Origin of the sequence: Streptomyces sp. TBY4 (genome assembly GCF_024213195.1) — a bacterium.
In the GTDB taxonomy this organism is placed as follows: domain Bacteria; phylum Actinomycetota; class Actinomycetes; order Streptomycetales; family Streptomycetaceae; genus Streptomyces.
Window position 1 is genome coordinate 56,743 of the sequence record NZ_JANAVF010000005.1, and the last position, 115,343, is coordinate 172,085.

The window sequence follows — 115,343 nt, forward strand, 5'->3', positions numbered from 1 at the left end:
CGCGGCCTGATCAGCGGCCACTTCACCCGTGACCGGGAGCTGGCCCCGGGCGACTTCCGCGGGATGAGCCCGCGCTTCCAGGGCGACAACCTCGACCGGAACCTCGACCTGGTCGACGCCCTGCGCAAGGTCGCCGACGAGAAGGGCGTCAGCGTCGCCCAGACGGCCATCGCCTGGGTGCTCTCCCGGGGCGAGGACATCGTGCCGCTGGTCGGCGCCCGCAGCCGCGAGCGGCTCGGTGAGGCGCTGGGCTCCCTCCAGGTGGAGCTGACCCCCGCCGACCTCGCCGCCATCGAGGACGCGGTGCCGGCCGGTGCGGCCGCCGGGGATCGCTACCCGGCAGCGCAGATGGCCCACCTGGACAGCGAGCACTGATCCGGCTGTACGGTCGTACCCATGCCACCCGCAGCAGCCGAGCCCCTCACCCCCGAGCGCATCCTCGAAACCACCGAGGAGGTCCTGCGCCGCTTCGGCCCGACCAAGGCGACCGTGGTGGACGTGGCCCGGGCCCTGGGCGTCAGCCACGGCAGCGTGTACCGGCACTTCCCGTCGAAGGCGGCGCTGCGCGAGGCCGTCACGGACCGGTGGCTCGCCAAGAGCGTGGTCATGCTGGAGGAGATCGCCTCGGCGCCGGCCGAGCCCGCCCCCTCCAAGCTGGAGTCGTGGCTCGAAGCGCTCTTCGAGGCCAAGCGCCACAAGGCGGGCGACGACCCGGAGCTGTTCGCGACGTACATCGTGCTGCTCGACGAGAACAGCGGTGTGGTGGAGCGGCACCTGACCGAGCTGATCGAGCAGCTCTCCCGGATCATCGGCGAGGGGGTCGAGGCCGGCTCGCTCAGCGCTCCCGACGTACCGGCCGCCGCGCGCGCGGTGTTCGACGCCACCGGCCGCTTCCACGATCCGCAGTACGCGGCGGACTGGCGGGGGCCGACCATCACCGCCGAGTTCGAGGCGGTCACCGCCCTGGTCATACGGGGCCTGCGCCCCTGACGCCCGGAAGCATCCGGTCCGGACGGCTTGATCATCATTTTGGGCGGCGGGTCCTTGCCGTGCGGCCGCCGTGTTCCTAGGTTCCCCCTACCGCACACCATCAGGCCGTTCCAGGGGGAGCCTTGTCCGCTCAGCAAGAACCGGCAGCGCCTGCCGGGCCGCCGGCGAGGTCCGGGGCCGCCGCCGCCATCGGCTGGATCCTGACGATCGGGTTCAACGTGGTTGCGCCCGTTCTCACGTACAACATGCTCACCGACCGGGGCTGGAGCGAGTTCGGCGCGCTGCTGGTCAGCGGCGGCTGGCCGGTGGTCGACTCCCTCGTCCACCTCGCCTGGCGCCGCAAGGTCGACGAGTTCGCCGTGGTCACCCTGGTCTTCCTGGTGATCACCGCGCTCGTCACGCTGATCGGACCAAGGAGGGCGTGGCGTACTTCAACGGGCTCTGGCAGTACCCCGACTTCCGGGCGGCGATGCGGCGGATGACCACCGTCTGGGGCGTCGCGTACCTGGTCGAGGCCTCGCTGCGGCTGGTGCTGGCGTACACGCTGAGCGTCGGCACGATGGTCTGGCTCAGCCCCGTCCTGATCTACGGCTTCCTGATCTCGCTGATCGTGTGGACCGTCCGGTTCTCGAAGCGCACCCGGGCCGAGGGCGAGGCCGGGGCCGCCGCGGCCCCGGCGGCCGCGTAGCCGGACCGCGAAAACACAGGTGGCCCGGTGCGCGAGGGACGCGCACCGGGCCACCAGCGTATCTGCGGCGGAACCTAGCAGCCGAGCAGGCGGCTGCCGAGGTAGCTCTGGATCTGGTCCAGGGAGACGCGCTCCTGCTTCATGGTGTCGCGCTCGCGCACGGTGACCGCGTTGTCGTCGAGGGTGTCGAAGTCGACGGTGACACAGAACGGCGTGCCGATCTCGTCCTGGCGGCGGTAGCGGCGGCCGATGGCGCCGGCGTCGTCGAACTCGATGTTCCAGTGCTTGCGCAGGTCGGCGGCGAGGCCCTTGGCCTTCGGCGTCAGCTGCGCGTTGCGGGACAGCGGCAGGACGGCGACCTTGACCGGCGCCAGGCGCGGGTCGAGGCGCATCACGGTGCGCTTCTCCATGACGCCCTTGGCGTTGGGGGCCTCGTCCTCGTTGTACGCGTCGAGCATGAAGGCGAGCATGGCGCGGTTGACGCCGGCCGCCGGCTCGATGACGTACGGGGTGTAGCGCTCCTTGGTCTCCTGGTCGAAGTACACGAGGTCCTGACCGGAGGCGGCGGAGTGGGCCTTGAGGTCGAAGTCGGTGCGGTTGGCGACGCCTTCGAGCTCGGAGAACTCATTGCCACCGAAGTTGAAGCGGTACTCGATGTCGGCGGTGCGCTTCGAGTAGTGGGACAGCTTCTCCTTCGGGTGGTCGTACCAGCGGATGTTCTCCTCGCGGATGCCGAGGTCGCGGTACCAGTTCCACCGCTCCTGCATCCAGTACTCCTGCCACTGCTCGTCCTCGCCCGGCTTGACGAAGAACTCCATCTCCATCTGCTCGAACTCGCGGGTGCGGAAGATGAAGTTGCCGGGGGTGATCTCGTTGCGGAAGGACTTGCCCATCTGCGCGATGCCGAACGGCGGCTTCTTGCGCGCGGCGGTCATCGTCACGGCGAAGTTGGTGAAGATGCCCTGAGCGGTCTCGGGCCGCAGGTACGCCTTGGAGCCGGTGTCCTGGGTCGGGCCGAGGTGGGTCTCCAGCATGCCGGAGAACTGCTTGGGCTCGGTGAACTGGCCCTTCACGCCGCAGTTGGGGCAGTTGATGTCGGCGAGACCGTTGGCGGGCATGCGGCCGTGCTTGGCCTCGTACGCCTCTTCCAGGTGGTCGGCACGGTGGCGCTTGTGACAGGAGGTGCACTCCGTCAGCGGGTCCGAGAAGGTGCCGACGTGACCGGAGGCCACCCAGACCTCGGGGGCCAGGATCACGGACGAGTCGAGGCCGACGATGTCCTCACGTCCGGTGACCATCGCCTTCCACCACTGGCGCTTGATGTTCTCCTTGAGCTCGACACCGAGCGGGCCGTAGTCCCAGGCGGCCTTGGTTCCGCCGTAGATCTCACTGCACGGGAAAACGAAGCCACGGCGCTTGCTCAGGCTGACGATGGTTTCGATCTTGTCGGCGGCCACGGTGCTCTCTTCATTTACGAGGACGAACGGCGAAGCCCCAAGGTTACCGGCGCCCGCACCCCCCCTTTCAAATCGGGACCCCCCTCCGGAGGCCCTCCGCACCCCTCCCACCAGGGTTTTTGACAATCGTTTCCATCTTTGATGAAAATGGATGTCATGAACGTACGACGACGCCTCATACCCACCGCCGCCCTCGCCGCAACCGTCGCTCTCGCCGCCACGGCCCTCACCGCCTGCTCGGGCACGGCCGGAGCCGCCGGAGCCGAGGACGGCAAGGACGGCAAGCTCGACGTGATGGCGTCGTTCTATCCGATGCAGTTCCTCGCCGAGCAGATCGGCAAGGACCACGTGAAGGTCGACAGCCTCACCAAGCCCGGGGTCGAGCCGCACGACCTGGAGATCACCCCGAAGCAGACCGCGCAGCTCGGCGAGGCCGATGTCGTCCTCTACCTCAAGACGCTGCAGCCCGCCGTCGACAAGGCCGTCGCCCAGTCCGGCGTGAAGAACGTCATCGACGCCGCCACCCTCACCAAGCTGGAGGTGCACGGCGCCGCCGCGCACGGCGAAGAGGGCCACGAGCACACCGACGGCGACGAGCACGCCGCCGAGCACGCCGAGGGCGACGGCCACAACCACGGCGAAGCCGGCGAGGACCCGCACGTCTGGCTCGACCCGGTCAAGTACGCGGAGATCGCCAAGGGCGTCGGCGCGGCCCTGGAGAAGTCCGACCCCGACCACGCGGCGGACTACAAGAAGAACACCGACGAGCTCGTCGCCAAGCTGGGCGCCCTGGACACCGAGTTCAAGGACGGCCTGAAGAACACGGCCTCCAAGACCTTCATCACCACCCACTCCGCCTTCGGCTACCTCGCCGAGCGCTACGGCCTCGACCAGGAGGGCATCTCCGGCGTCGACCCCGAGTCCGAGCCGAGCCCGGCCCGGATGAAGGAGCTGCAGACCCTCGCGAAGCAGGACAATGTCTCGACGGTGTTCTTCGAGACCCTGGCCAGCGACAAGACGGCCAAGACCCTCGCGGCGGACACCGGCCTGAAGACCGACGTCCTGGATCCCCTGGAGGGAATCACGGACAAGTCCCAGGGCGCTGACTACTTCGAGGTCATGCGGGCCAACCTGAAGAACCTCCAGAAGGCACTCGGCAGCAAGTAATGGCGACAGCAGTAGCGGCATCGGAGGCGCGAGCCATGGAGTCCAAGCCCACTCAGGCCCTGGACCAGCCCGTCATATCCCTGCGCGGGGCCACGGCCTCGCTCGGCTCGCGCCCCGTGCTGCGCGGCATCGACCTCACCGTCCGCAAAGGTGAGGTCGTCGCCCTGCTCGGCGGCAACGGCTCCGGCAAGTCCACGGCCGTCCGCGCCGTGGTCGGACAGGTCCCGCTGAGCGGCGGCGCCCTGTCCCTCTTCGGCTCCGAGTTCAAGCGGTTCCGCGACTGGTCGCGCATCGGCTACGTGCCCCAGCGCACCACCGCCGCCAGCGGGGTCCCCGCCACCGTCCGCGAGGTCGTCTCCGCCGGCCGGCTCGCCCGGACCCGCTTCGGGTTCCTGCGCAAGGCCGACAAGGCCGCCGTGGAGCGCGCGCTGGACCTGGTCGACATGGGCTCCTACGCCGACGCCTCCGTCAACGCCCTCTCCGGCGGCCAGCACCAGCGGGTGCTCATCGCCCGCGCGCTCGCCGGCGAACCCGAGCTGCTGATCATGGACGAGCCGATGGCCGGCGTGGACCTGGCCAATCAGGAGGTCCTCGCGAGCGCCCTGCGCAGCCAGGTCGCCGCCGGCACCACCGTGCTGCTGGTCCTGCACGAGCTGGGCCCGCTGGAGCCGCTCATCGACCGCGCCGTCGTCCTGCGCGACGGCTGCGTCACCCACGACGGCCCGCCCCCGGAGGCCCTGGGCCAGCACGCGCTGCCCGGCCACGACCACGTACACCCCCACGCGGCGCACGACGCCGAGCCCCTCCGGACGGGACTGCTGAGCTGATGGACCTCCTGAACTACGCCTTCATGCAGCGGGCGCTGATCGCCGCCGGCCTGGTGGGCATCACGGCGCCCGCGATCGGCACGTACCTCGTCCAGCGGCGCCAGGCGGTCATGGGCGACGGCCTCGGCCACGTGGCCATGACCGGTGTCGCCCTCGGCTTCCTGCTCAACACCAGCCCGGTGTGGATGGCCACCCTCGTCGCGGTCATCGGCGCCATCGGCATGGAGCTCATCCGCTCCCGCGGCAAGACCAGCGGCGACGTCGCGCTCGCGATGCTCTTCTACGGCGGCCTCGCCGGCGGCGTCATGATCATCAACATGGCTCCGGGCGGCTCCACGACCAACCTGGTCAGCGCCATGTTCGGCTCGATCACCACGGTCGCCTCCGAGGACGTCACCGCGATGGCGATCCTCGCCGCCTTCGTCCTGGCCGTCACCATCGGCCTGCGCAGGCAGCTCTTCGCCGTCTGCCAGGACGAGGAGTTCGCCCGGGTCACCGGCCTGCCGGTGCGCTTCCTCAACCTGCTGATCGCCGTCACGGCCGCCGTCACCGTCACGGTGGCGATGCGCATCGTGGGCCTGCTGCTGGTCAGCGCCATGATGGTGATCCCGGTCGCGGCCGCCCAGCGCGTCACCCGCGGGTTCACCGCGACGCTGTCGCTGGCCATGGTGATCGCCCTGGTGGTCTCCCTGGCCGGTACGGCCTCCACGTACTACATGGACGCACCTTCCGGCGCCACGATCGTGCTGCTCGCGATCGCCGTCTTCATGGTGATGACGGCGCTCTCCACTCCCCTGGCCCGGCGCCGGGCCAGGGCCGCCCGCGCCGCCGAAGAAGTCTGCACGCGGGACGACGTGAAGATCTGAAGACCTCGGGCCGTCGGCCGCCTGGCACAATGGGCCGCACCCGAGACGAGGAGGAACCGGTGGCGACTGCGCCTGGCGAGATGAACACCGCGCCAGTACGAGGACGATCCACCCGGCAGCGGGCCGCCGTGGCGGCGGCGCTGGACGAGGTGGACGAGTTCCGCAGTGCCCAGGAACTCCACGACATGCTCAAGCACCGCGGGGACTCCGTGGGCCTGACCACCGTCTACCGCACGCTGCAGTCCCTCGCGGACGCCGGCGAGGTCGACGTACTGCGCACCAGCGACGGCGAGTCCGTCTACCGGCGCTGCTCCACCGGGGACCACCACCACCACCTGGTCTGCCGCAAGTGCGGCAAGGCCGTGGAGGTGGAGGGCCCGGCCGTGGAGAAGTGGGCGGAGGCCATCGCGGCGGAACACGGCTTCGTGAACGTCGCCCACACGGTGGAGATCTTCGGCACCTGCGCGGACTGCGCGGCGGCCGCCTCCTAGAGCCGCTTCAGGTTCCGGTCGAGGATCGCCCGCAGCACGTCCTGCTGCCCGGGGCCCGCGAGGCCCCTCTTGGGGAGCAGCGCCCCGCCGATGATCTGCTTGTCGCCGGTGAAGACCATGAAGGTCGCGGGGGTCTCCGCGTAGCCCGCCAGCGCGCTCCAGCGCAGGTGGGTGGAGCCCTGAGCCGACTCGACGGTGACGCCCTCGCCGTCGACGAACGCCCGGCACTCCCCCGCCGCCGCCAGCAGTCCGCGGGTCGACCAGGCCATGAGCCGGTGGCCGAACAGCGCGAAGGCCCAGCCGAGGAGGCCCACCGCGGTCAGCCCCACGGCGGACCCGCCCGACTCGCCGTTCTGCGCGATGAGGACTACGGCGTACCCGGGCCCCACCAGGCCGACGAGGAAGAACGGCAGGCGCTGGCGGCGGCCCACCTTCGACCGGCCGCGTGCCCGCAGGCCCTCTGCCATGTCGGCGATGGTCGGCGTGTAGCGGAGCTCGACCGCCCGTCCCGCCGATGCCGACTCGTGTATCCGGTACAGCTGATCCCCGCTCGTGTCGTCCATGAGCGGGGATCCTAGTGCCAGCTCAGGCGGAGCTCTCGGGCTGGTTCGGGACGGCGCCGCCGAAGCGGCGGTCGCGCTGGGCGTACTCGTAGCAGGCCGCCCACAGGTCGCGGCGGTCGAAGTCGGGCCACAAGGTGTCCTGGAAGACCATCTCGGCGTACGCGCTCTGCCAGATCAGGTAGTTGGACGTGCGCTGCTCGCCGCTCGGGCGCAGGAACAGGTCCACGTCCGGCATGTCCGGGTAGTACATGTACTTCGCGAAGGTCTTCTCGTTGACCTTCGAGGGGTCCAGCTTGCCGGCGGCGACGTCGCGGGCGATCGCCTGCGCCGCGTCCGCGATCTCGGCGCGGCCGCCGTAGTTGACGCAGAAGTACAGGGTCATCGCGTCGTTGTCGACGGTCTGCTCCTGCGCGACCTGGAGCTCCTGGACGACCGACTTCCACATCTTCGGCATGCGGCCGGTCCAGCGGATGCGGATGCCCAGCTCGTTCATCTCGTCGCGGCGGCGCCGGATGACGTCGCGGTTGAAGTTCATGAGGAAGCGCACCTCGTCGGGCGAGCGCTTCCAGTTCTCCGTCGAGAAGGCGTACAGGGAGAGGTTCTTGACGCCCATCTCCAGGCAGCCCTTGAGCACGTCGAGCACAACGCCCTCGCCCACCTTGTGGCCCTCGGTGCGCGGCAGCCCGCGCTCCTTGGCCCAGCGGCCGTTGCCGTCCATGACGATCGCGACGTGGTTCGGCACGAGCTCGCCGGGGATCTTCGGCGGACGCTCACCGGACGGGTGCGGCTCGGGAACCTTGTACTCGCGGCGAGAGCGCCCCAGAATCCCGCGTCGTGCCATGTGCCCAGCTCCTATTTCTCGACGTATCGAAGGGAGCGTAGCCCGCGCTCCAGATGCCAGTGCAAGTAGGCGGAGACCAGCCCGCTGCCCTCCCGCACGTGGCGCGCCTCGCACGCGTCGGCATGCCCCCAGTCGCCCGTCAGCAGCGCGCTGAGCAGGGCGATGGCCTCCGACGAGGGTACGACGCTGCCGGGAACGCGGCAGTCGCCGCATATGACCCCGCCCGCGGCGACGGAGAAGTGCCGGTTGGGGCCGTGGATCCCGCACTTCGCGCAGTCGTCGAAGCTGGGCGCGTAGCCGTTGACGGCGAGGGAGCGCAGCAGGAAGGCGTCGAGGATGAGGTTCGGTGCGTGCTCGCCGCGCGAGAGGGTGCGCAGGGCGCCGACGAGCAGCAGGTACTGCTGCACGGCGGGCTCACCCTCGTGGTCGGTGAACCGCTCGGCGGTCTCCAGCATCGCGGTGCCGGCGGTGTAGCGGGCGTAGTCGGTGACGATGCCGTTGCCGTACGGAGCGATGATCTGGGTCTGCGTGCAGAGCGGCAGGCTGCGGCCGATCAGTTCGCCGCCGCGCGAGAAGAACTGCACGTCGGCGTGGGAGAAAGGTTCCAGCCCGGCGCCGAACTTGGACTTGGTGCGCCGGACGCCGCGGGCGACGGCCCGGACCCGGCCGTGGCCACGGGTCAGGAGCGTGATGATGCGGTCCGCCTCACCCAGCTTCTGGGTGCGCAGCACGATGCCGTCGTCGCGGAACAGACTCATGGAGCCCATTGTCCTGTACCCCACCGACAGGAGGGACCCGCGAACGGCAGCGTCCCCCGCCGGGCACGAGGCCCGGCGGGGGACACCCCTTGGGAGGATCAGGCGGTCGGTGCCGGGGCGGGCTCGCCCTCGCCCGACTGGGCCGGAATGGCTGCCGTGGGCTCGTCGTCCGCGGCGGCGACGTCCTTCGACGCGTCGGGCTTCGGAGCGTCGGCCTGCGGGGCGCTGTGCGCGTCGCCCTTGCCCAGACCGTTGAAGATCAGGTTCAGGACGATGGCGGCCGTGGCACCGAGCGTCACACCGCTGTTGAGGAGCGAGGAGAGATCCGCGTCCATGTGCTCCTTGAAGAGGACCGGGACGGTGGCGGGGAGCAGCGCGAAGGCCAGGGAGACGCCCACGATGAGCGCGTTCTTCTCCTCCTTGAGGTCGACCTTGGCCAGGGTCTGGATGCCCGCCAGGGCGACCATCGCGAACATCACGGTCGCGGCGCCGCCGAGCACTCCGTGCGGAACGGCGGCGACCACCGCGGCGGCCTTGGGGAGCAGACCGAGCACGATCATGAACACACCCGCGGCGACCACGACGAAGCGGCTCTTGACCTTGGTCATGCGGACCAGGCCGACGTTCTCCGCGAAGGCCACGTACGGGAAGGAGTTCAGGACACCGCCGAGGGCGGTCGCGGCACCGTCGGCACGCAGGGCGCGGGCCACGGTCTCGCTGTCGATGTCCTTGCCGACGATGTCGCCGACGGCGTAGGTGTCACCGGTGGTCTCGACCATGGTGATCAGCATGACGATGAGCATCAGCACGATCGGGAACCACTCGAACTTCGGGGCGCCGTAGTAGAACGGCGTGGTGATGCCGATCCAGTCCGAGTCGCTCACGTTGCCGAACTTGGCGTCGCCGAGCAGGAAGGCGACGGCGGTGCCGCCGACCAGGCCGAGCAGGATCGAGATGCTGTTGAGGAAGGGCTTGCCGAGCTTCATCAGGATGAGGATGAAGAGCATCGTGCCGCCGGCGTAGGCGAAGTGCTTCGGGTCACCGAAGTCGGGGCTGCCGAGGCCGCCCGCGGCGTCGTTCAGTCCGACCGGGATCAGCACGATGCCGAGGACGGTGATCACCGTGCCGGTGACGACCGGCGGGAAGAGCCGCATGATCATGCCGAAGGCCTTGGGGGGCAGCCAGGCGAAGGCGAAGGTGGCGATACCGGCCGTGATGACCGCGCCGTAGATGACGAGGAGGCCCGCCGTCCCGCCGCCCGCTCCGAGACCTATGGCGATCATCGGGGACACCGCGGTGAAGGTGACGCCCTGGATCAGGGGCAGCCGCGCACCGATCCTGCCGATGCCCCACGCCTGGATGATCGAGGCGATACCGCAGGTGAGGAGGTCGGCATTGATCAGGTAGACCAGCTGCTCGGCGGAGAGCCCGAGGGCGCCACCGACGATGATCGGAACGATCACCGCACCGGCGTAGAACGCGAGTACGTGCTGGAAGCCGTACAGCGCAAGCTTGGGGAGGGGGAGCACCTCGTCGACCGGGTGCGTGCTCTGCTTTCCGGTGGCGGAAAGCGGTGCGGCGACACGTGCCATCTCTGCCTTGCCCTTCAATGAGGTAGGTAACTGAGAGGAAGCTGAAGGAAGCGGGGGGGAAGCGGGGGAAGCGGGTTGTCCCTGCCGAAGTGGGTCGTTAACCCGTTGATCCGTCAGGGCGGCCCTTGCGTCCACGTGAATCGAAGCTCCGCGGTGTTACCGCCGGCGTCTCCTCGTGTGACCGGAATTGAACGCCTGTGGGGCCGCTCACAGATATCGTCGGCTTCTACAAAATGTAGACCCGGGGGCCCCAGGGCTCTGGAGGTTTCTCCAGTGGTGGAGACCCCCGGCGTCGACTATGGCCAACGATTCACGGAACGGCGGCTTCCCGCTGCGCGAACGCGAAGGCCATGGCCGATGACGTGCGGGTTAACGCTCCACGGGGCGTTCGGCGACGCAAACCAGAAGGCCCCGTTCCGTCCGTCCACCTGGTGGAAACACCCCGTACGGATGGGACGCCTCCGCGGTTCACAGCACGCGGAAGGATCTCCGAAACGGGGGCATGAGGCCCGATCGTTACCTCAGAATGTGCCGGTTTCGCCCACACCTTGAGACGCGGCCGCGTCCGAAACCACCAGGGCCCCCGAGCCGGCCGCCACAGCAGCCGTCACGGCGGCAGGCACGGCGCCGGCCCGCCCCGGCCTTCCGGGACCTGCGGGGACGGCGCGTAGGCCCGTAGGAGACCAGTCCGGGTCCCCTACGGGCCTACGGCGCCTACGTCCCTACGGCGCCCGGACCGCCGACAGCAGCCGGGCGACCTCGTCCGTGTCGATCCGCAGCGCCGCACCCACGGTCGCCAGGACCTCGCGCTCCGCGGGGATGTACGGGCCGTCCGCCAGCGCGACGCGCGCGCCCTGCAGCAGGATCGATTCGCGGCCCGGGCCGGCCAGGTGCGGGGCCAGCGGCTCCAGGGCCTCGTGCAGCTCGATCGAGAGCGCGGCGCCGTAGCAGTCGGGGCCGTCGTAGAGCCCGAGCCGGCCCTCCTCGGCGGCCAGCCCCTCCACGAGGGACTCCAGCTGCTCCTCGGTGCAGTCCTGGAACCCGGCGGACCGTACGGCGGCCACCGCGGCCTCCAGCGCGCTGCGCGAGGCCGTCCCGCCGGCGGCCAGCACGGCCAGGGTCACGGTGTGCACGGCGTCGCGCAGCAGCGCGGAGAAGCGGGTGGTGGTGAGGTGGTCCAGGACCTCGGTGCCGAAGTGCTCGCGGCAGCCCTGGCACTCGACGACGGGGCCCGCCTGCCCGCGGGGCAGCACCGGCACGCCGAGGACGGTGAACCGGCGACGCCCGGTGCGCCGGCGGTAGTTGCGGTCGCCACCGCAGTCGGGGCAGAAGAACTCCCCGTCCCCCACGGTGCTCCAGGTGGTGCGGATACCCCAGACCGTCAGCTTCCGGCCGTCCCCACCCCGAACTGGCAGCACGTCGCACCTCCGTAACCTTCCGGCAACATCGCCGGGTTGGCGTGATGTTAGCCACATCGGTGAGGATGCGTCAGTCGTGTGACAGGACAACATCGCCCGGCCCCCGTACTTGGCCGATCTGCGCCCCTGCTCCGCGCCCCTACCCTCTGCCGCATGAACGAGAAGTCCTGCCTGGTCACCGGAGCCGCGAGCGGCATCGGCCGGGCCACGGCCCTGCTGCTGGCCCGCTCCGGCGCCCGGGTGACCGCGTCCGACGTCAACGGCCCCGGCCTGCGGGCTCTCGCCGCCCAGCTGGCCGGCGAGGGCCACGAGATCACCGCGGTGACCGGTGACGTGTCCGATCCGGGGGCCAACCGCGCCATGGTGGAGGCCGCGGTCGGCGCGTACGGGCGGCTCGACGTCGCCGTGGCGAACGCCGGGGTGCTCCCTCTTTCGGATGTACGGGAGACCAGCCCGGAGGACTGGGACCGGGTCATGGCCATCGACGGCCGGGGCATGTTCCTGACCTGCAAGTACGCCATCGAGGCCATGACGGCGCAGCCGCGGCCCGGCGGGGCGCTGGTCTGCGTGTCCTCGATCTCGGGGGTGGCCGGGCAGGCGCGCCAGGCCGCGTACGGCCCGGCGAAGTTCGTGGCCTCGGGGCTGACCAAACACCTCGCGGTGGAATGGGCCGCGCACGGGATCCGGGTCAACGCCGTGGCCCCCGGGACCATCCGTACGGAGCGGGTGCTGGCGCTGACGGACGAGCCGGGCGGGCCGGAGTACCTGGAGGAGATCGCGGCGGCCCACCCGATGGGCCGGCTCGGCGAACCGGAGGAGGTGGCCCGCGTCATCGCCTTCCTCGCCTCGGACGCGGCCTCGTTCGTGACGGGCGTCGTCCTGCCGGTGGACGGCGGCTACCTGGCCCGCTGAGACCCCCGGAAGCCGAGGTCCCCGGAAATGGCGGAACCCCGCCCCTCCGCAAGGGAGGGACGGGGTTCCGGCGCGGAAGGGTTCAGCGGCCCGCGCGGTTGACGGCGGAGATGACCGCCTTCAGGGAGGCGCGGGTGGTGTTCGCGTCGATGCCGATGCCCCACAGGACACGGCCGTCGATCGCGCACTCGATGTACGAGGCGGCGACGGCGGAGGCGCCCTCGCTCATCGTGTGCTCGGTGTAGTCCAGCAGGCGGGCATCGATGCCGATGGCGGCCAGCGCGTCGAAGAAGGCGGAGATCGGGCCGTTGCCGGTGCCGTTCAGCACGGACTCGACGCCGTCCACGACCGCCTCGACGGTCAGCGTGTCGGTGCCGTCCTTGTCGGTGGCGGTCGAACCGGAGCGCAGCTGGATGCGGCCCCACGGGTTCTCGGGGTTGGGCAGGTACTCGTCCTGGAAGACGTCCCAGATCGCCTTCGGGGTGACCTCGCCGCCCTCGGAGTCGGTCTTGGCCTGGATGATCCGCGAGAACTCGATCTGCATGCGGCGCGGCAGGTCCAGCTTGTGGTCGTTCTTCAGGACGTACGCGATGCCGCCCTTGCCGGACTGCGAGTTGACCCGGATGACCGCCTCGTAGGAGCGGCCGACGTCCTTCGGGTCGATCGGCAGGTACGGGACCGCCCACTCGATGTCGTCCACCGTCTTGCCCTGGGCGGCCGCGTCGGCCTCCATGGCGTCGAAGCCCTTCTTGATGGCGTCCTGGTGGGAGCCGGAGAAGGCGGTGTAGACGAGGTCGCCCGCGTAGGGGTGGCGCGGGTGGACTTCCATCTGGTTGCAGTACTCGCTGGTGCGACGGATCTCGTCGATCTGCGAGAAGTCGATCTGCGGGTCGATGCCCTGGGAGAACAGGTTCATGCCCAGCGTGATCAGGTCGACGTTGCCGGTGCGCTCGCCCTGGCCGAACAGGCAGCCCTCGATGCGGTCGGCGCCGGCCATCAGGGCCAGCTCGGCGGCGGCGACGGCGGTGCCGCGGTCGTTGTGCGGGTGCACGGAGATGCAGATGTGCTCGCGGCGGGTCAGGTTGCGGGCCATCCACTCGAAGCGGTCCGCGTGCGTGGACGGCGTCGAGCGCTCCACGGTGGCGGGCAGGTTCAGGATGATCTCGCGGCCCTCGGACGGCTGCCACACGTCGCAGACGGCCTCGCAGACCTCCAGGGCGAAGTCCAGCTCGGTGTCGGTGAAGATCTCCGGGCTGTACTGGTAGCCGAAGACGGTGTCGGTGCCCAGCAGCTTGTCGGCGTACTCCATGACCAGGCGGGTGCCGTCGACGGCGATCTGCTTGATCTGCTCCTTGGAGCCGCGGAAGACGACCCGGCGGAAGGTGGGCGCGGTCGCGTTGTACAGGTGCACGGTGGCGCGCTTGGCGCCGATCAGCGACTCGACGGTCCGCTCGATCAGGTCCTCGCGGGCCTGGGTCAGTACGGAGATGGTGACGTCGTCCGGGATCGCGCCCTCTTCGATGATGGAGCGCACGAAGTTGAAGTCGGTCTCGCCGGAGGACGGGAAGCCGACCTCGATCTCCTTGTAGCCCATGCGCACCAGCAGGTCGAACATCTCGCGCTTGCGGGCGGGGGTCATCGGGTCGATCAGCGACTGGTTGCCGTCGCGCAGGTCCGTGGACAGCCAGCGGGGCGCCTTGGTGACGCGGGCTTCGGGCCAGGTGCGGTCCGGGATCTCCACCTGCTCGTACGAGCCGTACTTGTGGATCGGCATCCCGGAGGGCTTCTGGGCGTGGGTCGCGTTGGTGATGGGCGTGGGGCGACCGACAAAAGGCTGCTGGCTCATGGCGTTGGGCTCCTCGCGTGTCCGCGTGTAGTTCGCTGGGACGGCCGACGGCGGTCGTAAAAACCGCAACACCAAACTCCGCGGGGAGGGGGTCGGCCTACGACTACAGGCCCTCGCCGCGGCAGCTAAGGAGGAGCAGCCCGAAACGCATGATGGGCCGAGCCTAACCGAGCCGCCCCGTATTGCGGGGGCTGTTTCAGTATGCAAGACCCGCAGGTCCGTTTTGCACCCTTTGTGAGCTAAGCCTCTTTTCGGAGCATCAGGTCAGGCCGATCCCTCAATAAGCACGCAATTCGTACGTACGATCACATCATCACCAACCATGGTGACGCACACTCGATCCCACTCGACCGGCCTCACGGTTGGCTACGTTCACCAGCCATGAAGCTGGTGGTGCAGGTCAAGCTGCTGCCGACGCCCACACAGGCGTCGGCGCTCGCAGCGACCCTCCGGGCCTGCAACGAGGCCGCCTCATGGGCGGCCGGCATGGCCTTCACCCACGAGGCGTACAGCAACTTCGACCTGCGCAGGCACACCTACGGCGAGGTGAAGGCGCGCTGGGGGCTGGGCGCGCAGGCCGCACAGCACTCGATCAAGAAGGCGGCCGATGCCTGTACGGCCCTGCAGGCGAGACTGCGGATCCGAAGGACAGGCGGACCGCTTTCACAACGACACCGCCCGGCCGGAGGCAAGCCGCTGTCCTTCCGGTCCGACGCAGCCCAGCCCTATGACGACCGCATGCTGTCCTGGCAGGTCGAAGCCGGCACGATCTCGATCTGGACGACGAGCGGGCGCCTCAAGGCCGTGCGCATCACGGCCGGTGCCGAACAGCTCGCCCTACTGGCAGCCCACCGACGGGGCGAGTCCGACTTGCTGCAGCGCGACGGGGTCTGGTTCCTGCTCGCGACGTGCGAAGTTCCCGAGGCGGAGCTGAACGCCGATCCGGTGGACTTCCTCGGCGTGGACCTCGGGATCGTCAACATCGCGACGACCTCGGACGGCGAGATCATGGTCGGGCGGCAGCTCAACCGGCTACGGAAACGTGACCGGGACCTGCGCACCAAACTTCAACGCAAGGGAACCAAATCCGCCAGGCGCCGCATCCAGCGCAGGCGCCGCAAGGAAGCCCGGCGGACCCGGGACGTCAATCACAAGATCGCCAAACACATCGTGGCCGAGGCTGAACGCACCGGGCGCGGAATCGGTCTGGAGGACCTGACCGGCATCCGCGAACGGGTACGGCTGAAGAAGCCCCAACGGGCCATGGTGCACAGCTGGGCCTTCGCCCAGCTCGGCGCGTTCATCACCTACAAGGCCCGCCGGGCAGGCGTGCCGGTCGTGTACGTCGATCCGGCGAACACCTCCCGCACCTGCTCCGAGTGCGGCCACATCGACAAGGCGAACCGGACCTCCCAGGCCCGCTTCGCGTGCCGGTCCTGCGGATTCGTTGATCACGCGGACCGCAACGGCTCCCGCAACATCCGCGCACGCGCGCAGATGCTGTGGCGAAGCGGGGCCCCGTCATCGGCCCCCGCCGTCCCGCACCCGCGGGACGGCCGGACGCGGGCGACGCAGCACAGCCAGTGATGCGCCGTAACGCAAGTCCCGTCGCCTCCGCTACGGACATGTGACACAACCGAATGAATCATGGTTGCACCTAGTGACAACTCGATGACCCACTGCCACATTGCCGGGCATGGATGCCTTCCTCACGCCCCCTCGTCCCGTCTTCTGCACCGTGGTGCCGCCGCACCTGCTGGACAAGATCGCCCGGTCCGCGGACCCCGCGCGGGCCGCCGCCGCGCGGCGGACCCTCGAGCTGGACGCCTCCCACCGGGTCCGGCGGCTGATGGCGGTGCTCCCGCCCGGCGGGGAAGCGCCGTCCGAGACGCCCGGGCGGACCATCTACGACGCACAGCACCAGACCCGGCTGCCCGGGAAGAAGGTCCGCGGCGAGGGCGAGGACGCCGGTCAGGACGCCAGCGTCAACCGTGCCTACGCCGGGCTCGGGGCCACCTTCGAGCTCTTCCTCAAGGGCTTCGGCCGCCACTCCATCGACGATGCCGGCCTGCCGCTGAACGCCAGCGTCCACTACGACCGGCTGTACAACAACGCCTTCTGGGACGGCAGCCAGATGGTCTTCGGCGACGGCGACGGCGACCTCTTCCTCGATTTCACCGTGTCCGTGGACGTCATCGGGCACGAGCTGACCCACGGGGTCACCCAGCACACCGCCGACCTGGAGTACTACGGCCAGTCCGGCGCGCTCAACGAGTCCATGTCCGATGTCTTCGGCTCCCTCATCAAGCAGTACTCGCTGGACCAGAGCGCCGAGGACGCCGACTGGCTGATCGGCGCCGGACTCCTCGGCCCCTCCGTGGACAGCGGCTTCGCCCTGCGGTCGATGAAGGCGCCCGGGACGGCCTACGAGGACGACGAGCTCGGCAAGGACCCGCAGCCCGCGACGATGGACGACTACGTCCGCACCTCCCGCGACAACGGCGGGGTGCACATCAACTCCGGCATCCCCAACCACGCCTTCTACCTCGTGGCCACCGAGCTCGGCGGCAAGGCCTGGGAGCGGGCCGGACGGATCTGGTACGACACCCTGACCGGCGGGGAGCTGGGCCCGCGGGCGGACTTCGCCCGCTTCGCCGCCCTGACGACCGCCGCGGCCGTCACCCGGTACGGCGACGGAGGCGCGGAACACCAGGCGCTGCAGAAGGCGTGGTCGGTGGTCGGGTTGGGGTAGAAGGGCGGTCATGCGGATTCAGGTGGTGCGGACGGGCGGCTTCGCGGGCATCGAGCGGCGGGGCGAGGTGGACACGTCGGGCCTGCCCGACGAGGCCGAGTGGCAGGCGCTGGCACAGCTGGCCCTGCGGCCCGCCCCGGCCGGGGATCCGGCGGACCGGGTCCGGGACGGTTTCTCGTACCGGATCACGGTGGACGGGCGCACGGTGCAATGCCAGGACCCGAACCTGTCGGACGCGCAGCGCACCCTGATCTCCCGGGTCCTGAAGGAAGGTGCCTGAAAGAAGGTGCCTGATCGCCGCGCTCTTGCTTGGATGGCCGGATGATCACGAGTTCCGACCTCCTGCCCGAGCTTGAGCGCTACTACGACACCGCGCCCAGGGCGGGCGGGGCGCGGGCCGAGGACTTCGGCTCGCTCACCCTGTTCGTGCAGGAGGGCGACGGGTGGCCGTACTACGCGCGGCCCGCGCTCGGCGCCGCCCCGGCCGGGGGCATCCCGGTGGCCGACGTCGAGCGGGTGCTCGCCCGGCAGCGGGAGCTGCGGGTCCCCGAGGCCTTCGAGTGGGTGGCCGAAACCACCCCCTCGCTGCGGGCCGCCGCGGAGGCCGCCGGGCTGAGCGTCCACGCGCATCCGCTGATGGTCCTCGACCCCGCGGCGGTACGGCTCCCCGCGCATCCGGACGTACGCGTACTCGGCGCGGCCGACCCGCTGCTGCGCCAGGCGGTGACGGTGCCGGCGCTGGCCTTCGCCGCTCCCGGCACGGCGGTGGGCGGGGCGGGCCCGGCGGAACTCGCGCTCGCGGAGCAGGAGCCGGCCTCGGAGGGCCGCCGGGTCCGGGTCGCGGGGATGATCGCGTCGGGCCGCACCGCCCTGGCCGCGGCCGTGCGCGACGGCGTGGTCCTGTGCTCCGGCCAGTACGTCCCGGTCGGCGACGTCGCCGAGGTGGTCGGCGTCGGCACCCTCCCCTCGGCCCGCCGCCAGGGCCTGGCCCTCGCGGTGACGGCGGCCCTGGTCTCCGACGCGCTGGCCCGCGGAGCCCGCACGGTCTTCCTGTCGGCGGGCGACGAGGACGTGGCCCGCCTCTACGCCCGGCTCGGCTTCCGCCGGGTGGGCACGGCCCTGATCGCGGACCGGCCGCTGTGACCGGTCGGCAGCCGTGACCCGGCACGGGCGTCCCGCGCAATTCTGAGCCCGTTGTCTTGCGGGAACAGCAAGGAAGCTTGGCCGCGGCGCGGACCCCGACGGAGCATCGGAGACGCGGGCACCCGTACCCGTACACGTCCCCGTACCGAACGGAAAGAGGCCGCCATGGCGCACGCGCCCGACCAGCACACCCCCGGGACCGAGTTCGCGGGCTTCGCGGGCGAGGAGTTCTGGGACTCCCGCTACCGCGAGAGCGAGCGGATCTGGAGCGGCGACGCCAACGCGGTGCTCGCCCGGGAGGCCGCCCCGCTCACGCCCGGCCGGGCCCTGGACCTCGGCTGCGGAGAGGGCGGTGACGCGGTGTGGCTCGCGCGGCAGGGCTGGCACGTCACCGGGACGGACATCTCCGGGGTCGCCCTGGAGCGGGCCGCGGCCCACGCCGCCGAGGCCGGGGTCGCCGACCGCACCGCCTGGGAGCGGCACGACCTCGCGGAGTCCTTCCCGGCGGGCGCGTACGACCTGGTCTCCGCGTGCTTCCTGCACACCTTCGGGGAGTTCCCCCGCGCGCGGATCCTGCGCCGGGCCGCCGCGGCCGTGGCCCCCGGCGGGGTGCTGCTCGTCGTCGGCCACGCGGGCTGGCCGTCCTGGCAGGAGGACCGGCCCGAGGTGGACTTCCCGACCCCGGACGAGGTCCTCGCCCAGCTGGCACTGGAGCCCGGCGCCTGGGAGGTGCTGCTGGCGGAGGAACACGTACGGGTCCAGGACCAGCCTGACGGCCGGCCCGGGACCCGTACGGACAATGCGGTGAAGGTGCGGCGGCGCGCCGCCTGAAAGGGCTCGTCGCCCGAAAGGGGCTCGCCGCCCGAAAGGTCAGAAGCCGAGCTTGCGCAGCTGCTTGGGGTCGCGCTGCCAGTCCTTGGCGACCTTCACGTGCAGGTCGAGGAAGACCGGGGTGCCGAGCAGCGCCTCGATGTGCTTGCGCGACTTCATCCCGACCTCCTTCAGGCGGGCGCCCTTCGGGCCGATGATGATGCCCTTCTGGCTCGGGCGCTCGATGAACAGGTTGGCGTGGATGTCCAGCAGGGGACGGTCCGCCGGGCGGTTCTCCCGGGGGATCATCTCCTCGACGACCACGGCGATGGAGTGCGGGAGCTCGTCCCGTACGCCTTCCAGCGCGGCCTCGCGGATCAGCTCCGCGACCATCACCATCTCGGGCTCGTCGGTGAGGTCGCCCTCCGGGTACAGCGGCGGGCTCTTCGGCAGCATCGGCGCGATCAGGTCCGCCAGCAGCTGGACCTGGTTGTCGCCGACCGCCGAGACGGGGACGATCTCGGCCCACTCGAAGCCGAGCTCCTCGGCGAGCTGGTGGACCGCGAGGAGCTGCTCGCCCACCACCTTGGACTCGACGAGGTCGGTCTTGGTGATGATGGCGATCTTGGGGGTCTTCTTGATCCCCGCGAGCTCCTTGACGATGAACTTGTCACCGGGGCCGAGCTTCTGGTCGGCGGGCAGGCAGAAGCCGATCACGTCGACCTCGGACCAGGTCGCGCGCACGACGTCGTTCAGCCGCTCGCCGAGCAGCGTGCGCGGCTTGTGGAGGCCGGGCGTGTCGACCAGGACGAGCTGGGCGTCGGGGCGGTGCACGATGCCGCGGACGGTGTGGCGGGTGGTCTGCGGCCGGTTGGAGGTGATCGCGACCTTGGTACCCACGAGCGCGTTGGTCAGGGTCGACTTCCCCGCGTTGGGACGGCCGACGAAGCATGCGAAGCCCGCACGGTGCGGGCTGGTGGTCTCGGGGGAACGATCGCTCATACGGGCCATTCTCCCCGATGCGGCTCCCAGCGCCGACCAGGCCGCCGCCACGAGGGCCAGACCGGCCGCGAGCAGGCCGTTCAGAGCGGGATGCGCGGCGTGTCCGGCGGTGGCCCGGGCGGCCGCGCCGTCGGCGCGTGCCACCACCGCGACCTCGGCCCATTCCAGGGCGGGCGGGTCCGCCCAGCGCGCGGTGAGCCGGACCCGCTGACCGGGCAGCAGCTCGGCGGGCAGCCCGGGCAGGGGGCGGGAGAGCAGCCCCCGGCCGAGGGCCCCGGAGGCGGTCAGGGTGGCGCGGGGGCGCAGGGTGACGTTGCCGAGGTTGTGGAGCGTGTACGAGACCTCCGCGCCGGAGCCGCCCCGCCGGTCGGTACGGAGGTCCTCGACGGCCAGGGCCGGGGCGGTGGGGCCGGTGACCCGGAGGTAGAGGCGGGCCGCGACGGCCTGCTGCACGCCTATCCCCCGGACCGCGGTGTCGGCCGGCCGGTCCTCCAGGGCGACGACGGCTCCGGGATGGTCCCCAGGCTCGGCCCGGTCCGGGACGGTGAGGGTGAAGCCGACGTCGACCGCCGTCTTCGCCGGGACGGTGACCCGCTCCCGCGCCAGCGCCGTCCAGGCCCCCGTGGCGGTGCGCGGCTCCTCGGGCCCGCGCAGGGCGAAGCCGCCGTCGCGGGCGGTGTTGTAGGCGTCGGCGGCGTAGAGGCGGAAGGTGCGGGGGCGGTCGGTGCGGTTGGCGATGGTGACGGAGTCGGTGACGGCCTGGCCGGGCGCGGCGGCGAGGTAGAAGTACGGGCGCTGCCCGAGCGTGTTGGCGGCGGGCAGCACGGACCACTGCCCGTTGTCGGCGGCGGCAGCCGTCCCGGCTGCGCCGAGCAGCCCGATCCCCGCCAGCACGGCGGCGACCGCGAACGCGATGAGGAGCCGCAGCGGCCGTGCCGGTGGCTGTGCCCGGGCAGCTCGTCTCCCCGCCCCGCCCTTCCCCCGTTCCCCGGGGCTCCGCCCCGGACCCGCTGCCACGCGCGGCGCCGGACCCGGGGGCCAGCCCCCGGACCCCCGCTCCTCAAACGCCGGAGGGGCTGATCTTGGCTGCGGCGCCGGCCAAATCCAGCCCCGCCGGCGTTTGAGGCGCGGGGTCTGGGGCGGAGCCCCAGGGGGTCCGGGCAGAGCCCGGGGAACGGGCGAAGGGCGGGTAGGGGACTCCGCCCCGCGCAGCGGCGCAGGGCCGGAGGGTCCGGGCCGGGTCACGACAACGTCAGGGTCAGCACCGCCGTGTACGCACCCGGCGCGGTGTACGGGGGCACCTGGAGGGTGACGCCCGCGTCCACGGTGAAGGTGCCCCCGACCAGCTCGGCGTCACCCGTGGAGGCCAGCACCGCACCCTCCGGTCCGACCGTGCCCGCGCTGCCCGGCGTACACGCGCTGGGGCTGCCGGGTGCGGCCGCGCACGTCGGGGTCCAGCTCAGGGAGGCCCCCGGGATGCGGACCCCGCCGGAGCCCGTGAAATCGGTGACCTTGCCGATCAGGGACCACCCGGCCGGCCCGCCGCGGGCGTCCGTGACGGTGACCGTGCCGATCCGGCCGGCCGCCGCGCCACCGACCGCGTACGGGACCGTGGCCAGGGTCACGGCGTCGCCCTCCTGGGTCATGCCGAGCTCGCCCGGCGCCACGACCGCCGTCACCGTCTGGCGGCCGGCCGGCCCGGGCACGGTGATCACCGTGTACGCGGCCGGGCCGGAGCCCCGTTCGGGAGTCCAGGCGGCGCCCTCGTAGGCCACGACGGCGGTGGTCGCCCGGTCCGTGACCGGCAGCTCGGCGAGGACCACGCCCAGCTCGTCGGCCTGGGCGGTGACCCGGTCGGCGGTCTCCGCCGTACCCGCCCGGCCCGCCACGGTGACCTGCGCGCCGGGGACGAAGCCGGCTCCGGTGACCGAGACCACGGCGCCGGGGGCCCCCGCCGCCGTGCCGAGCGCGACGGAGCGCAGGTTGGCCGTCGGCAGCGGGCTCGCGATGATCCGCTGCGCGACCGGGGCTCCGGGGGACGGCGTCGCCACGGGCACCGGCAGGGGCCGCGCGGCCGGGGACGACGGGGAAGGGGAAGGAGAAGGGGGCGCCACGGACGGCGACGGCACCGCAGACGCCGAAGCGGATGCCGAAGCAGACGCCGACACGGACGGCTCCGCCGACGGATCCGCCCCCGGCACCCCGCCCCCGGCGACCGCGCACACGGTGTCCAGCGGGAGCAGGTGACCGGTGTGCAGGGTGTAGCCGCCCGGGGCCAGGGTGATCTCCCCGGGAGCGGTGACGGTGAAGGTTCCGGTCATCGTCACGACGGGCAGCACCGCACCCGCCTCGACGGGGTCGTTGCGCCGGGCTCCGACGACCGTGACCTCACCCTGCTGCGCTCCCCCGAGGACGATCCGCCCGGTCGGGGTCAGGACGTCGGCGGGCAGGGCGACCGAGAGCGGGTTCACCGCCGGGGTCCGGGCCACCTGGTAGGTGACGGTGACGGTGTCGCCCACGCGGGGCGCGGCGTCGTCCACGGTGACCCGGGCGGTGGTGGGTCCGTCGGCCGGCCGCAGCCCGGCTTCCTGGGGCGGCAGGCAGTGCGTGGGGAACTCGACCTGCCCGGGAGGCGCCTCCCCCTCGGCCGCGGCGGGCGCGCCGAGCGCACCGCCGGTCGCCGCGGCCAGTACCGCCATCCCGACGGCCGCCGACCATCCTCTGTGCCGCGCGGATGTCCGCGCCGTCCGCGCCGTTGTCCGCGCCGATGTGGTCCGCACTGACCGCCCCCTGGGATCCCGTACCCCGCCAGGGGGCCATTCACGAGCGGGCGGGGGGATAAGTCAATGCACGGACCCGGCAGGAACTGATGTCCCATCAGGAGATGTCAGGGTGACATCCGGTGCGGCATCCGGCGCGGTATCCGATGCGACATCCGGTGCCACATCCGGTGCGGCCGCCCTGAAGGTCCGCCGGTAGGCCGTCGGGCTCACGCCGAGCGCCGCCTGGACGTGCTTGCGCAGGGACTGCGCGGTGCCGAAGCCCGCTTCCCGGGCCACGAGTTCCATCGGCAGGTCGGTCTGCTCGAGCAGGGCCCGGGCCCGTTCCACCCGCTGCCCCACGATCCATTCGCCCGGGCTGAGCCCCGATTCCTCGCGGAACCTGCGCGTGAAGGTCCGTACCGACATCGATTCCTGCTGGGCCAAGTCGGTCAGCCTCAGCGGTTCGTGGAGCCGGTCCAGTACCCAGGCGCGGGCAGCGGTGGTGGCCGACCGCTGCGGCTGCGGCACCGGGCGCTCGATGAACTGCGCCTGCCCGCCGTCGCGGTGCGGCGGTACGACGGTGCGCCGGGCCACGTCGTTGGCGACGGCCGCTCCGTGGTCGCGGCGCACGATGTGCAGGCACAGGTCGATCCCGGCGGCGACTCCGGCGGAGGTGAGCACGTCCCCGTCGTCGGTGTAGAGGACGCCCGGGTCGACCAGTACGGCCGGGAAGGTCCGCTGGAAGTGCTCGGCGGAGGACCAGTGGGTGGTGGCCCGGCGGCCGTCGAGGAATCCGGCGGCGGCCAGCACGTAGCCGCCCGTGCAGATCGAGACGAGCCGGGTGCCGGGCCTGATGTGCGCGAGGGCGGCGGCCAGTTCGGCGGGGAGCCGGCCCTCTTCGTGGACCGGTCCCAGCTCGTAGGAGGCGGGGACCACCACCGTGTCGGCCGTGGCCAGCAGCGCGGGGCCGTGCTCGACGTGGATGTCGAAGTCGGCGTCCGTGGGCACCCGGCCGGGGGTGAGCCCGCAGGTGAGGATCTCGTAGAGCGGCCGCCCGGCGGCGTCCTTCGCCCGCCCGAAGATCCGGTGCGGGATCCCGAGCTCGAAGGGCAGCAGCCCGGCGAGGGCGAGTACGACGACACGGTGCACGCGGGGCTCCATGGCCCGATCATATCGAAGGGTGTCGGTCAGGCCACTGTCGTACGGGACCCCGGCGGCCGGAAACTATCGGCGTGACGCAGACAGCCCCGGGGCCCGGCCCCTCCCCCGAGTCCTCCCCCGCACCGACGCCCGCCTCCGGCCCGGCCGCCGGCACCGACTCCACGGCCGGCGCACCCCACCGCGTCCACCGCATCCACCGCGCCTGGTTCGTCGCGGCCGTCGCCTTCGTGACGATCATCGGCGCCGCCGCCTTCGCCTCGCTCCCCGGTCTGCTCATCGAGCCGCTGCACGGGGAGTTCGGCTGGTCGCGGGGCACGATCGGCCTCGCCGTCTCCGTGAACCTCGCGCTGTACGGGATCACCGCGCCGTTCGCCGCCGCGCTGATGGACCGCTTCGGCATCCGCAGGGTCGTCGCGCTCGCGCTGACCGTCATAGCCGCCGGCTCGGTGGCCACGGTGTGGATGACCGCCTCCTGGCAGCTGATCCTCTACTGGGGCGTCCTGGTCGGGCTGGGCAGCGGCTCGATGGCCCTGGCCTTCGCCGCGACGGTGACCAACCGCTGGTTCACCGCCCGGCGCGGGCTGGTCACCGGCATCCTGACCGCCGCCGGGGCCTCCGGCCAGCTGGTCTTCCTGCCGCTGCTGGCCTGGCTGGTCGAGCACCACGGCTGGCGCCCGGCGGCGGTCACCGTCTCGCTGGCGGCCCTGGCCGTCGTGCCCTTCGTCTGGCTGCTGCTGCGCGACCATCCCGCGGACATCGGGACCACCCCGTACGGGGGCCCGTACACGGCCAAGCCCGCACCCGTCCCCGGCGCCGCCCGCCGGGCCCTGGGCGTCCTGGGCAAGGCGGCCCGGACCGGCCCCTTCTGGCTGCTGGCGGGCACCTTCGCGATCTGCGGGGCCTCGACGAACGGGCTGGTGAAGACCCACTTCGTGCCGTCGGCCCACGACCACGGCATGCCGGTGACGGCGGCGGCCGGACTGCTCGCCGTGATCGGCGTGTTCGACGTGATCGGCACGATCTTCTCCGGCTGGCTGACGGACCGCTTCGAATCGCGCCGCCTGCTCGCCGTGTACTACGCCCTGCGCGGGATCTCGCTGCTCTTCCTCCCGATGCTGCTGGCCCCTGCCGTGCACCTGCCGATGGTGTTCTTCATCGTCTTCTACGGCCTGGACTGGGTCGCGACGGTCCCACCGACGATCGCGCTCTGCCGCGAGCACTACGGGGAGGACGGCGCCATCGTCTTCGGCTGGGTCCTGGCCTCGCACCAGATCGGCGCGGCGGCGGTGGCCTTCCTCGGCGGCCTGGCCCGCGACGCCTTCGGCTCGTACGACCCCGTCTGGTACGCCTCGGGCGCCCTGTGCGCGATGGCCGCCCTGATGGCCATGGTCATCCGCCGCCGTTCCGCCGACGCGGGGGCCACCCCGGCCTGACCCCACCCGACGGGTTCGGCCGGGGCGCCCCTCGGGGGCTGAGCCCCCGGTCCTTCAGCCCGTCCGGCGTTTGAGGACCGGGGTCCGGGCAGCGCCCGGGGAACGGAGGAAGGGCGGGTGGGGGACGAGCGCCCGCCGGCAGGGCCCGGCTTCTGCAGCCGCCCGTCGGTCGCCGCACGGAGCAGTGCCGACCGCCCCCGGCAGGGCTACGCTCCGGCCGGAGTGGTCGACTTCAGGGTGCCGTCCGGGCCCGCCAGGAGGACCGGGGTGTCCGGGCCGCCGAGGTCCCGGACCGCCGCGCGGTCGGCGTCGGCGGGGGCCTCAGCGGCGCTGACTACGGCCGCAGCCTCCAGGGACTGGGCGCCACTGGCCACGGCCATCGCGACGGCCGTCTGGAGCGCGCTCAGCTTCAGGGAGTCCAGCGCCACGGTTCCGGCGACGTACGTACGGCCGGTCTCGTCCCGGACCGCCGCCCCCTCGGGCACGCCGTTGCGGGCCCGGGCGCTGCGCGCCAACGTGATGATCTTGGTGTCTTCGGGATCGATCCCGGTGCTGTCGGTCATGGCCCGAAGCATATGGAGCGCGTCGGCGGGGCCGCACGACGACCCCGCTGACGCGCTCTCCCCTCCACCCCCGGTGTCCCCCCGGGATCTTGGTGGCGCAGGGATAAAACTAAGCGCTGCGTAAGCGGAACCACGGCCCCGAAGGTCCCGTGATCGATGGCCTTCGGCCCCTGGCGGATTCCACGACGAGGAACGCCGGGGGGGGACGCCCGAGGCCCGGCCCCCGCGCCGCCACCGCCGCTACGCCCGGTCGAGCCGCAGCCGCTCCGCCCTCGGCAGGCCCGCGACCACCAGGTCGTACGAGTCCTCGACCAGCTCCCGGACCAGCGCGTCGGGAAGCGCCCCCGGCCCGCCCGCGGTCACCGTGTTCCAGTGCCGCTTGTTCATGTGCCAGCCCGGCACGACCGCCTCGTGCTCCGCCCGCAGCCGCACCGCCTGCTCCGGGTCGCACTTGAGGTTGACCTTCAGCGGTTCGGCGTCCAGCGCGCTCAGCGCGAACATCTTCCCCAGCACCTTGAACACCGAGGTCTCCGGAGTGAAGGGGAACTCCTCCACGGCCGCGTTGAACCCCAGGCAGAACTCCCGCAGCTGGGCCGGCGTCACCGCGTCTCCCCCTCCGGCTCCTCCGCCGGGGCCACCGGCTCCACCAGTACGGTCACGATCTTGTTCCGGCGTCCCGCCGGGGACTCCGCCGTCAGCCGCAGCGGCCGCCCGTCCGGCAGGTCCACCACCGCCGAGGCGCCGGCGATCGGGACCCGGCCCAGCGCCTTGGCGAGCAGTCCGCCGACCGTCTCCACGTCCTCGTCGTCGAAGGAGTCCACCTTGAACAGTTCGCCGAGGTCGGTGATGTCCAGCCGCGCGGTGACCCGGTAGCGGTCCCCGCCCAGGTCCTCCACCGGGGGGAGTTCCCGGTCGTACTCGTCGGTGATCTCACCGACGATCTCCTCGAGGATGTCCTCGATGGTGACGATGCCGGCGGTGCCGCCGTACTCGTCGATGACGACCGCCACGTGGTTGCGGGCCGACTGCATCTCGCGCAGCAGGTCGCCCGCGTTCTTGGTGTCCGGCACGAACACCGCGGGCCTTATCGCCGTGGAGACGAGGTCGCTCTCCGCGTCCCGGCTGATGTGCGTCTTGCGGACCAGGTCCTTCAGGTACACGATGCCGACGATGTCGTCCTCGTTCTCCCCGGTCACCGGGATCCGCGAGAAGCCGGACCGCAGCGCGAGCGTGGTCGCCTGACGGACCGTCTTGTACCGCTCGATGCAGACCAGGTCGGTGCGCGGCACCATGACCTCGCGCACGAGCGTGTCGCCGAGCTCGAAGACCTGGTGCACCATGCGGCGCTCGTCGTCCTCGATCAGCGATTCCTTCTCCGCCAGGTCCACCATCGCGCGCAGCTCCGCCTCGGAGGCGAAGGGACCCTTGCGGAAGCCCTTCCCGGGCGTGAGCGCGTTGCCGAGGAGGATCAGCAGCTGCGGGATCGGCCCCATGATCCGGGCGAGCGGTACGAGGACGTAGGAGGCCGCGGTCGCCGTGTTCAGCGGGTGCTGCCGGCCGATGGTGCGCGGGGAGACCCCGACGGCCACGTAGGACACGAGCACCATCACGGCGATGGCCACGAGGAGCGCGGTCCAGTTCTCCCCGAACTCGTCGAGGCAGACGTACGTGACGAGCACGCCCGCCGCCATCTCGCAGGTGACGCGGACCAGCAGCGCGACATTGACGTACCGGGTGGGGTCACCGGCGACCTGGGCCAGCTTCGCGCTGCCGCGCCGGCCCTCCCGTACGGCCTGCTCGGCGCGGAAGGCCGAGATCCGGGCGATCCCGGACTCGGCGCACGCGGCGAACCAGGCCACCACGACCAGCAGGACGGCCATGATGATCAGCTGGAGATCACCGGTCATGAGACGGTCGGCGCCGGGGACGGGCCGGTCACGCCGTTCTCGGCGCGCCAGCCGTCGACGATGGCCGCCTGGAGGCCGAACATCTCGGCCTTCTCGTCCGGCTCCTCGTGGTCGTACCCGAGCAGGTGCAGCACTCCGTGGACGGTCAGGAGCTGGAGCTCCTCGTCCATGGAGTGCTTCGTCGGCGCGTCCTCGCCCTGCTTCTTGGCGACCTCGGGGCAGAGCACGATGTCACCGAGGAGCCCCTGCGGGGGCTCCTCGTCGTCCTTCGACGGCGGGCGCAGCTCGTCCATCGGGAAGGACATGACGTCGGTGGGTCCGGGCAGGTCCATCCACTGGATGTGGAGCTGCTCCATCGCGTCCTCGTCCACGACGATGACCGAGAGCTCCGAGAGCGGGTGGATCCGCATCCGGGTGAGCGCGTAGCGGGCGATGTCGAGGATCGCCCGCTCGTCGACCTCGGTTCCGGACTCGTTGTTGACGTCGATCGACATGGTGCGCTGATTTCTACTTCCGCTGGAAGCCGTTCCGCGACTGCTTCGCGTCCTGGCTGTCGTCGTACTTCTCGTACGCATCGACGATACGGCCGACCAGCTTGTGCCGGACCACATCCTCGGACGTGAGCCGCGAGAAGGCGATGTCCGGAACTCCTTCGAGGATGTCCTGCACCTGCCGCAGTCCGCTCTTGGCGCCGCCGGGCAGGTCGACCTGGGTCACGTCACCGGTGACGACGATCTTCGAGTCGAAGCCGAGGCGGGTCAGGAACATCTTCATCTGCTCGGGCGTCGTGTTCTGCGCCTCGTCGAGGACGACGAACGCCTCGTTGAGCGTCCTGCCGCGCATGTACGCCAGCGGCGCCACCTCGATCGTCCCCGCGGCCATCAGCCGCGGGATCGAATCGGGGTCGATCATGTCGTGCAGGGCGTCGTAGAGCGGCCGCAGGTACGGGTCGATCTTGTCGAAGAGGGTGCCGGGGAGGAAGCCGAGGCGCTCGCCGGCCTCCACCGCCGGGCGGGTCAGGATGATCCGGCTGACCTGCTTGGACTGCAGGGCCTGGACCGCCTTGGCCATGGCGAGGTAGGTCTTGCCGGTACCGGCGGGGCCGATGCCGAAGACGATGGTGTGCTTGTCGATCGCGTCGACGTACCGCTTCTGGTTGAGCGTCTTGGGGCGGATGGTGCGGCCGCGGCTGGAGAGGATGTTCTGCGTGAGCACCTCGGCGGGCGTCTCGTCCGGGCCCTGGCCGTTGCCGCTCGACTTGAGCATGGCGATCGAGCGTTCCACTGCGTCCTCCGTCATCGGCTGCCCGGTGCGGAGCACCAGCATCATCTCGTCGAACAGGCGCTGGATCAGTGCGACTTCCGCCGCTGCGCCGATCGCGCTGACCTGATTTCCCCGAACATGGATGTCGGCCCTCGGGAAGGCCTTCTCGATCACGCGCAGCAGGGCGTCGCCCGAGCCGAGGACCGACACCATCGGGTGGGTGGCCGGTACGGTGAAGTGAGCGCGCGCCTGCCCCGGCGCGGGGGTCTGGGCTGTCGGTGTCTGAGTCATGGGCCGGCACTGTGGCCTGCGCATACCTCCCACTGAGGGGCCGCGCCGATCGACGGCCACCGGACTTCCAAGCCTACGTCGCCGCTCCGTCATCCCCGAGGGGTTTTCCGCCACCCCTTCGGCCACGGGTCCCTACGCCGACTGGCGGAAGCCGATCGTCGGGACCGCGCGGCGGCGGCTGGCCGGGGCCGCGGAGCGGGGGACGAGGTCGTCCAGGAAGCCGTACCGGCCGCGCAGGGCCTCCGGGGCGGTGCGCCACCAGTGGGCCACCTCCGGCCAGCCGGGGGCCGACAGGGAGCCGCCGAACTCCTGCACCGACAGGGCGGCGGTCAGGCCCGCGAAGGCGAGCCGGTCCGCGAGGGGCCACCCGGCGAGGGTGCCGGTGAGGAAGCCCGCCACGTAGACATCGCCCGCGCCGGTCGGATCCAGGGCGTCGACCGCGATCGCGGGGACCTCCGCCGTCTCCCCGGTCCGCCCGTCCACCGCGTACGAGCCCTCGGAGCCCATCGTGACCACCGCGATCGGCACCTTCTCGGCCAGCGCCCGGGCCGCCGCCCGCGGGCAGTCGGTGCGCGTGTAGGCCATCGCCTCCCCGGCGTTGGGGAGGAAGGCCTCGCAGTGCTCCAGGTCGGCCAGCGCCCCCAGGTCCCACCGCCCGCTGTCGTCCCAGCCGACGTCGGCGAAAACCCGGGCCCCGCGCCGGGCCGCCTCGGCGACCCAGGCCTCGCCGCCGCCCGGGCCGAGCGAGGCCACGGCCGCGCGGGCGCGGGGAGGGCACCGGGGGAACGGGCCGGGGTCCGCCGGGAGCGGGGCCTCGTGGCCGTGGGAGACCATCGTGCGCTCGCCCTCGTAGGCCATCGAGACGGTGACGGGGCTGTGCCAGCCGGGAACGGTCCGTGACATCGAGAGGTCGATGCCCTCGCCCTGTTCGAGGGCGTCCCAGCAGTACTCCCCGTAGTGGTCGTCGCCGAAGGCGGCGGCCAGGGAGGTGCGCAGGCCGAGCCGGGCCAGGGCGGTGGCCATGTTGGCGACCCCGCCGGGGCTGGAACCCATGCCGCGGGCCCAGGACTCCGTGCCGCGGACGGGGGCCGAGTCGAGGCCGGTGAAGATGATGTCGAGGAAGACCGTGCCCGTCAGGAAGACGTCGCAGCCGGGTTCTTGGGGATCGCGCAGCGGACCGAGCGGGTCCACGGCGGAGTCGAGGCTGTCCCGGCTGCTGCGACTGGTCACGATGTACTCCCCGTTCGGTTCGGTTCGGCTCGGTTCGGCTCGTGTGATGAATCTTGGCGGGTCGTTTCTCCAATGGGCCTTCACTGGGGCTCAACCCACGTCCGCCGTCAGGCCCTCCCTCCCGGGCGGGCCCGGAATACAGTGTGACGCAGATCACCGCCTGAACGCCCTTCTCGGAGGATCGGGCCGCTTGATAGATATGAGCCCCGCGGTCTTGCGGAATCTCACGCTCCACCTGCACCACCTGGAACACCCCGTGCCCGACCGCACCCCCGCGCCGCCCGCCGCCTGGCCGCTCGTCGCGCTCTTCACCTCCGGTTACGTCGCCCCGTACCTGCTGCCGACCGTCGTCGGCCGGCTCGACGCGCACCTCCCGCTGAGCCCCGCGCAGGCCGGTCTGATCGGCTCGGTCCTGCTCCTCGGCTCGGCCGCCGCCGGCTTCACCCTCGCCTCCCGCATCCCGCGCACCGGCCCGCGCCCGCTGGCCCGGCTCGGACTGCTGCTCGCCGTCCTCGGGTACGGCACGGCGGCCGCCACCGCGCAGCTCCCCCTCGTCATCGCCGGCGCCGTCCTCGGCGGCTTCGGCTCGGGCACGGCCACCGCGGTGGCCGCCTCCGGCATCGCGGCGCAGCGCGACCCGCACCGGACCTCGGCGCTGGGGCTGCTGTCGGTGTCGGCCACGGCGGGGGCCCTGTACCTGACCCTGCCCCGGCTCGGCGGCGGGCACGGGCTGCCCTTCGCGGCGATCGCCCTGGTCGCGCTGGTGTGCTGGCCGGCGACGGGACGCCTCGCCGGGGCCGACCGTACGGGCCGTCCGGAGGGCGCCGGCACGGCGGTACGGGCCTCCGGGCGGCTCCCGTACCCGCGCGCCGGGGCGGTGCTCGCCGGGGCACTGATGCTGTGGTCGCTGGCCCAGAACGCCCTGTGGGGCGTCAGCGGCCGCATCGGCGCGCAGCAGGCGGGCCTGTCCGAGGTCACCCTCGGGATCGTCTTCGCGGCCGCGCTCGGAGCCGGGCTGCTCGGGGTCACCGCCGCCTCCGTGCTCGGGGCCCGGCTCGGCCGGGCGGTCCCGGTGGGCGTGGGCACGGTGGTCATCGCCTGCTGCGTGGTGCTCGCCTCGCAGGCCCGGGACCTCGGCTCCTTCGCGGCCGGGGAGATCCTCTGGAACGCGGTCTACCCCATCGTGCTCTCCTACGCCATCGGCCTGGCCGCCGCGCTCGACCCGCGCGGGCGCTGGGCCGTGCTGGTCGGTTCCGCGTCCTCGCTCGGCGTGGCCTGCGGGCCCGTCACCGGGAGCCTGCTCGCCGAGGCCCTGGACTTCCCCGGCATGGGCCTGGCCCTCGGGATCCTGCTGCTGGCGGTGGCCGGGCCGATGGCCGGGGTCGCCCTGCACGTGGGCGGTCGCCCGCTGACCCCCGGGTCGGTCCGCCGCCGCGGCGGGGCCCCGGCAGCCGTGCTCGCCGCCGGAGCCGGCACCCCGGCCGGTTCGGTCCCGCGGGTCGGCGCGCAGGAACTGGAGGTCGTGGAACTCCCCCGACTCCGCCCTCTACGCCTACCCCCGCTCCGGGCCCTTCTGCTCTCCCCGGCAGCCACCCGCCGCAACCGCGACCGCAGACGGGTCCGCACCGGCGTCTAGGCCGCGGCCGGGCGGCCCGTCCTGCCCTGCGGGCGGCCGTCCCCTACCCGCCCTTCCACCGTTCCCCGGGGGCCAGCCCCCGGACCCCCGCTCCTCAAACGCCGGAGGGGCTGGGTTTCGCCGGAGGCGGCCAAATCCAGCCTCGCCGGCGTTTGAGGCGCGGGGTCCGGGGCGGAGCCCCGGGTCTTTCCAGCCGTCCGGCGCTTGAGGACCGGGGTCCGGGGCGGAGCCCCGGGAGGGGTCCGGGCGGAGCCCGGGGAACGGGCGAAGGGCGGGTAGGGGATCTCCGCCCCGCGCAGCGGCCAGGGACGCAGCGGGGGCTTCGCCCCGGGGGCTACGGGGCCGTCGGGCCCGGCTGCGCGGCCGGCGCATCCGCACAGCCCGGTGCGGACAAGCGCGCCTACCCGGCCCGCTTCGGCACGGGAACCCGTACGAGATCGGCAGCGATCGTGAGCTCCCCCTCGAAGCCGGCCGCACGGGCCTGCCGTTCGAACTCCGACGGATCCCCGTACCGCTGCGAGAAGTGCGTCAGCACGAGGTGCCGCACGCCCCCGTCCCGCGCCACCCGCGCGGCCTGCCCGGCGGTGAGGTGTCCGTGGTCGGTGGCCAGCTGGACGTCCTCGTCGAGGAAGGTCGACTCGATCACCAGCATGTCGCAGCCCGCCGCGAGCTCCTCGACGCCCTCGCAGAGCCGGGTGTCCATCACGAAGGCGAACCGCTGCCCGGCGCGCGCCTCGCTGACGTCCTCCAGGGTGACCCCGCCGAGACTGCCCTCGCGCTGGATCCGGCCCACGTCCGGCCCCTTGATCCCGTGGAGCGCGAGCAGTTCGGGCCGTATCCGGCGCCCGTCGGGCTCGGTGACCCGGTAGCCGAAGGACTCCACGGGGTGCGAGAGCCGTACGGCGTCCAGGGTGTACGCCTCCCCGCGCGCCAGGATCCCGTCCTCGGCGACCGGCTCCTCGGCGAGCTGCACGGTCTCGCGGTAGGCGGTGGCGTACCGCAGCCGGTCGAAGAACTTCTGCCCGGAGGCCGGGTAGTGGGCGGTGACGGGGTGCGGGACCCGGTCGAGGTTGATCCGCTGGATGACCCCGGCGAGGCCGAGGCTGTGGTCACCGTGGAAGTGGGTGACGCAGATCCGGTTGATGTCGTGCGCGGCCACCCCGGCCCGGAGCATCTGGCGCTGGGTGCCCTCGCCGGGATCGAAGAGGATGCCCTCGCCGTCCCAGCGCAGCAGGTAGCCGTTGTGGTTGCGGTGGCGGGTGGGCACCTGGCTGGCGGTGCCCAGGACCACGAACTCTCGTACGGACACGGTTTATCCCGGGGGCCATTCGAAGCCACGGCCGCCGAGGACGTGCGCGTGGGCATGGAAGACGACCTGGCCGGCCCTGGCGCCGGTGTTGAAGACGAGCCGGTAGGCGTGGTCGGCGAGCCCCTCGTCGACCGCGACGCGGCCGGCCTCGGTCAGGACCTCGGCGGCGACGGCGGGCTCCGCGGCCGCGAGGGAGGCGGCGTCGGGGTAGTGCGCCTTCGGGATGACGAGGACGTGGGTGGGCGCCTGCGGGTTGATGTCGCGGAAGGCGACGGTCGTGTCCGTCTCCCGGACGACCGTGGCGGGGATCTTCCCCGCAACGATCTTGCAGAACAGGCAGTCGGCCTGCGGTTCCCCGGCCATGTGCTGAGCCCTTCGTGACGGGTGATCGGTTCCGGCATCGTATCCACCGCCGCGTGCCGGACCGGTCACGCCCACCGGCCCGCCCTCACCGCCGGCGGCCCGCCCTCAGGACCAGCGGCCCGTCCGCGCGAGCAGGACCGCCGCGGCGGCCGTGCCCGCCGTCGAGGTGCGCAGGACCGAGCGGCCCAGCCGGTACGGGTGCGCCCCGGCCGCGGCGAAGGCGGCGAGCTCGTCCGGGGAGACCCCGCCCTCGGGGCCGACGACCAGGACGATGGAGCCGGCGGCGGGCAGTTCCGCGGTGGCCAGCGCGCCCGAGGGGGCGTCCCGGTCCTCGTGCAGGACCACCGCGAGGTCGGCCTCCGCGAGCAGCGCCGCGACCTGCTTGGTGGACAGCGCCTCCGCGACCTCGGGGAAGCGGACCCGGCGGGACTGCTTGCCGGACTCCCGGGCTGTGGCCCGCCACTTCGCAAGGGACTTGGCACCCCGGTCGCCCCGCCACTGGGTGATGCAGCGCGAGGCCTGCCAGGGCACGATCGCGTCGACGCCGGTCTCCGTCATGGTCTCGACGGCGACCTCGCCCCGGTCGCCCTTGGGCAGGGCCTGGACCACGGTGATCCGGACGTCCGGTTCCGCCTCCTCGAAGACCCCGGACACGGAGACCACGAGGCGGTCCTTGCCCTCGGCGGCCGTCACGACGGCCTCGGCCCAGCCGCCCCGGCCGTCGGTCAGCACGAGGGCCTCGCCGGGGGCCAGCCGCTTCACGGAGACCGCGTGGCGGCCCTCGGGGCCGTCCAGGACGAACTGCGGCCCCGCGGGCACCTTTTCGACCACGAACACCGGGGCGGTCATGACGCACTCCTCATCTGCATTGCCTTCAACGCGTTCTGTGCCGCGCCGAGTTCCGCCGCGAGCACCTCCACCAGTTCCCCCGCGGGCAGCGCCCTCGCCAGCCGGTGCCCCTGGCCCGCCCACAGCGCCATGCCCTGCGGGTCCCCGGCCGCGGCGGCGGCCTTGCGCAGCGGCGCGGTCAGGTGGTGGACCTGCGGGTACGCGGCCGGGGCGTACGGGCCGTGCTCGCGCATGAACCGGTTGACCAGTCCGCGGGCCGGCCGTCCCGAGAAGGCCCGGGTCAGCTCGGTGCGGACGAACAGCGGGTCGGTCAGCGCCTTCTTGTGCAGGGGGTGCGCGCCGGACTCCGGGCAGGCCAGGAAGGCCGTGCCGAGCTGCGCGGCCTCCGCTCCGGCGGCGAGCAGCGCGGCGATCTGCGATCCGCGCATCAGGCCGCCCGCCGCGATGATCGGGAGGGCCACCGCTTCGCGCACCTGCGCGACGAGCGCGAGCAGGCCGACTCCGGCGGTGCCGTCGCCCTGCGGGTCGTCGCGGTGGGTGCCCTGGTGGCCGCCCGCCTCCACGCCCTGGACGCAGACGGCGTCGGCGCCGGCCGCCTGGGCGGCGCGGGCCTCCTCTACGGAGGTGACGGTGGCGATCGTGTACGTACCGACCTTGCGCAGGCAGGTGAAGGCGGCGGGCGAAGGCAGGCCGAAGGTGAAGGAGACCACGGGTACCGGGTCTTCGATGAGAATGGCCAGTTTGGCGTCGTAGCCGTCGTCGCTGGTGCCGATGATGTCCTCGTCCGCGAGGGAGATCCCGTACCAGGCGGCCTCGTTGGCCAGGTGTCCGCGGTAGACCTCTAGGGCGGCCGGGTCCGCGTGGGAGGACTGCGGCAGGAAGAGGTTGACGCCGAAGGGGCGGCGGGTGAGCGCGCGCAGCCGCTTGATCTCCTGGTACATGCCGTCGGCGGTCTTGTAGCCGCCGGCGAGGAAGCCCAGTCCGCCCGCTTCGCACACGGCGGCCGCGAGCGGCGGGCAGGACGCGCCACCCGCCATGGGCGCCTGCACGATCGGCGGGTACGCGAAGAGACCGTTCGGTGCGGAGGACATGAGCTGCATCGTGCCATGTCCCGCTCACGGGGCCGAATCACGGCATTCGCCTGGCATAGTCCCTTCACCGGGGTGCCCGAATACCGCTGCCGCCCCGCCGCCCCGCATGCCGCGAGCCCGGCCCGGGGTCGTCCCCGGACCGGGCTCGCCGGTGTTCTCGTACGGTGCTCAGCGCCCGTCGAATGCCTCGCTCAGCGCCCGTTGAAGGCGTCCTTCAGGCGGCTGAACAGGCCCTGCTGGCCCGGCGCGAACTGCCCGGTCGGGCGCTCCTCGCCGCGCAGCTTCGCGAGCTGGCGCAGCAGCTCCTCCTGCTGGGCGTCCAGCTTGCCGGGGGTGGTGACCTCGACGTGGACGATCAGGTCGCCGCGGCCGCCGCCGCGCAGGTGCGTGACGCCCCGGCCGTGCAGCGGGATCGCCTGGCCGGACTGGGTGCCCGGACGGATGTCGATCTCCTCGAGGCCGTCCAGCGTCTCCAGCGGGCACTTGGTGCCCAGGGCCGCCGCGGTCATCGGGATGGTGACCGTGCAGTGCAGGTCGTCCCCGCGCCGCTGGAAGGTCGGGTGCGGCAGCTCGTGGATCTCCACGTACAGGTCGCCTGCGGGGCCGCCGCCGGGGCCGACCTCGCCCTCGCCCGCGAGCTGGATCCGGGTGCCGTTCTCGACGCCCGCCGGGATCTTGACCGTGAGGCTGCGGCGGGAGCGGACCCGGCCGTCGCCCGCGCACTCGGGGCACGGGGTCGGGACCACGGTGCCGAAGCCCTGGCACTGCGGGCAGGGGCGCGAGGTCATGACCTGGCCCAGGAAGGACCGGGTGACCTGCGAGACCTCACCGCGGCCGCGGCACATGTCGCACGTCTGCGCCGAGGTGCCGGGGGCGGCGCCCTCACCGGAGCAGGTGGTGCAGACGACGGCCGTGTCGACCTGGATGTCCTTGGTCGTGCCGAAGGCCGCCTCGTCCAGTTCCAGGTCGAGGCGGATCATGGCGTCCTGGCCGCGGCGGGTCCGCGAGCGCGGTCCGCGCTGCGAGGACTGGCCGAAGAAGGCGTCCATGATGTCGGAGAAGTTGCCGAAGCCGCCCGCGCCGAAGCCGCCGGCCCCGCCGCCGCCCGAGGAGGACAGCGGGTCGCCGCCGAGGTCGAAGACCTGCTTCTTCTGCGGGTCCGAGAGGACCTCGTAGGCGGCGTTGATCTCCTTGAAACGCTCTTGCGTCTTGGGATCGGGGTTCACATCCGGGTGCAGCTCGCGCGCGAGCCGCCGGAATGCCTTCTTGATCTCGTCCTGCGATGCGTCGCGGCGCACGCCGAGAACGGCGTAGTAGTCCGTGGCCACTTACGACTCCGCCAGGATCTGTCCGACGTAACGTGCCACTGCGCGTACCGCTCCCATCGTTCCGGGGTAGTCCATGCGGGTCGGTCCGACCACGCCGAGTTTGGCGACTGCTTCGCCGCCCGAACCGTAGCCGACCGAGACGACGGACGTGGAGTTCAGTCCCTCGTAGGCGTTCTCGTGCCCGATCTTTACGGCCATTCCCGACTCATTGGCCTCGCCGAGCAGCTTGAGGAGCACGACCTGCTCCTCCAGCGCTTCGAGCACCGGCCTGATCGTCAGGGGAAAATCGTGTCCGAAGCGGGTGAGGTTGGCGGTGCCGCCGATCATCAGCCGCTCCTCCGCCTCCTCGACCAGCGTTTCGAGGAGGGTGTCGAGGACGGCACGCACCGTCACCCGGTCCTCGGTCTCGAAGGACTCCGGAAGGTCCTTCACCAGCGGCGGCACGTCGGTGAACCGGCGGCCGACGACACGGCTGTTGAGGCGCGCCCGCAGGTCCGCGAGCGAGGTGTCCGCGAAGGGGGTCTGGCAGTCGACGAGCCGCTGCTCGACCCGGCCGGTGTCCGTGATGAGGACGAGCATCAGGCGGGCCGGGGCCAGCGAGAGCAGTTCCACGTGCCGGACGGTGGACCGGGTCAGCGACGGGTACTGGACGACGGCGACCTGCCGGGTGAGCTGCGCGAGCAGCCGCACCGTACGGCCGACGACGTCGTCGAGGTCCACGGCCCCGTCGAGGAAGTTCTGGATGGCCCGGCGCTCGGGCGTCGACAGCGGTTTGACCCCCGCCAGCTTGTCGACGAAGAGGCGGTAGCCCTTGTCGGTGGGGATCCGGCCGGCGCTGGTGTGGGGCTGGGCGATGTAGCCCTCGTCCTCCAGCACGGCCATGTCGTTGCGCACGGTGGCGGGCGAGACGCCGAGCCGGTGCCGCTCGGTGAGCGCCTTGGAGCCGACCGGCTCCTCCGTCCCGACGTAGTCCTGGACGATGGCGCGCAGCACTTCGAGTCTGCGTTCGCTGAGCATCGCGCACACCTCCATCGTTTCCGTCGGTCACCGAGACTCGTGGTCGAGCCTCTTCGCTGGCGCTCTTCGCTGGCACTCTGAGCGTTCGAGTGCCAGAGATCCCCCGGTCAGTGTACGGCGGGGTGGTACGCCCCTAGCAAGGGCGGCCCGCCAAGGTAGCGTCGCGGTATGGACGTGCGTTGGGAAGAGGCGGGCTGGGAACGGCTCACCGAACGGGCCGGCCGCAAGCGCCTGCCGGTGTGGGACTGCACCGTGGGACTGGTGGTGGGCGAGGATTCGGCCCTTCTGATCGACCCCGGTTCCTCCCTGCGGGAAGGCGCGCTGGTGCGGGCCGAGGCGGAGCGGCTGGCGGGCCGGCGCGTGACTCATCTCGCATTCACACACGGACATTTCGACCACGTACTGGGCGGTGCGGCCTTCGCGGGGGCGGAGGTCTACGGTCCGGTCGGGCTGGACGCCCTGCTCTCCACGAGCCGGGACGAGCTGCGGGCCGACGCAGTCCGGCACGGCCTGGCGGAGGCCGAGGCCGCCGAGGCGGCGGACCTCCTGGTGGTCCCCCGGCACCTGGTGTCGGGCGAGTGGACACTCGACCTGGGCGGGGTGCAGGTGCTGCTGGCGAACGTGGGCCCGGGCCACACCCGGCACGACCTGGCCGCCTTCGTGCCCGGCACCCGCGAGGTGGTCTTCTGCGGCGACCTGGTCGAGGAATCGGGCGAGCCGCAGGCGGGCCCGGACGCGGTGCCCCGGCAGTGGCCGGCGGCCCTGGACCGGCTCCTCTCCCTGGGCGGGGACGACGCTCTGTACGTGCCGGGTCACGGAGCGGTGGTCGACGCGGCCTTCGTGCGTGCCCAACGCGACACACTGGCGGCCCGTTCCGGCGTGTCGGGCACCTGAGGCGGCCCGCTCTCCTACCCTCGGCCGGATGCGCGAGTACTCCCCCGACCTGACCCCGCAGTGGAAGCGTGCCAAGCCCGTCCCCGAGGTGCCGGCCGATGCCGATCTGGTGGTCGAGGTGGCGGGTACGGACTTCTGCGGCGCGGTGGTGGCCTGCGAGGCGGGCACGGTCACCCTGGAGGACCGTTTCGGCAAGCGCCGCGTCTTCCCCCTCGAACCCCGCGGCTTCCTCCTGGACGGCGCGGTGGTGACCCTGACCCGCCCGCCCCGGGGCCCCGCCGCCCCGGCCCGTACCGCCTCCGGCTCCCTCGCCGTCCCCGGGGCGCGGGCCCGGGTGGCCCGGGCGGGCCGGATCTACGTGGAGGGCCGCCACGACGCCGAACTCGTCGAACGGGTCTGGGGCGACGACCTGCGGATCGAGGGCGTGGTCGTGGAGTACCTGGAGGGCATCGACGACCTCCCGTCGGTGGTCGCGGACTTCGCCCCCGCGGCCGACGCCCGCCTCGGCATCCTGGTGGACCACCTGCTCCCGGGCACGAAGGAGTCCCGCATCGCGGCCTCCGTAACCTCCCCGCACGTCCTGATCGTGGGCCACCCCTACGTGGACGTCTGGCAGGCGGTGAAGCCGTCCGCCCTCGGCATCCCCGCCTGGCCGGTGATCCCGCCGGGCCAGGACTGGAAGACGGGCATCTGCCGCGCCCTGGGCTGGCCGGAGAACACCGGGGCCGCCTGGCAGCACATCCTGTCGCGCGTGACCTCGTACAAGGACCTGGAGCCGACCCTCCTGGGCGCGGTGGAGCACCTGATCGACCACGTGACGGCGTAACCCTGCGGGGCTGTCCCCTACCCGCCCTTCCACCGTTCCCCGGGCTGAGCCCGGACCCCCCTGGGGCTCCGCCCCAGACCCCGCGCCTCAAACGCCGGCGAGGCTGGATGATGCCGCGCAGCGGCATTTTCAGCCCGTCCGGCGTTTGAGGACCGGGGTCCGGGGCGGAGCCCCGGGGAACGGGCGAAGGGCGGGTAGGGGACCTCGCCCCGCAGGGCAGCCCCCACCCCGGACGGGGTCAGTCGACCAGGTCGCGGACCACCGCGTCGGCCAGGAGCCGCCCGCGCAGGGTCAGGACGGCCCTGCCGTCCGCGTACGGGCCCGCTTCGAGGAGCCCGTCCGCCAGGGCCCGCCCGGCCGCGGCAAGCCCCGCAGGGGCCAGCAGCGACAGCGGAACCCCGTCCACCAGCCGCAGCTCAAGCAGGATCCGCTCCACCCGCCGGTCCTCCGAGGACAAGAGCTCCCGCCCCGCCCCGGGCGACCGACCTTCGGCCAAGGCCGCCGCGTAGGCGCCGGGATGCTTCACGTTCCACCACCGCACCCCGCCCACGTGCGAGTGGGCTCCGGGTCCGGCGCCCCACCAGTCGGCCCCGCGCCAGTACAGCTCGTTGTGCAGGCACCGCCCGGCCTCGGAGGCGGCCCAGTTCGAGACCTCGTACCAGGAGTACCCCGCCTCGGCCATCACCGCGTCGAGGATCAGGTACCGGTCCGCGTGGACGTCGTCGTCCGTCATCGGGACCTCGCCCCGCCGGATCCGCCGCGCGAGCTGGGTGCCCTCCTCCACGATCAGTGCGTACGCGCTGATGTGGTCGGGCCCGGCCCCCAGGGCCGCCGACAGCGAGGCCCGCCAGTCCTCGTCGGACTCCCCGGGCGTCCCGTAGATCAGGTCCAGGTTCACGTGCTCGAAGCCCGCCGCCCGCGCCTCCGCGACGCACGCCTCCGGCCGCCCGGGGGTGTGCGTGCGGTCCAGCACCTTCAGGACGTGCTGCCTGGCGCTCTGCATGCCGAAGGAGATCCGGTTGAAGCCTCCCGCGCGCAGCTCCGCGAGGTACTCCGGGTTCACCGACTCCGGATTGGCCTCGGTGGTGACCTCGGCGTCCTCGGCCAGCCCGAATTCCTCGCGGATCGCCGCGAGCATCCGTACGAGGTCGCCGGCGGGCAGCAGGGTCGGCGTGCCGCCGCCCACGAAGACGGTCCGTACGGCCCTGGGATCGTCGCCCAGCACCTTCCGCGCCAGCCTGATCTCGTCGATCAGGGTGTCGGCGTAGTTCTCGCGGGAGGCGAGCACGCCGCCGGTGCCCCGCAGCTCGGTGGCCGTGTAGGTGTTGAAGTCGCAGTACCCGCAGCGGGTGGCGCAGTACGGAACGTGCAGGTAGAACCCGAGCGGCCGCTCCCCGGCTCCCGCCAGGGCGTGGAGCGGCAGCGAGCCGTCTTCGGGCATGGGTTCACCGTCGGGCAGTGCGGAAGGCATGGGCCCATTGTCCCGCACTGCCCCAAGGTCGTTTACGGGCGCGCGGCGCGCCCGTCGTCACGCCTCCCGGGAACCCTCGTACATCTCGTCGATGAGGTGCTTGAACTCGCGCTCGACGACCGGCCGCTTCAGCTTGAGGCTCGGGGTGAGGTCGCCGTGCTCCACGTCGAGGTCGCGCGGCAGGAGGCGGAACTTCTTGACCGTCTGCCAGCGCTGGAGGCCCTCGTTGAGGGTCTGGACGTAGGTCTCGATGAGCCGGTTCGTCTCGGGGGCGGCGAGGACCTGGGAGTACGTCTTGCCCTCCAGGCCGTTCTCCGCGGCCCAGACCAGGATCGAGGGCTCGTCGAGGGCGATGAGGGCGGAGCAGAAGTTCCGGTCGGCTCCGTGGACCACGATGCTGGAGACGTAGGGGCAGAGCGCCTTGAACTGGCCCTCGATCTCCGCCGGGGCGACGTACTTGCCGCCCGAGGTCTTGATCAGGTCCTTCTTGCGGTCGGTGATGCGCAGGTAGCCGTCCGCGGAGAGCTCGCCGATGTCGCCCGTGTGCAGCCAGCCGTCGGCCTCCAGCACCTCGGCGGTCTTCTCGGGCTGCTGGTGGTAGCCCTGCATGATGCCGGGGCCGCGCAGCAGCACCTCGCCGTCGTCGGCGATGCGGACCTCGGTGCCGGGGAGCGGCTTGCCGACGGTGCCGGTGCGGTAGGCCTCGCCGGGGTTGACGAAGGAGGCGGCGCTGGACTCGGTGAGCCCGTAGCCCTCCAGGATGTGGATCCCGGCGCCGGCGAAGAAGTAGCCGATGTCGGGGGCGAGGGCGGAGGCTCCGGAGATGGCTGCGCGCAGGTTGCCGCCGAAGGCGTCGCGGAGCTTGGAGTAGACGAGGGCGTCCGCGATCTTGTGCTGGGTGTTGAGCCCGAAGGGGGCGCTCGCCCGGCCGGTGCGGCGGAAGTTGTCCTGGGTGACCTTGGCGTACTCGCGGGCCACGCCGGCCGCCCACTGGAAGATCTTGTACTTGGCTCCGCCGCCGGCCCGGGCCTTGGCGGCCACGCCGTTGTAGACCTTCTCGAAGATGCGCGGGACGGAAGCCATGTAGGTCGGCTGCACGATCGGCAGGTTCTCGATGATCTTGTCGATGCGCCCGTCGACGGCCGTCACGTGGCCGGCCTCGATCTGCCCGGAGATCAGGCACTTGCCGAAGACGTGGGCCAGCGGGAGCCAGAGGTAGGAGACGTCGTCCTTGCCGAGCAGGCCGGTGGCGACGATGGCCTTGCCCATGTACGACCAGTTGTCGTGGGGCAGCCGGACGCCCTTGGGACGGCCGGTCGTACCGGACGTGTAGATGAGGGTGGCGAGCTGGTCGGAGGTGATCGTCGCGATCTTCTCCTTGACCGCCTCGGGGTGCTTGGCGAGGTACTCCCTGCCGCGCGCCTCCAGGTCGGCGAGGGAGAGCACCCAGCCCTCGGGGTCGCCCTCGGCGGCGACGGCGTCGGCGGCCTCCAGGACCACGACGTGGGCGAGGTTCGGCAGGTCGGCGCGGCGCTCGCGCACCTTCGCCAGCTGGCCCGCGTCCTCGGCGATGAGCACCCGGCTCTCGGAGTCCGCGAGGATGAACGCCGACTCGTCCGCGTTGGTGCTGGGGTAGACGGTGGTGACCGCGCCGCCGGCGCACATGGCACCGAGGTCGGCCAGGATCCACTCGACCCGGGTGTTGGAGGCGATGGCGACCCGGTGCTCCGTCTGGATGCCGAGGTCGAGCAGCCCCGCGGCGATGGCGAAGACCCGCTCGCCCGCCTGGCCCCAGCTGAGCGATTTCCAGTCGTCGGGGCCCTGCCCCCCGGCCGCGGGCACGGGGTACCGGTAGGCCTCGGCATCGGGCGTCGCCGCGACGCGCTCAACGAAGAGGGTCGCCACGCTGGGCGGACGGTTCTCGATCAAGGACTGTGTGTCGCTCACGGACATCCTCCGGACCACGTCGGCAGGGCCTGTTCATCACAGGGGCGGACTGACTGAGTGGTGGGTCAGGGTGGGTGTGGCTGAGTCAGGGCTTGGCTGTATCCGAGGCCAAAAAACTGGCGAGTAACCAACGAGCATTGATCAGACTAGGGGCCCTCCGCCTGGCGCGTAAGAGGCCCCGGGGCGCCGATTCATAACGAAACAGGCCCCCGCGCCGGAGCACGGGGGCCTGCCTCACATCCGACGGCCGCAGCCGCGGCTACTTCTTCTTGCCACCGGACTCGTCGCTGGAGAGGACGGCGATGAAGGCCTCCTGCGGAACCTCCACGGAGCCGACCATCTTCATGCGCTTCTTGCCCTCCTTCTGCTTCTCCAGCAGCTTCCGCTTGCGAGAGATGTCACCGCCGTAGCACTTGGCGAGGACGTCCTTGCGGATGGCGCGGATGGTCTCGCGGGCGATGACGCGGGAGCCGACGGCGGCCTGGATCGGGATCTCGAAGGCCTGCCGCGGGATGAGCTCGCGCAGCTTGGCGACCAGGCGCACGCCGTAGGCGTAGGCGGCGTCCTTGTGGCAGACGGCGGAGAAGGCGTCGACCTTGTCGCCGTGCAGCAGGATGTCGACCTTGACCAGGCCGGAGGCCTGCTCGCCGGTGGGCTCGTAGTCCAGGGAGGCGTACCCGCGGGTCTTGGACTTCAGCTGGTCGAAGAAGTCGAAGACGATCTCCGCGAGCGGGAGCGTGTAGCGGATCTCGACGCGGTCCTCGGAGAGGTAGTCCATCCCGAGGAGCGTGCCGCGGCGCTGCTGGCAGAGCTCCATGATCGCGCCGATGAACTCGGAGGGCGCGAGCAGGGTGGCCCGTACGACCGGCTCGAACACGTCCCTGATCTTGCCCTCGGGGAACTCGCTCGGGTTGGTGACGGTGACCTCCTTGCCGTCCTCCAGGACGACGCGGTAGACCACGTTCGGCGCGGTGGCGATCAGGTCGAGGCCGAACTCGCGCTCCAGGCGCTCGCGCACCACGTCCAGGTGGAGCAGGCCGAGGAAGCCGACGCGGAAGCCGAAGCCGAGCGCCGCCGAGGTCTCCGGCTCGTAGACCAGCGCGGCGTCGTTGAGCTGGAGCTTGTCCAGGGCCTCGCGCAGGTCGGGGTAGTCCGAGCCGTCGAGCGGGTACAGGCCCGAGAAGACCATCGGCTTCGGGTCCTTGTAGCCGCCGAGGGCCTCGGTCGCGCCGTTGCTCAGGCTGGTGATGGTGTCACCGACCTTGGACTGACGGACGTCCTTCACGCCGGTGATGATGTAGCCCACCTCGCCGACGCCGATGCCGTCGGCCGGGGTCATCTCCGGGGAGGAGACGCCGATCTCCAGCAGCTCGTGCGTGGCGCCGGTCGACATCATCCGGATGCGCTCGCGCTTGTTGAGCTGGCCGTCGACCACACGCACGTAGGTGACGACACCGCGGTACGAGTCGTAGACCGAGTCGAAGATCATGGCGCGGGCGGGGGCGTCCTTGGGTCCGACCGGGGCCGGGACCGTGGCGACGATCTTGTCGAGCAGCGCGTCCACGCCGAGACCGGTCTTCGCCGAGACGCGCAGGACGTCCTCGGGCTGGCAGCCGACCAGGTTCGCGAGCTCCTCGGCGAACTTCTCCGGCTGGGCGGCCGGCAGGTCGATCTTGTTCAGGACCGGGACGATCGCCAGGTCCTTCTCCATCGCCAGGTACAGGTTGGCGAGGGTCTGCGCCTCGATGCCCTGGGCGGCGTCCACCAGGAGCACCGTGCCCTCACAGGCGGCGAGGGAGCGCGAGACCTCGTAGGTGAAGTCGACGTGCCCGGGGGTGTCGATCATGTTGAGGACGTGGGTCTTCCCCAGGTCCTCGCCCGTGGTCGGCGCCCACGGCAGTCGCACGGCCTGGGACTTGATCGTGATGCCGCGCTCACGCTCGATGTCCATGCGGTCGAGGTACTGGGCGCGCATCTGCCGCGAGTCCACCACACCGGTGAGCTGGAGCATCCGGTCGGCAAGGGTCGACTTGCCGTGGTCGATGTGCGCGATGATGCAGAAATTGCGGATCAGCGCCGGGTCGGTACGGCTCGGCTCGGGCACGTGGCTGGGGATCGCGGGCACGCAGTGTCCTGATTCTCGGGTCGCAGTCGGAACGAAGTGTGGGCGTCGGTCTGCGCGAAGTCGGATCTGTACGCAGACTCCCATCGTCCCATGAACCGAAGACTGCGCTCGGTTTGGGCCGGTCGGAAGCCACCTGGTAGCCTGAGCAGCTGTGTCTCGTGTGCCCTCTAGCTCTACGGGACGCAATCCGAAGATCAAATCTCTGAACCTGCAAAGGCTCTTTCGTGGCGAACATCAAGTCCCAGGTCAAGCGCAACAAGACGAACGAGAAGGCTCGCCTTCGCAACAAGGCCGTCAAGTCCTCGCTGAAGACCGCCATCCGCAAGGCCCGTGAGGCCGTCGTCGCCGGTGACGTCGAGAAGGCCACCGTGGCTTCCCGCGCCGCTTCCCGCGCGCTCGACAAGGCCGTCTCGAAGGGTGTCATCCACAAGAACGCCGCCGCCAACAAGAAGTCGGCGCTGGCGTCCAAGGTTGCCTCCCTCCAGGGCTGAGCTCCTGATGTGATCGCCGGGCCGGGACCCAGCGGGCCCTCTCTCCCGCTCCCGACCGGCACCCCGCACCGCACACGAAGCGTTCGCCACGCGAGTGCGGTGCACCCAGAGCAATAACCGAAGGCCCCGACCGCCACCCTTCCCCAGGGCAGCAGCCGGGGCCTCCGGCATGTCCGGGCCCATTTCAACCCCCCGGGGCACTTTCAGCCGTCCGGCGCTTGAGGACCAGGGTCTGGGACCTTCCAGCCCCGCCGGCGTTTGAGGCGCGGGGTCTGGGGCGGAGCCCCAGGGGGTCCGGGCGCAGCCCGGTACCCCTGCTTTCAGCCCGTCCGGCGCTTGAGGACCGGGGTCCGGGCAGCGCCCGGGGAACGGTGGAAGGGCGGGTAGGGGACTTCGCCCCGCAGGGCAGCCCACCCGCAGCCGCGCCCCACAACCGGGACAGCACAGCCCCGGAGGGGAAAGCGCGGCCCGCCGGGACCTAGCCCCGCCGAGGCCTAGCCCCGCCGAGGCCTCGCCGCGCGGGCAACCGCGACAACGGCCTTCTCCAGCGCGTACTCCGGATCATCGCCCCCGCCCTTGACCCCCGCATCCGCCGCCGCCACCGCCCGCAACGCGTCCGCCACCCCGTCCGCAGACCACCCCCGCATCTGCTGCCGGACCCGGTCGATCTTCCACGGCGGCATGCCAAGATCCCGCGCGAGGTCCCCGGGCCGCGCCCCCCTCGGCGCCGAGGCCAGCTTCCCGATCGCCCGTACCGCCTGCGCCAGCGCGCTGGTGATCAGCACCGGAGCCACCCCGGTGGACAGGGACCAGCGCAGGGCCTCCAGAGCCTCCGCAGCCCGCCCCTCCACCGCCCGGTCGGCCACCGTGAAGCTCGAAGCCTCGGCCCGGCCGGTGTAGTAGCGGCCGACCACGGCCTCGTCGATGGTGCCCTCGACGTCCGCGCACAGCTGCGCCGCCGCGCTCGCCAGCTCCCGCAGATCGCTGCCGATCGCATCGACCAGCGTCTGGCAGGCCTCGGGCGTGGCCGAACGGCCCAGCGTCCGGAACTCCCCCCGTACGAACGCCAGCCGGTCCGCCGGCTTCGTCATCTTCGGGCAGGCGATCTCGCGGGCACCCGCCTTGCGCGCGGCGTCCAGCAGACCCTTGCCCTTGACGCCGCCCGCGTGCAGGAGGACGAGGGCGATCTCCTCGAACGGCGCGGCGAGGTAGGCCTTGACCTCCTTGACCGTGTCGGCCGAGAGGTCCTGCGCGTTGCGCACCACGAGCACCTTGCGCTCCGAGAAGAGCGAGGGGCTGGTCAACTCGGCCAGGGTGCCGGGCTGGAGCTGTTCGGAGGCGAGGTCACGCACGTCCGTGTCGGCGTCGGCGGCGCGCGCCGCCGTCACGATCTCCCGCACGGCGCGGTCGAGCAGCAGGTCCTCCTGCCCCACCGCGAGGGTGATCGGGGCGAGCGGATCGTCGGTGGAATTCTTCCTGGTGGCCATCGCCTCCAGCATCCCACGCCGCACTGACAGAATGTCCGGGTGAACGTGCGACATGTACTGGTCCTGCCCGACCGCGACGCCGCCGAGGAGGTGGCGCGGGAGGTGGTCGACCGCTTCGGCCTCCCGGAGGAACCTCAGCTGGTCCGCGACGCCCTCGCCGGTGAGGACGATGCCGAGGACGCCCAGTGGCTGGTGGTCGTCGAGGACCCCCGCGAGGGGCTGGACGCCACCACCCTGGACGAGCTCGCCGCCGAGTACGAGGGCTGGCTCGAAGCCCCGTAGCCACCGGCCCCGCACCACCGGCCCCGCCGGCCCGCACCGGGTCAGGCCTTGTGCACGACCTGCATGTCCAGGGTCACTTCCACGTTCGAACCGATCGCCGCGATCCCCTGCGCCAGCACGGACTGCCAGTTCAGCGCGAAGTCCCCGCGGTTCAGTTCGGCCGTCGCCCGGCAGGCCGCCCTCGGCTCGCCCTCCAGGCCCGTGCCCAGACCCAGGTACTGGGTGTCCAGGGTGACGGACCGGCTGACCCCGTGGAGGGTGAGGGCCCCGGCCACGGACCAGAGGCTGCCGCTGCGGTGGATGAACCGCTCGCTGTAGAACTCCACCGTCGGGTGGCGGGCCGCGTCCAGGAAGTCCGCGGAACGCAGGTGGTCGTCCCGCATCCGCAGCCCGGTGTCGATGCTCGCCGCGTCGATGATCACGCGCATGGAGGAGTCCTCCATGCGGTCGGCTATCCGCACCGCGCCGGCGAAGGTGTTGAACCGGCCGTTGATCCGGGCGAAGCCGATGTGCCGTACCGAGAACCCGATCGAGGAATGCCCCGGGTCGAGCTCCCAGTGCCCCGGCTGCGGCAGCCGCGGCGGGTCCACCGAGTCCAGGACGATCTCCCCGGTGCCGGGCTGCGCCGGGTCCCCCACCAGCGTCGCCCCGTGGAAGGGCGCGTACCCCTCGGCCGTGACGGTCAGCCGGTACTCGCCCGCCGGCACCGCCGCCGTGAACCCGCCGTACGGATCGGTCTCCCCGCTGACGATCCGCCGGCCGATCGGGTCGGTCACCTCGAACGCGGCCTGCCGGACCGGCTGGTGGACCGTGTCGAGCACCCGGCAGCTGAGCAGCCGCGCGGTATGAGGAAGCGTCAGTGTCGCGGATGTCTGGGGACTGGCGCTTCCCGCCGTCTCCATCCCCCGTCTGCGACTGAACATGGTGTGTGCACCCCCGTGCTGTGTGGGCTTGGACCGTTCTGGCGAGAACGCATTCGATCATGCTGTCGGGTTGCGGGCAAACGGAGTGGTCACTCCTGGTATGCCCGTACCGGACCGCTGGCCCGACCCGTCGCCGGATGGCCGGGAACGCCCGCAGCCGCGGGCCGCTGCCGGTGACGGCGACCGAGCCGTCCTCGTCCGTGCGCAGCACTGCCGTGCCCAGCTCCCGCAGCCGGGCGAGCGTACCCGGCGCGGGGTGCCCGTACCTGTTCCCGGCGCCCACCGGGACGATCGCCAGGCGCGGCCGGATCCGCTCGTGCAGTCCGGGATCCTGGTGGGCGCTGCCGTGGTGGGCGACCTTGAGGACATCGACCGGCCCCAGTTCCGGATGGTTCCTCAGCAGGGCCTGCTGGGAGCCCGGTTCGAGGTCTCCCAGCAGGAGGAGGGTCAGACCCGCGCCGCGCACCAGCAGGGCCACGCTCGCATCGTTGGGGCCCTCGGGGAAGGCGTCCCCGGGCGGCCACAGCACCTGCCACTCCAGCGGCCCTGCCCGGCGCCGCTCCCCCTCCACGGCACGGACGAGGGGGACCCCGGCGGCCGCCGCCGTCCGCCGTACGAACGCGGCCTGTCCCGGCGGTTCTTCCATGCCGGTGACTTGCACCACACCCACCGACCGGCCCCTGAGCACCCCCGCCAGCCCGCCCACGTGGTCGGCGTGGAAGTGGGTGAGCAGGACCAGCGGCACCCGGCTCACGCCCAGCTCCTTCAGGCAGGCGTCCACCGGCCCCGGCTCCGGGCCCGCGTCCACCACCACGGCCGTACCCGGGCCGGCCGCCAGGACGGCGGCGTCCCCCTGGCCCACCGCGCACTGGGTGTAGATCCAGTCGGGCGGCGGCCAGCCTCTTACCGTACGAGTGACCAGTGGCGGCCTCAGCACGGCGAGGAGCAGCACCACGGCCAGGGCGGAGGCGAGCCATCGCCCACGGCCGACCCGTCTGCCGAGCAGCACCGCCGCACAGGTGGCCGCGGCGAGCAGCAACCCTCCGCCCACCCCGCCGGGCCAGCCCAGCTCCGCCCCGGGCAGTGCCGCCCCGCCCCGGGCCACGGCCGCGATCCACCCGGCGGGCACGCCCGCGCACCAGGCGAGCGCCTCGGCCACGGGCCGGCACACCGGGGCCGCCGCCAGCGCGGCGAACCCCAGGACCGTCGCCGGCCCCGCCGCCAGCTCGGCCAGCAGGTTGCAGGGCACGGCCACCAGGCTCACCCGGGCCGACAGCACCGCGACGACCGGCGCGCACACCGCCTGGGCCGCCGCCGCGGCCGCCAGCGCCTCGGCCGGGCGGGGCCGCATCCCGCGCCGCCGCAGGGCCTGGCTCCACCGGGGAGCCAGCGTCAGCAGGGCCCCGGTGGCCAGGACGGAGAGGAGGAAGCCGTAGCTGCGGGCCAGCCAGGGGTCGTAGAGCACCAGCAGCAGGACGGCGGCGGCCAGCGCCGGGATCAGGGATCTGCGCCGGCCCGTGGCGATGGCCAGCAGGGTGACCGAGCCGCAGGCCGCCGCCCGCAGCACGCTGGGCTCCGGCCGGCACACCACCACGAAGGCCAGGGTCAGCGCCGCTCCGCACAGGGCCGTGGCCCGCAGCGAGAGCCCCAGGCGCGGCGCCAGCCCGCCCCGCTCGGCCCGCTGCGCCCGGGCCGGGGCCCCGATGAGCAGGAAGAGCACCACGGTCAGGTTGGAGCCGGAGACGGCCAGCAGGTGCAGCAGATCGGTGGCCCGGAAGGCGTCGTGCAGGTCGGGCTCCACCCGGGAGGTGTCCCCGACCACCAGCCCGGGCAGCAGGGCCCTGGCGTCCGGGGCCAGCCCGTCGGTGACCTCGCGCAGCCCGGCCCGCAGCCGCCCGGCGATCCGCTGCACGGTGTCCGGACCGCCGGTCACCCGGGGCGGGGTGTCCCCGGCCGGCCGGAGCAGGGCGACGGCCCGCTCCCCGTCCCGCGCCGGGGCCAGCCGGGCCACCACCGCGACCCGTGTCGAGGGCTGCAGCCCGGCCCAACCCGGATGCCCCGCGAGCACCCGCACCGGGCTCGACACCCGGGTCCGGGCACCGTCGGGCCCGGTCACCCGGGTCACCACCGCGTCGAGCACCACCACCGGCGGCCCGCTCCCGCTCCGGGCCGTCCTCGGATCGGAGCCCACGGTGAGGTCCACCAGGACCCGGGCATGCTCCCGGGCCAGCTCCGGGACCGGCCCGGCCCGCGCCTCGGCCCGCTGGAGCCCCGCCACCCCGGCTCCCGCGGCCGCGCACAGCAGGACCCCCGCCAGCGCCGCCCGCAAGGGCACGGAGCGCCTCCGGCCCACCACCATCAGCAGCCCGGCCGCGCCCACCCCCAGCCCCGCCACCGCGGCACTGCGCCCGACGGGCACTCCGAGGCACACGGCGGCGGCCCCCCACACAGCGAGCGCCGGCCCCACCAACCGCAGGTCCAGGGGCCCCGCCTCCCCCGCCCCCTGCTCCCGCCGGACGGAACTCTCCTCCCCCGTACCCCGCCCGGCCGGCCCCGGTCCGGCCCGCTCCCGCCCCGGGCCGTCGTGCCGGCTCACGGCCGCACCAGTTCGCGGAGGTCGGCGAACCGGCGCTCGCCGATCCCGTTGACCTGGCGGAGCTCCTCCACGGAGCGGAAGCCGCCGCGTGCCGTGCGGAAGTCCACGATGTGCTGCGCGAGCACCGGCCCCACCCCCGGCAGCCCGTCCAGCTGCTCGGCGGTGGCCGTGGCGAGGCTCAGCGGGCCGGAGGCGGGGCCTGCCCGCCCCGTCGGCGGGGGCGGCACCGGAGCCCCCACCAGGACCTGTTCGCCGTCCATCAGGACGCGGGCCCGGTTCAGCCCGGCGGTGTCCGTCCCGGGCCGCACTCCCCCGGCGGCGGCCAAGGCGTCCTCGACGCGCGATCCGGGTGGCAGCCTGCGCACTCCCGGGGCACGGACCTTGCCGCTGACGTCCACCAGGATGGGACCGGCACCCGGCCCCGCCCGCACCACCGGCGGGGCCGACAGGGCGGCCGCCGCGGGGGCCACCACGGCCGGTGCGGTCACCGGCCGGGGCCGGGCCGCCCCGAACTGCTGTGCGGCGAACCCGACGGCGACGACGAGCACCACCGAGACGGCGGCCACCGTGCGCGGCTCCACCCCGCAGCGGGTCTGCAGCCACAGCGGCAGCCGCTCCCGCACCGCGAGCCACCGCAAGCCCCCGCCGGGCCCCTCCCCACCCCCGGGCGGCACCGCCGCCCCGGCGGCAGGCTCCCCGGCCCGGCCCACCGGCTCGGACCTCACCGGCACCTCCGGCCCCACCGCACCCACGGGCACACCCTCGGACCCGGACCCGGGGCCGGGCCCTGCCCCCGGTGGCGCAGCACCCGGCGGGCGGCCCGCCCCGAGCAGGGCCTCCGCCCGGCGCCGCGCCACCGCGGGATCGGGGCGGCCGGACCGCTGTCCGCGGCGATGCCGCAGGCGGCTGTCGGAGAGGCGGGGACGGCCGGGGCCACTGGTGGCGCCGGCGGGACCTGAAGTACGCGTGCGAAGAGTCATGCCACGACGGTAGGGCCGAGCCGCGACCCCCGTTCGGAAGCCTCAATTCCGGTGGACGGCCCGCCCGTTGTGGATATCTCCCTCACCCGATCCAGTGATCAGCGCGGGGAGACCACCGCCGCCAGCAGCCCCGGCCCCGTGTGCGCGCCGATCACCGCACCCACCTCACTGACGTGCAGCTCGACCAGCCCGGGGATCCTCTCCCGAAGCCTCTGCGCGAGCTTCTCCGCGCGTTCCGGGGCCGCGAGGTGGTGCACGGCCACGTCGACGGGCCCCGACGCCGCGCGCTCGACGGCGAGCTCCTCCAGGCGGGCGATGGCCTTGGAGGCCGTCCGCACCTTCTCCAGCATCTCGATCCGCCCGCCGTCCAGCGTCAGCAGCGGCTTGACCGCGAGCGCCGAGCCGAGCAGGGCCTGCGCGGCCCCGATGCGGCCGCCGCGGCGCAGGTAGTCGAGGGTGTCGACGTAGAAGTACGCGGACATGCCGGCGGCCCGCTTCTCGGCGGCGGCCACGGCTTCGTCGAGGGACCCCCCGGCCTCGGCCACCTCGGCCGCGGCCAGGGCGCAGAAGCCCAGGGCCATGGCGACCATGCCGGTGTCGACGACGCGGACGGGCACCGTGGCGGTCTTCGCGGCGAGCACGGCGGCATCGTAGGTGCCGGAGAACTCCGCCGACAGGTGCAGGCTGACGATGCCGGTCGCACCGGCCTCCACGGCTGTCCGGTAGGCCCGGACGAAGTCCTCGGGGCTGGGGCGGGACGTGGTGACCGGGCGGCGCTTCTGCAGGGCCAGGGCGAGGCTCCTGGCCGAGATCTCGGTGCCCTCCTCCAGGGCCTCGTCGCCGAGGACCACGGTCAGCGGGACGGAGATGATTCCGTGCCGCGCCATGGCCGGTTGGGGCAGGTAGGCCGTGGAATCCGTGACGATCGCGACATGGCGGGACATGAGGCGGAGGTTACCGGCAGCGGGGGTGTTCCGGCAGCCCGGGTCCACCGTTGCCCTCCGGCCGCGGCTCGTGGTGGGGGTGCCGCCCGGCTCCGGCGGCGGGGGTGCGGCCCTGCGAGGCGAAGTCCCCTACCCGCCCTTCGCCCGTTCCCCGGGCTCCGGTCCTCAAGCGCCGGACGGCTGAAAGGACCGGCTCAGGTCGTCGCCTCCGGGCGGCGGGTCTTCTGCCAGGGGTACTGGGGGGCCGGGGCGGGCTCGGAGAGGGCCGCGGGCTGGGGGGCGGTCCACTCGGGCTGTGCGGGGGCCGCGGACGGCGAAGGAGCCGTGGGAGCCGTCGGAGCCGACCAGGACAGGTCATCGGTCTGGGGGCGGGACCAGTCCCGCAGGGCGCTCGACTCGACGTCGATCTGGGCCGACAGGTGCGACAGGTCGTCCTCCGCGAACCGCCGGGCGCGGTCGCGCGCCGCCCAGCGCAGCGAGTCCGACGCCTGCGTGATCTGCGCCGTGCGCTCCCGCAGGTCCGGCAGGACCGCCGTGATCCGCTGCCGGTCGGGCTCCGCCTCCAGACGCTTCAGTTCGTCGTCGAGTTCGTGCCCGTGCGCGCTCAGCCGCTCGAACAGCCCGATCGACTCCTGCAGCGAGGCGTCCACCTGGACCCCTTGGTACAGCGCCTGCTGCGTCGCCCGCATCGAGTTCCGCAGGTCCAGCCGCAGCGTGGCCAGCGCGCCCTGGACACCGACCTGGCCGAAGCTGCGGGCCTTCAGGGTGGTGTCCTCCACCGTGCGGCGGGCCTGGGTGATGGTCCGGTCCACGCCGCGCGCGACGCCCTTGACCACCTTCGTCGTCACGTAGACACCGAGCCCCAGGAAGGCGAACAGCAGCACCAGGGCCACGATGATAAAAGCCGCCTCCATGAGGGTCCCTTCCCCAGCCGATTACGTCCCTTCCACCGTAAACGCCACGGGCAGGCCGCGGGTTCCAATCGAACCCCCAACCTGCCCGTACGGGAATACCCCTAGACCGTCGGACGACAGTCGTCCGACGCCGGACGACAATCGTCAGACGACGATGTTCACCAACTTCGGCGCGCGCACGATCACCTTGCGGATCTCCGCCCCGCCCAGCGCCGCCACGACCGCCTCGTCGCCCAGCGCCAGCTGCTCCAGCTCGGCGTCCGAGATCGCCGGAGACACCTCCAGGCGGGCCTTGACCTTGCCCTTGATCTGGACGACGCACGTGACGCTCTCGTCCACGACGTACGCCGGGTCCGCGACCGGGAAGTCCTGGTGGACGACCGACTCGGCGTGGCCCAGGCGCTGCCACAGCTCCTCGGCGATGTGCGGGGCCAGCGGGGCCACCAGCAGCACCAGCCGCTCCGCGACCGAGCGCTCCAGCGGCCGGCCCGCCTTCGTCAGGGCGTTGTTCAGCTCGGTGATCTTCGCGATGGCGGTGTTGAACCGCAGGCCGGCCATGTCGCCGCCGACCCCGTCGATCGCCTTGTGCAGCGCGCGCAGGGTGGCCTCGTCCGGCTCCGCGTCGACGACCGTCACGGCGCCCGTCTCCTCGTCCACCACGTTGCGCCACATGCGCTGCAGCAGCCGGTACTGGCCGACCACGGCACGGGTGTCCCAGGGACGCGAGACGTCCAGGGGGCCCATCGCCATCTCGTACAGGCGCAGGGTGTCCGCGCCGTACTCCTCGCAGATCTCGTCCGGCGTGACGGCGTTCTTCAGGGACTTGCCCATCTTGCCGTGCTCACGCTTGACCGGCTGGCCCTGGTAGAAGTAGCCGCCGTCCCGCTCCTCGACCTCGGCCGCCGGGACGTACACACCGCGCGAGTCGGTGTACGCGTACGCCTGGATCATGCCCTGGTTGAACAGCTTGTGGAACGGCTCCACCGAGGAGACGTGCCCCAGGTCGAACAGCACCTTGGACCAGAAGCGCGCGTACAGCAGGTGCAGCACCGCGTGCTCGGCGCCGCCCACGTACAGGTCGACGCCGCCGTGCGGCTGGCCCTCGCGCGGGCCCATCCAGTACTGCTCGATCTCCGGGTCGACCAGGGCCGAGTCGTTGTTCGGGTCCAGGTAGCGCAGCTCGTACCAGCAGGAGCCGGCCCAGTTCGGCATGGTGTTGGTCTCGCGGCGGAAGGACCGCACCCCGCGACCGTCGCCCAGGTCCAGCTCGACGTTGACCCACGCCTGGTTGCGCGACAGCGGGGTCTCCGGCTGGGAGGCCGCGTCGTCGGGCTCGAACGTGCGCGGCGAGTAGTCCTCGACCTCCGGCAGCTCCAGCGGCAGCATCGACTCGGGCAGCGGGTGGGCCACGCCGTCCTCGTCGTAGACGATCGGGAAGGGCTCGCCCCAGTAGCGCTGGCGGCTGAACAGCCAGTCGCGCAGACGGAAGTTGACGGTCCCCTCGCCGATGCCCTCCCCGGCCAGCCAGTCGGTGATCACGGCCTTGGCCTCGACCACGCCCAGCCCGTCCAGCGAGATGCCCTCGCCCGTGGAGTTGACGATCGTCCCGTCGTACGAGGTGAAGGCGGCCTCCCACTCCAGCGGGTCGGCGTCGCGCTCGTCCGTGGGCTGGACGACGCAGCGCATCGGCAGCTCGAAGGCGCGCGCGAACTCGAAGTCACGGCCGTCGTGCGCCGGGACGGCCATGATCGCGCCGGTGCCGTAGCCCATCAGCACGTAGTCCGCGATGAAGACCGGGACCAGGTCGCCGCTGACCGGGTTGGTCGCGTAGGCGCCGGTGAAGACGCCGGTCTTGTCCTTGGCCTCGGCCTGGCGCTCGACGTCCGACTTCGCGGCGGCCTGCTTGCGGTACGAGTCCACGGCCTCGGCGGGGGTGGCGTTGCCGCCGGTCCACAGCTGGTGGGTGCCCTCGGGCCACTCCGCCGGGACGATCTTCGAGACCAGGTCGTGCTCGGGGGCCAGCACCATGTAGGTGGCGCCGAACAGCGTGTCGGGGCGGGTGGTGAAGACGGTGATGGCATCGCCGTCGCCGACCGCGAAGTCCACGCGGGCGCCCTCGCTGCGGCCGATCCAGTTGCGCTGCTGCAGCTTGATGGCCTCGGGCCAGTCCAGCGCGTCCAGGTCGTCGATCAGGCGGTCGGCGTAGGCCGTGATCCGCATGTTCCACTGGCTCAGCCTGGACTTGAAGACGGGGAAGTTGCCGCGCTCGGACCGGCCGTCGGCGGTGACTTCCTCGTTGGCCAGTACGGTGCCCAGCCCGGGGCACCAGTTGACGGGCGCGTCCGAGGCGTACGCCAGCCGGTGCCCGTTCAGGACGTCGGCCCGCTCGGCGGCGCTCAGCGCGGCCCAGGAGCCGCCGCCGGGCAGCTCACGGGAGCCGTCCTCGAAGGCGGCGACCAGCTCGGCGATGGGGCGGGCCTTGGCGGCGTCCGCGTCGTACCAGGAGTTGTAGATCTGCAGGAAGATCCACTGGGTCCACTTGTAGTAGTCCGGGTCGATCGTCGCGAAGGAGCGGCGCTTGTCGTGGCCCAGACCCAGCCGGCGCAGCTGGACCTTCATGTTCTCGATGTTCGCCTCGGTCGACACGCGCGGGTGCGTGCCGGTCTGCACGGCGTACTGCTCGGCCGGCAGGCCGAAGGCGTCGAAGCCCAGGGTGTGCAGGACGTTGTGGCCGGTCATCCGCTGGTGACGGGCGAAGACGTCGGTGGCGATGTAGCCGAGCGGGTGCCCGACGTGCAGGCCCGCGCCCGAGGGGTACGGGAACATGTCCATGATGAACTTCTTGGGGCGCGCCACGACCGAGGCGTCGCCGGCCAGGTCACCGGTCGGGTTCGGGGCCTCGTAGGTGCCCTGCGCGTCCCATACGTCCTGCCAGCGTGCCTCGATGTCGGCGGCCATGGCAGCCGTGTAACGGTGCGCCTCGGCCGCCTCGGGGGCCGGGGTGTTCGTCTCGCTCATGATTTCTGAAGCTCCATCGATCGTCTCTGCCGTCTCTGCTGCCCAAACGAAAAAACCCCTCGCACAGGAGGGGGCGCCGCGCCGGGGCCGACCGCTTCGTGGGGTCGGGACTGTTCAGCGCGGCTCGGTAAGCAGAAGGCGTACGGCACGCATGGCGTCAGGGTACCGCAGCGGCCCCCAGGGGTGCTCTGCCCTTCCGGCCGGCGGACGCGGCGTCCGCGACGGACACGGCGTCCGCACAACGAGAAGCGGGCCACCGTTTCCGGTGGCCCGCTTCTTCACTGTGGAGCTATGGAGAATTGAACTCCAGACCTCCTGCATGCCATGCAGGCGCTCTACCAACTGAGCTATAGCCCCTTGTCTTGCCTGCCGCTTCCTGGCCCGTTTCCGGTTCCCCTTGGCGACGTCCCAAACATTACACGGTGATGGCCCTGGTCCAAAAATCGGTTTCCACGAGCCCCGGATCATGTCCGTTTCGTGGCGATTCGTCACGCACGGGCGAACTGGTAGAACCGCTTCAGCGTGCAGTGCTCGTCGAGCAGCCGCCCGTAGATCGGCTCGCCCTCCAGCTCGCGGTACGTCTCGATCGGGTCGCCTTTTATGACCAGCGCCCGCGCGCACTCCTCGCACCAGTACTGGTAGTCGGGGTTGACCGGCTCCATGTCCCGCACGATCGGCGTGCCGTTGTTGCACCAGTCGCACCGCCGCCGGTGTGCACCCATCCGTCAGCGACTCCCTCCCGCGTCGGGCCGTCGTCGTCCCCCTCCGGCCGTCCGATTCTGCCATGCCGGTGCCCGCTCGGGCAGGTGTGGACAAAAGCAAAGATCCCGCCCCCTGTTGGGGACGGGATCTTGATTGTGGAGCTATGGAGAATTGAACTCCAGACCTCCTGCATGCCATGCAGGCGCTCTACCAACTGAGCTATAGCCCCGCTCTCCGCGACGCTCCCCCCGTTTCCGGTGTTCTGCGCTGCGAACAAGAAGAACTCTAGCCTGTGACCAGCCGGAAAGTGAAATCCGGGTGGGAGCCGCTCCGAGATGGGCTCCGAGGGGGCTCAGTCGTCGTCGCCGAGCACCGGCTCGGGCAGCGTGCCGGCGTTGTGTTCCATCAGCCGCCAGCCGCGCGCGCCCTCGCCCAGCACGGACCAGCAGCAGTTGGAGAGCCCGCCCAGACCCTCCCAGTAGTACGAGTCCAGGCCCAGCAGGCGCCCGATCGTCGTACGGATGGTGCCGCCGTGGCTGACCACCACGAGCGTGCCGCCGGAGGGCAGCCGGTCGGCGTGCTCCAGCACCACCGGCGCGGCCCGGTCGGCGACCTCGGTCTCCAGCTCGCCGCCACCGCGGCGGACCGGCTCGCCGCGCTTCCACGCCGCGTACTGCTCGCCGTACTTGTCGAGGATCTCGTCGTGCGTGAGGCCCTGCCATTCGCCGGCGTACGTCTCGCGCAGCGCCTCGTCGTGCGTGACCGCCAGCCCGGTGACGGACGCCAGCTCGGCGGCCGTGGCAGCGGCGCGCCGCAGGTCCGAGGCGACGATCGCGTCGGGCTTCAGCGAGGCGAGCAGCCGGGCCGCACGGCGCGCCTGCGCCACGCCGGCCTCGGTCAGCTCGATGTCCGTGGAGCCCTGGAACCGGCGCTCCAGGTTCCACGAGGTCTGGCCGTGCCGCCACAGGACGATCTTGCGGCCGGTCCTGCCGGTCGTGGTCGTGCCGTCGTTGGTCGTGCTCAGAACAGATCACCGTCCAGTTCGTCGTCGCCCTGCGCGGCGCGCAGCGCGGCGTGCTCCTCGGCCTTGCCCTTGGTGAGCTTGGCGTCCTCGGGGAGGTCGATCTCGGGGCAGTCCTTCCACAGGCGCTCCAGCGCGTAGAAGACGCGCTCCTCGCTGTGCTGCACGTGGACGACGATGTCGATGTAGTCGAGCAGGATCCAGCGGGCGTCGCGGTCGCCCTCGCGGCGCACCGGCTTGGCGCCCAGCTCCTTCAGGAGCTTCTCCTCGATCTCGTCGACGATCGACTTGACCTGGCGGTCGTTGGGGGCCGAGGCGAGCAGGAAGGCGTCGGTGATCGACAGCACGTCGCTGACGTCGTACGCGATGATGTCGTGCGCGAGCCGGTCGGCCGCGGCCTGGGCGGCGGCGGTGATGAGCTCGATGGAGCGGTCCGTGGCGGTCACTGGCCATGCTTTCGGGTTGGCGGGCAGATCCTTACAAGGGTCTCATGTACCGCCGATGCCGCCCGCGCGCAGCGTGCCGCGCGGCTGCGGCCGCACCCGACGGGCGCGGCCGCAGTAGGCCCCCGAGGCCTCAGGACGCCTTGTAATCCTTGCCCAGGGTCACCACGACGTCCGCGTTCACCGCGTTCTCGGCCTTCTTCACGGCCGTCTCGGGCAGTCCCAGGGTCTTCGCCACTTCGAGCGCCTTGTCCCGCTGCGCGTCGTCCTGGTACGTGATCTGCGACGCGGGGGCGGTCTTGTCGGCCTTGCCGCCGTCCACCAGGGTGTAGCCGCCGTTGAGCAGGGCCGCCTTCGCCGCCGTGTTCGTCTTGTCGTCGCCGGTCGCGTCCTTCAGGCCGACCCGGGGCAGGGCTCCGGGCTGGGCCTCCGTGACGGCGCCGCCGAGGACCTCCTTGACCACCTTGGTGTTGGCCTCGTCCGTGAGTCCGCCGTCCGGCTTCACCCCGAGCACGTCGGTGCGGTACGCGCCCACCTTGGCGTGCTCGCCGAGCTTGGACAGCAGCGCGCCGAGCGTCTGCGCGTTCAGCGCCGGGTCCAGGATCTGCCCGGTGGTCTCCACGGTCATCGCCGCCGACTTCGGGTCGCCGGGCACCTTGCGCAGCAGGCCCAGCAGGACCCGGCCGAAGCGGTCCAGCTGCTTGGCCTCCGGCTCGCCCTGCGCCTGGTACGTGGCGTACGCGACGGCCATGGCACCGCTGAGGCTCTGCTTCGCGCCCTGGCCGACGGCGGGCGCCTTCGCCGCGTCGTCCGCCGGGACGGCCACGTCGGTGTCGATCTCGATGCCGCCGACCAGCTCCACGAAGTTTTCCAGGAAGGGGGTGTCCAGCCGCCAGGTGCCGCCGATGCGGGTGCCGAAGACCGAGTCGAGGGATTCCCGTACGCCCAGACCTCCGTCCTGGACGGCCTTGCCCAGGGCGGAGGTGGTGCCGTCGTCCCTGGTGACGTTCAGCGTGTTGGGCACCAGGACGGTGGCGCCCTGCTTCGTGGTCACGTTGTCGACGAGCAGCGCCGTGGAGGTGCCGCCCTTCTTGGTGTTGTGCAGGTGCACGACGATCATGTCGCGCTTCTGCGGGCCGGTGGCGGACGCGCCGTTCGACGCCTTGCCGGGGCCCTCCAGGAAGGGCAGTTTGCCCGCGTACCAGAGGTAGCCGAGGCCAGCGACGACGAAGACGGCCAGCACGACGATCAGTGCCACCACGCGGTTGCGGCCGCGCCGGCGGGCCTCTTCGCGGCGCTCGGTGCGGCTCTCGGTGAAGGCGAGCCAGTCGATGACGTCCTCGGAGTCCTCGTCCGGCTGGTCGATGAAGGAGAACTGCTCGGTGCGGTACGAAGGCCCCCCCGAGCCCTGCCCCTCCCCCTGTCCCTGCGCGCCCGGCCCGTCGGCCCGGCGGGGCTCCGGGACCTGGGCGGCGGCGGGACGGAACGCCGGCTCGGGCGCGGGGGCCCGCGGCGGCGCCTGCGCCGGGGCCTCGGCGGCGGCCTGCTGCGGGATCCACTGCTGGGTGGCCTGGGTGTCGTACTGCTGCCCGGCCTGGGTCTCGTACCCGTACTGGGGGGCTTGCGGGGCCTGGGGGTAATGCTGCTGGGGCTGCTGCGGGTAGTACTGCGGGGCCTGCGGCTGCTGGGGCTGCTGTCCGCCGTACCCCTGGTAGTCGTAGCCGTAGCCCTGCTCGTACTGCTGCTGCTCGTAGGGGGGCGCCGGGTCGGCGGCGGCGGGCTGCGCGGGCACCTGGCCGTACACCGGCCGCCCGTAGACGTCGTAGCCGACGAGCTGCTGCTCCTGGCCGGCATACGGGTCGTACGGCTCGTGTCGGTCGTTCACCGCGGGGCCCCTCTCTCCGGAAGCTCAGGCTCCCCGGTACAGCTCACGCTTGTCGATGTAGCGGACCACGCCGTCGGGCACGAGGTACCAGACAGGATCCCCCTTGGCCACGCGGGCACGACAGTCCGTGGACGAAATGGCCAGCGCCGGGACCTCGACGAGGGAGACGCCTCCCTCGGGCAGGCCGTCGTCGGTGAGCACGTGGCCCGGCCGGGTGACGCCGATGAAGTGCGCGAGGGCGAAGAGCTCCTCGGCGTTGCGCCAGGTCAGGATCTGCGCGAGGGCGTCGGCGCCGGTGATGAAGAAGAGGTCGGCGTCGTCGTTGAGGGCGCTCAGGTCCCTCAGGGTATCGATCGTGTAAGTCGGGCCGCCGCGGTCGATGTCGATGCGGCTCACCGAGAACTGCGGGTTCGAGGCGGTCGCGATGACCGTCATCAGATACCGGTCCTCGGCGGACGACACGGCCCGCTGCGACTTCTGCCACGGTTCGCCGGTCGGTACGAACATCACCTCGTCGAGGTGGAACAGCGCGGCCACCTCACTGGCGGCCACGAGGTGTCCGTGGTGGATCGGGTCGAATGTCCCGCCCATCACGCCGAGCCTGCGCTTGACCGGGCCGGTCGGCATTTCCTGCTCTCCCATGAGCGCAGAGCCTACTGGCCCGGTGACGCGGCAGGGACCCGCCTGCGGACGCGTACGCCGCGTACTCGTCGTACCCGGCGTCCCGGCCGTCGGGGGTTCAGCGGTCCCGGTTCAGGCGCGTGGTGACCCACAGCATCAGCATGAGGATGACGAAAGCGGCGCCACCGGTCAGGTACGGGTTCAGGCTGTCGTGGTTGCCGCCGTGCTTCTCGGCCTCCTCCGAGGCGAGGACGACCAGGTTGTGGGCGGTGGAGGCGAGGCTCATCAGGCAGGTACCTATCGAGTCGGGGAGCGGGCGGAGACTTCGCTCACATCGTATGCGGGGGCCTGGGGCACGCTCACGCCGACTCAGGCGTTGGAGAGGATAGACGGGCGGGCGGCCGCACACATCCACGGGGAGGGCGCTATGACAGGGACGGGATTCGAGAAGGCACCGGCACGGGACCGCAAGAGGTTCCCCGGTATTTCCTCACGGGCGTACGAGCATCCGGCGGACCGGTCCGCGCTCGTGGCCCTGCGCAAACTGACCGGCTTCGACACGGTCTTCAAGGCCCTGAGCGGGCTGCTCCCGGAGCGCAGCCTGCGGCTGCTCTTCCTCTCGGACTCCGTCCGGGTGGGCGAGACGCAGTTCCCGCACCTGCACGCGATGCTGCTGGACGCCTGCTACATCCTGGACCTGGAAAAGGTCCCGCAGATGTACGTGCAGCAGGACCCGAAGCCCAATGCCATGTGCATCGGGCTGGACGAGCCGATCATCGTCGTCACCACGGGCCTCGTCGAGCTGCTCGACGAGGAGGAGATGCGGGCGGTGGTGGGCCACGAGGTGGGCCACGCCCTGTCGGGGCACTCCGTGTACCGCACGATCCTGCTGTTCCTGACGAACCTGGCGCTCAAGGTCTCGTGGATCCCGCTGGGCAATGTGGCGATCATGGGGATCGTGACGGCGCTGCGCGAGTGGTTCCGCAAGTCGGAGCTGTCGGCGGACCGGGCGGGACTGCTGGTGGGACAGGACGTGCACGCCTCGATGCGCGGCCTGATGAAGCTCGCGGGCGGCAACCACCTCCACGAGATGAATGTCGACGCGTTCCTCGCCCAGGCCGAGGAGTACGAGCAGGGGGGCGATCTGCGCGACTCCGTACTGAAGATCCTCAACATGCTGCCCCGCACGCACCCCTTCACCACGGTGCGGGCGGCCGAGCTGAAGAAGTGGTCCCAGAGCCGGGACCACCAGCGGATCATGGACGGCCACTACCCGCGGCGCGAGGAGGACAAGGACACCTCGGTGACCGACTCCTTCCGGCAGTCGGCCGCGCACTACGCCGACTCGGTGCGCACGAGCAAGGACCCGCTGATGAAGCTGGTCGGCGACATCGCGGGCGGTACGGCGGACCTGGGCGGCAAACTGCGGGACCGGTTCACGGGCGCGGGGTCGGGTACCGGGTCGGGCACGGGCGGAGCCCCGGGCACCGGCGGCAGCAGCGAGGACGGCGGAAAGGGCGGAGCTACGGAGCAGGGCTGACGCCCTGCCCCGGGGTGGGCGCCGGCGCGAGCACCCCGCAGAGCCCGGCCGTGCGGCGCGGAGTGCCGCTGGCGTACGGGTCGGTCGCGGCCGGGCCGGTGGTGGCCGGCCCGGCACCGGCCGTCAGCGGGCGGAAGCCTCCGGCCGGGTCGGCGGAGCATGCCTGCGGGCCCGCCATCACGTAGGCCGAGACGAGCTCGGTCCGCCGGGCCGTGAGGTCGTCGCGGTCGAAGCGCAGCCGCAGCTCCCGGCGGACGGTGAAGAGCGAGGCCCCGTCCGCCGCGGCCGGCTGCCCGGTGGCCGGGCGCACGGCGTAGACGAAGGTGTGGTCGGAGGTCACCTCCAGCGCGTTCGGAGCGGTCTCCGTGGCGGCGAGCACCCCGCTGACCCGGACCCGGGTGTCGGCGACGACCGCGGTCGCCGGGTCGAAGCGGACCAGCCAGCCGGTGACGGCGTGCCGCCCGTTGCCGGCGGGCGCGAGCATGCTCTGGTCGAACTGCGTCAGCTGGTCGGGGTCGAGCAGGACGCGCACCGGCCGGGTGGCCTCCCCGGACAGCACGTCGGGGTCCAGCGAGGACTGCACCAGGTAGTCCTTGGCGATGGTCAGCGCGGTCTGCACCTGCTCCTCGCTGAAGTGACGGGTACGGCGCACGGCGGGAAGGCTGATCCCGGCCGCCCCGATGCGGTACTGCGCCGCCGGACCCTGCGCGTACAGGTCGGCGGGCCGGCCGCCCGGCACGGGCTCGGAGGGGGCGAGCGGAACGACGGTGCTGCTCATGGCCCCGGCCGGGTCCCCGGGGGGCGGCACGTAGGGGTTGCGCAGCCCCATGTAGACGGCGCCGGCGAGTGCCAGGGCGATGCACAGCACGATGATCCGGCCCTGCCGGGCCGATCCGCCGCCGGGGCCCCGGGATCCCGGATGGCCTCCGCCGCCCGACCAGATCGAGCGGCTCCGTACGGCGCGGGCGTGCTCGCCCATGCGCTCCTGTGCCGAGTACTCCTGGAGCCGGGCAGCCCGGACGAAGTCCTCGTCGAACACCACCGACCGGTACTCGTCGGACCGGAACTCGTCGTCGGCCCCACCGGCACCCTCGGGGGTGCCGTTCGGCGGATCTCCTGGCATGGCCATCGCTTCTCCCCGCTGTCCCCGCTCCAGAGAAGCCCCCGGCTCCGGCGATGGGGAGCGGGGTCGTACCTTCAGGGTTGGCGGCTGACGCGCTCCATAAACGCTCCGGCGCCCGTGACTTCACCCATCGGTGTACTGGCAGGTGCCGGAGCGGGTTCCGCGTCGCTGGCCGCGCTGCGGTACACGGCGCTGAAGGCGAGCGCGATCATGCCGAGTCCCATCACGAAGGCGAGCACCCAGGCCACCGGGCGCAGCCACGGCGAGCGGCCGCGGTAGGGGCGCAGGCTGCCGCCGTAGGCCCCGTACGGGCCTTCCGCGGCGCCGGCTCCGTGGCCGTGGTCCCAGCCCGGGTCATCGGAGGAGTAGCCGTCGGCGCCGCCGTAGGCGTACGCGTCGTACTCCTCGTCGCCCGTCCAGCCGCCGGCGAAGGCGGCGCGGGCGGCCTCGGCCGCCTCGGCGCGCGCCCGGTCGCCGGCCCGCTGGCGCTCTGCGGCGCTCGGTTCACGGATCTCGGCGTTCCGGACGAAGTCCTCGTCGAACACCACGGAGGCGAAGTCCTTGTCCGCGCCTCCGCGGTCGTCGTCGGGCTCCCCGTCGTCCGGGAACGGTTTGCCCCCCACGTCGTCCGGCACGAGACCAGCGTAGACCTGAGGGACACCTTTGGGCAGGGCGTACGCCGAAATCCGGCCACACCGCGTTCAGGGGTCGACTACCGTACGTGACCGTCGCCGGTGACGATGTACTTGGTCGAGGTGAGCTCCGGAAGCCCCATCGGGCCCCGGGCGTGCAGCTTCTGCGTGGAGATGCCGATCTCCGCGCCGAAGCCGAACTGACCACCGTCCGTGAACCGGGTGGAGGCGTTCACGGCAACCGTGGTCGAGTCGACCAGCTGGGTGAAGAGGCGGGCTGCGGCCTGCGAGGTGGTGACGATCGCCTCGGTGTGGCCGGAGGTCCAGCGGCGGATGTGGGCGACGGCCTCGTCGAGGGAGTCCACGACCCCGGCGGCGATGTCGTACGAGAGGTACTCGGCGGCCCAGTCCTCGTCGGTTGCGGCCAGGGCGGTGACCTTGGAGTCCTCCGCGTACGCGAGCACCCGCTCGTCGCCGTGGACGGTCACGCCGGCGTCGGCGAGGGCGTCCAGGGCCAGGGGGAGGAAGGCGTCGGCGATGTCCCGGTGGACGAGCAGGGTCTCCGCGGAGTTGCAGACGGAGGGGCGCTGGGCCTTGGAGTTGACGAGGATCTCCACGGCCATGGCCAGGTCGGCCTGGGCGTCCACGTAGACGTGGCAGTTGCCGGTACCGGTCTCGATGACCGGGACGATGGACTCCTCGACGACCGTCTTGATGAGCGAGGCGCCGCCGCGCGGGATGAGGACGTCGACGAGGCCGCGGGCGCGCATCAGCTCGCGGACGGAGTCGCGGGACTCGCCCGGGACCAGCTGGATGGCGTCGGCGGGGAGGCCGGCCTCGGTGACGGCGTCCCGCAGGATCGCGACGAGGGCGGTGTTGGAGGCGTAGGCCGAGGAGGAGCCGCGCAGCAGGACGGCGTTGCCCGACTTCAGGCAGAGGGCGGCGGCGTCGACGGTGACGTTGGGGCGGGCCTCGTAGATGATGCCGACGACGCCGAGCGGGACGCGGATCTGGCGGAGGTCGATGCCGTTGGGGAGGGTGGAGCCGCGGACGACCTCGCCGACGGGGTCGGGCAGGGCCGCGACGTCGCGCACGTCGGAGGCGATGGCCGCGATGCGGTCGGGGGTGAGGGTGAGGCGGTCGATGACGGTCTCGCTGGTCCCGGCGGCGGCCGCCTTCGCCGTATCGACGGCGTTGGCCTCGACGATCTCGGCCGTACGGGCCTCCAGCGCGTCCGCGATGGCCAGCAGGGCCTTGTCCTTGGCGGAGCGCGGGAGTGGCGCGATGGCCGCGGCGGCGGTGCGGGCCGCTTGCGCGGTGGCGATCACGGGCGAGGGCGTGGCATCGAGCGAGGTCATGCGGCCCAGGGTAATCCCCGCGGGGCCCGGCCCCGATGGGGTTCCACCCCCCGAGACGCGGCATCGGCCGACACCGTCGGAGGTGGGGCGGGTGCGGCTGGGTCGGCCCTGCGGGGCTGGGTCCCCTACCCGCCCTTCCACCGTTCCCCGGGCTCCGCCCGGACCCGCGCCTCAAACGCCGGCGAGGCTGAGTTCGGCTGACGTGTGCGTGCACGTGCGGGTCCGGGGCGGAGCCCCGGGGAACGGGCGAAGGGCGGGTAGGGGAACCCCGCCCCCGCAGGGCCCACCCAGCCGCACCCGCCCACCGGCACCCGCACCAGACGGCAGTGGCGCCCGCGCCGACCCGCCACCGCCGGACGGAGTCCGGCGCAGCGGCACGAAGCCCGCGCAGCGGTGCGAGGGGCGCGTCTAATAAGGGTGCACGCCCATGGGGTGGGCCGGGGGTGGGCCGTAGCCTTCGGCGACGCGCTGGTGGTAGGTGGCGCGGTCGATGACCTCCAGGCCGACGATCTCCCAGGGCGGGAGCTTCGCCGAGGAGCGGTGCTCGCCCCAGAGCCGCAGGGCGACGGCCGCCGCGTCGTGGAGGTCGCGGGCCTCCTCCCAGTAGCGGATCTCCGCGTGGTCGTCGGCGTAGCGGCTGGTCAGCAGGAACGGGTGGTCGTGGGCGAGCTGCTCCAGTCCGCGGCGTACGTCGCACAGCGGCGCGGGCTTCCCGGAGACGCTCAGGGTGATGTGCCAGAGCCGGGAGGCGTCCTGGTCCTGCCCGCTCCCGCCGATGTCACCGTCCCCGTCCCCGGTGCCGACGCTGGTCAGCGCTCGTCTCACCAGCCGCCTCCTTGTCTGCGCTACGCGTGTCCGCCCCTCACAGTTGACCAGTCCTCGGCTCACCGCGCGGCGGTTTTACCGAACCTCAGCCCTGCAGCAGGACCAGATCGTCGCGGTGGACGACCTCGCGCTCGTACTCGGGTCCGAGTTCCCGCGCGAGCTCGCGCGTGGAGCGGCCGAGGAGCTGCGGGAGCTCCTTGGCGTCGAAGTTGACGAGGCCGCGCGCCACCGCCCGGCCGTCGGCCGCGCGCAGTTCGACGGGGTCCCCGGCGACGAAGTCGCCCTCGACCGCGGCGATCCCCGCGGGCAGCAGCGAACTGCCGCGCTCGGTCACCGCGCGGACGGCGCCGTCGTCCAGGACGAGGTGTCCCTGCGGGGCCGAGGCGTGCTGGAGCCAGAGCAGCCGGTCCGTCGAGCGGCGTCCGGTGGAGTGGAAGAGGGTGCCGGTCGCCCGCCCGGCCAGGGCGTCCGCGGCCTGGCTGGCGGAGGTGAGGACGACCGGGATGCCGGCGGCCGCGGCGATGCGCGCCGCTTCGACCTTGGTGGCCATGCCGCCGGTGCCGACGCCCGCCTTGCCGACGCTGCCGATGGTGACGTGGGCGATGTCCTCGGGACCGCGCACCTCGTCGATGCGGCTGGTGCCGGGCTGGGACGGGTCCCCGTCGTAGAGGCCGTCCACGTCGGAGAGCAGGACGAGGAGGTCGGCGCGGACCAGGTGGGCCACGAGTGCCGCGAGGCGGTCGTTGTCGCCGAAGCGGATCTCGTCGGTGGCGACGGTGTCGTTCTCGTTGACGACGGGCAGCGCCCCCATGGCCAGGAGCTGGTCCAGGGTCCGGTAGGCGTTGCGGTAGTGCGCGCGCCGGCTGGTGTCGTCGGTGGTCAGCAGCACCTGGCCGACGCGTACGCCGTACCGGGCGAAGGAGGCCGTGTAGCGGGCGACGAGCAGGCCCTGGCCAACGCTCGCGGCGGCCTGCTGGCGGGCCAGGTCGGTGGGGCGGCGGCGCAGGCCCAGAGGGGAGAGTCCGGCGGCGATGGCTCCGCTGGAGACCAGGACGATCTCCTTCTCGCCGCCGCTGCGCGCCTTGGCCAGTACGTCGACCAGGGCGTCCACCCGGTCGGCGTCCAGTCCGCCGGCCGCCGTGGTCAGGGAGGAGGAGCCGACCTTGACCACGATCCTGCGCGCGTCGAGTACACCCTGCCTAGCCGCTGACACTTCTGTCCCCTGACCCTTGACCCTCGCCGAACACGAACACGAACCGGCGAACCGACGAACCTGCCCGTTCAATCTACGGGGTGTCCGGGCGGAGCCGCCCGGGGGTTTCAGACCGTGGACGCGGTGTGGGTCCGCTCCTCTTCCGCAGCCTTGTCGCCCGTCCCCGGGATGAGGATCTTGCGCGAGAGGACGTAGGTGAACGGGATGGCCACCACGGCCGCGACCAGCGGCGCGATCTGGGTGTTCATGCCCGCCCAGGTGACCAGGGCGTAGAGGCCCGCGGACTGGATCACGTAGTTCGTGACGTTGGTCAGCGGGAAGAGCAGGAACTTCTTCCAGGTCGGCCGGGTGCGGTAGGTGAAGTAGGTGTTCATGAAGAACGAGCCGACCATCGCCAGCACGAAGGCGATGGAGTAGGCGGCGAAGTACGGCATCAGGGGATGCAGGAGCAGGTAGATGGCGTAGAAGGTGCCGGTGTTGACCCCTCCCACCAGTCCGAAGCGGATGATCTGGGCGAGCTGGGCGCGGCGGTCCGGGGCCGGGCGCTCGTTCGTCGTGGAAGGCATCAGTTGCTTCGCTCCGCGATCACCGCGTGGGGTCCGGGCAGCATGGCGTCCCGGGCGTCCGCGGACGGGGTCGTCCGGTCGGCGCCGTGCGCCTCCTTCACCAGGAAGTGCGGCCGGCGCTTGGTCTCGTAGTAGATGCGGCCGATGTACTCGCCGATCAGGCCCAGCATGATCATCTGTACGCCGCCCAGGCCCGCGATGAGCGCGACGATCGTGACGTATCCCGGGGAGTCCACCCCGTTGGTCATCGCCATGACGGCGATCCACACCGCGTAGAGCACGGTCAGGGCGACCAGCGACACGCCGGACCAGATGCCGATGCGCAGCGGCCGGTTGTTGAAGGAGATGAGCCCGTCCATGCCGTAGTTCAGCAGGGCGCCGAACTTCCACTTCGTCTCGCCGGCCTCGCGCTGCGCGTTGCGGTAGTCGAAGTGGACCGTGTCGAAGCCGATCCAGGAGAAGAGGCCCTTGGAGAAGCGGTTGTACTCGGGCAGCGACAGCAGCGCGTCGACGGCCGGACGGGACAGCAAGCGGAAGTCGCCGACTCCGTCGGTGAGCTCCACGTCGATCCAGCGGTTGATGCCCCGGTAGTAGAGGCGGCTCAGCGCCGTGCGGAGCTTCTTGTCCCCTTCGCGGGTGCGGCGGGCGATGATCTGGTCGTGGCCCTGCCGGTAGTAGTCGAGCATGGTGGCGATGAGCTCCGGCGGGTGCTGGAGGTCCGCGTCCATGATGACCACGGCGTCACCGGTGGCCTCGCGCAGGCCGGCGAGCATGCCGGCCTCCTTGCCGAAGTTGCGGCTGAAGGAGACGTAGCGGGTGCGGTCGGTGTGCTGGGCCGCGATCTTGCGGAGTTTGCCGAGGGTTCCGTCGCGGCTGCCGTCGTCGACGTAACACACCTCGTACTCGACGGGGAGGGCGTCCAGGACCTTGCGAATCTCCGTGTCGAAGCTGTCGATGACAGCTTCCTCGTTGTAGCAAGGGACTACGACAGACAGCTTCATGAACACTTCCTGCGGTCCGAACGGGTGATTTACGGCGACCGGACCAGCCACTCACCTCTTCCTTAGAAGTATGCACGGCGGTGGCAGCCCTGCTGGGTGAGAGCGCGGCACACGGTAGCTTTGACGGGATAAGCGGAATGAAACAGAGGGATCGAGGTGCACGTGCCTGACGTCTCCGTGGTCGTCATCGTCTACAACGACGCAGAGCGTCTCCCGGCAGCCGTCCAGTCGGTTTTGGACCAGACCCTGCACGGGGTCGAGGTCGTGATCGTCGACGACTGCAGCAAGGACGGGTCCTACGAGGTCGCCCAGGAGCTCGAAACCGCGCATCCGGGGAGGGTGCGCGCCTTCCGGCTGCCGGAGAACAGCGGGGGCTGCGGAGCCCCCCGCAATCACGGCATCCAGCAGGCCACCGGCGAGTACGTCATGTTCCTGGACAGCGACGACGTGCTGGAACGCAACGCCTGCCGCAACATGCTGGACGCCGCCGAGCGGACCGGGTCCGACCTGGTCTCGGGCATGTGCGTCCGCGTCCACCTGGACAACCGCTGGGGCAAGACCACCGAGTGGTACCCGTGGATCTACGCGCGCACCCGCACGCTGGAGTCGATCACCGAGTACCCGGACCTGCTGGTCTACGACACCCTCTCCACGAACAAGTGCTACCGGCGCGCGTTCCTGCTGGAGCAGGGCCTGGAGTTCCCGGTCGGCATCCACTACGAGGACCTGCTCTTCTCCGCGCAGGCCTACGTCGCCGCCCGCCGCATCACCCTCATCCCGAACCACGTCTACTACTGGAACGTGATCGAGAAGGCCTCGGCGAAGTCGATCAGCAACCGGCGCCACGAGATCGGGAACTTCGTCCACCGGATGGAGATCCACCGCCGCGTGGACGAACTGCTGGCGGCCAAGGGCCACACGGAGATCAAGTCCGCGAAGGACGCCAAGTTCCTCAAGCACGACCTGGTGCTCCACCTGCGGGACCTGCCCCTGCTCGACGACGCCTACCGCCAGGAGTTCGCCCGGCTCGCCAACGGCTACCTGGCCGGCATCGACCCGGCGGCGTACGACAACGTCAGCAACCTCCAGGCCATCTGCGCCTACCTGCTCGGCAAGGAGGACTGGGACAACCTCCTGCCCGCCGCCGACGCCATGACCAACAAGGGCCGGCTGACCTCCCCGCTCGCCGAGCGCGACGGGCGCGTCTACTGGTGCGGGCAGCACATCGACGGCCCCGACGCGGACGAGGCCCGCCGGATACTGGACGTCACCGACCAGGGCTACGCCGGTGCCCCGCTCCCCTCCCTCACGCTGGGCAACCGCCTCACCTCGTACGAGGACGACGGCCGCGGCACGGTCACCCTGGCGGGTGCCGTCGTGAACCCGCTGGGCCGGATCCGCCCCGATGCGGAGCTGAAGGCCACGCTGGAGTTCCGGGCCCGCCGGCAGATCGGCGTCCGCTCCTTCAGCTTCCCGGTGGCAACCGTGCGCCACGCGGGGGACACGATCGAGTGGAAGGCCACGGCCGACATCCGCGACACCGTGCGCCCCTTCGGCATCGTCGACGCGGTGTGGGACGTACGCCTGAAGTTGACGGCCGGCGGCGACCGGCTCACCACCCGCGTCTCCGTCGGCGGGGTCGACCTGGAGAAGGCGGCCCGGCTGCGCGTGCGCCCGAGGCTGACCCGGCTGGTCTCCGACCGCTTCGAGCCGGAGATGACCAAGAAGGGCAACCTCTCCTACGTCCTGACCGCCGAGGGCGCCGCCGCCGTGCGCACCCAGACGCTGATCAACAGCGCGATGCACGGCAGGGCCGCCGGCGTGGTCAAGCGGAGCCTGCGCAGGGCCCTGCGGGCCCGCCGCAACATCGGCTCGGGCGAGCAGAAGGTCAAGGTCTACCACGAGGTCTTCTCGAAGCTGCCCGTCAAGAAGGGCACCATCGTCTTCGAGAGCCACATGGGCAAGCAGTACAGCGACAGCCCGAAGGCGATCTACGAGGAACTGGTGCGCTCCGGCGTGCAGTTCGAGGCGATCTGGTCCTACGCGGGCGGCAAGCCCACCGGCTTCCCCAAGGAGGCCACCCTGGTGCGGCGCTGGAGCTGGGCCTACCTGCGGGCGCTGGCGCAGGCCGAGTACTGGATCGACAACCAGGGCTTCCCGCTGGCGCTGACCAAGCGCCCGGGGACCACGTACATCCAGACCTGGCACGGCTCGGCACTGAAGCGGATGGGCTTCCACGAGCCCCGCACCAAGGCTCAGGACCGTGCGGGCCAGGCGCGCTTCCAGGCGGCCGTCGACCGCTTCGACCACTTCCTGATCCGCTCCGAGCACGACGCCCGCACCCTCGCCAAGGGCTTCCGGCTGCGTGACGAGGTGCTGCTGCGCACCGGCTACCCGCGCAACGACGCCCTGGTCGCGGCCCACCGCTCCGAGGCGAACAGCGGCGAGCGGGTCCGCGGGGCCCTGGCCGGCGAGTTCGGGATCGACCCGGAGAAGAAGGTGCTGCTCTACGCGCCGACCTTCCGGGCGAACGCGGACGGCACGGTGGAGGGCTTCGAATTCCCCTTCGACGTCGAGGAGTTCGCCGAGCGGCTCGGCGACCGCTTCACGCTGCTGGTGCGCACCCACTACCTCAACAGCGTCACGCTGCCGCCGTCGGTCGCGGGCAGGGTCATCGACGTGTCCAAGCACCACGACATCACTCCCCTGCTGGCGCTCGCCGACGGGCTGATCACCGACTACTCGTCCGTGATGTTCGACTACGCGGTCCTGGACCGGCCGATGCTGTTCTTCGCTTACGACTACGAGAAGTACGCGAACGACATCCGCGGCACCTACTTCGACCTCAAGGAGAAGGCCCCGGGACCGGTGGTCGCCACCTCGGACGAACTGCTCCAGGCCCTCGCCGCCTTCGACGAGGCGGACGCCAAGTACGCCGAGGCGCGCCAGCGCTTCCTCGCCGAGTTCGGCGAGTACGACCGCGGGGACGCGGCCCGGCAGATCGTCGAGAAGTTCTTCACCAGGAGCGGCAAGTGAGCCAGCAGACCGCCACCCCGGGCGGCCGTGACGTCTTCATCGTCTCCAACAGCGTGGACGAGCTCGGCGGTGTGACCACCTGGTCGCACCAGATGGCCCGGTTGTTCAGCGACCGCGGACACCAGGTCCACGTCATCGGCATCGCCCCCGTAGCCGAGGAGATCCGCCAGCAGCTCCCGGCGGACCTCCCCTACGCGGTGACCACGCTCTACGACGCCCATCCCCCGGCGGCCCGCAGACTGCGCGGCATCAAGGGCCGGCTCAACGCGCCCGAACGGCGCCGCCAGGCGGCCCGCCGGGCGAAGATGCGGGCCAAGGCAGACCGGCTGGGCGAGCTGCTGCGCGCGGCCCGCCCCGGCGCCGTGGTGATCGTCACCCAGGTCTGGGCGATGGAGTGGGTGGCCCTCGCCGACACCAAGGGGTGCACGGTCATCGGGATGAGCCACGAGTCCTTCGAGGCGAGCAACAAGTCCACCCGGGGCCAGCGGGTCCGCCGGTACTACCGGGAGGTCGACCGCCTGCTCGTGCTGACCCCCGAGGACGCGGACCTCTGGATCCGCGCGGGCATGGAGAACGTCTCCAGCATGCCGAACCCGCTGCCGTTCATGCCCGCCTCCCCCGCCCCGCGCACCGAGAAGGTGGTGGCGAGCGTCGGCCGCCTGGCCTTCGAGAAGGGCGTGGACCTGCTGCTCGACGCATGGGCCGACGCCTCCCCACACCACCCCGACTGGGTCCTGCGGATCTACGGGGCCGGCCTGGAGGAGGCGACCCTGCGGGCGCACGCCGCCGGGCTCGGCCTGGAGGACTCCGTGGAGTGGATGGGCAGCACCGGCGACGTGCTGGGCGCGCTGAACGGGGCCTCCGTCTTCGCCCAGGCCTCGCGCGCCGAGGGGTTCCCGATCACGCTGCTGGAGGCGATGGCCGCGGGCCTGCCGGTGGCCGCCTTCGACTGCGCGCCGGGTGTCCGGGAGATCGTGACGCACGGCGAGGACGGGCTGCTGGCCCGGCTGGGCAACACGATGGAGCTGGCCGGGCACCTCGACCGGCTGATGGCCGGCCGGGATCTGCGCGACCGGCTCGGCGACGCCGCCTTCCGCAATGTGCAGCGGTACTCCAGCACCGAGATCACCGACCGGTGGGAGGAGCTGTTCTCCTTCCTGGAGCGCTGATCCGCCACCCGCCGTTCCGTACGCACACGCACGCAGGCACGTACGAAGCCGCCCGCCCCGGTCGATTCCGGGGCGGGCGGCTTCTTGCGCTCTGGCGGCGGATCAGGCCTTGCGGTGGGCCTCCCAGCCCTGCCAGGCCGAGGTGATCATCTCGCGCACGTCGTGGCGGGCCTTCCAGCCCAGCTCCGCCGCGATCCGGTCGGCGGAGGCGACGACCTTCGCCGGGTCGCCGGGGCGGCGCGGGGAGACCACGGCCGCGTAGGCGGCATCGGTGTGCCCGGTGACCTCGTTGACCAGCTCGACCATCTCGCGGACGGAAACGCCCTCGCCGCGGCCGATGTTGACGGTGAGGTCCTTGTACTCGCCCTGCGCGCCCCATTCGACGAGCTTGCGGGCGGCCACCACGTGGGCCTCGGCGAGGTCGGCGACGTGGATGTAGTCGCGGATGCAGGTGCCGTCCGCGGTCGCGTAGTCGTCACCGAAGATCCGGGCGCCCTCGCCCTTGTCGAAGCGCTCGAAGATCATCGGGACCAGGTTGAAGACCCCGGTGTCGGCCAGCTCGGGGGTCGCCGCGCCCGCCACGTTGAAGTAGCGGAGGCAAGCGGTGGAGATGCCGTGGGCCTTGCCCGCGGCCCGGACCAGCCACTCGCCGGCGAGCTTCGTCTCGCCGTACGGGCTCAGCGGCAGGCACGGGGTTTCCTCGGTGACGAGGTCCACGTCCGGCATCCCGTACACGGAGGCGGAGGAGGAGAAGAGGAAGTTGCGCACGCCCGCGGCGGCCACGGCCTGGAGCAGGACCGTGAGGCCGCCCACGTTCTCCTCGTAGTAGTGCAGCGGCTTGTCCACGGACTCGCCGACCTGCTTCTTGCCGGCCAGGTGGACCACGCCGGTGATCTCGTGGCGGGCGAAGGTCTCGTCCAGGAACGTCCGGTCGAGCACGGAACCGACCACGAGCGGGACGCCCTCCGGGACACGGGCGGCGTTTCCGGTGGAGAGGTCGTCCAGAACCACGACCTCCTCACCCGCGAGCAGCATCGCGCGGACGACGTGCGACCCGATGTATCCGGCCCCGCCAGTGATCAGAAACGTCATGCGTGTCTCCCCAAATCAATTTCGTACGTCTCGTCCGACGCCGGACCGTCCGGCCCGGTTCCGCTCCGGCCGGTCCCGCACCGGCCCGGTCCCGTCCTAGCCGCGCAGTATGCGCGTCCGGTGGAACCGGTGGCGGGCCAGGCTCATGACACCGGCGGCACCGGGCGCGAGCCGCAGCGCCAGGGATCCCCCGGTGGTGCGGTACGGCTGCGCCAACAGCACACCGTACCGGCTGCTGGGCAGCACCCGCCGGTGGAGCAGGCGCCGCAGGGGGCGCGGGGAGGTGAGCACGGAGCTCCCGTCGGCGCACTCCACGTGCATTTTCACGTCCCACGCCTGCAGGCCCCGCCGGCCCTCGCCCCGGCCGAGGCTCGCCAGCGTGGTGAGCCGGAAGGGCAGCTCCGCCGTCCACCCGGCGCCGTCCGCGGCGGGGACCAGCTCCACCGGTTCGGCGACCAGCGGCTCCCCCAGGTCGCCCCGGGGCTGGAAGCGCAGCTGGACCGTGCGCGGGCCGGCCGCGGCCAGGCGTCCGTACAGGTCGTGCACCCGGACCCGGAGCCCGTAGCAGCCGTTGGGTTCGGCGTCGATGGTGACGGGCAGTTCCGCCGTCGGCAGCTTGTCCAGACCGTCCAGCTCCACCGGCAGCGTGTCGCTCCAGACCGGCGCCCCCGAGGCGCCGGTCGCGTACGGGGGCAGCAGGCGGGGCGGGTCCGCGGCGAAGCGGGTCAGCCGCAGCAGGTCGGCGGGCTCGGGCGGCACCTCGGTGGCGCGCAGCACGCGGACGATCCAGCGGGCGTGCGCCCCCGCGGCCTCGATGTCGGCGTCGGAGAACCCGGCGACGTAGTCACGGGTCAGCGTCCACCAGGCGGTCCGGTAGTCGGGGTCCTGGCCGAGCTCGCGCAGGTACATGCGCAGGTCGTACTCCAGGAACTTGACCTGGCAGGCCCGGCCCAGCTCGGCCGAGGAGGCGTTCATGAGCCGGGAGGCCACCCGGTGGGCCCCCACGCGCGCACTCCAGTTGCCGACGTCCTTGCGGTCCAGGGAGATGGAGACCTGGGCGGCGTTGCGGCGCACGTGCCACACGTAGACGAGGTCGCCGATCACCGCGATGCGGGGGCGGGCCGCCAGCACGCGGGCGGTGAACACGAAGTCCTCGTAGATGAACCGGCCGTCCGGGAAGCGGATCCCGTACATGTCCAGGAAGGCCCGCTCGTACAGCTTGTTGACGCAGAGCGTGTCGCGGACCAGCTCCGGCCGGTCCGACGGGCGTTCGATGACCTCGCCCGGCGTGTACAGGCCGGGCACCCAGGGCACGTCCCGGCTCTCGGGCAGCTCGCGGCGGACGCAGGAGCCGACGGTGACCGGCGACCGGTGCTCCCCGGCCGCGCGCACCAGGGCGTCGACCGCACCGCCGGGCAGGACGTCGTCGCTGTCCAGGAACATGACGTACGGGGCGGTCGCGGCCGCGATGCCGTCGTTGCGGGGCGTGCCGCAGCCGCCGCTGTTCTCCGTGCGGTGCACGACCTTCACTCGGGGATGGCGGGCCGCCAGCTCGTCCAGCACCTCGGCGGTGCCGTCGGAGGACGCATCGTTGACCGCGATGACCTCGGCGACGACCGGACCCTGGGCCAGGGCCGAGGAAACGGCCTGGCCGACGAGCTCGGCATCGTTGTAGGCGATCACGACGATGGCCACTGTGGGGGAATGGATGCTCGTCACTCGTGGATCCTAGGCCACCGGGGTAAACGTGACCTTATTACGGGTCACTCGAACGGGTGGTAAACGGAACCTTGTGACGTGCCTGTGACGCGCGTCCGTGACTGGCTCCGCACCGAGCGACCGGAACCGACCGAGGGCGACGGCCGGTGTCCCGGCCGTCGCCCTCGGTCATGCCTGCTGCACGCTCACGTGCGCACGTTCACGGTCCGGTCAGAAGGGACGGAACTCGTCGTACTCCCGCTGCGCGGTGTCCCGCTCGGCTTCCTTCTCCTTGCGGCGCGTGGTCGCCGGACGCGGGGCCTCCAGGCGGTGGTCCTCGCCGCGGCGGCCCAGCATCTCGGCGCCGGCCATCATGGTCGGCTCCCAGTCGAAGACGACCGCGTTGTCGTCGGAACCGATGGCGACGCCGTCACCCGCCTTGGCACCGGCCTTGCGCAGCGCGTCCTCGACGCCGAGGCGGTTGAGGCGGTCGGCGAGGTAGCCGACGGCCTCGTCGATGTTGAAGTCGGTCTGGCGGACCCAGCGCTCCGGCTTCTCGCCGCGCACGCGGTACACGTCCTCCGCCTCGTCGTAGGCGATGGTGAAACCGGAGTCGTCCACGGCCTTCGGACGGATGACGACGCGGGTCGCCTCCTGCTTCGGCTTGCGGGCGCGGAACTTCGCGATGACCTCGGCGAGGAAGAAGGACAGCTCCTTGAGACCCGTGCGGGAGACCGCGGAGACCTCGAAGACCTTGTAGCCGCGGGCCTCCAGGTCCGGGCGGACCATGTCGGCGAGGTCCTTGCCGTCGGGGATGTCGACCTTGTTGAGGACGACGAGGCGCGGGCGGTTCTCCAGGCCTCCCCCGTAGAGCTTCAGCTCCTCCTCGATGGCGTCGAGGTCGGCGAGCGGGTCGCGGTCGGACTCCAGGGTGGCGGTGTCCAGGACGTGCACGAGGATCGAGCAGCGCTCGACGTGGCGCAGGAACTCCAGGCCGAGGCCCTTGCCCTGGCTGGCGCCGGGGATGAGGCCCGGGACGTCGGCGATCGTGTAGACCGTCGAGCCGGCGGTAACCACGCCGAGGTTCGGGACCAGGGTGGTGAAGGGGTAGTCGGCGATCTTCGGCTTGGCGGCGGAGAGCACCGAGATCAGCGAGGACTTGCCGGCGCTCGGGAAGCCGACCAGCGCCACGTCGGCGACGGTCTTGAGCTCCAGGATGACGTCGCCGCCGGTGCCGGGTACGCCGAGGAGCGCGAAGCCGGGCGCCTTGCGGCGGGCGGAGGAGAGCGCCGCGTTGCCGAGGCCGCCGCGGCCGCCCTCGGCGGCCACGTAGGTGGTGCCCTGGCCGACGAGGTCGGCGAGGACGTTGCCCTCCTTGTCGAGGACGACGGTGCCGTCCGGCACGGGCAGGACCATGTCCTGGCCGTCCTTGCCGGAGCGGTTGCCGCCCTCGCCGGGCTTGCCGTTGGTGGCCTTGCGGTGGGGGCTGTGGTGGTAGTCCAGCAGGGTGGTGACCGCCTGCTCCACCACCAGGATGACGTCGCCGCCACGGCCGCCGTTGCCGCCGTCGGGGCCGCCCAGCGGCTTGAACTTCTCCCGGTGAACGGAGGCGCAGCCGTGGCCCCCGTTACCCGCGGCGACGTGCAGCTCGACGCGGTCCACGAAGGTGGTCATGGTTGTTCCTCCAGATACAGCGGGATTACCCGGAAAGCCCGGGTGGGTAGGCCTTGCTACCCATTAAACGTGTCTATGTGACAACGCGCCGAGGGCGGACCTCTCTTCCCGGCTGACGCCGGGAAGAGCTGAGATCCGCCCTCGGGGTGTTACGAACGCTTCAGATCAGCAGGAGCTGAATCAGGCGGCCGGAACGATGTTGACGACCTTGCGGCCACGGTGCGTGCCGAACTCGACCGAACCGGCCTGCAGCGCGAACAGCGTGTCGTCGCCGCCACGGCCCACACCCGAACCCGGGTGGAAGTGGGTGCCGCGCTGGCGGACGAGGATCTCACCAGCGGAAACGACCTGACCGCCGAAGCGCTTCACGCCGAGCCGCTGAGCATTGGAATCGCGCCCGTTCCGGGTGGACGATGCGCCCTTCTTGTGTGCCATGTCTCAGTCCCTCTTACTTCGCAGCCGCGGGGATACCGGTGACCTTGATCGCCGTGTACTGCTGGCGGTGACCCTGGCGACGGCGGTAGCCGGTCTTGTTCTTGTACCGAAGGATGTCGATCTTGGCACCCTTGTGGTGGTCCACGATCTCGGCCTGGACCTTGATGCCGGCCAGGACCCACGGGTCGCTGGTCACGGCGTCGCCGTCGACCACGAGCAGGGTCGAGAGCTCGACCGTGTCGCCGACCTTGCCGGTGGAAATCTTGTCAACTTCAACGATGTCGCCGACAGCAACCTTGTGCTGGCGACCACCGCTGCGCACGATGGCGTACACGCGGATCTCTCTCTCGCTCGAGTTCGGAAACCCCTGAAGCCAGCCGGCCCCGCGGGAACCCGCAGACCGGCCTCCCCCGCTCCAGCCGCGAGGCGGCGGTACGGGAGGTGAGGTGCTCAGTGGATTGGCGTGCACATAGACACGCCAGCGACCTAGGTTACGGGCCCCGGTCTGGAGGGTCAAACCGGGCCGTCGCGCCTTGACTACGCGGAGACCCCGCCGGGCAGCACCCAGCGGGGCCCCGCTCACCATGCCGCGAGCGCCGCACTTCAGTCGCTATGGCAACTGGCCACTACTTCCACCACGAAAGCGGCTCACCCTGCGCATCGAACACATTCCCATAATCCCATTCGATCCCAGCTTCAGGGAGCCGGGCGAGAACTGACTCGATTGCCGGAAATCCGATGTCGAGTGGGAATGTGAGAACTACGAGCGAGGACAGCTCTCCATCAACCCTTCCGCCAACCTCCACCGTATTCCTCTTGAGAGTCGCAATGATCTCTTCGGCAATCCCTCGATGGAAGACCTGGACGGCGATATTTCCGCCCCTCTCGATGACGTTCGCGCTTTTCGAGGCTTCGTCATAGTCAATCACATCCCCGGCCGCAACACCCCGAACAAAACCAGGGGACAGCCTGACAAGATAGCGACCATCGCTCATCCGTGTGACGGCAACGATTTCGTCGGCGAAAGCCCCGCCTTTCGCCTCTACTCTCAGCGGCAGTCCCATGAAATCGCTACGGTCAATCGAATCTTTGGTATCCGGCACCGCATCCACCTCTCTCGACACACGACTTACCAGGAGAGGGAGCTCCCCGATTCTGCGCACTGCTGTTGCATGCAGCTCCCTCAATGCAGAGATTCTCTCTCTCCAAGTTCCCCCCCTTACTCTTGGGAACGTTGACGTGGCCGATTTGCACGTTGTCGCGGTTCGTGGTTTTCATTCCACAGCGCCAGCACTGCAGAACACCGTCCCCGGCTTCCTGGGCTTTAGCGATCATCTCGTCCCGAATTGAGGTGGGTACACCCTTTCGAGCGGTCGGTCCGCCAGCACTCGCCGCCATCTGCCCCGGTGAAGCCACTTCCCCATCTCGCAACACGAAAAGCGGGAGCTGGCACGCCTCTACGTCCGTGTTGTGAACAAGAACAGGCGTGGCGCCTGCGAGCACATAGTACGCGTGGATGTCTTCAATGGTGAGGTCGTGCGTCTGGCGAAGCTCGTTGAAGAATCGCGTGCCCAACAGCTCGACCGTGGAGCCGGTCGGGGTGCGCAGACGCATCCCGGGCTTGAGATCACCGGCTTCGACGAATCGCTGTTCCACCTCCACCCAGAAGGGATGGGTGACAGTCGAAACGAGTGATGCCTCACCGGACTCGGTGGCTATCGTCAGGTCGACAAAGTTCTTGTCGTCCTGAGTGACGATGGTGCCGGCCACTTCCCGCGTCACGGTCTCGCCGGTTGACGGGTCCGTAGTGGTGATCCGATCGCCGACCTTGACGTCCTCGATCTTCCGAGTCGACCCGTCGTCCAGCAGTACTTCAGTACCGGGCAGGAAGCTGTGGCAGCCTCCGCCCGAGAAGCGGGCCTTGGCCGCTGCCAGGGCGCTCTTGGCCTTGCCGACCTTTTCCGAGGAGTTCCACCAGGCCTTGGCGCCGTCGATCAGGTCGCCCGCGAGGCCTGCGAGGCGCTTGACGAGTTGTGCTGCCTTTTCCCACTTCCACGGAGCGCCGTACTTGGCCAGGACCTTGCCGGCCAGGCCTCCCGCGAAGCTGCCTGCGATGTTCAGTGCGGTTTCGCCGCATGCGCCCAGGTCGCCGCTGGAGAAGCAGTCCAGGGCCGCCGTCACACCAAGTTCGTCCATGAGGATCTTGGTGATCTGCTTGACGGCGTTCTTGACCTTGTTCTTGGCGCCGTTCAGTTCCTTGTTGGCGTTGTTGTAGTCGTCGGTGGCGTTGTTGTAGTCCTCCTCGTCCTGGCTGGCCGGAGGGGTGTAGGTCGGGCCGCCGCCGCAGCTCGACGGGTTCTTCGAGCAGAACGCCCGCTCGTCCGGGTCGTACAGACCCGTCGGGTCGCTCGCCGAGACCGGACGGTTGTGGGCGTAGGCGTAGGCGTTCAGCTGCTGCGCGTCGTTCGTGTCGACGACCGGGTCCGGGGTGATGAACTTCCCCAGGAACGGGTCGTACTCACGGGCTCCGATGGTCGTGAGGCCCGTGGACGCGTCGATCGTGCCGCCGACGAAGCCCTTCTCGCCCTTCCAGGTGCCCTGCGGCGTGCCGCGGCTGTTGCCGTACGGGTCCATGCGGCGCTGGGTGACGGCACCCGTCGTCGCGTCGACCGAGAGTTCGGCCGTGCCGTGGTGGTCCGAAGCCAGGAAGGACAGCTTCTTGTCCGGGGTGCGGATCGCGACGCTCTGGCCCGCGAAGGCGTAGTAGCGCGTCGCCTTCGCCGTGGAGGTGCCCGCGTCGAGGCGGAGCTCCATGCCCGGGAGGTACACCGTGGTGCCGGTGGCGTCCTTGCGCTGGATGCGCCCACCGTCGGCGCCGTAGAGGAACGTCGTCTCCGACGCCTCGTTCTTGGCCGGGGTGGTGACGTCGTCCGGCTGGCTGTTCTTCACCGGGTTGCCCGAGGAGTCGTACTCCAGGGTCTGGGTGTTGCCCCCGATGGTGCGGGTGGTCGTGTTGCCCGCCGCGTCGTAGCCGTACGTGTACTGGCGGTCACCGGTCGGGGTGTTCTCCACGACCTTCTGGACCTGGTGGGTCCCCGCCTTGTAGGTGAAGGTGCGCTTGACGTCCTTCGTGGCGTTCAGGCCGGTGTCGTGCGCCGTCTCGGTGAGGCGGTTTCCGACCTTGTCGAAGGTGTACGAGTTCCAGTACGGCGCCGGGCCGCCCAGCGCGGAAGCGCCGGGAGCGGTGTTGCACGCCGCCGGGCCCGAGCCCGAGACCGGGACCTGGCTGCCGACCGTGCCGGACGCGGCGGCCGCGGCCTTGGTGGTCGTCGGGGTCCAGGACTCCGTCATGCGGTTCTGGTAGTCGTACCCGAAGCACTGCAGGTCCGGTGTGCCGGCGCCCGCGGTGTCCGCGATGGACTTGACGTTGCCGATCTGGTCGTAGGAGTAGTTCGACTCCTTGGCCGGACCGGTGGTGGAGCCGTACACGTCCAGCTTCGACTGCATCAGGCGGTCGGTGCCGGTCTCGTACTGGAAGGTCTGCCAGACCTTCTTGCCGCCGTTGTTCAGCTCCAGCTGCTGGAGCAGGGTGCGGCCGGACCAGATCGCATTCGTGACGTACGACGTGGTGCCCGTCATGCTCTTCAGGCGCTGGACGTCGTCGTAGCCGTACGCGAGCACTTCGGCGTCGAGGCCGCCCGCTGCCGGGAGCCCGTCGCTCTGCTTGGTGCCGTCACGGTTGTAGGCGCTGGTGAAGACGTACGTGCCGGTCAGGCCCGTCCCCGAGGAGGCGGGGACCGTGTAGGCCGTCTTCAGCGGCTGGTAGAACTCGTCCATCGTCTGGACGACCGAACCGAAGTACTCCGTCGCGTTGATGTAGCGCAGCGAGGCGTAGCCCTTGCCGAGCCAGCCGGCCTTGTCGTAGCGCTGCTCGGTGAGCTTGGTTCCGGTAGTGGCCGGTCCGTCCCACGTCGTCAGCGTGCGGCCCAGCTTGTCGTAGACAGTCGAGATCGTCTTGCCGCGGGCGTCCGTGGTGGAGACGGGGCGGTCGACCTCGTCGTACGTCGACGTGCGCTTGCCCGAGTCCGGGTCCACGGCCTCGATGGAACGGCCGAGCTGGTCGTACTTGTAGGACCACGTGTTGTTGGCGGGGTCCGTGACCTGCTTGAGCTTGCCCGACGGCGTGTACGCGTACGCCGTCGTGTCGTAGCCCGACGTCGGGCCGTTCGGCACCGGGGAGGCGCCCTTGTAGTGGCGCACCTCGGTCGTCTGGCCCTGGGCGTTGACCAGGGTCGTCGTCGGCGTTCCGCCGACCGGCGGGTCGATGTGGGTGCGGTCGCCGCCGTGGACGTACGTCGTACGCCACTGCTCGCCGCCCGACACCGAGAAGATCTCCGCCGTGGTGCGGCCCAGACCGTCGTACTCGTACGACTGCTGGGCGCCGACGTCGCCGTTGCGCACGATCAGCAGTTCGTCCGAGGCCGCCCCTGCCGCGTTGTACGTCGCGTGGGACTTCGCCACCTTGCCCGTCGGCGTGTAGAAGGTGTCGGCCACCATGCGGGTGCCGCTCGGACCTTCGGTCTGCTTCTGGCGGGGGCGGAGGAGGCTGTCGTACAGCTGGTACTCGGCGCCGTACGTGCCGTCGATCTCGATCTTCTCGGTCTTGACCGAGACCGGCTTGTCGAGGCGGAAGTTGTAGCCGTACTTGATGCTCGGCGTCTGGGCGGCGCTCTTCGAGCGGTCCGGGAGCCAGACCGAGGTCAGACGGCCGAGGGGGTCCAGTGCGAGATCGCTGCGCTTGCCGTTCGGGTCGGTCTGGCCGATGGACTGGCCCCAGGCGGGGTCGTAGTCCGTCGTGGTGACGTGACCGAGGGCGTTGGTCGTCTTCACCTGGGAGATGAGGCCGTTGGCGTCGGTGTACGCCGTCTTGGACTCGGCGCCCGAGGCGTCGATCTGGCTGGTCGGCCGGCCGAAGGTGTCGTAGGCCGTCGTACCGGTGACCTGGTAGGCGGCGGTGGTCCCGTTGTGGGAGGTCATCCGCTCGGTCTTCGTCGCCTTGCCCACGGTGGGCGCGGCTCCGAGCGCGAGGCCGTCGTACGAGGTGCGCTGGTCGGAAAGGACCTGCGTCTTGTAGTCGGGAGTCGCGGCGCAGTTGACGGAGACGGTCTCGACCCGCGAGGCCGCGCCGAGGATGTTGGCCGCCGCGTTGTCCGCGTAGGTGGTACGGGTGCAGGTGTCGTCGGCCGGGGTCGACAGGTCGCCCAGGTCCTCCGACTTCAGTACGCGGCCGGTGCCGTTCGTCACGTCGTGCGTGGTGTTCGACTCGGTCTCGCGCCGGCCGTCACCGCCCTCGGTCACCGAGTAGCCGCGCGTCTTGACGGTCTTGGTGAAGGAGGCGTGGCTCGTGCCCCAGGTGTTGGTGTCCGTCGCGGTGTAGTGCCGCATCGGGGTCTTGATGACCTTGGAGATCAGCTTGTCGCCGTCGTAGGTCGCGGTTTCCAGCTCGTGGCCGGTGAACTCCTTGTGGTCGGTCTACGTGCCGCCCTCGGAGTCGGTGACCTGGACGCTGCGGGTGCCGCCCGCGGAGTCCTTGTCGCCGTCCATGCCCTGGAGGTACGTGTAGTCGATCCGGGTCTTCGGGCCGGTCTCGCCGCCGTTGGTGACCTTGACCTTGCCGTAGCCCTGCCAGCCGCCCCAGGTGAGGTACTTGTCCTCGGTCATGCCGTCGGGCTCGGCCTTACGCCACGCCGCCGGACCCTGGTAGTCGTAGTAGGTGACCGAGTCGGGGGCTCCGCCGGTCCGGTCGGTCTCGATGACCTGCGTGACGACGTACTTGTGGAACCAGTCGGTGATCGGGTCGAGGAACCCGGGCGGGGACCAGACGACCGGATAGCAGCGCTTGGTGGACTCGCCCGGCTTGGGCAGGGCGGCCTTGGTGCACTCCTCCGGGGAGTAGGTGACGTCCAGCTGGGCGCCGGTCTCGCTCAGTACGGTGGCGAGGCGGAAGCGGTGGAAGGCGGCGATGCTCTCGTCCGTGCTGTCCACGCGGTTCTTCAGCTGGGTGCCGAAGAGTTCGACCGAGGGGACCTTGGCGGTGCCGCCCCTGCGGCCCTCGTGGTCGATCTTGTTCAGCCACAGGGTCTTGGACTGGTCGCCGTTGTCGGTGAACAGGTGCGTGAACGTCCAGGCCTCGACGTCGTCGTAGGCGGTGGCGTCCTTGCGAATCTGCGTGGTGACGCCGGTCAGCCGCTGGCGGGTCCAGAAGGACGCAGCGACCTGGCTCGAACCGCACTTGGTGCTCGGCGCGCAGTACCGGTCCATCGGCACGTCCGGCCAGTGGGCGGCGTTCGCCGTCTTGAAGTCGGCCGGGAGGCACTTGAAGGTCTCCGTCGGCAGGCAGCGCTCCTGCGTCGTGAACACGACGCGGGCCGGGGCCTTGGCGGAGTAGACGGTGGCCTCGCGCTGACCGTAGTCGATGCGCTTGAGCCAGCCGCCGGCCGTGTACGGGGTGCCGTTGACGTCGGTCTTGCCGTTCAGGGCGTAGTGGTTCGTCTCCTTGCCGTAGAAGTACGACATGACGTTGCCCTGGGCGTCCTTGACGTAGTCCAGGTTCCAGCGCCAGGCCTGCTGGCAGGAGGCGTTCGCGAAGGTGGCGTTGTAGCAGGGCTCGCCCGTGTTGTTGCCGAAGACGGGGGCGGTCCAGACGGAGTCGGTCACCTCGTTTCCGGTGGCCCAGCCCGGCAGACGGTTCTTGCCGAAGTAGTACTCGGTGCCGTCGGTCGTGGTGATCTTCCAGTGCTCACCGTTGTTGTCGCCGTTCACGGCGCCGGTGAGCTGCTCGACCTTGGAGCCGTCGTCGGACGCGAACCGCCACTTGCCGTCGGTGTCGTCCTTGACGAGCTCGGTGGCCGAGCCGTTGAGCATCACGGTGGCGTTGTCGAAGGCCCAGCACTGCTCCGCAGAGCCGGTCTGGCCGTCCTTCGCGCAGGGCTTGTAGTTGCGCGTGACGTAGCCCGACTCGTACGAGAAGCCCTCGCCCAGCCAGGAGCCCTGGTTGTTGGTGTCCGAGGTGCGGCCGTCCGCGGACTGCGAGGAGTAGCCGAGGCCGACCGTCGGGACGAGCCCGCCGGGGACGGGAGGCGTGCGCAGCGGGTACGACCAGGAGAAGCCGCCCGAGGAGTTCGAGACGTTCCACTTCGCCGACGGGGCGAGCGGGGTGGCCGCGTAGTTGCCCTGCGAGGACGAGTCTCCGGCGGCGAGGGCCACCATCGAACCGCCCGAGGACGGGCCGGCCGCCATCGTGGACATGCCCGCCGCGCGCGCCGGAGCGGTCACATCGGCCGAGACGGTCTTGGTCTTGGCGTTGTTGACCGTCTTCAGGGGCTTGGGGAGTTCGGGGCAGGCCGCGGTACCCGGCTGCGCGACCGCCGCACAGGCCGGCAGCTCGACCAGGGTCAGGCGGGAGCCGTAGCCGCCGCCGAAGCCGTCGGCGAACGCCGAGTAGTCGACGTTCAGCCGGACCCGGCCGCTGTCCCCGGCGCCGTCGGCGCGCTGGACCCGCAGCAGGGCGCCGGCGCCGAGCGCGGTGGCGCGCTCCGGCGCGAGGACGTCGACCTGGACCTTGCCGGGGCTCTTCGCCCCGCCGACCGCCGCGGAGCGGAAGGAGGTGGCCGGCGCCTTCGGCGCGGCCTCCTGCGGGGTCGTGACGGTGACGGGCAGCCCGCCGACCTTCACCTGGGCGGCCGGGGCGGCGGACCCGGTCGCCGGGACGGCGACCTCGGCGGTGCCGCCGACCGGCCAGACCGGCTTGTCCAGCTTCTGGACCGCCGACTTGGCGGTCTGGTTCGCGGGACGGGGCTTGGACTTGCCCTTGGTTCCCTTGACGGGGTCCCCGAAGTCCTGGACGCCGGGCTTCTTGGTGCCTCCGGGGGCGGCCTCCAGGGCCTGGACCGAGGAGGCTGACAGAGCCAGGCTCAAACCTATGACGACGGAGCTCAGCGCCCGTCGTGAGATGCGCCGATTGAGCAATCGGCCGCGTAGAGACATCAGTGAACTCCACAGAGAGAGCGGGAAGGTGGTGCGTGGTGGTGCGTGGGCCGACAGGCCTGCCCGCGCCCGGTGGGGCGGGCAGGCCTGTCGGAAGGGGAACTGACAGGGGTCAGCGGTCCGTCAGCTCGGCGACGTTCGCGAGCTGGATGACGCCCTGGCCGTCCACGGCGCCGTTGTACGCGCGGACCTCGTCGATGGAGCCGGCGAAGTACTCGGGGCTGCCGAGGGACGAACGGCCCACCTGGAGCCCGCCGGTGGCGGCCCACAGGGTGTTGTCCGTGCCGCTCGCCGAGGCCGCGAGCTGGCCCTCCACGTAGAGCTTGATCTGGCTCGCGAAGGCGTCGTAGACCACGGCAAGGTGCTGGCCGGCGGGGTTGTTGTCCGGCAGGGACTGGTCGTCGGAGAGGACCTTCTTCGTGGCGGTCGTCGTGTCCGCGCCCGCCACCACCAGCTCCCAGCGCTTGCTGGTCGCCTGGTAGCGGACCTGCACCCGGTTCGCGTTCTTGCCGGGCAGCGAGAAGACCGTCTGCGACGTGGGGGAATCCTTCACGCTCAGCTGCACCCTCGCCGAGAGCGTGAAGCTCGTGGCTCCGGTGACGGGCGCCGTAGCCGCCGAGACGTAGTCCCCGTTGCCGTCGAGGTTCAGGTGACCCGTTCCGACCATGGCCGGAGGGGCTTCACTGAAGGGGTCGGGGTCCTGGACGTAGACGGCCGCGTTGCCCGCCAGGGTCAGCCCCTGGCCGCCCGCGATCTCCGGAGAGACGCCCGACTGGGCCGCGTTGAGCTGCCAGTAGCCCTTGCGCTCCGGCTTGATCTTGATCAACTCGGAGAGCTGGCCCGGTGCGAGGATCCGGTCGAACACGCGGACCTTGGCCAGGTCGCCCTCGAAGGCGTTCTCGTAGCCGGTCTTGGCAAGCTGACGGCCGATCTGGAACGGGCCGAAGGAGCTCCACGGGGCGCGGCGCTGGACCTCGCCCTTCAGCTCGGTGCCGACGTACAGCTGCTGCTTGCCGGTGCTGCTGTCGTAGACGCCGGTCAGCAGGACCCACTGGTCCTTGACCGGGGTGACCCCGGTGGCCAGGGCCTTCCACTCGCCGAGCGCCTCGACGTCGGAGGAGGGGGTGGTGAACTGCCAGGTCTTGGCGACCGCGTCGTAGCCGAGGACGAAGCCGGGCACGCCGACGCCGTCCTGGCTGACCGCCGTCAGGCTCCGGCCGAGGTTGGACGGCTTGACCCAGGCGCTGACGCTGAAGCTCTTCGCGGTGTCGAGGACGGAGCTGTTCGCCTCCGCGTAGGCGTTGGCCGTCCCGTCGAAGCGGGCGGCTGGCTCGACCTTGCCACCCGGGCCGTCGACTCCGAGGAGGACGCCCGAACCGTAGGAAGCGGGGAACTTGTCCTCCTCGTCCTTGGCCACGTTGCCCTGCTTGTCCGAGAGGTTCCACTGCGCGGCGACGGGAGCGCCCGCCGACACGTAGAAGTTGTAGCGCGCGCGGGCGCTCGCGCGTCCGGCACGGTCGTACGCCTGGACGTCGACCCAGCGCGGGCCCGGCCCGGTCGGGGTCCAGCTCACCGTGGCCGGTCCACCCGCGGTGGTGTTGGACACCTTCCTTTCGGACTCGCCGGTGAAGGTGTACCGGTACTCGACCACGTCCGTGTCGGGCACGTTGTCGTTCGGGTTCGGGGAGAAGGTGAAGGAGCCCGGAACGCCCACGCCGTCGTGGTAGGTGCTGTCGGACGGGTACTGCGCGGACCCCACGTTCGGCGCCCCCGGAGACGTCTTGTCGATGACGAACTCGCAGAAGCCGCTCTCCGGCCCCCAGCCGTCACCGTCGTACGTGGCGACGCTCCAGGTGGTGATGCCCTCGGGGAGGGTTGTCCTCGCGTCGTGGCTGAACCGGGTCGTGGACGTGGGTGCCTTGAACGGCGTGGTGTATTGGTACTCCTTGCCGACGCCGCCCTCGATGTACCTCACCGTGAAGCGGACGGCGACCTGGTCGGTCTGGCCGCCGGCGTGGTCCTTGTCGTTGGCTATCGCCTCCAGTCGGGGCGCGGAGTCCACGACCGGGCGTCCCGCCCCGACCACGCACGCGCCACCGGGGTTGGAGCTCATCTGCGCGGCCTGGATCTTGCCGGGCAGGTTGTTGTAGTCCATGGACAGGTAGGCGTTGCCGCAGACCCGCTTCCAGCCGGGGAAGTCACTCTCGTCCTGGGCCTTCAGACCCAGGATCATCGAGTCCCAGTCGTTGTTCAGAGCGGAGCGGATGTCGTTGGCGAGCGCGCCGTTCGCGGCCGACTTGAAGTGGAGGTTGGCCTGGGAGCCGCAGCTGGTGGGCTGGATCTTCTCGTTGACCGTTCCCAGGTGCGTCGACCAGACGCTTGCGGAGTTGCTCCAGTTGCTGCCCGCGACCACGCGGGAGTCCTTGTTGCCGACCCGGTAGAGCTGGATCGGTTCCGCCTTCGCGTCGGCCCAGTACACGTGCTCCACGCGGGCACTGAAGGTGGCGCCGAGGATCTGCTTGCCCTTGTAGAAGGACAGCGGCATCTGGTACATCACGCGGCGCACGCCGACGCCGTCGCACGACTTGGCGCTGTAGTTCGTCGGGCACTTGCCCACGCCCGCGCTGCCGGAGTACTCGTGCTCGCCCACGGTGGGCTTGCCCGACATCACCGCCGTCCAGGTGGAGCGGTAGAGCGTGCGGTTGATGGGGTCGATGACGACCGGGAAGACGGTGGCGCCGTCCGTCAGCAGGTTCTGGTCCGGGACCAGGGTCAGCTTGTCCTTGGACAGCTCGACGCCCATGGCCGCGGCCTTGCCGCCGCCACCGGGGCCCGACAGGGCCGGCTGGGGTGCCGCGGGTGCCTGGGCCGCGGACTTCGCCGCGGGGGCATCGGCGCGCGCCGACGCGAGGGAGTCCGCGACGGCCTTCGGGCCCTTCTTGCGGGCCGCCTCTTCCACGACCGAGGCCGAGTCCCACATGGTGGCCCGGCCCGACTGGAAGACCGTGCCGCCGACCGTGCTGTCCTCGGCGTTGAGCGCTCCCGTCGCGTCCTTCTTGTACGTGACCCCCTTGGTGCTCAGGCCCATGTCGAGGCGCTTCAGGCGCGGGTCCGCGGCGGCCTCCCTGGTCTTGACGACCAGCAGGTGGCCGAAGCCGTTCGACTCCGCCCTGACCTTGAGGTCGACGCCGGGCAGGGCGTCGGTGTAGGTCGCGGTGTCACCGTCGAGGACGGGCGCGCTCAGCTTGCCGTAGGGCCAGGTCAGCGCCATCTCGTGGGTGCCGCGGCGCAGGGTGACGAAGGGCTTGCCGGCCTCGCCGCCCGAGAAGACGAGGCCCACCGTGGTCGCCTTGGGGGCGACGGAGCCGTCCGGGCGCCGGACCAGGTTCTTGTCGACGTCGACCCAGGCACCTCCCTTGATGGCATGGACCGGCTCGGTGTACTCGCGGGCCGTGAACGTGCCGTCGGGCGCGGCGAGGATCGCACGGGTCTCCGTGCGCATGCCGAGCACCTCGACCTGCTTGCCGCTCTTGCGGGCGGCCGCCAGGGCCTCCGACTCGGTCTGCACCGGAGTGCCCGCGGCGACCGGCTCGGGGGCCCGGGTCTCCGGGGTGACGGCGGATTCCAGGCCGAGTCCGGTGACGGCCACGGCCGCGGCCGTGACGGCGGCCAGCACGGCCCGCCGCAGGACGGTGCTGCTGAGGCCGGATGTCTGGTTCGGCATCATCGGACCGCCGTTCCGAAGGTGACGGCGTCGGCCGGGATGCTGCCCTCGCCGGGCTTGAAGGTCTGGGTGGGCGCCCCGGACGAGGTGACGTTGTGCGGGTAGAGGTAGACGGCGCGGGCTGCGGCGGAGCCGTAGGGGGCGCCGACGTAGAAGCCTGCGGGGCCGGCGGCGATGCTCAGGCCGACGTACATGCGGGGCTCGTCCAAGGGCATTCCGGCGCCCGGGGCGATCAGCACGTCGCTGGTGCCCGGGGAGCCGATGAGGGGCATGATCTGCACCTGACCGCGGTCGGCGACGCCGTTGGAGCCGTCCTCTCCGGGGACTCCGATCGCCATGCGGGTCTCGGTGGGCGTACTGACGTCGTTCACCGCGGTGTTGACGGCGGCGACGCGCTGACCGAAGTGGTCACCCGGCTCGCTCACGCTCAGCACGTTCGTGGAGTTCTGGTCGATCCAGCCGGTCTGCGTGTAGGCACCGGCCGCGTCGAGGCGGAACACCTGCACGGCGCCGGCATCGGTGATCGTGCCCAGGTCCTCACCGGGGATGCCGACCACCAGGAGCGACTCCGTGGTGCTGGTCGCGCCCGCCTCACGGTGGGGCACGGCGGCGAGCGACGTGGCGAACCCGTCGCCGGCCTGGCTGGCATTGCCGACGTTCGGCGTGTTCTGCGTGATCACGCTCAGCGGCTTCGGCACGCCGGAGACCAGCGTGTGGCTGAAGATCGTCACCGACCCGGCGTCCGCGAGGGTGCCCTCGGACTCACCGGGGGCGCCGACGGCGAGGTGCGTGGGAGTGGCCGCGAGCGAGGTGCCGAAGCGGTCGTAGGACTCCGCGGTGTCCGGGACCTCTCCCGCCTTCGCGTCGTCCTGGTCGATGCCGGCGGAGGTCACGGTGGTCGCACCGGAGAAGTAGATGACGCTGCCCGCATCGATCGCCGCGCCGCGGTCCTCGCCCGGAACCCCTACGGCGAGGAAGGGCACACCGGTCGAGGACTTTCCGGCCGCGAGGGAGTAACCCATCAAGTCCTGCGGCTCGGAGGTGGCTCCGGTCAGCGGAGCGGCACCCTGGTGGTAGTTGGCCGTGGCCTTGCCCGCGCCGAGACCGGTGGCGGAACCGTAGACCACGAGCACCCGCCCGACGTCCACGACGGTGCCGTTGTCCTCGTACGGGGAACCGATCGCCAGGTCGCTGCATCCGTCGAGGTCGGCGTCGTAGACGGCCAGCGCGTGGCCGAACTGGTCGCCCGCCTCGGACGTGCCGCCCTTCGCGGCCTCCTGGGTCAGCTCCAGGACCCCTTTGCCGCCGCCGTACACGATGTGCACGATTCCGGTCTTGGTCACACCGTTGACGGTCGCGCCCGGATCGGCGATCGCCGTGTCCCGGATGCCGTCGCCGTTGAAGTCCGACTCGGCCCCGGCCGGTAGCCGCCACCGCCGGACCGGCGAAGGGGGCGGAGCCCACCGTCAGGGTGAAAGCGAGGGCCGTGGCCGACAGGACCAGTGACCCCCTGGCGGCATACCGCCTGATCGCGCCGCGTGGCGCGAAGGGTGTTGTGTTCACGTAAGCGTTCCGTCTTCGTCGATTTTCAGGGTGCCGAGGCGGCCGCCGAAAACCAGGACGGAGTATCAGAGCGTGAAGACGTGCAAACAGAGCGACCTCAGGGCGCGGTCATACCCGCGCAGGTCGCGCAATCCCCCCACTCGTCAAAGGCCCCCCCCATGACAAGCCGCTGAACAGCGTGGGAACACGTTCCCTTGTTCACCTATTGCAAACAAGAGGCGAAGTCCGACATCTGACGATGTAGCAAATAACGGAATGATCACGCAAACGGAAGAGCCCCGCCCCGGCACCAGAAGTGCCGGGGCGGGGCTGATCAAGCGGAACCGCCAGGTCAGGCTTCCGTCGGAGCCGAGACGGAGGGCAGGGTCTGCTGCTCTGCCGCCGCGGTCTTCTTCGTCGCCCGCTTCGTGGCCGTCTTCTTCGCGGCCGTCTTGGCGGTCGTCGTCTTCTTGGCCGCGGTCTTCTTCACGGCCGCCGCCTTCTTGGCCGGAGCCTTCTTGGCCGCGGTCGTGGCCGTCTTCTTGGCGGCCGTCTTGCGGACCGCCTTCTTGGCGGGAGCCGCCGGGGCGGCCTCCTCCGCGACGGGCTCGGCCGGAGCCTCGACCGGCGTCTCGACGGGCGTCTCGACGACCAGTACGGCCGCCTCCGCGCCCGCCGGGGAACCGGCCGGTGCGGTGGCCTTACGGGTGGCACGGCGGCGCGGACGGGCCGGCGCGGCCTCGACGGGCTCGGCCACCGGCTCGGCCGGGGTCTCCACGACGACCGGCTCGGCCTCTACGACGACCTCGGCCTCGGGCTCGACCACGGGCTCCGGCTCCGGCGCGGCCACGGGGGCCTCGGCCACCGTCTCCGGCGCCGGCGCGGTCGCCTTGCGGGTGGCACGGCGGCGGGTGCGGCCCTTGGGGGCCTCCTCCACGACCGGCTCCGCGACGACGGCCTCGACGACGACCTCGGGCTCCACGGCCTCGACGACCTCCACCTCGGCCTCGACCACCGGCTCCGGTTCGGCCACCGGGGCCGCGGGAGCCGCAGCCACCGGGGCGCGGTCCGCGACCGCACCGCGCGGGGCGCCCGCCGGAGCGGTCGCCTTGCGGGTGGCGCGGCGGCGGTTGCGGCGTCCGCTCACTCCGGCAGCGGCCTCGGCCTCGGCCGGGCTGCTGTAGAGCTCCTCGTCGGCGACGAAGGAGGGCTCGCGCAGCGCCACGGGGGCGGCCACCTCCGCGGCCAGCTCCGCCTCGGTCTCGACCTCGTAGACATCGCCCTCGGCGGTCTCCACGGCCTCGATCTCGTGGTCGTGCTCGTGCCCGGCGCCCTGGCCACCGCGGCGCTTGGAGCGCTTGCCGTTGCCACCGCCGCCGATCGCGGTCGGGGTCTCCATGTGGACGATGACACCGCGGCCGTTGCAGTGGACGCAGGTCTCGGAGAAGGACTCCAGCAGACCCTGGCCCACCCGCTTGCGGGTCATCTGGACCAGACCCAGCGAGGTCACCTCGGCGACCTGGTGCTTGGTGCGGTCGCGGCCCAGGCACTCCAGCATGCGCCGCAGGACCAGGTCGCGGTTGGACTCCAGGACCATGTCGATGAAGTCGATGACCACGATGCCGCCGAGGTCGCGCAGCCGCAGCTGGCGCACGATCTCCTCGGCCGCCTCCAGGTTGTTCCTGGTGACGGTCTCCTCGAGGTTGCCGCCCTGACCGGTGAACTTGCCGGTGTTGACGTCGATGACGATCATCGCCTCGGTCTTGTCGATCACGAGGGAACCGCCCGAGGGCAGCCACACCTTGCGGTCGAGCGCCTTGGCGAGCTGCTCGTCGATCCGGTACGTCGCGAAGACGTCCACCTCGGAGGTCCAGCGCGACAGCCGGTCGGCCAGGTCCGGGGCCACGTGGTTCACGTAGCCGTGGATGGTCTCCCAGGCGCTGTCACCGCTGACGATGACCTTCGAGAAGTCCTCGTTGAAGATGTCGCGCACGACGCGGACGGTCATGTCCGGCTCGCCGTACAGGAGGCTCGGCGAAGAGGTCGTGAGCTGCTTCGACTTCTTCTGGATGTCCTCCCACTGCGCCTGCAGGCGCTCGACGTCGCGACGCAGCTCGTCCTCGCTCGCACCCTCGGCGGCGGTGCGCACGATGACGCCCGCGTCCTCGGGAACGATCTTCTTGAGGATGGTCTTCAGGCGCGCGCGCTCGGTGTCGGGCAGCTTGCGGCTGATGCCGGTCATCGAGCCCTCGGGCACGTAGACCAGGTAGCGGCCGGGCAGCGAGACCTGCGAGGTCAGGCGGGCGCCCTTGTGGCCGATCGGGTCCTTGGTGACCTGCACCAGGACCGACTGGCCGGACTTGAGGGCGGACTCGATGCGGCGCGGCCCGTTGGCCATGCCGAGCGCCTCGAAGTTGACCTCACCGGCGTACAGGACGGCGTTGCGGCCCTTGCCGATGTCGATGAAGGCGGCCTCCATGGACGGCAGCACGTTCTGGACCTTGCCCAGGTAGACGTTGCCGACGTACGAGGTGGCTTCTTCCTTGTTGACGTAGTGCTCGACGAGCACGTTGTCCTCGAGGACGCCGATCTGGGTGCGCTCGCCGGACTGGCGGACGACCATGACGCGCTCGACGGCCTCGCGGCGGGCCAGGAACTCGGCCTCGGTGATGATCGGGACGCGGCGGCGGCCCTGCTCGCGGCCTTCGCGGCGGCGCTGCTTCTTGGCCTCCAGGCGGGTCGAGCCCTTGATGGACTGGACCTCGTCGGAGGAGGTGGAGCCCGAGAGGGACTCCGCGCGCTCGCGCGCCGGGCGCGGCTCGCGGACCTTGACGACCGTGCGCACACCGTCGTCCTCGGCCGCGTCGGCGTCCGTACCGCCGTCACCGCTGCGACGGCGGCGACGCCGGCGACGACGGCTGGAGCTGGAGCCCAGGGCCCCGTTGTCCTCGTCCTCTTCGGCCTCTTCCTCGTCGGCCTCCTCGGCGGACTCGGACTCGGCCTCTTCCTCGGCGGACTCGTCGAGGTCGGCGGCCTCACCGCGACGGCGGCGACGGCCACCGCGGCGGCGACGGCGCGACGGACGCTCGCCCGACTCGTCGAAGTCCTCCTCGGCGGAGCCCTCGAGCTCACCCTCGGCCTCGTCGGCGGACTCGGCCAGCTCTACGTCGGCCAGCGAGACCGGGCCGGACGGCGCGGCGGCGGCCGGAGCCTGGGCCACGGGCGCGGCGGTCTCGGCGGCGGCTCCGCGGCCACGGCGGCGGCGACGGCCGGCCGGCTGCGGGGCGGGGGTCACGACGACCTCGGCCTCGGTCTCCTCGACGAGGTCGAGCTCCTCCTCCTCGATCTCCTCGACCGGGGCGGCGGCAGCGGCGGCCGCGGCCATCATGGCGGCGGTCTCCGGGGTCTGGAACATCGGCTCGGCGAACACCGGGGCCTGGAACACGGCGACGGCGGGACGCCCGGCACGGCGGCCGCGGGCCGGCGCTTCGGCGGCGGGCGCCACCGGCTGCGCGGCGACGGGAGCAACCGGCTGCGCGGCAGCGGCCGGAGCGGTGGTGGAACGGGTGGCGCGGCGGCGGCCGCCGCGCTTCGGGGAGTCCACGGCGTCGGCGACGGTGACGGTCCGGCCCGCGGCGGCGACGGGAGCCTCGGCCACGACCGCTTCGGCAGCGGGCGCCTCGGGGGCGGTCACGGCGCGGGTCGCACGGCGACGGGCACGCGGCGCCGGAGCGGCCGCCTCCTCGACGACCTCGGCAACGGGAGCAGCAGGAGCCGGGGCGGCCGGGGCCTCGACCACGACCTCGGCGGCAGTCGCCTCAGGGGCGGCCACGGCGCGGGTCGCACGGCGACGGGCACGCGGAGCGGGAGCAGCGGGCTCCTCGACGACCTCGGCGACGGGAGCGGCGGCCTCGACCACGGCCTCGGCGACGGACGCCTCGGGAGCGGTCACGGCGCGGGTCGCACGGCGACGGGCACGCGGGGCGGGAGCGGCAGGCTCCTCGACGACCGGCGCGACGGCCTCGACCACGGCTTCGGCGACGGGCGCCTCCGGCGCGGTCACGGCGCGGGTCGCACGGCGACGGGCACGCGGCGCCGGAGCGGCCGCCTCCTCGGCGACGGGAGCGGCTGGGGCCTCGACGACCGGGGCCTCGACCACGACCTCGGCGGCAGTCGCCTCGGGAGCGGCCACGGCGCGGGTCGCGCGGCGGCGGGTACGGGCCGGGGCGGCGGCCGGGGCGGCCTCCTCGGCGGGAGCCTCGGCCACGACGGGCGCGGGAGCGGCCTCGGCGGCGGCTACGGCGCCGCCGGGCGGGCCGGCCGGCCGGGAAGCGGCACGCCGGCGCCTGCGCGGCGGCAGGTTGTCGCTCGGGCTGCCACTGTCGGCGGCGGAGCCGTTGGCGGTGTTGTCGTTTTCGTTGTTGAGCATGCGGGGTTTCTCCCGTCACGCTCCCGGGCGCCGCGGCTGACTTCCGGTCCGGCACGACTCCGCGCCATGGGCGCGGAACCGGCCTCCGGGGCGCGTTCGCCACACGGGAGCTCAGTTCAATGGCCGCCGGTTCCGTACGTGTGATCCGTACGGCCTGGCGGAAGTCTTCAGGTCTGTGCGCGGCCCGACCCAGGTGGCTCCCGAGTCCCAGGGCTGCGCGACGACGACGATCCTTACGCGGCGGGACCTTCCGGCGCCTTCGCGTCGGCGGTCACTGCCGCCGTGGGTGGGGCGGTCGTGACAGCCTCGCGGTCGGGCGCGAGCGGGTCGGTCACCGTGCCGGACTCCTCGTCGAAGAGCCCCTGCGCCAGCCTGGTCACCGCAGCGGGGACCGGCGGCGTTAGGTCGGCCACAGCTCGGAGACCGGACAGGACGTCGTCGGGTCGCACGGCAGGTGTCAAATGCCGAACAACCAGCCGCAGTATCGCACAAGCATTGTCCAGGGACCTATCAGCCTCAGTGGTCGCCGAAACGGGAACCACTTCCAGACTGACCACGGCGCCGCGCGTGTCGAAGGTCCGCATGCCGTTCTTGGTGCGGCGCTGGACCTCTACGGCCTCGGCCGCGAGGAAGCTCTCGACGGCCTTCTCGGCGTCCCCGGGCTCCACGCCGTCCAGGCGCAGCTCCCACACGGAGGCCGTCAGCCGGTCGGCGAGACCGGAGGTGTGCGCCTCGACGGCGTCGATGATGTCGAGGCCGACGGGCATCGACTCGTCGAGCAGCTCGCGCAGCACCGCGGGGTCGCGGGGCTCGGCGAGGGCGATCTCCAGGTATTCGGCCTCGCTGCCGGTCCCGGTCGGGGCGGCGTTCGCGTACGAGACGCGCGGGTGCGGGGTGAAGCCGGCCGAGTACGCCATGGGCACCTCGGAGCGGCGCAGGGCCCGCTCGAAGGCGCGCTGGAAGTCCCGGTGGCTGGTGAACCGGAGGCGGCCGCGCTTGGTGTAGCGCAGTCGGATGCGCTGCACCACCGGTGCGGGAGGCGGGCCTTCGGGCTGTCGCTTGCCCAGTGGTTCATCTCCTTGTGCGGGGCTCCGCGGCTCGCGCGTCGCCCTGAGGTCTGTGGGGCCTGCGGGCGGCGCCGGATGGCCGCCGGGTTCACCCCTGCTTGTTCAGGGAGACCTCGGGGCCGGGCGCGTCGCCTACGGCTGTGTTACTACCCAGAGTACGCGCCTGTGACCTCGCCGGTTCCCGGGGCGGCCCCCCGAACAGCGCCCGCCGTACGTCGGCCCGCGCTTCCCGCACCGAGAGCCGGACGGCCCGCCACACCTCGGCGACGGCACGCCCGACGGGAGCGATCGCCTGCCGGTGCACCGCGCGGACGCCGTGCCGGCCGACGGCCCACCCGGCGCGCAGCGCGTTCCCGGCCGGGGTGACCACGTGCCGGCGCAGCCATCCGGCGGGCCGCACCACGGCCCACCGCCACAGCCACACCAGCCCCCGCCCCAGCGCCCGGCTCAGCCGCCCCGCGAGGTGCCAGGCCGCGAGGAGCACCAGCCCGAGCGGTACGAGCAGGTACGCCCACACCCCGCGCCCGAGCGGAGCGAGCAGGTACCGCCACACCCCGACCGCCCCGGGCCGGACGGCGTACCGCCACAGCGCACCCCACGGCCAGACGAACAGCGCCTTGGCCAGCCAGACCGCGCCGGCCGCGAGGCCCCGGCCCAGCCACCGCAGTCCGTGCCCGACGGGAGTGAGAACGTACCCGTAGAGCGCGCCTCCCGGCAGGACGAGCAGGTACCGGAGTGCGGACACGAGCAGCCAGGCGGTGCCCCGCCCGGCGGGCAGCAGCCCGTACTCCCAGAGCGGGACCAGGAGGTATCGCCAGAGCCCCGCGCCCGTCGGCCTCAGCAGATGTGCGTACGCGGCCCGCCCCACCGGGAGCAGGACGTACCGCCACAGGCCTGCCCAGGGCCAGTAGAAGATCAGCTTGAACAGGGCCCCGATCAGCCACCCGGTCCCCCGCAGCACCGGGAGCAGGAGCAGCTCGTACAGCCTGCGCAACCCGTGCCCCAGCGGCCCGAGGACGGTCCGGTGGAGCATCCGCGCGAAGGCGGTCAGCAGGTCCCAGACCACCCGTACGGGCAGGACGATCAGCACCGCCACGATCTTCACGGGGATCCGTACGACTCCGACGAGGCAGCCTTCGCCCCCGGGTGCGCGCGCCTTTTCCAGTTCCATGCAGGTAAGGACTCCGTAAGAGCCCCTGCCGTTGCGGGTTGCACCCCACGGGTCCCGGATGTGACGACGGCCCGTACCGCCCCTGCGCGGGGTGGTACGGGCCGTCGTCGCACGGACGGGGTGCGGACGCGCTACTTCACGACCGACAGCGGCAGCAGCTTCTTGCCCGTCGGGCCGATCTGGATGCTGGTGTCCATCTGCGGGCAGACGCCGCAGTCGAAGCACGGGGTCCAGCGGCAGTCCTCGACCTCGGTCTCGTCGAGGGCGTCCTGCCAGTCCTCCCAGAGCCAGTCCTTGTCCAGGCCGGAGTCGAGGTGGTCCCAGGGGAGGACCTCCTCGTAGGTGCGCTCGCGGGTGGTGTACCAGGCCACGTCGACGCCGTAGGCGGGGAGGGTCCGCTCCGCCGCCTGCATCCAGCGGTCGTACGAGAAGTGCTCGCGCCAGCCGTCGAAGCGGCCGCCCGACTCGTAGACGGCGCGGATGACGTCGCCGATGCGGCGGTCACCGCGCGAGAGCAGGCCCTCGACGATGCCCGGCTTGCCGTCGTGGTAGCGGAAGCCGATGGAGCGGCCGTACTTCTTGTCGCCGCGGAGCTTGTCGCGGAGCTTGCCGAGGCGGGCGTCCGTCTCCTCGGCCGACAGCTGCGGGGCCCACTGGAAGGGGGTGTGGGGCTTGGGGACGAAGCCGCCGATGGAGACGGTGCAGCGGATGTCGTTCTGGCCGGAGACCTCGCGGCCCTTGGCGATGACGTTGACCGCCATGTCGCCGATCTGCAGCACGTCCTCGTCGGTCTCGGTCGGCAGGCCGACCATGAAGTACAGCTTCACCTGGCGCCAGCCGTTGCCGTACGCGGTGGCGACGGTACGGATCAGGTCCTCTTCCGAGACCATCTTGTTGATGACCTTGCGCATGCGCTCGGAGCCGCCCTCGGGGGCGAAGGTCAGACCGGAGCGGCGGCCGTTGCGGGTCAGCTCGTTGGCCAGGTCCACGTTGAAGGCGTCCACGCGGGTCGAGGGGAGGGACAGGCCCACCTTCTCGTCCGTGTAGCGGTCGGCCAGGCCCTTGGCGATGTCCGCGATCTCGGTGTGGTCCGCCGAGGAGAGGGACAGGAGGCCGACCTCTTCGAAGCCCGTCGCCTTGAGGCCGCGCTCCACCATTTCGCCGATGCCGGTGATGCTTCGCTCCCGCACGGGGCGCGTGATCATGCCGGCCTGGCAGAAACGGCAGCCGCGGGTGCAGCCGCGGAAGATCTCCACGGACATGCGCTCGTGGACGGTCTCGGCGAGCGGGACCAGGGGCTGCTTGGGGTAGGGCCACTCGTCGAGGTCCATGACGGTGTGCTTGGACACGCGCCACGGCACGCCGGAGCGGTTCGGGACGACGCGGCCGATGCGGCCGTCCGGCAGGTACTCGACGTCGTAGAAGCCCGGCACGTAGACGCCGCCGGTCTTCGCGAGGCGCAGGAGCACCTCTTCGCGTCCGCCCGGGCGGCCTTCGGCCTTCCACGTGCGGATGATCTCGGTCATGTCGAGGACGGCCTGCTCGCCGTCGCCGATGATCGCGCAGTCGATGAACTCGGCGATCGGCTCCGGGTTGAAGGCCGCGTGGCCGCCCGCGAGCACGATGGGGTGGTCGACCGTACGGTTCTTCGCCTCGAGCGGGATGCCCGCGAGGTCCAGCGCCGTCAGCATGTTGGTGTAGCCGAGCTCGGTGGAGAAGGAGAGCCCGAAAACGTCGAAGGCCCCGACCGGACGGTGGGAGTCGACGGTGAACTGCGGCACCTTGTGCTCGCGCATCAGTTCTTCGAGGTCCGGCCACACGCTGTACGTGCGCTCCGCGAGCACGCCCTCGCGCTCGTTCAGCACCTCGTACAGGATCATGACGCCCTGGTTGGGGAGTCCGACCTCGTACGCGTCCGGGTACATCAGCGCCCAGCGGACGTCGGCGCTCTCCCACGGCTTGACCGTGGAGTTGAGCTCACCGCCGACGTACTGGATCGGCTTCTGGACGTGCGGAAGCAGGGCCTCAAGCTGAGGGAAGACCGACTCGGTCATCACGCGACTTTCGTGAAGCGGGCAGGGGGCGACTCTCAAGCGTACCCCGGGGCCCGGAGCACCCCCGCCCGCAAGATCCCCGGAGCCCCCGCCCGCAGGATCCCCGGAGCACCCGGCCGCACGATCAGCCGCGCACCGCCGCCGCCGGGCCCGCGGCCGCCGCCCACACCTGCGGCAGCTCCCGCTCGCGGCGGTCGGCCAGGGCCTCCTCGCGGGCGTAGAGCACGCCCCAGGTGAAGGCCGACTCCCCCGCTCCCGAGGCCTGGACCGCGATGGCGCGCAGGGCCTCCCGGGCGACGACCCCGTCCTGGTGGTCGCCGAGCAGGTTCTGGACCTCCTTCAGCGCCCGGGCCAGCCGGCGCGCGGGTTTGCCGAGGGCCGGGGCCGCCGCCTCGGCCGCGTACCGGGCGCGCTTCGCGGCCTTGCGGGCCTCGTGCAGGGCCAGGTCGCGGCCCTCGCCCGGGTCCATGGACAGTGCGGCGGCGATCCGGCCGGCGAGGCGTTCGTAGTCCGCGAGGACCGCTGCGGGCAGGGCCGACGCGGCGGGCCGGGCGGCGGCCTTCAGCAGCGGCGGGTCGGCGAGCAGGGCGTCGAGGGAGTTCAGCAGGGCCACGTGGCGCCTGCTGTCGAGGGCGGCCAGGGCCGCGCGGCGGGCACCGGTGCGGCGGGCGACGTTCCAGATCTTGAGGCGGCCGCGGACCGGGCCCAGGACGAGGGTGCGCGGGAGCTCGTCGATCCGGGTCTGAATCCGCTCCAGCAGTACTTCCTGGTCGCGGTCGACGCCGAGCTCGGCGGCGAGCCGGCGCAGCTCCTCGCCGATCGGGCCGGTCTCGGCGGGGTCCAGGATCCGGCGGTAGGTCTTGAAGGCGCTGCGCAGCCGCCGGGTGGCGATCCTCATCTGGTGGACGGAGTCGGGCAGGCCCCGGCGGACGGCGGGGTCCTGGGCGACGAGCACGTCGCGCTGTTCGCGCAGGTACGCGAGCACGTGCGCGCCCACCGTGTCCCCGGCAAGGCCGGCGTCGGCGCCGGCCGTCCGGGCCGGGGGTTCCCCGCCGGTCTCGGTCAGCGCCCGGGCGAGCTTGGAGGGGGCGTCGCTGACCCGGAGTCCGGCCTTGCGGAAGGCCTTCTCGACGGCGTCGAGCAGCGCCGGGTCGGCGCCGTCGGCGAGCTCGACCTCCACCTCGGTCCAGGCGGCGGTGGCGTCCGCGCGCTCGGCCCGTACGGCGTCGGTGGACAGCTCCGCGAGGAGGCCGCCGTCGGCGTCGAGGAGGTGGCTGACCTTGCGCGAGGACAGGAGCCTGACCTGCGGTTCCAGCGGGGTGTCGCGGACCCGGGAGCGCAGCAGCGCGCTCAGCGCGTCCGGGACGGTGTCGCCGAGGGGGGCGGTGATCTCGTCGCGCACCCCGGGGGCGACGGGCAGTTTGAGGTGCCAGCCGGCGTCCTTGCCGCCGGTGCGGCGGCGCAGGGTGAGCCCGTCGGCGGCGAGCCGCTGGTCGGGGGTGTCGTAGTAGACGGCGTCGAGCTCGGCCGTGCCCTGGTCGGTGACGGCCGCGATGGCGGCCGTGCCCGTCAGATCGGGTACGCCGCGCCGCCCGGCCTTGGTGGTCCTGAACTCGAATTTGCGCTCGATCTCGCGCTTCGTGTCCGCCATGGATCGAACGTAGTCCTGAACGGAACGCGGCGGGAAGGAAAACGGCGGGTGCGGCGCAAAACCTGCCCGGGAACCGACGGATCAGGCCGACTCCGGGCGGGACGCCGTCGGGCAGGACGCCGTCGGTCAGGCCGACATCGGCCGCTGCACCCTGATCGACTGGAGCAGCCCGATGGCCACCCACACGGCGAACATCGAGGATCCTCCGTAGGAGACGAACGGCAGCGGGAGCCCGGCCACGGGCATGATCCCGAGGGTCATGCCGATGTTCTCGAAGGACTGGAAGGCGAACCAGGCGATGATCCCGGCGCACACGATCGTGCCGTACAGCTCGGTCGTCTCGCGGGCGATCACGCAGGCGCGCCACAGGATGACCCCGAGGAGCACCAGGATCAGCCCGGCTCCGACGAAGCCCAGCTCCTCCCCCGCCACGGTGAAGACGAAGTCGGTCTGCTGCTCCGGCACGAACTGGCCGGTGGTCTGCGAGCCCTTGAAGAGCCCGGAGCCGGTCAGGCCGCCGGAGCCGATGGCGATGCGCGCCTGGTTGGTGTTGTAGCCGACGCCGGCCGGGTCGAGCTCGGGGTTGGCGAAGGCCGCGAAGCGGTTGATCTGGTACTCGTCGAGGATGCCGAGCTGCCAGATCAGGACGGCCCCGCCGACGCCCGAGCCGAGCAGGCCCAGCACCCACCGGTTGGAGGCGCCGGAGGCGAGCAGGACGCCGAGCACGATGACGACCATGACCATGACGGAGCCGAGGTCGGGCATCAGCATGATGATGCCCATCGGGGCGGCGGCCAGGCAGAGCGCCTTGACGACGGTGCGGTGGTCGGGATGGGCGAGGTCGCCCGCGTCGACGCGGGTGGCCAGCAGCATCGCCATCACCAGGATGATCGTGATCTTCACGAACTCGGAGGGCTGCAGCGAGAAGCCGCCGCCGACCACGATCCAGGCATGGGCGCCGTTGATGGTGGCGCCGAGCGGGGTGAGCACGGCGATGATCAGCACGAGGGAGAGCCCGTAGAGGACCGGCACGGCGCCGCGCAGGGTGCGGTGGCCGAGCCAGATGGTGCCGATCATCAGCACGAGGCCGATGCCGGTGTTGAGGGCGTGCCGGAAGAGGAAGTAGTACGGGTCCCCGTTGTTCAGCGAGGTCCGGTTCCGGGTCGCCGACCACACCAGCAGGGCGCCGATGAGGGAGAGGGCGAGCGCGGAGAGGAGTATCGGCCAGTCGAGCCGGCGCACCACGGAGTCGCGGGCGGTGAGTTTGGCCATCGCCCCCCGCTGCTCCGGCGCGTACCGGGCTACGGAGAATTTGTTGGCGGTCTGCATGTCGGTCCTCGGTCCTCGGTACTCAGTCGTGCTGCGCGGGGCGCTGGGCGGGCGGGCCGGCGAGCGGCGGTGCCAGTTCTTCCGGGGACGGCGGGACGTACGGCCGGATCTCGGGGGAATCGATGCCGCCGTCGGGGCGGATCCTGGGCAGGTTCTTCTCCGGTCCCAGCAGGAGCGCCTTCTTCACGTCCTGGTTGCCCGCCATGTCGAGGCCGTAGATGGCGTTGTAGATGTTGCGGACGGCGGGGCCGGAGGCTCCGGAGCCGGTGCCGCCCTGGGAGATGGTCATGACGATGGTGAAGTCGTCGGTGTAGGTCGCCAGCCACGAGGTGGTCTGCTTGCCGTAGACCTGGGCGGTGCCGGTCTTGGCGCGCATCGGGATCTTGTCCAGCGGCCAGCCGCCGAAGCGCCAGGCGGCGGTGCCGCCGGGCTCGACGACCATCCGCAGGCCCTTGTCGAGGTCCTTGACGGTCTTGGCGTCGATCGGCAGCCGGCCGTGCGGCCTGGGCTTGATCATCTCGACGTGCTTGCCGTCGGCGCTGATCACGGCCCTGCCGACGGTGGGGTCGAAGAGGGTGCCGCCGTTGCTGATGGCGGCGTAGGCGGTGGCCATCTGGATGGGGGTGACGAGGACGTCGCCCTGGCCGATGGCGAAGTTGATGCTGTCGAACGCCTTGAGCTGGTTGCCCTCCAGGCAGCTCTCGAAGGCGATCTGCTCGACGTAGGTGCCGCCCTTCTTGCCCTGCTTGCACCAGGAGTCCTTGTTGGCCGCCCAGAAGCTCTTCTTCCAGCCCCGGTCGGGGATGCGGCCGGAGACCTCGTTCGGCAGGTCGATCCCGGTCTCGGAGCCGAGGCCGAACTCGCGGGCGGTGCGGTAGAACCAGTCGTGGGCGTTCTTGGGCTTCAGGCCGCCGTCGCGCTGCCACTCCTTGTGCCCGAGGGCGTAGAAGACGGTGTTGCAGGAGAACTTGAGGGCCTCGCCGAGGGTGATGGGGCCGTGGCCCTTGGACTCGAAGTTCGCGAAGCTCCGGTTGCCCATGCTGTACGAGGCGCTGCAGTTGTACTTCTCGTCGAAGGGGTACCCGGCGCGGACGGCCGCGCTCGCCGACACCACCTTGAAGATGGAGCCGGCCGGGGCCTGGCCCTGGATGGCCCGGTTGAGCAGCGGGTAGTTGGACTTCTCGTTGGTGAGGGCGGCGTAGTCCTTGGCGGCGATGCCGCCGACCCAGGCGTTGGGGTCGTAGTCGGGCTGGGAGGCCATCGCGACGACCCGGCCGGTCTTGGTCTCCATCACGACCACGGCGCCCGAATCGGCCTCGTACTTGCGGCCGGTGATCTTGTCGGTCTCCTGGCGGACCGTCTTCATGGCCTGCTGGAGCTCGTACTCGGCCACGGACTGGACCCGGGCGTCGATGCTGGTGACGAGGGTGGATCCGGGCACTCCCGGGTCGGACTCGGTCTGGTGCATGACCCGGCCGAGGTTGTCCACCTCGTAGGAGGTCACCATCGCCTTGCCGCGCAGGTACTTGTCGTACGTGCGCTCGATCCCGGAGCGGCCGACCTGGTCGGAGCGCAGGTGCGGCGAGTCGGTGTCCTTGGCCTTCTGGATCTCCTCGTCGGTGACCGGCGAGAGGTAGCCGAGCACCTGGGAGGTGCGGGCCCCGCCGGGGGCCGGGTAGCGGCGGACGGCGACGGGCTCGGCGGTGATCCCGGGGAACTCCTCGGGGCGCTCGCGCAGCTGCAGCGCCTGCTGCGTGGTGGCGTCGAGGGTGATGGGGATCGGCTGGTACGGGGAGCCGTTCCAGCAGGGCGCGGGGGTCTGGGAGTCGCAGAGGCGGACCTTCTCCATGACCTCCTTGGGGGTCATGTCCAGTACCCCGGCGAGCCGGGTCATGACGCCCTTGCCGCGGTCCTTCATCTTCATCAGCGCCGTGCGGCTGGTGGAGACGACCAGACGGGTCTCGTTGTCGGCGAGCGCGACGCCCCGGGCGTCGAGGATGGTCCCGCGCACGGCGGGCTGGACGACCCGCTGGACGTGGTTGCTCTTCGCCTCGTGGTAGTACTCCGCGCCGTTGCGGATCTGGAGGTACCAGAGGCGGCCGCCGAGGGTGAGGAACATCGAGCAGACGAGGACCTGGATGATCACGAGCCGGATCTGCACCCGGGAGGTACGGCCGGTCTCCGGAATGTTGGTCACGTGGACTCCTCCCTCACAGCTTCTTGACGCTCTTCACACCCTTGATTCCCTTGACGCCCTTTATCCGGCCGGCCCGGTTGGCCCGGCTGCGGGCCGTCTTCATCCGCAGGCCGCCGCGCTGGCTGCCGATCCGCAGCCCGGTGCCGCCGGCCAGCCAGCCGGAGGCGATGTCCTTGCCCGCGGGCGGGCCGCCGTTGGCCTCGACGGCCATCGGGTCGTTCTCCGCGCGGCGGGCCAGGGCCATGATGAACGGCACGGTGAAGGGGGCGAGCAGCAGGTCGTAGAGGACGGCGGTGAACAGCAGTCCGGTCAGCCCCACGTGGCGGGCTGCGGTGTCGCCGACCAGGGCGCCGACGCCCGCGTAGAGCAGGGTGGAGACGAAGGCGGCGCCGACCACGGTGAGCATGGGGCCCCAGGCGGAGCGGAACCGCCCGGTGTCGGGGCGAACCAGGCCCGCCACGTAGCCGATGACGCACAGCACGAGCGCGTAGCGGCCGGCGGCGTGGTCGGCGGGCGGGGCCAGGTCGGTGAGGAGGCCGGCCGCGAAGCCGATGAGGGCGCCGCTGACGCACCCGTACACGAGTGCGAGGGCGACGACCGTGAGCAGGACCAGGTCGGGGACGGCTCCGGGGAGTTGGAGGCGGCCCAGGATGGAGACCTGGACGACCAGGGCGACCACGACGAGGGTGCCCGAGAGCAGGATCCGGTTGAAGCGCATGATGATCGGCTCCTAGTCCTCGGCCGGCTTGCCGGACGCGGACGCGGACGGCGACGGGGTGACCGTGACGGTGACCGTCGGGGTGGGCTTGGGCGCCTCGGGCTTGGGCGGCAGGACCGCGTCGCGCGGGTCCTCGCGCGGCGGCATGACCACGACGCCGACGATGTCCAGGCGGGAGAAGCCCACGAAGGGGCGCACCCACACGGTCCGGGTCAGGTCCCCGCGCGCGGGGTCCACCTTGATGACCTCGCCGATCGGGACGCCGGGCACGAAGGGCTTGTTGCCGCGCGAGCCGAAGGTGACGAGCCGGTCGCCGGTGCTGATCTTGGCCTTGCCGTTGAGCATCTGCACGGAGAGCTCCCGGTCGCCCTGACCGGTGGCGAAGCCGAGTTCGCCGGTCTTCTCCAGGCGGGTGCCGACGGTGAAGTCGGGGTCGTTGGCGAGGACCACGGTGGCGGTGTCGGGGCCGACGGTGGCGACGCGGCCGACGAGACCGTCCCCGTTGAGGACGGTCATGTCGCGCTCGATGCCGTCCTTGCTGCCCGCGTCGATGGTGACGGTCCAGGAGAAGCCCTGGGCCGCTCCTATGGCGATGACCTCGGCGCCCTTGATCCCGTACTGGCCCGCGCCCGCCCGCTTGAGCATCTCGTCGAGCTCGCGGATCCGGCTGCGGGTCTGGTCGTCGCTGCCCAGCTTGGCCTTGAGCGCCGCGTTCTCGCGCTCCAGCGCCGCGATGCGGTTGTGCCGCTCGCCGGAGTCCCGTACCGCCCCTATGGCGTTGGCGACCGGGTCGACCCCCTTCGCCACGCCCTTCTCGACCGGCCCGAAGACCGCTGCGGCGGCCTGTCGGGCACCGTCGACCGGAGACTCCTCGCCCGTCCTGATGTCCACCGTGATCAAAGCGAACGCGATGGCGATCAGAAGCACCAGGAGCAGCCGGCTTTCTCGTGTGTCCCTCACGTGCGGCGGCCGTGCCTTCCTCATAGATACCCATGCGCCAGGTCGTCAGAGACGGTCTGGCCGCTCCGGTGGAGCCGGGGCTCGCACCGGACCTTGCCTGTATATCAACGATCCGCCGTACGGGCCCGGTAGCACCCGTACGGCGGATCATTGGAGTTCCACCGCCGCGCGGCGGGCCGGGTCAGCGCCGCGGCTGGGCGTCCAGCACCTGCTGGAGCGCCTCGAACTCCTCCACGCACTTGCCGGATCCGAGCGCGACGGAGTCGAGCGGGTCCTCGGCGATGTGGATCGGCATGCCCGTCTCGCGGCGCAGCCGCTCGTCGAGGCCGCGCAGCAGGGCGCCGCCTCCGGTCAGCACGATGCCCCGGTCCATGATGTCGCCGGAGAGCTCCGGCGGGCACTTGTCGAGGGTGGTCTTGACGGCGTCGACGATGGCGTTGACCGGCTCCTCGATCGCCTTGCGCACCTCGGCGGCCGAGATCACGACGGTCTTGGGCAGGCCCGAGACCAGGTCGCGGCCGCGGATCTCGGTGTGCTCGTCCTTGTCGAGGTCGTAGGCCGAACCGATGGTGATCTTGATCTGCTCGGCGGTGCGCTCACCGAGGAGGAGCGAGTACTCCTTCTTGATGTGCTGGATGATCGCGTTGTCGAGCTCGTCGCCGGCCACCCGGATGGACTGTGCCGTGACGATTCCGCCGAGGGAGATGACGGCCACCTCGGTGGTGCCGCCGCCGATGTCCACGACCATGTTGCCGGTGGCCTCGTGGACGGGCAGGCCCGCGCCGATGGCGGCGGCCATCGGCTCCTCGATGATGTGCACCTGGCGGGCACCGGCCTGCGTGGACGCCTCGATGACGGCGCGGCGCTCCACTCCCGTGATGCCGGAGGGTACGCAGACCACGACGCGCGGGCGGGCCAGGTAGCGGCGCTTGTGGATCTTGAGGATGAAGTACCGGAGCATCCGCTCGGTGATCTCGAAGTCGGCGATGACGCCGTCCTTGAGGGGCCGCACGGCGACGATGTTGCCGGGCGTGCGCCCGATCATCTTCTTGGCTTCGGAGCCGACCGCCAGGATGCCACCGGTGTTCGTGTTGATGGCGACCACGGACGGCTCGTTCAGGACGATTCCCCGGCCCCTCACGTACACCAGCGTGTTGGCGGTCCCGAGGTCGATCGCCATGTCACGGCCGATGAACGACATGTTGTTCCCCTTGTTCCCCATGAGGAGCGTCTGGCCTTCCAGTTGATAGCGGCTGCTGTCAGGTCGGCGAGGTGGGTGTGTGGGTGGAGGCCCCATCGTAGTGCCGCAAGTACGGACATCGCGCGACGGGACTCCGGCAAGCCCGCCGGAACGGATACCCGCCCCCTTAGTGGTGACGTCGTGTCCTGTCCATGCGTTCCCGAATATGCCCGGTAATACCGGAGGGCGACCGAAATTACTTCGGTCGCCCCAGGTCATGAGCGCTATTCGGCTGATGTTGCGTCAGAAAAGAGTGATCACAGCGCCGGGAAGAACAGCTTCAGCTCCCGCTCCGCGGACTCCTCGGAGTCCGAGGCGTGGATCAGGTTCTCCCGGGTGACGGTACCGAAGTCACCCCGGATGGAGCCGGGCGCGGCGGCGATCGGGTCAGTGGGTCCGGCCAACTGGCGGACACCCTCGATCACGCGCTCCCCTTCGACGACCAGGGCCACGACCGGGCCGCTCGCCATGAAGCCCATGAGGGGCTCGTAGAAGACCTTGCCCTTGTGCTCGCCGTAGTGCGCCTCCAGGGTCTCCTGGTCCAGCGAGCGCAGCTCCAGTGCGGGAATGGTCCAGCCGGCCTTCCGCTCGATGCGGCCGACGATCTCGCCGATCAGGCCGCGACGGACGGCGTCGGGCTTGAGGAGGACGAGCGTGCGCTGGGTCATGTGGGTAACTCCTTGCGGCATACGGGTGCGGTCCGACGAGGCTACAGGGGCCCGGGGCCCCGCCGTACGGGGCCTCGGGCGGGCTGCGGCCTAGGCCTCGGTCGGGGCGGCGGCCTGGGCCTCCGCCTGGGCGGCCCACTGGGCCTTGATCACGTCGATGCGGCGGCCGTAGTGGATCGAGCACCACCACAGACCGGCGAACACCACGCCCAGGATGAACATCATCGGGACGACGAAGCCGCTCAGCACGAGCCCGATCTGCAGGGCCCAGCCGATCTGCACGGCCCCGGGACGCGAGAGCATCCCGCACAGCAGGACCGACACCAGCATCGCGATCCCGCAGACCGTCCAGACGGTGACCTGGCTCAGATCGCCCTTCATCGCGACCAGCCCGGCGAAGCCGATCACGAAGAACTCGGCGATCAGCGTCGAAGCACACAAGGTGCGCATCCCTCAGCCCCTCTTCAGCAGCATGCGGGCCTCGCCCACCGTGATGACGGACCCGGTCACCAGGACCCCGGCCCCTCCGTACTCCGCCTCTTCCTCCGCCAGCGTGATCGCCGCCTCGATGGCGTCGTCCAGCCGCGGCTCCACCTGCACCCGGTCCGCGCCGAAGACCTCGACGGCGATGGCCGCCAGTTCGTCGGCGGAGATCGCCCGGTGGCTGGAGTTCTCCGTGACCACGACCTCCGCGAAGATCGGCTCGAAGGCCTCGAAGACCCCGCGCACGTCCTTGCCGTCGCTCGCGCCCACGACCCCGACCAGCCGGCTGAAGCCGAAGGCCTCGGTCACGGCCTCCGCGGTGACCTGTGCCCCGGCGGGGTTGTGCGCGGCGTCCAGGACCACCGTCGGGCTGCGCCGCACGACCTCCATCCGGCCGGGGGAGGTCACCGAGGCGAAGGCCTTGCGCACGGTCTCCACGTCCAGCGCCCGCGCGTGGTCGGCGCCGATCCCGAAGAAGGCCTCGACCGCCGCCAGCGCCACCGCCGCGTTGTGCGCCATGTGGGCGCCGTACAGCGGCAGGAAGATGCCGTCGTACTCGCCGCCCAGCCCGCGCAGCGTCAGCTGCTGCCCGCCCACCGCGACCTCGCGGGTGACGACGCCGAACTCCATGCCCGCGCGGGCCACGGTCGCGTCGACCTCCACGGCCTTCTTCAGCAGCACCTGCGCCGCGTCCACCGGCTGCTGGGCCAGGATCACGGTGGCGCCCTGCTTGATGATGCCGCCCTTCTCCTGCGCGATCTCGCCGGTGGTGGAGCCGAGCCGGTCCGTGTGGTCCAGGCTGATCGGGGTGACCACGGCGACGGCGCCGTCGATGACGTTGGTCGCGTCCCAGGTGCCACCCATGCCGACCTCGATCACGGCCGCGTCCACGGGCGCGTCCGCGAAGGCCGCGTAGGCCATGCCGGTGAGGACCTCGAAGAACGACAGCCGGATCTCCTCGGCCGCGTCCACCATGTCCACGTACGGCTTGATGTCGTGGTACGTCTCGACGAAGCGCTGTGCGTCGATCGGCGCCCCGTCCAGGCTGATCCGCTCGGTGATCGACTGCACGTGCGGGCTGGTGTAGCGCCCGGTGCGCAGCTCGAAGGCGTTCAGCAGCGCCTCGATCATGCGCGAGGTGCTCGTCTTGCCGTTGGTGCCGGTGACGTGGATCGAGGGGTACGCGCGCTGCGGCTCGCCCAGGACGTCCATCAGCGCGGCGATCCGCGTGACGGACGGCTCCAGCTTGGTCTCGCCCCAGCGGCCGGCCAGCTCCTGCTCCACCTCCCGCAGCGCCTTGGCCACCTCGGGATCGGCGGGCTCCTGGGGTACCGGGTCGCCCTGGGGCGGACCGGCCTGCGTGCGCAGGGTGCGGCTGCCCGCCTCGATCACCGCCAGGTCGGGGTCGCGGTCGGACTCTTCCGCCACGATCTGGTCGAACGCGTCGAAGCTGTCATCGTGGCTCTCGGGCTGCTGCTCACTCACGGGACCCAGTCTACGGACGAGGGGCGGAAGGACTTTCGGCCCGGTCGTGTCGGGACCTTCGGCCGGCGGAGCGACCTGATCGTTATGCAAGCCTTGCGGGCAGGAGATTGGGGAACAAATGCCGCAGGCACGCAGTGAACGGGCGGGGCCCAACAAGACGGCTTCCAGCCGCGACATAGGGATAGACCTGGGAACCGCCAACACCCTCGTCTACGCACGGGGGCACGGCATCGTCCTCAATGAGCCGTCCGTGGTGGCCGTCAAGGCGGGCACCACCACCGCGCTGGCCGTGGGGACCGAGGCCAAGGAGACCATCGGCCGCACCCCCGGCTCCATCACCGCGATCCGCCCCCTCAAGGACGGTGTGATCTGCGACTACGAGGCCGCCGAGGAGATGATCCGGCACTTCGTCCGCAAGGCCGTCCCCGGCCGCCGGGTCCGCACCCGCATGGTGATCTGCGTACCGTCCGGGGTCACCCAGGTGGAGCGGCGGGCCATCATCCACGCCTCCACCCGGGCCGGGGCCAGGGCCGTGCACCTGATCGAGGAACCGATGGCCGCGGCGATCGGCGCCGGGCTGCCGGTGTCCGAGCCGCGCGGCTCGATGGTCGTCGACATCGGCGGCGGCACCTCCGAGGTCGCGGTCATCTCGCTCGGCGGCATCGTCACCTCGCAGTCGCTGCGGGTCGCCGGCGACCGGATGGACGCCGCCATCACCGACCACGTCCGCAAGGAGCACTCCCTGCTGATCGGCGACCGCACCGCCGAGGACGTCAAGATCGCCATCGGCTCGGCCTGGCCGGTGCCGGACCGGCCGGAGCTGGAGACCGCCACCTTCACCGTGCGGGGCCGCGAGAAGGTCGGCGGCATGCCCCAGACGCTCCGGCTCGACGCGCGCGACGTGCGGGCCGCCCTGGACGAGCCGGTCGAGGCGATCATCTCCGCGGTCCGCACCACCCTGGAGGAGTGCCCGCCCGAGCTGTCCGGCGACGTCATGGAGCACGGCATCGTCCTGACCGGCGGCGGCGCGCTGCTGCCCGGCCTGGACCTGCGGATGGCCTCCTCGACGGGGATACCCGTCTTCGTCGCGGACGACCCGCTGGACTGCGTGGCCCTGGGCTCGGGCCGCTGCGTGGAGGACATGGACGCGCTCAGCAGCCTGCTGGCACCGGCGCGGGCCTAAGGCCGCCCGGGCGTCCGGGGGCTCAGCCCTTCGGGAGGGTCGCGAAGACCTCGTACGCGTCCTCCGTGCGCGTCGCCGTCAGGGTTCCGCCCAGGCTCCGCACGCGCTCGGACATGCTCGCCGTGCCCGAGCCCGCCGAGACGGGGGCCCTGCCCGGGGTGCGCCGCGCCAGCCCGTTGCGCACGGCGATGTTCAGCTGCGGCCCGTCCGCCGCGATGGACACCTCGATGGTCTCGCCGTGCGCGTGCTTGGCCGCGTTGGTCAGGCATTCCTGCACCACGCGGTAGACCGCTGCCTGGCGCAGCGGCGACAGCCCGTGCACGGCCGGATCCAGGGCGAGGCGTACGGGCGAACCCGCGCGCCCGCTCTCCTCCGCGAGCGCCGCCAGCCCTTCGACTCCCGGGGTGGCCGCCCGCTCCCCGCGCTGCACGATGATCTCGTTGAGCACCAGGTGGGCCCGGCGGGCGGTGTCGGCGAGCTCTTCGAAGTCCTTCGCGTACGCCGTCTCGCGCGAGCGCATCGACAGCACCTCGGAGCGGACCGTCAGCAGGGTCAGCTCCCGCCCGACGAAGTCGTGGACGTCGCGGGCGACGGAGGTCCGCTCCTGCTGGACGGCCTGCAGGACGGCGGACTCGGCGCGCCGGGCGGCGAGCTCGCGCACGAGGTCGTGGCGGTAGGCGGCGACGCCCACGGCCGAGGCGAGCACCCCGATGGGCACCACCAGGCTGAGGAAGGAGCTGAGGGTCTCGGCCCGGGCCAGCGGCCAGCCCGGCACCCAGCAGAACAGGACGACCGAGAAGACCAGGTAGCCGAGGGTGGCGAGGACGCCGGCCCGGCGCCCGCGGAAGCGGCCCACCGAGTACAGCGCGAACTGGATCAGCGTGAGCTCGTGCAGCCAGCCGATGAAGAGCAGCGCGGCGAGGTACGCGATCCAGGGCATCCGGCGCCGCACCAGCAGGGTGGAACAGCCGAGCGTCAGGACGACGGCCGCGGCGGGGCCGCTCAGGGAATTGTCGGCGGCCGCCAGGCCCGGCAGGTCGATCGCCATCAGACCCAGGCAGCTGAGGGCCGCGAGCAGGTCCATCGCCCGCGGCGAACCGGCCCAGCCCTGCGCGAGCCGGCGGCCGAGGGCCACGAGCCGGCAGGGCGCCGAGGGGGCGGGCTTGACGTGCATGCCCTCCATCATCCGTGCTCGGCACCTCCGGATCCGGGCCGCCCGGACGGAAGAACGCGTGATTTAGGGCACTTCGGACAGGCCGGAGGTCCTCCCGCCCGGGTGGCCTTCCGCTCTACCCGGGCCGCGGGGACGCTCGTAGCGTCGGGAGAATGACCACCTTCCGGGGAACGACCACCCGTCCGGGACCGACCACCCCGCGGGGCATCGCCCTGCTCCTGCTGATCGGCGGCCTGGTCGGCACGCTGGCCTCCGGCGTGCTCACCTACGACCGCATCCGCACGCTGGAGGACCCGCTCTTCACCCCGGGCTGCAACGTCAACGCGGTGCTGAGCTGCGGCGACGTGATGACCACCTGGCAGGGCAACCTGCTCGGCTTCCCCAACATGCTGCTCGGCATCGCCGGCTTCGCGGCCCTCGCCGGACTGGGCGCGGCCCTGGTCGCCGGGGCGCTGCTCCCCCGGTGGCTGTGGCGCGGGCTGTGGGCCGGGATCGCGGCCGGGTTCGCCTTCACGGTGTGGCTGATCAGCCAGTGCCTGTACGTGATCGGGGCCCTGTGCCCGTGGTGCATGGTCGTCTGGGCGGTGATGATCCCGCTGTTCTGGTACGTCACCCGCCACCTGGCCCCGGCCGGCTCCCCGCTGCGGGCGATCCCCCACTGGCTGGTGCCGCTGGCCGCCTACGGCGTGGTCGCGGTGCTCATCCTGACGGAATTCGGCACCCGGCTGCTGTGATGCCGGGTCCCCTCCGGGGAACAGATACCGCGAAGGCCCCCACGTCGACCGACGGCGTGGGGGCCTTCGCTTGTGTCCTACGGGCCCGGTCAGGCGGCCGGCAGCGTGTCCAGCTGGGTCTTCAGCCGCTCGATGTCGGCCTCGGCCTTGGCGAGGCGGCCCTTGATCTTGTCCACGACGTTGTCGGGGGCCTTCGCGATGAAGGCCTCGTTCCCGAGCTTCGCCTCGGC

The 115,343-nt window shown here is 71.6% G+C and carries 94 protein-coding genes, 2 tRNA genes and 2 pseudogenes (2 of these 98 only partly in view); 25 read left to right on the forward strand and 73 right to left on the reverse strand.

The window, feature by feature from the left end; translation table 11 throughout:
• The 4 genes from NLX94_RS13635 to NLX94_RS13650 form a co-directional block, all read left to right on the forward strand.
• Positions 1 to 375, forward strand: the 3' end of a protein-coding gene (locus tag NLX94_RS13635) for an aldo/keto reductase (RefSeq protein ID WP_254382974.1). It extends 666 nt beyond the left edge of the window; the window shows 375 of its 1,041 coding nt (coding positions 667–1,041); the start codon falls outside the window, past its left edge; the stop codon is at positions 373 to 375.
• Between the two features lie 21 nt (positions 376 to 396).
• Positions 397 to 990 carry a TetR family transcriptional regulator gene (locus NLX94_RS13640; RefSeq protein ID WP_254382975.1) on the forward strand — a complete coding sequence of 198 codons (594 nt, stop codon included), beginning with the start codon at positions 397 to 399 and terminating at the stop codon, positions 988 to 990.
• Positions 991 to 1,112: 122 nt separating this feature from the next.
• Positions 1,113 to 1,472: a hypothetical protein gene (locus tag NLX94_RS13645; protein WP_254382976.1), complete on the forward strand. Its 360-nt coding sequence runs from the start codon at positions 1,113 to 1,115 to the stop codon at positions 1,470 to 1,472.
• Positions 1,460 to 1,678, forward strand: coding sequence for a hypothetical protein (locus NLX94_RS13650; protein ID WP_302169465.1), 219 nt, complete (start codon positions 1,460 to 1,462; stop codon positions 1,676 to 1,678). Before NLX94_RS13645 ends, NLX94_RS13650 begins: the two co-directional genes overlap by 13 nt.
• 74 nt (positions 1,679 to 1,752) lie before the next feature.
• Here NLX94_RS13650 and NLX94_RS13655 read toward each other — a convergent pair whose 3' ends face one another.
• Positions 1,753 to 3,135 (reverse strand): glycine--tRNA ligase, encoded by a 1,383-nt coding sequence (locus NLX94_RS13655; protein ID WP_254382978.1) that lies wholly within the window; start codon positions 3,133 to 3,135, stop codon positions 1,753 to 1,755.
• Positions 3,136 to 3,291: 156 nt separating this feature from the next.
• Here NLX94_RS13655 and NLX94_RS13660 point away from each other — a divergent pair, with 156 nt between their 5' ends.
• From NLX94_RS13660 to NLX94_RS13675, 4 genes are read left to right on the forward strand one after another with little or no spacing between them, the layout of a single operon-like run.
• Positions 3,292 to 4,302, forward strand: coding sequence for a metal ABC transporter substrate-binding protein (locus tag NLX94_RS13660; protein ID WP_254382979.1), 1,011 nt, complete (start codon positions 3,292 to 3,294; stop codon positions 4,300 to 4,302).
• Positions 4,303 to 4,337: 35 nt separating this feature from the next.
• The gene (locus NLX94_RS13665; protein WP_254382980.1) at positions 4,338 to 5,129 is read left to right on the forward strand and encodes a metal ABC transporter ATP-binding protein; all 792 of its coding nucleotides are present in this window, start codon (positions 4,338 to 4,340) and stop codon (positions 5,127 to 5,129) included.
• Positions 5,129 to 5,995, forward strand: a complete 867-nt coding sequence (locus NLX94_RS13670) for a metal ABC transporter permease (protein WP_254382981.1) — start codon at positions 5,129 to 5,131, stop codon at positions 5,993 to 5,995. The genes NLX94_RS13665 and NLX94_RS13670 overlap by 1 nt, the downstream gene beginning before the upstream one ends.
• Positions 5,996 to 6,054: 59 nt before the next feature.
• Positions 6,055 to 6,486 (forward strand): transcriptional repressor, encoded by a 432-nt coding sequence (locus tag NLX94_RS13675; RefSeq protein ID WP_308402428.1) that lies wholly within the window; start codon positions 6,055 to 6,057, stop codon positions 6,484 to 6,486.
• On the opposite strand, the gene NLX94_RS13680 is transcribed toward NLX94_RS13675, so the two are convergent.
• From NLX94_RS13680 to NLX94_RS13700, 5 genes are all read right to left on the reverse strand, one after another.
• Entirely contained in the window at positions 6,483 to 7,049 is a 567-nt protein-coding gene (locus tag NLX94_RS13680) for a YcxB family protein (protein WP_254382982.1), read from the reverse strand. The two genes, NLX94_RS13675 and NLX94_RS13680, sit on opposite strands and share 4 nt — an antisense overlap.
• A gap of 22 nt (positions 7,050 to 7,071) precedes the next feature.
• Positions 7,072 to 7,890, reverse strand: a complete 819-nt coding sequence (locus tag NLX94_RS13685; RefSeq protein WP_254382983.1) for an isoprenyl transferase — start codon at positions 7,888 to 7,890, stop codon at positions 7,072 to 7,074.
• Between the two features lie 11 nt (positions 7,891 to 7,901).
• Positions 7,902 to 8,648, reverse strand: a complete 747-nt coding sequence (recO, locus tag NLX94_RS13690) for a DNA repair protein RecO (RefSeq protein ID WP_254382984.1) — start codon at positions 8,646 to 8,648, stop codon at positions 7,902 to 7,904.
• Positions 8,649 to 8,746: 98 nt separating this feature from the next.
• The gene (locus NLX94_RS13695; RefSeq protein WP_254382985.1) at positions 8,747 to 10,240 is read right to left on the reverse strand and encodes a nucleobase:cation symporter-2 family protein; all 1,494 of its coding nucleotides are present in this window, start codon (positions 10,238 to 10,240) and stop codon (positions 8,747 to 8,749) included.
• A 722-nt stretch (positions 10,241 to 10,962) separates the two neighbouring features.
• The gene (locus NLX94_RS13700) at positions 10,963 to 11,658 is read right to left on the reverse strand and encodes a TerB family tellurite resistance protein (protein ID WP_254382986.1); all 696 of its coding nucleotides are present in this window, start codon (positions 11,656 to 11,658) and stop codon (positions 10,963 to 10,965) included.
• Between the two features lie 153 nt (positions 11,659 to 11,811).
• On the opposite strand from NLX94_RS13700, the gene NLX94_RS13705 reads away from it, so the two are divergent.
• On the forward strand, positions 11,812 to 12,570 hold the full coding sequence (locus tag NLX94_RS13705; protein ID WP_254382987.1) for an SDR family NAD(P)-dependent oxidoreductase: 759 nt from the start codon (positions 11,812 to 11,814) through the stop codon (positions 12,568 to 12,570).
• Between the two features lie 82 nt (positions 12,571 to 12,652).
• On the opposite strand, the gene leuA is transcribed toward NLX94_RS13705, so the two are convergent.
• Positions 12,653 to 14,416, reverse strand: a complete 1,764-nt coding sequence (gene leuA / locus NLX94_RS13710) for a 2-isopropylmalate synthase (RefSeq protein WP_254382988.1) — start codon at positions 14,414 to 14,416, stop codon at positions 12,653 to 12,655.
• Positions 14,417 to 14,797: 381 nt separating this feature from the next.
• On the opposite strand from leuA, the gene NLX94_RS13715 reads away from it, so the two are divergent.
• The 5 genes from NLX94_RS13715 (at position 14,798) to NLX94_RS13735 (ending at position 19,142) form a co-directional block, all read left to right on the forward strand.
• Positions 14,798 to 16,003 (forward strand): transposase, encoded by a 1,206-nt coding sequence (locus tag NLX94_RS13715; RefSeq protein ID WP_254382989.1) that lies wholly within the window; start codon positions 14,798 to 14,800, stop codon positions 16,001 to 16,003.
• A 109-nt stretch (positions 16,004 to 16,112) separates the two neighbouring features.
• Positions 16,113 to 17,168 (forward strand): M4 family metallopeptidase, encoded by a 1,056-nt coding sequence (locus NLX94_RS13720; protein WP_254382990.1) that lies wholly within the window; start codon positions 16,113 to 16,115, stop codon positions 17,166 to 17,168.
• A gap of 10 nt (positions 17,169 to 17,178) precedes the next feature.
• Positions 17,179 to 17,448: a protealysin inhibitor emfourin gene (locus tag NLX94_RS13725; RefSeq protein ID WP_254382991.1), complete on the forward strand. Its 270-nt coding sequence runs from the start codon at positions 17,179 to 17,181 to the stop codon at positions 17,446 to 17,448.
• Between the two features lie 41 nt (positions 17,449 to 17,489).
• Entirely contained in the window at positions 17,490 to 18,311 is an 822-nt protein-coding gene (locus NLX94_RS13730) for a GNAT family N-acetyltransferase (protein WP_254382992.1), read from the forward strand.
• Positions 18,312 to 18,476: 165 nt separating this feature from the next.
• Positions 18,477 to 19,142, forward strand: coding sequence for a bifunctional 2-polyprenyl-6-hydroxyphenol methylase/3-demethylubiquinol 3-O-methyltransferase UbiG (locus tag NLX94_RS13735; protein ID WP_254382993.1), 666 nt, complete (start codon positions 18,477 to 18,479; stop codon positions 19,140 to 19,142).
• A 39-nt stretch (positions 19,143 to 19,181) separates the two neighbouring features.
• Here the strand turns inward: NLX94_RS13735 and era are convergent, their stop codons facing one another.
• From era to NLX94_RS13755, 4 genes and pseudogenes are all read right to left on the reverse strand, one after another.
• A complete protein-coding gene (era, locus tag NLX94_RS13740) occupies positions 19,182 to 20,132 on the reverse strand; it encodes a GTPase Era (RefSeq protein ID WP_374683958.1) in 951 nt (316 codons plus the stop codon).
• A 504-nt stretch (positions 20,133 to 20,636) separates the two neighbouring features.
• Positions 20,637 to 21,368: pseudogene (locus NLX94_RS39340) on the reverse strand (WxL protein peptidoglycan domain-containing protein); the annotation flags it as partial.
• The gene (locus NLX94_RS13750) at positions 21,365 to 22,822 is read right to left on the reverse strand and encodes a WxL domain-containing protein (RefSeq protein ID WP_254382994.1); all 1,458 of its coding nucleotides are present in this window, start codon (positions 22,820 to 22,822) and stop codon (positions 21,365 to 21,367) included. The gene NLX94_RS13750 and the pseudogene NLX94_RS39340, both read right to left, overlap by 4 nt.
• Positions 22,823 to 22,966: 144 nt before the next feature.
• The gene (locus NLX94_RS13755; protein WP_254382995.1) at positions 22,967 to 24,046 is read right to left on the reverse strand and encodes a GlxA family transcriptional regulator; all 1,080 of its coding nucleotides are present in this window, start codon (positions 24,044 to 24,046) and stop codon (positions 22,967 to 22,969) included.
• Positions 24,047 to 24,117: 71 nt separating this feature from the next.
• Here NLX94_RS13755 and NLX94_RS13760 point away from each other — a divergent pair, with 71 nt between their 5' ends.
• Positions 24,118 to 25,479, forward strand: coding sequence for an MFS transporter (locus tag NLX94_RS13760; protein ID WP_254382996.1), 1,362 nt, complete (start codon positions 24,118 to 24,120; stop codon positions 25,477 to 25,479).
• Between the two features lie 206 nt (positions 25,480 to 25,685).
• Here NLX94_RS13760 and NLX94_RS13765 read toward each other — a convergent pair whose 3' ends face one another.
• The 6 genes from NLX94_RS13765 to NLX94_RS13790 form a co-directional block, all read right to left on the reverse strand.
• The gene (locus NLX94_RS13765) at positions 25,686 to 26,042 is read right to left on the reverse strand and encodes a cytidine deaminase (RefSeq protein WP_254382997.1); all 357 of its coding nucleotides are present in this window, start codon (positions 26,040 to 26,042) and stop codon (positions 25,686 to 25,688) included.
• Positions 26,043 to 26,282: 240 nt separating this feature from the next.
• Positions 26,283 to 26,645, reverse strand: coding sequence for an MmcQ/YjbR family DNA-binding protein (locus tag NLX94_RS13770; protein WP_254382998.1), 363 nt, complete (start codon positions 26,643 to 26,645; stop codon positions 26,283 to 26,285).
• Complete coding sequence (locus NLX94_RS13775) at positions 26,642 to 27,949, reverse strand: hemolysin family protein (protein WP_254382999.1); 1,308 nt, start codon at positions 27,947 to 27,949, stop codon at positions 26,642 to 26,644. Before NLX94_RS13775 ends, NLX94_RS13770 begins: the two co-directional genes overlap by 4 nt.
• On the reverse strand, positions 27,946 to 28,443 hold the full coding sequence (gene ybeY, locus NLX94_RS13780; RefSeq protein ID WP_254383000.1) for an rRNA maturation RNase YbeY: 498 nt from the start codon (positions 28,441 to 28,443) through the stop codon (positions 27,946 to 27,948). Before ybeY ends, NLX94_RS13775 begins: the two co-directional genes overlap by 4 nt.
• A gap of 13 nt (positions 28,444 to 28,456) precedes the next feature.
• Complete coding sequence (locus NLX94_RS13785) at positions 28,457 to 29,503, reverse strand: PhoH family protein (protein ID WP_254383001.1); 1,047 nt, start codon at positions 29,501 to 29,503, stop codon at positions 28,457 to 28,459.
• Positions 29,504 to 29,635: 132 nt separating this feature from the next.
• Positions 29,636 to 30,736 carry a carbohydrate kinase family protein gene (locus tag NLX94_RS13790; RefSeq protein ID WP_374683959.1) on the reverse strand — a complete coding sequence of 367 codons (1,101 nt, stop codon included), beginning with the start codon at positions 30,734 to 30,736 and terminating at the stop codon, positions 29,636 to 29,638.
• A 253-nt stretch (positions 30,737 to 30,989) separates the two neighbouring features.
• Between NLX94_RS13790 and NLX94_RS13795 the strand changes: the two genes are divergently transcribed.
• Positions 30,990 to 32,369 carry an MFS transporter gene (locus tag NLX94_RS13795; RefSeq protein ID WP_254383355.1) on the forward strand — a complete coding sequence of 460 codons (1,380 nt, stop codon included), beginning with the start codon at positions 30,990 to 30,992 and terminating at the stop codon, positions 32,367 to 32,369.
• A 400-nt stretch (positions 32,370 to 32,769) separates the two neighbouring features.
• Here the strand turns inward: NLX94_RS13795 and NLX94_RS13800 are convergent, their stop codons facing one another.
• The 6 genes from NLX94_RS13800 to hrcA form a co-directional block, all read right to left on the reverse strand.
• On the reverse strand, positions 32,770 to 33,678 hold the full coding sequence (locus tag NLX94_RS13800; RefSeq protein ID WP_254383002.1) for a ribonuclease Z: 909 nt from the start codon (positions 33,676 to 33,678) through the stop codon (positions 32,770 to 32,772).
• Between the two features lie 3 nt (positions 33,679 to 33,681).
• Positions 33,682 to 34,041, reverse strand: coding sequence for a histidine triad nucleotide-binding protein (locus tag NLX94_RS13805; protein WP_254383003.1), 360 nt, complete (start codon positions 34,039 to 34,041; stop codon positions 33,682 to 33,684).
• Between the two features lie 105 nt (positions 34,042 to 34,146).
• Entirely contained in the window at positions 34,147 to 34,890 is a 744-nt protein-coding gene (locus NLX94_RS13810; protein ID WP_254383004.1) for a 16S rRNA (uracil(1498)-N(3))-methyltransferase, read from the reverse strand.
• Positions 34,887 to 35,981, reverse strand: a complete 1,095-nt coding sequence (locus tag NLX94_RS13815; RefSeq protein ID WP_254383005.1) for a nitronate monooxygenase — start codon at positions 35,979 to 35,981, stop codon at positions 34,887 to 34,889. Before NLX94_RS13815 ends, NLX94_RS13810 begins: the two co-directional genes overlap by 4 nt.
• A 191-nt stretch (positions 35,982 to 36,172) precedes the next feature.
• Entirely contained in the window at positions 36,173 to 37,309 is a 1,137-nt protein-coding gene (gene dnaJ / locus NLX94_RS13820) for a molecular chaperone DnaJ (RefSeq protein ID WP_254383006.1), read from the reverse strand.
• The gene (gene hrcA, locus NLX94_RS13825; RefSeq protein ID WP_254383007.1) at positions 37,310 to 38,326 is read right to left on the reverse strand and encodes a heat-inducible transcriptional repressor HrcA; all 1,017 of its coding nucleotides are present in this window, start codon (positions 38,324 to 38,326) and stop codon (positions 37,310 to 37,312) included. It lies immediately after the preceding gene.
• Positions 38,327 to 38,494: 168 nt separating this feature from the next.
• Between hrcA and NLX94_RS13830 the strand changes: the two genes are divergently transcribed.
• Entirely contained in the window at positions 38,495 to 39,220 is a 726-nt protein-coding gene (locus NLX94_RS13830) for an MBL fold metallo-hydrolase (RefSeq protein ID WP_254383008.1), read from the forward strand.
• A 28-nt stretch (positions 39,221 to 39,248) separates the two neighbouring features.
• Positions 39,249 to 40,046, forward strand: coding sequence for a DUF3097 domain-containing protein (locus NLX94_RS13835; protein ID WP_254383009.1), 798 nt, complete (start codon positions 39,249 to 39,251; stop codon positions 40,044 to 40,046).
• A gap of 238 nt (positions 40,047 to 40,284) precedes the next feature.
• Here NLX94_RS13835 and hemW read toward each other — a convergent pair whose 3' ends face one another.
• The 3 genes from hemW to lepA form a co-directional block, all read right to left on the reverse strand.
• A complete protein-coding gene (gene hemW / locus NLX94_RS13840) occupies positions 40,285 to 41,517 on the reverse strand; it encodes a radical SAM family heme chaperone HemW (RefSeq protein WP_254383010.1) in 1,233 nt (410 codons plus the stop codon).
• Positions 41,518 to 41,574: 57 nt separating this feature from the next.
• Positions 41,575 to 43,464, reverse strand: coding sequence for a long-chain fatty acid--CoA ligase (locus NLX94_RS13845; RefSeq protein ID WP_254383011.1), 1,890 nt, complete (start codon positions 43,462 to 43,464; stop codon positions 41,575 to 41,577).
• 259 nt (positions 43,465 to 43,723) lie between these two features.
• Positions 43,724 to 45,589 (reverse strand): translation elongation factor 4, encoded by a 1,866-nt coding sequence (gene lepA, locus NLX94_RS13850; RefSeq protein ID WP_254383012.1) that lies wholly within the window; start codon positions 45,587 to 45,589, stop codon positions 43,724 to 43,726.
• 224 nt (positions 45,590 to 45,813) lie between these two features.
• Between lepA and rpsT the strand changes: the two genes are divergently transcribed.
• Entirely contained in the window at positions 45,814 to 46,080 is a 267-nt protein-coding gene (gene rpsT / locus NLX94_RS13855; RefSeq protein ID WP_254383013.1) for a 30S ribosomal protein S20, read from the forward strand.
• Between the two features lie 494 nt (positions 46,081 to 46,574).
• Here rpsT and holA read toward each other — a convergent pair whose 3' ends face one another.
• A complete protein-coding gene (holA, locus tag NLX94_RS13860) occupies positions 46,575 to 47,567 on the reverse strand; it encodes a DNA polymerase III subunit delta (RefSeq protein WP_254383356.1) in 993 nt (330 codons plus the stop codon).
• 39 nt (positions 47,568 to 47,606) lie between these two features.
• Here holA and NLX94_RS13865 point away from each other — a divergent pair, with 39 nt between their 5' ends.
• Entirely contained in the window at positions 47,607 to 47,849 is a 243-nt protein-coding gene (locus NLX94_RS13865; RefSeq protein ID WP_254383014.1) for a hypothetical protein, read from the forward strand.
• A 41-nt stretch (positions 47,850 to 47,890) separates the two neighbouring features.
• On the opposite strand, the gene NLX94_RS13870 is transcribed toward NLX94_RS13865, so the two are convergent.
• From NLX94_RS13870 to NLX94_RS13935, 14 genes and pseudogenes are all read right to left on the reverse strand, one after another.
• Positions 47,891 to 48,772, reverse strand: coding sequence for a YceI family protein (locus NLX94_RS13870; protein ID WP_254383015.1), 882 nt, complete (start codon positions 48,770 to 48,772; stop codon positions 47,891 to 47,893).
• Between the two features lie 148 nt (positions 48,773 to 48,920).
• A pseudogene (locus NLX94_RS13875) lies at positions 48,921 to 51,131 on the reverse strand (ComEC/Rec2 family competence protein); the annotation flags it as partial.
• A 233-nt stretch (positions 51,132 to 51,364) separates the two neighbouring features.
• The gene (locus NLX94_RS13880) at positions 51,365 to 52,006 is read right to left on the reverse strand and encodes a ComEA family DNA-binding protein (RefSeq protein WP_308402429.1); all 642 of its coding nucleotides are present in this window, start codon (positions 52,004 to 52,006) and stop codon (positions 51,365 to 51,367) included.
• Between the two features lie 440 nt (positions 52,007 to 52,446).
• Positions 52,447 to 53,292 (reverse strand): DegV family protein, encoded by an 846-nt coding sequence (locus tag NLX94_RS13885; RefSeq protein ID WP_254383017.1) that lies wholly within the window; start codon positions 53,290 to 53,292, stop codon positions 52,447 to 52,449.
• 194 nt (positions 53,293 to 53,486) lie between these two features.
• Positions 53,487 to 54,206 carry a hypothetical protein gene (locus tag NLX94_RS13890; RefSeq protein ID WP_254383018.1) on the reverse strand — a complete coding sequence of 240 codons (720 nt, stop codon included), beginning with the start codon at positions 54,204 to 54,206 and terminating at the stop codon, positions 53,487 to 53,489.
• A 144-nt stretch (positions 54,207 to 54,350) separates the two neighbouring features.
• On the reverse strand, positions 54,351 to 57,224 hold the full coding sequence (leuS, locus tag NLX94_RS13895; protein WP_254383019.1) for a leucine--tRNA ligase: 2,874 nt from the start codon (positions 57,222 to 57,224) through the stop codon (positions 54,351 to 54,353).
• Between the two features lie 284 nt (positions 57,225 to 57,508).
• Positions 57,509 to 57,581, reverse strand: a tRNA-Ala gene (locus tag NLX94_RS13900).
• Positions 57,582 to 57,712: 131 nt separating this feature from the next.
• Positions 57,713 to 57,946 (reverse strand): hypothetical protein, encoded by a 234-nt coding sequence (locus tag NLX94_RS13905; RefSeq protein ID WP_254383020.1) that lies wholly within the window; start codon positions 57,944 to 57,946, stop codon positions 57,713 to 57,715.
• A gap of 136 nt (positions 57,947 to 58,082) precedes the next feature.
• Positions 58,083 to 58,155: transfer RNA gene (locus tag NLX94_RS13910), tRNA-Ala, on the reverse strand.
• Between the two features lie 123 nt (positions 58,156 to 58,278).
• Positions 58,279 to 58,950 carry a histidine phosphatase family protein gene (locus NLX94_RS13915; protein ID WP_254383357.1) on the reverse strand — a complete coding sequence of 224 codons (672 nt, stop codon included), beginning with the start codon at positions 58,948 to 58,950 and terminating at the stop codon, positions 58,279 to 58,281.
• Positions 58,947 to 59,393, reverse strand: coding sequence for a ribosome silencing factor (gene rsfS / locus NLX94_RS13920; protein ID WP_250739445.1), 447 nt, complete (start codon positions 59,391 to 59,393; stop codon positions 58,947 to 58,949). The genes NLX94_RS13915 and rsfS overlap by 4 nt, the downstream gene beginning before the upstream one ends.
• A gap of 130 nt (positions 59,394 to 59,523) precedes the next feature.
• Positions 59,524 to 61,275 carry a LytR C-terminal domain-containing protein gene (locus tag NLX94_RS13925; protein ID WP_254383021.1) on the reverse strand — a complete coding sequence of 584 codons (1,752 nt, stop codon included), beginning with the start codon at positions 61,273 to 61,275 and terminating at the stop codon, positions 59,524 to 59,526.
• 24 nt (positions 61,276 to 61,299) lie between these two features.
• Positions 61,300 to 61,917 carry a nicotinate-nucleotide adenylyltransferase gene (nadD, locus tag NLX94_RS13930; RefSeq protein ID WP_243334788.1) on the reverse strand — a complete coding sequence of 206 codons (618 nt, stop codon included), beginning with the start codon at positions 61,915 to 61,917 and terminating at the stop codon, positions 61,300 to 61,302.
• Between the two features lie 97 nt (positions 61,918 to 62,014).
• Positions 62,015 to 62,182: a hypothetical protein gene (locus tag NLX94_RS13935; RefSeq protein ID WP_254383022.1), complete on the reverse strand. Its 168-nt coding sequence runs from the start codon at positions 62,180 to 62,182 to the stop codon at positions 62,015 to 62,017.
• A gap of 141 nt (positions 62,183 to 62,323) precedes the next feature.
• Between NLX94_RS13935 and NLX94_RS13940 the strand changes: the two genes are divergently transcribed.
• On the forward strand, positions 62,324 to 63,436 hold the full coding sequence (locus NLX94_RS13940) for a M48 family metallopeptidase (RefSeq protein WP_254383023.1): 1,113 nt from the start codon (positions 62,324 to 62,326) through the stop codon (positions 63,434 to 63,436).
• Here NLX94_RS13940 and NLX94_RS13945 read toward each other — a convergent pair.
• The 7 genes from NLX94_RS13945 to NLX94_RS13975 all read right to left on the reverse strand — a co-directional run bounded on the left by NLX94_RS13945 (position 63,420) and on the right by NLX94_RS13975 (position 70,154).
• Positions 63,420 to 64,565 (reverse strand): hypothetical protein, encoded by a 1,146-nt coding sequence (locus NLX94_RS13945; protein WP_254383024.1) that lies wholly within the window; start codon positions 64,563 to 64,565, stop codon positions 63,420 to 63,422. The two genes, NLX94_RS13940 and NLX94_RS13945, sit on opposite strands and share 17 nt — an antisense overlap.
• Before the next feature lie 68 nt (positions 64,566 to 64,633).
• Positions 64,634 to 65,194 carry a hypothetical protein gene (locus NLX94_RS13950; RefSeq protein ID WP_254383025.1) on the reverse strand — a complete coding sequence of 187 codons (561 nt, stop codon included), beginning with the start codon at positions 65,192 to 65,194 and terminating at the stop codon, positions 64,634 to 64,636.
• Between the two features lie 77 nt (positions 65,195 to 65,271).
• Positions 65,272 to 66,549 (reverse strand): glutamate-5-semialdehyde dehydrogenase, encoded by a 1,278-nt coding sequence (locus tag NLX94_RS13955; RefSeq protein WP_254383026.1) that lies wholly within the window; start codon positions 66,547 to 66,549, stop codon positions 65,272 to 65,274.
• Positions 66,550 to 66,957: 408 nt separating this feature from the next.
• A complete protein-coding gene (locus tag NLX94_RS13960) occupies positions 66,958 to 67,326 on the reverse strand; it encodes a hypothetical protein (RefSeq protein WP_374683960.1) in 369 nt (122 codons plus the stop codon).
• A 133-nt stretch (positions 67,327 to 67,459) separates the two neighbouring features.
• Positions 67,460 to 68,587, reverse strand: a complete 1,128-nt coding sequence (gene proB / locus NLX94_RS13965; RefSeq protein WP_254383028.1) for a glutamate 5-kinase — start codon at positions 68,585 to 68,587, stop codon at positions 67,460 to 67,462.
• A gap of 107 nt (positions 68,588 to 68,694) precedes the next feature.
• Positions 68,695 to 69,153 (reverse strand): GtrA family protein, encoded by a 459-nt coding sequence (locus tag NLX94_RS13970; protein ID WP_254383029.1) that lies wholly within the window; start codon positions 69,151 to 69,153, stop codon positions 68,695 to 68,697.
• Entirely contained in the window at positions 69,153 to 70,154 is a 1,002-nt protein-coding gene (locus NLX94_RS13975) for a glycosyltransferase family 2 protein (RefSeq protein WP_254383030.1), read from the reverse strand. Before NLX94_RS13975 ends, NLX94_RS13970 begins: the two co-directional genes overlap by 1 nt.
• A 156-nt stretch (positions 70,155 to 70,310) precedes the next feature.
• Here NLX94_RS13975 and NLX94_RS13980 point away from each other — a divergent pair, with 156 nt between their 5' ends.
• The gene (locus tag NLX94_RS13980) at positions 70,311 to 73,190 is read left to right on the forward strand and encodes a bifunctional glycosyltransferase family 2 protein/CDP-glycerol:glycerophosphate glycerophosphotransferase (RefSeq protein ID WP_254383031.1); all 2,880 of its coding nucleotides are present in this window, start codon (positions 70,311 to 70,313) and stop codon (positions 73,188 to 73,190) included.
• Entirely contained in the window at positions 73,187 to 74,359 is a 1,173-nt protein-coding gene (locus NLX94_RS13985; protein WP_254383032.1) for a glycosyltransferase, read from the forward strand. Before NLX94_RS13980 ends, NLX94_RS13985 begins: the two co-directional genes overlap by 4 nt.
• Before the next feature lie 102 nt (positions 74,360 to 74,461).
• On the opposite strand, the gene galE is transcribed toward NLX94_RS13985, so the two are convergent.
• The 23 genes from galE to NLX94_RS14100 all read right to left on the reverse strand — a co-directional run bounded on the left by galE (position 74,462) and on the right by NLX94_RS14100 (position 112,022).
• The gene (galE, locus tag NLX94_RS13990) at positions 74,462 to 75,451 is read right to left on the reverse strand and encodes a UDP-glucose 4-epimerase GalE (protein ID WP_254383033.1); all 990 of its coding nucleotides are present in this window, start codon (positions 75,449 to 75,451) and stop codon (positions 74,462 to 74,464) included.
• Positions 75,452 to 75,547: 96 nt separating this feature from the next.
• Positions 75,548 to 77,170, reverse strand: a complete 1,623-nt coding sequence (locus tag NLX94_RS13995) for a glycosyltransferase family 2 protein (RefSeq protein WP_254383034.1) — start codon at positions 77,168 to 77,170, stop codon at positions 75,548 to 75,550.
• 210 nt (positions 77,171 to 77,380) lie between these two features.
• A complete protein-coding gene (obgE, locus tag NLX94_RS14000) occupies positions 77,381 to 78,823 on the reverse strand; it encodes a GTPase ObgE (RefSeq protein WP_254383035.1) in 1,443 nt (480 codons plus the stop codon).
• Between the two features lie 180 nt (positions 78,824 to 79,003).
• Positions 79,004 to 79,258: a 50S ribosomal protein L27 gene (gene rpmA, locus NLX94_RS14005; protein ID WP_030013081.1), complete on the reverse strand. Its 255-nt coding sequence runs from the start codon at positions 79,256 to 79,258 to the stop codon at positions 79,004 to 79,006.
• A 13-nt stretch (positions 79,259 to 79,271) separates the two neighbouring features.
• On the reverse strand, positions 79,272 to 79,592 hold the full coding sequence (rplU, locus tag NLX94_RS14010; protein ID WP_254383036.1) for a 50S ribosomal protein L21: 321 nt from the start codon (positions 79,590 to 79,592) through the stop codon (positions 79,272 to 79,274).
• Between the two features lie 292 nt (positions 79,593 to 79,884).
• Entirely contained in the window at positions 79,885 to 80,361 is a 477-nt protein-coding gene (locus tag NLX94_RS14015; RefSeq protein WP_254383037.1) for a DUF4265 domain-containing protein, read from the reverse strand.
• Positions 80,336 to 84,703 (reverse strand): RHS repeat-associated core domain-containing protein, encoded by a 4,368-nt coding sequence (locus NLX94_RS14020; RefSeq protein WP_254383038.1) that lies wholly within the window; start codon positions 84,701 to 84,703, stop codon positions 80,336 to 80,338. Before NLX94_RS14020 ends, NLX94_RS14015 begins: the two co-directional genes overlap by 26 nt.
• 87 nt (positions 84,704 to 84,790) lie before the next feature.
• Complete coding sequence (locus NLX94_RS14025; protein WP_254383039.1) at positions 84,791 to 87,235, reverse strand: hypothetical protein; 2,445 nt, start codon at positions 87,233 to 87,235, stop codon at positions 84,791 to 84,793.
• A gap of 181 nt (positions 87,236 to 87,416) precedes the next feature.
• The gene (locus NLX94_RS14030; protein ID WP_254383040.1) at positions 87,417 to 91,028 is read right to left on the reverse strand and encodes a LamG domain-containing protein; all 3,612 of its coding nucleotides are present in this window, start codon (positions 91,026 to 91,028) and stop codon (positions 87,417 to 87,419) included.
• Positions 91,028 to 92,371 (reverse strand): VCBS repeat-containing protein, encoded by a 1,344-nt coding sequence (locus NLX94_RS14035; protein ID WP_254383041.1) that lies wholly within the window; start codon positions 92,369 to 92,371, stop codon positions 91,028 to 91,030. Before NLX94_RS14035 ends, NLX94_RS14030 begins: the two co-directional genes overlap by 1 nt.
• Before the next feature lie 551 nt (positions 92,372 to 92,922).
• Positions 92,923 to 96,999: an Rne/Rng family ribonuclease gene (locus tag NLX94_RS14040; RefSeq protein ID WP_254383042.1), complete on the reverse strand. Its 4,077-nt coding sequence runs from the start codon at positions 96,997 to 96,999 to the stop codon at positions 92,923 to 92,925.
• 233 nt (positions 97,000 to 97,232) lie between these two features.
• Positions 97,233 to 98,024 (reverse strand): TIGR03936 family radical SAM-associated protein, encoded by a 792-nt coding sequence (locus NLX94_RS14045; protein ID WP_254383043.1) that lies wholly within the window; start codon positions 98,022 to 98,024, stop codon positions 97,233 to 97,235.
• Positions 98,025 to 98,154: 130 nt separating this feature from the next.
• A complete protein-coding gene (locus tag NLX94_RS14050; protein WP_254383044.1) occupies positions 98,155 to 99,237 on the reverse strand; it encodes a hypothetical protein in 1,083 nt (360 codons plus the stop codon).
• 131 nt (positions 99,238 to 99,368) lie between these two features.
• Positions 99,369 to 101,294, reverse strand: coding sequence for a TIGR03960 family B12-binding radical SAM protein (locus tag NLX94_RS14055; RefSeq protein WP_254383045.1), 1,926 nt, complete (start codon positions 101,292 to 101,294; stop codon positions 99,369 to 99,371).
• Between the two features lie 121 nt (positions 101,295 to 101,415).
• Complete coding sequence (locus NLX94_RS14060; RefSeq protein ID WP_254383046.1) at positions 101,416 to 102,942, reverse strand: CYTH and CHAD domain-containing protein; 1,527 nt, start codon at positions 102,940 to 102,942, stop codon at positions 101,416 to 101,418.
• Positions 102,943 to 103,068: 126 nt separating this feature from the next.
• On the reverse strand, positions 103,069 to 104,271 hold the full coding sequence (rodA, locus tag NLX94_RS14065) for a rod shape-determining protein RodA (RefSeq protein WP_254383047.1): 1,203 nt from the start codon (positions 104,269 to 104,271) through the stop codon (positions 103,069 to 103,071).
• Between the two features lie 22 nt (positions 104,272 to 104,293).
• Positions 104,294 to 106,468, reverse strand: a complete 2,175-nt coding sequence (gene mrdA, locus NLX94_RS14070; RefSeq protein WP_254383048.1) for a penicillin-binding protein 2 — start codon at positions 106,466 to 106,468, stop codon at positions 104,294 to 104,296.
• A 13-nt stretch (positions 106,469 to 106,481) separates the two neighbouring features.
• Positions 106,482 to 107,186 (reverse strand): rod shape-determining protein MreD, encoded by a 705-nt coding sequence (gene mreD, locus NLX94_RS14075; RefSeq protein ID WP_250739467.1) that lies wholly within the window; start codon positions 107,184 to 107,186, stop codon positions 106,482 to 106,484.
• A gap of 12 nt (positions 107,187 to 107,198) precedes the next feature.
• Complete coding sequence (gene mreC / locus NLX94_RS14080; RefSeq protein ID WP_254383049.1) at positions 107,199 to 108,146, reverse strand: rod shape-determining protein MreC; 948 nt, start codon at positions 108,144 to 108,146, stop codon at positions 107,199 to 107,201.
• 181 nt (positions 108,147 to 108,327) lie between these two features.
• A complete protein-coding gene (locus NLX94_RS14085; protein WP_069923827.1) occupies positions 108,328 to 109,347 on the reverse strand; it encodes a rod shape-determining protein in 1,020 nt (339 codons plus the stop codon).
• A gap of 296 nt (positions 109,348 to 109,643) precedes the next feature.
• Positions 109,644 to 110,054, reverse strand: a complete 411-nt coding sequence (ndk, locus tag NLX94_RS14090; RefSeq protein WP_254383050.1) for a nucleoside-diphosphate kinase — start codon at positions 110,052 to 110,054, stop codon at positions 109,644 to 109,646.
• Between the two features lie 90 nt (positions 110,055 to 110,144).
• Positions 110,145 to 110,504, reverse strand: a complete 360-nt coding sequence (locus tag NLX94_RS14095) for a DUF4233 domain-containing protein (protein ID WP_254383051.1) — start codon at positions 110,502 to 110,504, stop codon at positions 110,145 to 110,147.
• 3 nt (positions 110,505 to 110,507) lie between these two features.
• The gene (locus NLX94_RS14100; protein ID WP_254383052.1) at positions 110,508 to 112,022 is read right to left on the reverse strand and encodes a folylpolyglutamate synthase/dihydrofolate synthase family protein; all 1,515 of its coding nucleotides are present in this window, start codon (positions 112,020 to 112,022) and stop codon (positions 110,508 to 110,510) included.
• Between the two features lie 118 nt (positions 112,023 to 112,140).
• On the opposite strand from NLX94_RS14100, the gene NLX94_RS14105 reads away from it, so the two are divergent.
• The gene (locus NLX94_RS14105) at positions 112,141 to 113,205 is read left to right on the forward strand and encodes a rod shape-determining protein (RefSeq protein WP_254383053.1); all 1,065 of its coding nucleotides are present in this window, start codon (positions 112,141 to 112,143) and stop codon (positions 113,203 to 113,205) included.
• Positions 113,206 to 113,227: 22 nt separating this feature from the next.
• Here NLX94_RS14105 and NLX94_RS14110 read toward each other — a convergent pair whose 3' ends face one another.
• Entirely contained in the window at positions 113,228 to 114,379 is a 1,152-nt protein-coding gene (locus NLX94_RS14110) for a sensor histidine kinase (protein WP_254383054.1), read from the reverse strand.
• Between the two features lie 152 nt (positions 114,380 to 114,531).
• Between NLX94_RS14110 and NLX94_RS14115 the strand changes: the two genes are divergently transcribed.
• Entirely contained in the window at positions 114,532 to 115,113 is a 582-nt protein-coding gene (locus tag NLX94_RS14115) for a vitamin K epoxide reductase family protein (RefSeq protein WP_254383055.1), read from the forward strand.
• A gap of 89 nt (positions 115,114 to 115,202) precedes the next feature.
• On the opposite strand, the gene NLX94_RS14120 is transcribed toward NLX94_RS14115, so the two are convergent.
• Positions 115,203 to 115,343, reverse strand: the 3' end of a protein-coding gene (locus NLX94_RS14120; RefSeq protein WP_254383056.1) for a valine--tRNA ligase. 2,481 nt of this gene lie beyond the right edge of the window; only the last 141 of its 2,622 coding nucleotides appear in the window; its start codon lies off the right edge, out of view — the gene reads right to left on this strand; the stop codon is at positions 115,203 to 115,205.

What these genes read in the sequence shown, in the direction of transcription:
- rodA (WP_254383047.1), bottom strand. Translation starts at nt 104,271, where the DNA reads ATGCAGACCGCCAACAAATTCTCCGTAGCCCGGTACGCGCCGGAGCAG.
- mreD (WP_250739467.1), bottom strand. Translation starts at nt 107,186, where the DNA reads ATGCGCTTCAACCGGATCCTGCTCTCGGGCACCCTCGTCGTGGTCGCC.
- NLX94_RS13735 (WP_254382993.1), top strand. Translation starts at nt 18,477, where the DNA reads ATGGCGCACGCGCCCGACCAGCACACCCCCGGGACCGAGTTCGCGGGC.
- ybeY (WP_254383000.1), bottom strand. Translation starts at nt 28,443, where the DNA reads ATGTCGATCGACGTCAACAACGAGTCCGGAACCGAGGTCGACGAGCGG.
- NLX94_RS13775 (WP_254382999.1), bottom strand. Translation starts at nt 27,949, where the DNA reads ATGACCGGTGATCTCCAGCTGATCATCATGGCCGTCCTGCTGGTCGTG.
- NLX94_RS13765 (WP_254382997.1), bottom strand. Translation starts at nt 26,042, where the DNA reads ATGACCGACAGCACCGGGATCGATCCCGAAGACACCAAGATCATCACG.
- NLX94_RS13945 (WP_254383024.1), bottom strand. Translation starts at nt 64,565, where the DNA reads ATGGCCATGCCAGGAGATCCGCCGAACGGCACCCCCGAGGGTGCCGGT.
- obgE (WP_254383035.1), bottom strand. Translation starts at nt 78,823, where the DNA reads ATGACCACCTTCGTGGACCGCGTCGAGCTGCACGTCGCCGCGGGTAAC.
- NLX94_RS13940 (WP_254383023.1), top strand. Translation starts at nt 62,324, where the DNA reads ATGACAGGGACGGGATTCGAGAAGGCACCGGCACGGGACCGCAAGAGG.
- nadD (WP_243334788.1), bottom strand. Translation starts at nt 61,917, where the DNA reads ATGGGAGAGCAGGAAATGCCGACCGGCCCGGTCAAGCGCAGGCTCGGC.
- NLX94_RS13680 (WP_254382982.1), bottom strand. Translation starts at nt 7,049, where the DNA reads ATGGACGACACGAGCGGGGATCAGCTGTACCGGATACACGAGTCGGCA.
- NLX94_RS13890 (WP_254383018.1), bottom strand. Translation starts at nt 54,206, where the DNA reads ATGGAGGCGGCTTTTATCATCGTGGCCCTGGTGCTGCTGTTCGCCTTC.
- NLX94_RS13805 (WP_254383003.1), bottom strand. Translation starts at nt 34,041, where the DNA reads ATGGCCGGGGAACCGCAGGCCGACTGCCTGTTCTGCAAGATCGTTGCG.
- NLX94_RS14060 (WP_254383046.1), bottom strand. Translation starts at nt 102,942, where the DNA reads ATGGCGGACACGAAGCGCGAGATCGAGCGCAAATTCGAGTTCAGGACC.
- leuA (WP_254382988.1), bottom strand. Translation starts at nt 14,416, where the DNA reads ATGAGCCAGCAGCCTTTTGTCGGTCGCCCCACGCCCATCACCAACGCG.
- NLX94_RS13755 (WP_254382995.1), bottom strand. Translation starts at nt 24,046, where the DNA reads ATGGAGCCCCGCGTGCACCGTGTCGTCGTACTCGCCCTCGCCGGGCTG.
- NLX94_RS13905 (WP_254383020.1), bottom strand. Translation starts at nt 57,946, where the DNA reads ATGGGTGCACACCGGCGGCGGTGCGACTGGTGCAACAACGGCACGCCG.
- NLX94_RS13955 (WP_254383026.1), bottom strand. Translation starts at nt 66,549, where the DNA reads ATGACCTCGCTCGATGCCACGCCCTCGCCCGTGATCGCCACCGCGCAA.
- NLX94_RS13810 (WP_254383004.1), bottom strand. Translation starts at nt 34,890, where the DNA reads ATGACCGCCCCGGTGTTCGTGGTCGAAAAGGTGCCCGCGGGGCCGCAG.
- NLX94_RS13695 (WP_254382985.1), bottom strand. Translation starts at nt 10,240, where the DNA reads ATGGCACGTGTCGCCGCACCGCTTTCCGCCACCGGAAAGCAGAGCACG.
- rpmA (WP_030013081.1), bottom strand. Translation starts at nt 79,258, where the DNA reads ATGGCACACAAGAAGGGCGCATCGTCCACCCGGAACGGGCGCGATTCC.
- NLX94_RS13835 (WP_254383009.1), top strand. Translation starts at nt 39,249, where the DNA reads ATGCGCGAGTACTCCCCCGACCTGACCCCGCAGTGGAAGCGTGCCAAG.
- NLX94_RS14110 (WP_254383054.1), bottom strand. Translation starts at nt 114,379, where the DNA reads ATGCACGTCAAGCCCGCCCCCTCGGCGCCCTGCCGGCTCGTGGCCCTC.
- NLX94_RS13640 (WP_254382975.1), top strand. Translation starts at nt 397, where the DNA reads ATGCCACCCGCAGCAGCCGAGCCCCTCACCCCCGAGCGCATCCTCGAA.
- era (WP_374683958.1), bottom strand. Translation starts at nt 20,132, where the DNA reads ATGGCCCGTATGAGCGATCGTTCCCCCGAGACCACCAGCCCGCACCGT.
- NLX94_RS14030 (WP_254383040.1), bottom strand. Translation starts at nt 91,028, where the DNA reads ATGCCGAACCAGACATCCGGCCTCAGCAGCACCGTCCTGCGGCGGGCC.
- NLX94_RS13650 (WP_302169465.1), top strand. Translation starts at nt 1,460, where the DNA reads ATGCGGCGGATGACCACCGTCTGGGGCGTCGCGTACCTGGTCGAGGCC.
- NLX94_RS13750 (WP_254382994.1), bottom strand. Translation starts at nt 22,822, where the DNA reads ATGGCGGTACTGGCCGCGGCGACCGGCGGTGCGCTCGGCGCGCCCGCC.
- NLX94_RS14040 (WP_254383042.1), bottom strand. Translation starts at nt 96,999, where the DNA reads ATGCTCAACAACGAAAACGACAACACCGCCAACGGCTCCGCCGCCGAC.
- NLX94_RS13725 (WP_254382991.1), top strand. Translation starts at nt 17,179, where the DNA reads ATGCGGATTCAGGTGGTGCGGACGGGCGGCTTCGCGGGCATCGAGCGG.
- hrcA (WP_254383007.1), bottom strand. Translation starts at nt 38,326, where the DNA reads ATGCTCAGCGAACGCAGACTCGAAGTGCTGCGCGCCATCGTCCAGGAC.
- NLX94_RS14050 (WP_254383044.1), bottom strand. Translation starts at nt 99,237, where the DNA reads ATGGAACTGGAAAAGGCGCGCGCACCCGGGGGCGAAGGCTGCCTCGTC.
- hemW (WP_254383010.1), bottom strand. Translation starts at nt 41,517, where the DNA reads ATGCCTTCCGCACTGCCCGACGGTGAACCCATGCCCGAAGACGGCTCG.
- NLX94_RS13975 (WP_254383030.1), bottom strand. Translation starts at nt 70,154, where the DNA reads ATGAAGCTGTCTGTCGTAGTCCCTTGCTACAACGAGGAAGCTGTCATC.
- NLX94_RS13660 (WP_254382979.1), top strand. Translation starts at nt 3,292, where the DNA reads ATGAACGTACGACGACGCCTCATACCCACCGCCGCCCTCGCCGCAACC.
- NLX94_RS13665 (WP_254382980.1), top strand. Translation starts at nt 4,338, where the DNA reads ATGGAGTCCAAGCCCACTCAGGCCCTGGACCAGCCCGTCATATCCCTG.
- NLX94_RS13815 (WP_254383005.1), bottom strand. Translation starts at nt 35,981, where the DNA reads ATGTCCTCCGCACCGAACGGTCTCTTCGCGTACCCGCCGATCGTGCAG.
- NLX94_RS13970 (WP_254383029.1), bottom strand. Translation starts at nt 69,153, where the DNA reads ATGCCTTCCACGACGAACGAGCGCCCGGCCCCGGACCGCCGCGCCCAG.
- leuS (WP_254383019.1), bottom strand. Translation starts at nt 57,224, where the DNA reads ATGAGCGAGACGAACACCCCGGCCCCCGAGGCGGCCGAGGCGCACCGT.
- NLX94_RS14020 (WP_254383038.1), bottom strand. Translation starts at nt 84,703, where the DNA reads ATGCGGCACTACACCGCGACGGACACCAACACCTGGGGCACGAGCCAC.
- NLX94_RS13720 (WP_254382990.1), top strand. Translation starts at nt 16,113, where the DNA reads ATGGATGCCTTCCTCACGCCCCCTCGTCCCGTCTTCTGCACCGTGGTG.
- galE (WP_254383033.1), bottom strand. Translation starts at nt 75,451, where the DNA reads ATGACGTTTCTGATCACTGGCGGGGCCGGATACATCGGGTCGCACGTC.
- NLX94_RS13705 (WP_254382987.1), top strand. Translation starts at nt 11,812, where the DNA reads ATGAACGAGAAGTCCTGCCTGGTCACCGGAGCCGCGAGCGGCATCGGC.
- NLX94_RS13715 (WP_254382989.1), top strand. Translation starts at nt 14,798, where the DNA reads ATGAAGCTGGTGGTGCAGGTCAAGCTGCTGCCGACGCCCACACAGGCG.
- NLX94_RS14085 (WP_069923827.1), bottom strand. Translation starts at nt 109,347, where the DNA reads ATGTCGTTCATCGGCCGTGACATGGCGATCGACCTCGGGACCGCCAAC.
- recO (WP_254382984.1), bottom strand. Translation starts at nt 8,648, where the DNA reads ATGAGTCTGTTCCGCGACGACGGCATCGTGCTGCGCACCCAGAAGCTG.
- NLX94_RS13685 (WP_254382983.1), bottom strand. Translation starts at nt 7,890, where the DNA reads ATGGCACGACGCGGGATTCTGGGGCGCTCTCGCCGCGAGTACAAGGTT.
- NLX94_RS13670 (WP_254382981.1), top strand. Translation starts at nt 5,129, where the DNA reads ATGGACCTCCTGAACTACGCCTTCATGCAGCGGGCGCTGATCGCCGCC.
- NLX94_RS13870 (WP_254383015.1), bottom strand. Translation starts at nt 48,772, where the DNA reads ATGTTCAGTCGCAGACGGGGGATGGAGACGGCGGGAAGCGCCAGTCCC.
- NLX94_RS13830 (WP_254383008.1), top strand. Translation starts at nt 38,495, where the DNA reads ATGGACGTGCGTTGGGAAGAGGCGGGCTGGGAACGGCTCACCGAACGG.
- NLX94_RS13785 (WP_254383001.1), bottom strand. Translation starts at nt 29,503, where the DNA reads ATGACTCAGACACCGACAGCCCAGACCCCCGCGCCGGGGCAGGCGCGC.
- NLX94_RS14095 (WP_254383051.1), bottom strand. Translation starts at nt 110,504, where the DNA reads ATGCGCACCTTGTGTGCTTCGACGCTGATCGCCGAGTTCTTCGTGATC.
- NLX94_RS13935 (WP_254383022.1), bottom strand. Translation starts at nt 62,182, where the DNA reads ATGAGCCTCGCCTCCACCGCCCACAACCTGGTCGTCCTCGCCTCGGAG.
- NLX94_RS14115 (WP_254383055.1), top strand. Translation starts at nt 114,532, where the DNA reads ATGACCACCTTCCGGGGAACGACCACCCGTCCGGGACCGACCACCCCG.
- holA (WP_254383356.1), bottom strand. Translation starts at nt 47,567, where the DNA reads ATGGCCACCAGGAAGAATTCCACCGACGATCCGCTCGCCCCGATCACC.
- ndk (WP_254383050.1), bottom strand. Translation starts at nt 110,054, where the DNA reads ATGACCCAGCGCACGCTCGTCCTCCTCAAGCCCGACGCCGTCCGTCGC.
- NLX94_RS14105 (WP_254383053.1), top strand. Translation starts at nt 112,141, where the DNA reads ATGCCGCAGGCACGCAGTGAACGGGCGGGGCCCAACAAGACGGCTTCC.
- NLX94_RS13885 (WP_254383017.1), bottom strand. Translation starts at nt 53,292, where the DNA reads ATGTCCCGCCATGTCGCGATCGTCACGGATTCCACGGCCTACCTGCCC.
- NLX94_RS13730 (WP_254382992.1), top strand. Translation starts at nt 17,490, where the DNA reads ATGATCACGAGTTCCGACCTCCTGCCCGAGCTTGAGCGCTACTACGAC.